Raw genomic sequence first — 115,343 nt, 5'->3', positions numbered from 1 at the left:
ATTATATTATTTATATTAGGTATAATGTACATAGCAAAAGGTAATCCAGTACATGTTGATTTAAGCGCACATGCTCTTATACCTGATTTTACAAAAGTAAATACATTAGTTGTATTCGTATCATTTATTTTAGCATATATGGGAGTTGAAGCATCAGCATCACATGTTAATAAATTAGAAAATGCAAGCAAAAACTATCCATTAGCTATGTTTATACTTGTTGTATTAGCAATAGTTCTTAATACAGTAGGTGGTTTAACAGTAGCAGCAGTTATACCAGCTGACCAATTAAACCTAAGTGCTGGTGTTGTTCAAACATTCCATCAATTAGTAGTTGTAAACCTTGGTGAAAGTTTTGATTGGATAACAAGAATAGTAGCATTATTATTAGCTTTAGGAGTTATGGCAGAAGTAAGTTCATGGGTTGTAGGTCCTTCAGAAGGTATGTATGCAGCAGCTAAAAAAGGATTATTACCTAAAAAGTTAACTGAAGTTAATAAACATGAAGTTCCAGTTCCATTAGTATTAGTTCAAGGTTTAGTAGTTACTATATGGGCAGCTGTTTTAACATTCGGCGGTGGTGGAAATAACGTTTCATTCCTTACTGCTATATCATTAACAGTTGTTATATACTTAGTTGGATATTTATTATTCTTCATAGGATATATTATTTTAATATTAAAACATGAAGATTTAAAACGTGCGTATCATGTACCAGGTGGAAAAACATTTAAAATGATAGTAGCAATAGTTGGGTTTTCTGTATCAGTATTTGCTTTAGTTATTTCCTTTGTACCACCATCACAATTAACAGGAAAAAGTATATCAGAATATTTAACTATATTATCTATAAGTTTCATAGTTACAGTTTTAATTCCATTTATAATTTATGCTTTACATGGCAAATGGAATAAATAATAAGAATAAATTAGAATTATATTTGAAGTAGTCTATAATTTTAGACTACTTCAAATCTTTTATAGAGAAATAATTAAATTCGCTAGCTCGTGTTATAGTTGGATTTGGAACTATATGTTTCGGATTATTCTCCATAGTATCAATATTATAAATTAGTACATTAAATTAAACTTATTTATTATTATTGAAGTTAATTTTTTTAGATTTACTTCTTTTTTTATAAATATTTAATGAAAATAAAGGTTTATAATATTGAATATATTAATGTGTTAGTGAAAAGAAATTTTCTACTTAAATGTTTAATAAAATGTTAATGAAATATAAATTTTAATATATATTTTCTATGAGTATATATTTAAATAACATTTTGTTATATATGTATTATTTTATTAAAATATAAAATAATAAGATTATTTATAAGGAAATAATAAAATTTACTAAGATTATTTTGACATATTATTAATAAAAATGATTTTAAAATATTTTATAGAGAAAAGACGAGGAAATTGAAGAAATTGAGAGTATTACAGAGAAAAATTAAATGTTAATAAACAAATAATAAAATATTAACAAAATGTAACGAATTCACGAATTTAAATATTATACCAAAAGGTGTATTATATAAATAACTTGATGAGGTATTCATTAAGAAGATATAAATAAAATGATTTATATAACTAAAAATTAATCTTAATTTCTTGAAGGCAGGTGAAGAAATTAAGAATGGTTTTTAGCTAAACTTAGGAGGTATTCAAAATGCTTTTTGGAAAACAAGATTTAGAAAATTTAAAATTAGGAAATGAGTTTGAAACACCTATATTTGGAACAGTTGAAAGTAATGAACCTATTCCAAAATATAAATTAGCAAAAAAATCAATTGCACCACAAGTTGCATATAGATTAATAAAAGATGATTTACTAGATGAAGGTAATGCACGTCAAAACTTAGCAACATTTTGTCAAACATATATGGATGATGAAGCAGTAAAATTAATGTCAGAGACATTAGAGAAAAATGCTATAGATAAATCAGAATATCCACAAACAACAGATATGGAAAACCGTTGTGTAAATATATTAGCTGATTTATGGCATGCTCCAAAAGAATTAAATTATATGGGAACTTCAACAGTTGGATCATCAGAAGCTTGTATGCTTGGTGGTATGGCTATGAAATTTAGATGGAGAAATAGAGCAAAAGCTTTAGGTATGGATGTTACATCTAAAAAACCAAACTTAGTAATCTCTTCAGGATACCAAGTATGTTGGGAAAAATTCTGTGTTTATTGGGATATAGAAATGAGATTAGTTCCAATGGATGAACAACATATGAGTATAAATGTAGATAAAGTTTTAGATTATGTTGATGAATATACAATTGGTGTAGTTGGTATATTAGGTATAACTTATACTGGTAAATATGACGATATAAAAGCTTTAGATAAAAAATTAGAAGAATACAATAAAACAGCAAAAATAACAGTTCCAATACATGTTGATGGTGCTTCAGGAGCTATGTTTGCTCCATTTATAGAACCTGATTTAAAATGGGACTTCCAATTAAAAAATGTTGTTTCAATTAGTACATCAGGTCATAAATATGGATTAGTTTATCCAGGTATAGGTTGGGTATTATGGAAAGATAAAGAATACTTACCTCAAGAATTAGTATTTGAAGTAAGCTATTTAGGTGGAAAAATGCCTACAATGGCAATAAACTTCTCAAGATCAGCTAGCCAAATTCTTGGTCAATACTATAACTTCTTAAGATACGGATTTGAAGGTTATAGACAAATACATCAAAGAACAAAAGATGTAGCTATGTACTTATCAAGTGAACTTGAAAAAACTGGTTTATTTGAAATATATAATAATGGTGAAAACTTACCAATAGTTTGCTACAAATTAAAAGATGATGTTAAAGTAAACTGGACATTATATGATTTAGCAGATAGATTATTAATGAAAGGATGGCAAGTACCTGCTTATCCATTACCAGAAGATTTACAAAATGTAATAATTCAAAGATTTGTATGTCGTGCAGATTTAAGTAGAAACTTAGCTGATTTATTAATGAGAGATTTAAAAGCAGCTATAGAAGATTTAAATAATGCAAGAATTTTAAGCAAAACTCAAGTAGATAATAAGGGAGTACAAGGATTTACTCACTAGTATAAAAAAAACTCTCCTTAAAGCAAAAACTTTAAGGAGAGTTTTTTATTATAAATTATAATTACTAGAAAAAATATTTTCTATTGATTATAATATTATATTATGTTAAGAATATAATTAAAGATTATAAAGAAAATGCTTTTATTATTTTGTATTTAAGGTTACAATTAATATAAAGTAAATTTTCCACAAGGGAGGAAAGATTATGTCAGATAAAGATTTAAACAAATGCTGCGGAGGTAACTGCGGTTGCGGAAGCGAAAAAGAAGAAAAGCATGAAGGATGTGGATGTGGTGGACACGGTCACGATCATGGACATGACCATCATGAAGGATGCGGATGCGGAGATGAACATTTAGAGCATTTCGTTGTAGATTTAGAAGATGAAGAAGGAAACACAATAACTTGTGATGTTATTGATGCTTTTGAATATAAAGATGAAGAGTATGTTTTAGTACAACATCCTGATGAATCAGTTTACCTATTCAAATCTCAAGGTGAAGAAGGAGAATTAGTTCTTCCTTCAGAAGAAGAGTTTGATGAAGTTGTTAAATTCTACGAAGAAAATGTAGCTGAATAATAAATGAAAGATGATGTTTTACATCATCTTTTATTTAGTTTATAATACTTTTGATAAATTTTACTTGAAATGTGGGGAATGACATGGAAAAATTAGCTATATTTGATGTTGATTTTACTTTAACTAGTAAGGAAACTTTATTACAGTTATTTAAATTTTTAATAAAAGAAGATAAGAAAAACTTAAAATTCTTACCAAGGGCTGCTTTTTCAGGACTTATGTATGGATTAAAGTTTTATGATGAAAAAAAGGTTAAGCAATCATTTCTTAAGTTTATAGATGGAGTAGAAGAGAATGATTTAAAAATCCTTGTGAAAAAATATTATGATGAGGTTTTAAGCAAGATAATTTATAAAGATTCTATTGATATGATGAAAAAGTTAAAATCAGAAGGATATAAAATTTACTTAATATCAGCTTCTCCAGAGTTTTATTTAAATGAGCTTTACAATATAAAAGAAGTGGATGTTATAATAGGAACAAGGTTCTCCTTTAATGAAGGAAAGTTTGAAAGAAAGATGGTAGGGAAGAACTGCAAAGGGGAAGAAAAGGTTAGAAGACTTAAGGAATATTTACAGGAACATAATATAGAGGTGGATTATAAAAACTCATATATGTTTTCAGATTCACTTTCAGATAAACCTTTATTAGATCTAGTAGGAAATGGCTATTTAATAAATTATAAGAAAAATAGTAAGGATTATAAGATTTTAAATTGGAAATAAAAAAGCAATCTCTATTTAGAGATTGCTTTTATTTTAATTAAAATTATTTACTAACTCTTGTTGTGATTATTTGAGTTAATGGTGGTACAACTTGTTTCTTTCTTGAAAGAACTCCAGGTAAGAAAGTAGTTGAATCCTCTAATTTAACTTTGAATGCCTCTTCAGCTATTTCAGGACTTCTTCCAGCCACTAATATTTGTGAACCCTCATTTATTATGTCAGTAAGTAATAACATAATCATTTCTAATCCCATTGATTCAGCTTTTTGATTCATGTAATCTAACATTTCACCTTTTAAAGGCATGAAGCCTTCTATGTCCATTGTGTTAACTTGAGCAACACCTACTTTAACACCTTCAATTGTGAATGGTTTGAAGTCAGCGTTGAATATTTCTTCAATAGACTTTCCTTTTAATGAAGTACCAGCTTTAAACATTTCTTTAGCAAATGTTTCAGGAACTATTCCTGCTATTTCAGCAAGTTTTCTGCACATTTTTACGTCTTGTGGAGTACAAGTTGGTGATTTAAATAATAATGTATCTGAAATTATAGCTCCACATAAAAGTCCAGCAGCTTCTCTTGATGGTCTGATTCCATTTTCGAAGAATCTCTTAGCAACTATTGTTGAAGTACTTCCAAGAGGTTCATTTCTGAAGTATATAGGGTTACCAGTTTGGATATCTGCAACTCTATGATGGTCTATGATTTCTAATACTTCAGCATCTTCTAAACCATGTACTGATTGACCTCTTTCGTTATGGTCAACTTGGATAACTTTTTTCTTATGAGTAGAAATTAAGTGGAATCTTGCGATTGAACCAACTACTTTGTTATTTTCATCTATTACAGGATAGTTACTGTATCTAGTTTCACTCATTGTTACTTTTACATCTTCAACTAAATCATCAGTAGATACAGCTACTAAGTTATCTTTAGTCATAACATAGTCTACTGGTAAACTTTGAACGATTAATCTTGATGCAGTGAATGAATCATGAGGAGTTGTAATAACAGTTATGTTATTTTCCTTAGCAAGTTCTATTATTTCTTTAGAAGGTGTATGTCCACCTGTTACTATTAATAAAGAAACTTTTAACTCTATTAATTCAGCTTGTATTTCAGCTCTATCTCCAGCTATAGCTATGTCACCTTCGCTTATGAATTCTTTTAAAGATTCAGCTTGCATAGCAGCAACTACAACTTTTCCTGGGAATACTTTAATTTCTTCATTTACGTTTTGAGCTTCAGCAGATAATGTATCTAATATGTTATCTAATGAAGTAGCACTTTTAGCAAGAATATTGCTATCCCAAATATCCATGTATGTTGCAGTTATATTTGATGTTGATAACATTCCAAGTAAGTGGTTATTTCCATCAGCAACAGGAATTGATTTTAAGTTTTTATCTCTCATTATGTTCCAAGCCATTTTTAATGAAACTTCTGGAGCTAATGGAGCTATTTTATCCATTTCTAAATCTTCAACTTTTAGTTTAACTGTTTCTAAAAATTGAGGTGCTTCTACACCAAAATAATCAAGTATGTATTGAGTTTCTTGGTTAACATTTCCTAATCTAACTGGTATAGCAGGAGTGTCTTGAGTTTTATTTTTAAATTCAGCATATGCTAAGGCAGCACATATTGAATCTGAATCAGGATTTTTATGTCCTGTAATGTATATAACATCCTTCATTTAGGTTGCCTCCTTTGTTATTCGAAATTTTTTAATTCATGAATATATTTTAATTCCTAAATTATGAAAAGTAAAGTTTAACAACACTCATTTTATCATAGTTTAATAGAATTTTCTATGAGGTAAAATTTAAGAATTATTCTTAATATATGGTGTTACATAAGAAAATTTTTAGTTCTAAAAACAAGTTGTTTAAACATATATTACAATAGATTGCTAGGAAAAGAAGGAGGAACAAGAAGTTATGCATGAGAAAGAACTCTTTAGAGGGTTAACAACTCAAGAAGCTAAAAAACGAATAGAGAAATTTGGATTAAATGAAATAACAGAAAAGAAAAAGGTATCTGCTATAAAAATATTATTACAACAATTTAATGATTTTATAATATGGGTTTTAATTGGAGCGACTATTATATCGGGACTTATGGGCGATGTTGCAGATGCTATTACTATATTTGTTATTGTTGTAATAAACGGAATTTTAGGATTTGTACAAGAATTTAAGACAGAAAAATCTTTAGATGCTTTAAAGTCCTTAGCAGCACCTACTTGTAAGGTATTAAGAGATGGGAATATTAAAGTAATTAATGCTAATGAATTAACTATAGGGGATGTTGTAATATTAGAGGCTGGAGATAGAGTACCTGCTGATGGAGAAATTTTTGAGTGTACAAACTTTATGATTGATGAATCATTACTTACTGGAGAATCAGTTGGAGTTAACAAAACAAATAATTCTAAAGAAGCTTCTCTAATTTACATGGGGACTAAAGTATTAAAAGGTAAAGGAAGATTTAGAGTAACAGCTATAGGTATGAGTACAAAAATGGGATCTATAGCAGATATGTTACAAGACATAGAAGAGGAAAAATCTCCTCTTAAAGAGAGATTGGATGGATTAGGAAAAATTTTATTGGTATTATGTTTAGCTATATGTGCTCTAGTTACTATATTAGGCATTATAAGAGGAAATGATTTAACAGAGATGTTCTTACTAGGTGTTAGTTTAGCTGTAGCAGCTATACCAGAAGGGTTGGCTGCCATAGTAACAGTTTCTTTAGCTCTGGGAGTTTCTAGAATGTTAAAAAGAAATGCCTTAGTAAAGAAATTGCCAGCAGTTGAAACACTAGGATGTACTTCAGTTATATGTAGTGATAAGACTGGTACCTTAACTCAGAATAAGATGACTGTTAAAGAAATTTTTGTAGATGGAAAGCATTGTAGATTAGATGTGGATAAAATTCCAAATTCACCTATCTTAATGAAGGCCTTTGTTTATTGTAATGATTGTAACTATGACTTTTCAAAGGATAAGTTAGATGATGTATTAAATGGTGATCCTACAGAAACAGCTTTAATAAAGGCATATTTTAATAACGTAGATGTATTAAAAAATACAGTATCTAATGTAAATAGAGTTTTTGATATACCTTTTGATTCAAGTAGAAAAATGATGTCAGTTATAGTTAAGGAGAATGGAAGAGAAGCTTGTTATGTAAAAGGTGCTCCAGAAAGACTTATAAATAAATGTAGATATATACATGAGGAAGGAAGAGTTAAATTATTAACTTCTCAAAAGAAACAACAAATATTGAATGTTGTGGAGAATATGAGTAATAGAGCATTAAGATGTATAGCAGGGGCATATAGAGTAGATAATTTAACTAGAAGTGAAAGTCTTGAAAATGAACTTATATTCCTTGGAATTGCAGGGATAATAGATCCACCTAGACCAGAGGTTAAGGACTCAGTTATAAAATGTAGATTAGCAGGAATAACTCCTGTAATGATAACTGGTGACCATAAAAACACTGCCTTTGCTATAGGAAAAGATTTAAATATTGCAAAATCTCAAGATCAAGTAATAACTGGAGAAGAATTAGACAAATTAGATGATAAAGAGCTTAAAAAGAGAGTTAATAAGCTGAGAATATTTGCTAGAGTTACTCCTAATCATAAGCTTAGAATAGTTAAGGCCTTTAAGCAAAATGGAAATATAGTTGCTATGACTGGAGATGGAGTAAATGATGCTCCAGCTATAAAAGAAGCTGATATTGGGGTTGCTATGGGAATTTCAGGTACTGATGTTACAAAGGAAGCTTCATCAATGATTTTAATGGATGATAACTTTGAAACCATAGTATCAGCAGTAGAAGAGGGAAGAATAATATATGATAATATAAGAAAATTCATAAGATATTTATTGTCATGTAATTTAGGAGAGGTTTTAACAATGTTTTTAGCTACCATATTCTATCTTCCAACTCCTATGTTACCTATACAAATTCTTTTTGTAAATTTAGCTACAGATGGACTTCCTGCAATAGCCTTAGGAGTAGATCCTGCTGATAAGGATATAATGAATCAACAGCCTAGAAGCAAGAAAGAAGGTATATTTGCTAGGGGACTTACTGAGAAAATTTTAGTAAGAGGATGTTTAATTGGAATATGTACCTTACTAACCTTTATTGTTGGTGGATTATATGGAATGGATTTAAGTACATGTAGAACTATGGCTTTATCAACATTAGTTATGTCTCAATTATTACATGTTTTTGAATGTAGATCAGAAAGACATTCAATTTTTGAAATAAAATTATTTACTAATATGTATTTAGTAGGTGCAGTAGCAATATCAATACTTATGTTATTAAGTATTATTTACATTCCTTTCTTTAGTGGAATATTCCATACCACAGTATTGGGTATAAATCATTGGTTAATAGTTTTATTCTTCTCAACAATAATATTCTTTATAAATAGCTTATACTTATTTATAAAAGTAAAGAAATAAATTTAATAAGATATATAAATTATTATTTTTTTAATTTTAATATAAAAATGGTGTTTATTAAAATAATTTTTAATAAAAAAAGCTGTATTAATATACAGCTTTTTATCTTTGTTTAAATTGTTGTTGTCTAGCTTTCTTTAATTGTGAATGATCTACAGGTACTAAATCTTGTTTAGTAGTTAAGTTAAGTATGTTATTTAGAGCAATATACTCTTTTTCATTTTCCTTATTTGATTTAAGTCCTTGAACTATAACATTATTTCCTTTTTTCACACTTATGAAAGTAGGTTTTTTAAACCAACGATTCTTCTTATATACGCATTTTATTATTTGCTTACTTCTCTCAGGTTTAACTATTAAAGTAACAACTAATTTGTGGAATATCCAAAGAATAGTTTTTTCTTCGACTTTTTCAGAAATTACGCTTCCTTGAAATTGAGCCATTCTATCGCCGTATTTTTCAAGATAAGAATCAGTGTAATATTTAGATAATTTTTCTTTGAAACCCATAATTATAACTCCTTTTAAGTTGACGAATTTACATTTATTATTACTATAAATACATATTATATGATAGATAGTATTATAACATAATATTAAATATATTAAAATACTTTGATAGTGTCCAAAAGCCCACAGAATAAGAATTTTATATAAACATGTAGTGTTAAAGTTATTCAATGTAAATATTTAAATTATGGACTTATTAGAATTTATATTCTATAATTAAATATGTAATGAAAATGTTATCTTAGGAGGAAGTATTATGGATAAACAACAATTAGCAAAAATGATAGACCATACTATATTAAAACCAGAGGCTGATAAGGCATCAATAGAAAAGCTTTGCAAAGAAGCATTAGAATACAATTTTGCTTCAGTTTGCATAAATCCTACTAATGTAGAATTAGCAGCTAAGCTTTTAAAAGGAAGCGAAGTAAAAGTTTGTACAGTAATAGGTTTCCCTTTAGGAGCAAATACTATGGAAGTTAAAGCTTTTGAAACTAAAGATGCAATAGCAAAAGGTGCAGATGAAGTTGATATGGTTATAAACATAGGAAGATTAAAAGATAAAGATTATGAATATGTAGAGAAAGATATAAAAGCTGTTGTAGATGCGGCTGATAAGAAAGCGCTTACAAAAGTTATAATAGAAACTTGTCTTTTAACTGAAGAAGAGAAAGTTAAAGCTTGCGAATTAGCTAAAAAAGCAGGAGCAGATTTCGTTAAAACATCAACTGGATTCTCAACAGGTGGAGCAACTCCAGAAGATATTAAATTAATGAGAGAAACTGTAGGACCAGATATGGGAGTTAAAGCATCAGGTGGAGTAAGATCAATAGAAGATGCTGAAGCTGTAATCAAAAATGGTGCTACTAGAATAGGAGCATCAGCTTCAATAGCTATATGTGAAGGTACAGTTTCAGATTCAACATATTAATATATAACTAAATTAAATAAGATATTTACTTAGTAAAGCCTATAGAAAAATTTCTATAGGCTTTTTTGTCGAAGAAAAAAATAAATAAAAAATAGAAAATGATGGCTAATTTTAAAGTTATAGAATATTAATATAATAAAGTACTTATAAAGAGGAGGTTACTCTATTAAAGCTAATATTAGTTTTATGAGTGAATTTTTATGAGAAGAGAGTTAACTCCAAAAGAAGTAATTTATAATGAAGACTTTACTAGTAGGATAGTTGAGAAGGAATCCTATGGTAATGAATATCAAGGGGTTTTTAAGAAAATTGATGAAGCATTAAGCATAAATAAAGAAGGATTTAATGTTTACTTAATTGATGAATTTTCAAAACAAAAGCTTAAAGACATAATGGTACATCTAAAAGAAAAAATGAAAAGTAGGGGTAAGCCTAAGGATATATGTTATGTTACCTTAGAAGATATTAGGGTTCCTAAGGTTATATTTTTAGAAAATGGAATGGGAGAGAAGTTAGAGGAAACTTTAGAATATCTAAAATCTTTTTATTATGATGAAATATATGCTTTTTATAATTCTTCAATAAATAAAGAAAAGGAAGAAATTATAAATGATATACAAAAAAAGAGAAATTATTATATAGGTGATTTGATAAAGAGTGCAAAGGAAGAAGGATTTGATTTAAAAGCTACATCTTCAGGCTTTGCATTTATTCCTTTAGTAGATGGAGAAGCTATGACAGAAGATGAGTTTGATGATTTAGAAGAGGATAGCAAAGGGAATATTTCTGTAAAGGCTGACAAGTTAAAAGAGGGAGCAGAAGGAGTTCTTGAAGAATTAAAAAATATAGAGCTAGATTCTATTGAGAAATTAAAGGGAATACTTAGAACCTATTTAGAAAATGAATCAGCCAGTGTTAAAGAAAAAATAAAGGATGATTTTAAAGAGGAAAATGAAGCTTATAATTATCTTATAGATGTTTGTGAAAGCTTAGAAAACTTATTGATTGATAATTATACAATAAACTTTGATGATGATGAAGAAAAGATAAATGAGATTATTTCAAAATATGTTTGTAATATCATAAAAAACAGCAAGGGGCAAGAGGCTCCTAAGGTTATTTTTGAAGAAGATCCAAGCTTAAATAATCTTTTAGGAACTATAGAGTATGAAAATCATAATGGTGTGTATTCAACTGATGTAAAACTTATAAAATCAGGTTCATTACTTGAAGCAAATGAAGGGTGCATAATACTTAGGTTAAGTTCTTTAGTTAATAATGCAAATAGCTATTATTATTTGAGAAGGGCATTACTTCATGGAAAGATAAATTATGATTTTAATAGAGGATATTTAGAAGTGCTTTCATTAAATGGGTTAAATCCAGATCCAATACCTATTAAGGTAAATGTAATTTTAATAGGAGATTTTGAAAGTTATGATATTTTGTATAACCATGATGAAGACTTCAAGAAAATATTTAGGATTAGAGCTGAATTTTCAAACTTAATAGGAATAGATGAAAATAAAAAATCTTTGGTAGATCTTGTTGATAAAGTCATAATAGATAATGATTTAATAAAGATCTCTACTTCTGGAATTAATGCTATTGGAAAACAATTAGCAAGAAAAGCTGGAACAAGGAAGAAAATTCTTTGGGATATTGATGAAATAGAGAGAGTATTACTTCTTGGAAATGAAGAGGCAAAAAATAATAATAAGTCATTGATAGATAAGGATTCAATAGAAGCGGTTGTAAATCAATGCAGTGAAATTGAAAAAGATTATTTAGAAATGTATGAGGAAAAGAAGATAATTTTAGATATAGAAGATAGAATTATTGGAAGTGTAAATGGACTATCTGTTATAGATTTTGGTTATATGAGCTTTGGAAAGCCTATGAGAATAACTTGTACTTGTTATAAAGGTAGCGGAAAAATTATGGATGCACAAAGAGAAAGCAATTTAAGTGGAAATATTCATAATAAATCTTTAAATATTCTAAGAGGCTTTTTAAGTAGCTTCTTTAATTCTTATGAAGCTTTACCTGTGGATTTTCAACTAAGTTTTGAGCAGCTTTATGGAAAGATAGAAGGAGATAGTGCTTCTGTGGCAGAAGTAATTGCTATGATTTCTTCTTTAAGTAAAATACCTGTAGATCAAAGCATTGCCGTAACAGGTTCATTAAATCAATTTGGACAGGTGCAACCAATAGGTGGAGTAAATGAAAAAATAGAAGGATTTTTCAATGTATGCAAGAAAATAGGCACTTATATTGGAAAAGCTGTTTTAATACCAGAAAGCAATAAAGATGAGCTTATATTAAATAGTGAAATAGAAGAGGCTGTGAGAAAGGGTGAATTTAAGATATATCTTATGAAAGATATAAATGAAGCTCTTAGTACATTGCTTCTAAATGACACTATGTCTCTTGAAGATATAGGAAATAAAATTAGTGAAGAAATTAAAAAATTTAAGGACAATTAATATCTTATTAAGCCTATAGAGTTTGTTTCTATAGGTTTAATTTATTTTAGTATTATTTGACATAAATAATTAAAATATGTTAAAATATGGAAAAGAAGCTGTGTGGGAGGTGTAACTCTATAAGAGTGATTGTATGTGGTTAGATTTTGAGAAAATAGGAAATGTTTTAGTTGTAAGTTTAATTGGAGAATTAGATCATCATAGTGCAGAAGAAGTAAGAGTAAAAATTGATGATAGGATTAGTAGAGAAAATATAAGAAAGCTTGTATTAGATTTTTCAGGTGTAACTTTTATGGATAGTTCAGGAATTGGTGTTATTATTGGAAGGTATAAAAAGATAAGTATGCGTTCAGGTGAAGTTAACATAATATCTGTAAGTAAAAGCATAAAAAGAGTTTTTGAGTTATCTGGAATATTTAAGATAATAAAGTATTACGAAAATTTGGATGAAGCTCTAAAAGTGGGTTAATGGAGGGTTAGATATGGATAATAAAATGAGATTAGAGTTTTTGGCTAAATCTGAAAATGAAGGATTTGCAAGGGTGAGTGTATCAGCTTTTATTGCTCAATTAGATCCGACTATTGAAGAATTAACTGATATAAAGACTGCTGTTTCTGAGGCTGTAACAAATGCTATAATTCATGGATATGAATGTGATGAAAGCAAAGTGGTTATTATTGAGGCTAGTATTTGTGAAGATGAAATAAGTATAACTGTAGAAGATAATGGTATAGGAATAGAAAATTTAGAAGAAGCAAGAGAACCCTTATATACATCAAAACCAGAATTAGAGAGATCAGGTATGGGATTTACTGTTATGGAAACATTCATGGATTCTTTAGAAGTTTATAGTGAAAAGGATAAGGGTACAAAAATAATAATGAAGAAAAAAATGAATACATAGGCAGGTGAATAAAGTCTATGGATATAAGTAGTATTGAGAAAGATAATTTTAATTATGACAAAAATACAACTCTCATAGTCATGGCTAAAGAGGGAAATAAGGAGGCAATGAATAAGCTTATAGAAGTTAATACTCCTTTAGTTTCTTCAATATGCAAGAGATTTACAAACAGAGGGTATGACTATGAGGATATATTTCAGATTGGGTCAATGGGATTAGTTAAAGCTATAAACAACTTTAATGATAGTTTTAATGTTAAATTTTCAACTTATGCTGTGCCTATGATTATAGGTGAAATAAAGAGATTCTTAAGGGATGATGGAATAATAAAGGTAAGTAGAAGCACTAAGACTTTAGCTAAAAAGCTTCATTACAATAAGGAAGAACTAATAAAAAAATTAAATAGAGATCCTACTGTAGATGAATTAGCTGAATACTCTGGTGTTGATAAGGAAGAGGTAATAGTAGCCTTAGAATCAGCAAGTAGTATGCAATATTTATATGATACTATACACCATGATGAAGGAACTCCAGTTCTCTTAATAGATAAACTTAGTGAGAAGGGTGAAGATGATGACATGGTTAATAAAATAGCTTTAAAACAAGCTATTAGTTCATTAGATTCAAAGGGTAAGCAAATCATAATGCTTAGGTATTTCAAGGATAAAACTCAAATTCAAGTTGCTAAAATGCTTGGTATAAGCCAAGTTCAGGTTTCTAGGATAGAGAAAAAGGTACTAAAAATTATGAAAGAAAAATTAGAAGAGGATTGATTATAAATGAAATGTTTTAGGAGCATTATTTTATGTGAAATTAATCATATAAAATAATGCTCATTTTTTTGTATAGATTAAAAATAAGAACAAATAATATAAGTATATTTTAATAGAAAAGGGTGATTAATATAGCTATGTATGAAAATGACAAAAAAATAAGGACTAAGTTTGATCAACTTGAACAACAAATAAGACCAAAACCAAAGCTTCTTAGAAATTGTATAATGGCATTTATAGTGGGTGGATTAATTTGTGTAATAGGACAATTTGTGAGAAATACTTTTCTATACTATGGATTTACAGAAGAGCAAGTTAGTAGTTTGACGCCTATGACTATGGTTTTTCTAGGAGCTCTTCTAACAGGACTTGGATTGTATGATAGAATAGCTGCTAAGGCTGGAGCTGGTACTATAGTTCCTATTACTGGTTTTTCAAATGCCATGGTATCACCTGCCATAGAATTTAAAAAAGAAGGATTTGTAATGGGAGTAGGTGCTAAAATGTTTACTATTGCAGGTCCTGTTTTAGTTTATGGTACAGGAACCTCTGTAATAATTGGAATAATATATTACTTATTACTTAGATTTGGAATTGTGGGGTGATAAGAATGAGTAATAATACAAAAAGAGTAGGATCTCAAACAATAGAATTAAAAAGTAAACCTAGAATAATAGCGACATATAGTGTGGTTGGTCCTAGAGAAGGTCAGGGGCCTTTAAAAGAATATTTTGATAAAATATTGCAAGATGACTGTAATGGATGTGAAAGCTTTGAAAAGGCTGAAAGTAGTTTAATGATAACTGCTATAGAAGGAGTAATTAAAAAAGGGAATGTAAAAGAAGAGGACGTAGATTATCTTTTTAGTGGTGATTTATTAAATCAGTTAACATCAACAAATTTTGTTGCTAGAGAATTTAAAATTCCTTTTTTTGGAGTGTATGGAGCTTGTTCTACTATGGCTGAATCATTAAGTTTATCATCAATGATTATGGATGGTGATTTTGCAAAGTATGCAATTGCTTCCACATCGTCTCACTTTAGTTCAGCAGAAAGACAATTTAGATTTCCTTTAGAATATGGATGTCAAAGAAAAGAATACTCTCAATGGACTGTAACTGGTTCTGGAGCTATGCTTTTAGGAAAGTCAGGAGATTATCCTTATGTTACCCATGTAACCACAGGAATTGTTAAGGACTATGGAATTAAGGATGCAGATAATATGGGAGCTGCTATGGCACCAGCTGCTGTAGATACTATATATAAGCATTTTGTTGATACAGGAAGAAAACCTGAAGATTATGATGTAATAGCAACTGGAGATTTAGGAGCTGTAGGGAAGAAACTAACAGAGGAATTATTAAAAGAGTATGGATATGATATTAGTAAGGTTTATATAGATTGTGGAGAAAAGATATTTGATAATGAAAAACAAGGAACTTTTGCAGGTGGAAGTGGATGTGGATGCTCAGCCGTTGTAGCCTGTGGATATTTATATAGAATGTTAAAAGAGAAAAAGTTAAAAAGAGTTTTATTAGTTTCCACAGGAGCTTTATTAAGTTCTACATCAGCCTTACAAGGAGAAAGCATACCAGGAATAGCTCATGCTGTAGCTATAGAATATATTTAAAAATATTATTATAGGTAAGTTAGCTATTGCGTGTGAATATTTTGCTATAGAAATTTAATAATGAGGAGATGAGAATTTTGCAAGATTACATAAATGCTTTTTTGATGGGTGGTGCAATCTGTGTAATAGGACAGATATTAATAGATAAAACTAAACTAACACCAGCTAAAGTATTAGTTGCATTTGTTTCAATAGGAACAATATTAGGAGCTTTAGGAATATATGAAAAGCTAGTTCAAATAGGTGGAGCAGGAGCTACAGTTCCATTACCAGGCTTTGGGTATGCCTTAGCTAAGGCAACTATAAAAGAAGTAAATGAACAAGGCTTAATGGGAGCATTTACTGGTGGATTAAAGGGGGCAGCAGGTGGAATAACTGCGGCTATTTTCTTTGGTTACTTAATGGCATTAATATTTAATCCAAAAACTAAATAAATGATTATAATTTCTATAAAAGGTCAATAATTTTTTCGAAGGAGAGATTCTATGAAAAAGTTTGAGAAAGTTATTGTAAATAGACCTTTAGGATTAATTTGTATTTTTACTATTTTAGGAATTATAACATACTATTTTGGTAGTTTTAACTTAATAGGTACAGCTTTTTTAGTTGTACCTTTAATTTTGTTTAGCTATCTTTTATTAGATATTGATAATTTTAATATAGGTATAATATTTTTCCTCATAGCTATTTTAAGTTGCACCATTTATTATGAGCCAAAATTTCAAAAAGAGGGTGTTCAAGAAATAAGAATAATAGAAGTTACAGATAAAGCTATAATAGGAAAGATAGATGGAAGAATAGTTGAGGTAAGAAATCAAAGTGGAAGTGAAATTGAATATGGAGAAAAAATATATGGAGTTTGTAAATTTAAGAGAGGAATTAATTTAGATAGAGGTCATGTTGGACAGGTTTTCTTAAAGAAAGTATTAAAAAGAGAAAAGGACTTAATCTATAAAATAAAAAATATACCAAAGAAGTATTATGAAAACTTAAGTGAAAAATTTTCATCCTCTGAAAGTGCACTTTTAAATGCTGTCTTATGGGGAGATAAAGAAAATTTAACCTATAATCAAAAGGATTTTTTATCAGACTTAGGAGTAATTCATTTAATATGTATATCAGGGTTTCATATAGCCTTACTTTTTTCAATAATTTATAAAAAGTTTTCTTTTAAGATAGCTTTAAGTATATGTACTATTTATGTAATTTTAGTTGGGGCATCTAGTTCAGCATTAAGAGCTTTAATTATGATAACCTTATTAAAGTCTTCTAAAAGGCTATTTAAGACCTATGACCCCTTAAGTTCTATATCATTAGGAGCAGTGATCTTACTTATTTATAAACCTTATAACCTTTTTAGCATGGGATTTTTATTATCCTTTGGTGGAACCTTAGGCATAGTTTTATTCTATAAAAAATTATTAGAGGGATTTTATATGTTACCACCAAAGTTAAATGAATACTTAAGTTTAGGATTATCTGCACAGGCTTTTATATATCCTATTTTGGTAATTGCTTTTGGAAAATTTTCTATTAACTTTTTAATATCAACCTTTTTAGTAACTCCAATAATAGTAATATTATTACAGATACTATTAATTTCTATTTTAATTGGTGGAAATTTAATTGGAATTATAGTATTTTTAATAGATATAATATTCATGGTATTTAGGGGGATTTTAGTGTTTTTAGATAAGGTAGTATGGGTTACCCCTTATTTATCCCCAGTATTTGCAATTGCTTATATGACTATGTTTTTATGGATTTACATGAGTCTTAAAGGATTTAAAAAGTTTAAAATAGGAGTTTATTTATTCATACCTGTTTTGCTTTTAAATTTATATGTATTTGGAGCTAAAATTAAAGTTGTGGAAGATAAATGGAATAAGGCTGTAGTCATAGAATCTGGATTTAAGAAAGTTGCCTTAGTAAACAATAATAGTGATTATTTTAAAAAATCCATAATGAAAAAGGAATATGTTAATGAGGTTATTCATGTGAAAAAAGAGTCTCAATTTGAACTAACAAAAAGATATTCAATATCCATAGAAGATAATTTTAATACCATAACTTTAATGCCAGAGAATAGTGATTATGATATAATTGATTTGATTCAAAAGAAAAGTGCGTATATACTTTAACTTATGTAAATAAGTAGCTGGGATTTGAAAGGTTGATATTTTAATGATAGATTTAGACGGTTTATATGAAAATTTGAAAAAAGGAAAGATAGAAAAAAGTTATATATTAGTTGGATTAGATGAGCTTTTAATTAAAGAAGGTATAGAAAATATTATTGATAATGTATTAGATGAAGGGTTTAAGGATTTAAACCTAATTAGATTAGATGGTAATAACCTTAATTTTGATGACTTCATGAATGCTTGTGAAACATTGCCTTTTATGTGTGATAAAAAAGTAGTAGTTTTAAATAGAACTAATATATTTAGGGATAAACAAGATAAAGAAACTGAAAAATTATATAAGCAATGTGTAGAATATTTTCAAAATACACCAGAACATTGTGTTTTAATAGCATATACAACTTTAAAGGATAAAAGGGATAGAGTTAATAGATTAAGTAAACTAAAAAAACTTGAGAAGAGTAGTTGTATAGTTTCTGTTGAAAAGTTAAAAGGGGTAAAACTACAACAAAAAGTAGGAAGAATCTTTCAAAGATATAATAAAAACATAGGAAAAATAGAATTAAAATACTTTTGTGACTCAGTAGAAAATAACTTTGATGTTATAGAAAGAGAAGTTGATAAAATAGTAAACTATGTTGGTGAGAGAGAAATAACTAGAAAAGACATAGATTTACTACTTCCTCCTAGATATGAGGACGACATATTTGATTTAGTTGAGCTTATTTCAATTAAAAGAGCAAAGCAAGCTATAGACTTAATGGATGAATTAATAGGCAGAGGACAAGATCCTATATTTATACTAAGTCAGATTAGAGAGCAATTTCAAAAGTTACACAGGGTTAAAATAAGACTTTCTGAAAAGTATAGAATTGATGAAATAAAGAAAGATTTTTTAGAAGCTAGTAGAGTGAATTTACCTGACTTTGTAATAGAAAAATTTATTAATCAGAGTAAGAAGTTTTCTAATAAACAGCTTAATAAATGTATTAATCTATGTTTATATACAGAAAAGAAACTTAAGAGTAATTCAAACTTAAATAAAAAAACAGAGTTAGAACTTATGATAGTGAGCACTGTAATATAAAAAATCCAGATTAGAATTATCTAATCTGGATTTTTTACTTAAAGAAATACTTCTAATAAAAGAAAATGGTGTTAGAAATTCTAACACCCATATAATTAAGCCATAGCGTTTAACTTAGCAGCTAATCTTGATTTCTTTCTAGCAGCCATGTTTTTATGAACTACTCCTTTAGAAGCAGACATATCTAAAGCTCTAGCAGCTTCAACGTATAAAGTTGCAGCTTCTGCTTTGTTATTAGCTTCAACAGCTACTTCAAACTTCTTTATAGCAGTTTTAAGAGCTGACTTAATCATCTTATTTCTTAAAGTTTTCTTTTCAGTAACTTTTATTCTTTTCTTTGCTGATTTAATATTTGCCATTCTAGTTCACCCCCTTCAACTTTTATAGCGTATCTGCAGTTTTGGGGAATCTGCGTACGAGTTCATTATTAACAAAGGTAATTATAACATCATAAATATATAAGTTCAAGTCTTTTTTCGTGTTTATCGACATAATTATCATTTTTAAGGAGATTATATATAATATATCAATTTAAATTAAAAAGAGGTGGAAAAATGTACAATGTAAGAACTGATTTAGCTGTTGAAAGTAGAGAGATTTATAAACATAGATATAATAGGGAAATTGATGGGGTAGTTTTTGAAGAAAAGACTGTGGAAGAGGATATTAAAGTTACAAATGTTGACATATTAAATGAGGAAGGTGCTAAAGCTATGGGAAAACCTATAGGCAGATATGTTACCATAGATATCCCTGAGTATACTCATTATGATGGTGGCATTATGGATGAGGTTTCTCATGTGGTGGCAGCCTCCTTAGAAGAACTTATTAATTTACCAGAAGATAGAACTGCTTTAGTAGTTGGTCTTGGAAACTGGAATGTTACACCTGACGCCATAGGACCTAAGGTTGTAGGAAAGTTAATGGTAACAAGACATTTAAAGAAGGTTATGCCAGATATAATAGATGATTCAGTAAGACCAGTTTGTGCCATAGCTCCTGGAGTTTTAGGCATAACAGGAATTGAAACTGGAGAGATAATAAAATCATTAGTTGAAAAAATAAAGCCAGATTTAGTAGTTTGTATTGATGCCTTAGCTTCAAGGAAACTTGAAAGAGTGGCAAGAACTATTCAAATAAGCAATACTGGTATATCACCAGGGGCTGGAGTTGGAAATCATAGAATGCAAATAAATGAAGAAAGTTTAGGTATTCCTGTTATTGCCTTAGGAGTACCAACTGTTGTGGATGCAGCTACTATTGCCAATGATGCCATGGATTTGGTTTTAGATGAAATGATAAATCAAGCAGAAGCTGGTAAAGAATTTTATAATATATTAAATAACATAGATAAGAATGAAAAAGGAATTCTGATAAAGAGTCTTTTAGATCCTTATGTAGGAGATTTAATGGTTACTCCAAAAGAAATAGATGATGTAATAGAATCAGTTTCAAAAATAATAGCAAATGGAATCAATATAGCTCTTCAACCTAATATGGTATTAGAGGATATAAATAAATTTTTAAATTAAGGCTATGTTTTAAATTGAAAAAATTATTAAGAGATTTTTTTAGAATTATAAGTGAATTTGAAGAAGAATAAATTAAATATTTACCTAAATAGAGTAACATAATATTTAACCTAACTTCATATAAATGAAAATATGAGGGAGGGGATAATGTGAGAGGTATTAATAAAAGAGAGATACCCATAGGAATGATTGTTCTTTTATCTTTATTGATAATATTTATGTTTAGATTTATGAAGATTGCAGCAAGTAAAGACATGAGAGAGAATTTATCATATATACAACTTTTAAATGCAGGAATGCCTGTTGCAAAGGGAACATATTACGATGAGAATGCTTATTTAGAAAGTAATATTACATTAAAAAGTTTAGCCTTAGAAACTTTAAATATAAAGCCTCTAGATCCGATAGAGTTAGTAATGAATGAAGTACCTTACTTTGGTGCAGTAAATAAAATAGCTTCAATTGATAAAGTTAATTATGTTTCTGCTGAAAAAGTATCTTCATTTGATTTAAATAAAGAAAGTATAGATATAGTTTCTGAGGAAGAATCTAAGGAAAATGCAGAATTAGAAGCTAGTAAAAATAGTGAAGTTTATAATCCAAGTTTAAAAAAGGAACTTGATCAGTCTAAGCCAGAGGTGCTTATTTATCATACTCATAATTCAGAGGGGTATAGTGAGGAAAGAACTTCAAACAATGAAGAACATAACGTAGTTGGAGTAGGGTCTTTAGTGGCAAAAGAACTTGAAGAAAACTATGGTATATCAGTTATTCATGATAAAACAAATCACTCAGCTTCATACGAACAATCTTACAATAAATCTAGAGAGACAGTTAAAAAATATACTAATGAATATGATGATTTTAAAATGGTAATAGATATTCATAGAGATTCTGTTGGAGAGCATAACAAAAAGAATTTAACTGCTAATATAAATGGAGAAAGTTTAGCTAAGGTTATGTTTGTTACAACTAGGAATAACCAATATTTTAATGATGCTGAATCCTTGGCCTATAGATTTATTAATAAAGCCAATGAGCTTTTTCCTGATATTTTAAGAAGACAGGAAACCTATAAGTATAATAGGGGACAAAATGCATTTAACCAAGATTTCAATAAGAATTCAATGCTTATTGAAGTTGGTGCAGAAGTAAATACTTCTAAAGAGGCTCAAGCTACAGCAAAGTATATAGCTAGATTAATAGCAGAAGAATTAAACGGAAAAAGTGAATAAAATATAAGAATTTTGAACATCCTTATAGATAGTAATCTATGGGGGTGTTTTATTTTGAAAAAATTTATGACTATTCTAACTCTTGGCATAATAGTTTTTTCTATAATTTCTTGGGGGCTTATAGGTGTTAACATAGAGAATACAGAGGCATTTAATAATCAAAATTATGAATTAAGCGAAAAAGTTGATTATGATAGAATAAAAGAAGAAACAGGCATGGATTTAACTATATTTAGTGAAGACAATAGTCCAGTAAAAATATATGAAAATAAGGACGAGGTTTATTTGGTTTTTAAAGAACATACTTTAAACTTAAGTAAAGGATTATTTGGTAATATGCTAATTGGTACTTTTAACCTAGTAAATAAATTAATCAATAATATTAATCAATTTATAGGAAACTATATAATAATGTAAAGTAAAGTATATTGACAGTTTAATGGCACATTGTGATATAATGTAACTTGACTTATTCTACAATGTGGGGGTGAAAACTGTTCAAAAACTTTTTAAATAGTTTGGAGAGCAGGTTTAGATATGGATAAAAAGAAGTATATAAGAAACTTTTCAATCGTAGCTCATATAGATCATGGTAAATCAACATTAGCAGATAGACTTTTAGAGAAAACTGGAACATTAACTCAAAGGGAAATGGAACAGCAAGTATTAGATACTATGGAGCTTGAAAAAGAAAGAGGAATAACAATAAAGTCTCAAGCAGCAAGACTTATCTATAAGAGAGAGAACGGAGAAGAATATATATTAAATCTTATAGATACTCCAGGTCACGTAGACTTTACATATGAGGTTTCAAGAAGCTTAGCCGCTTGTGAAGGTGCTATTCTTGTAGTAGACGCTACTCAGGGAATACAAGCTCAAACTTTAGCAAACTGTTACTTAGCATTAGATAATGATTTGGAAATAGTACCTGTTATAAATAAGGTTGACTTAGCTAGTGCTAGACCAGATGAAATAAAGCAAGAAATAGAGGATGTTATTGGAATAGAAGCAGAAGATGCTCCTTTAGTATCAGCTAAGACTGGATTAAACATAGAAGATGTTTTAGAAGAAATAGTAGAAAAAATTCCAGCACCAGAGGGAGATGAAAATGCTCCTCTTAAGGCTTTAATATTTGACTCATACTATGATAGTTACAAAGGAGTTGTATGTCATATAAGAGTTAAAGATGGTAAAGTTAAACCAGGAACAAAAATTAAACTAATGTCAACAGATAAGGTTTATGAAGTAGTTGAGACTGGAGTATTTACACCAGCTTTAATGCCTTTAAAAGAAGGATTAAGTGCAGGGGAAGTTGGATATATAACAGCTTCAATAAAGAATGTTAGAGATGCTAGAGTAGGTGATACTGTAACAGAGGCAGCTAGACCAACAGAGGAGGCCTTACCAGGATACAAACCAGCTATACCAATGGTTTACTCAGGTATATACCCAGTTGATGGAGCTAAGTATGAAGAATTAAAAGAAGCATTAGAAAAGCTTCAAATAAATGATGCTGCATTATCATTTGAACCGGAAACATCAGTAGCTTTAGGATTTGGATTTAGATGTGGATTCTTAGGATTATTACACATGGAAATAATTCAAGAGAGAGTTGAAAGAGAATTTAACTTAGATATAATTACAACTGCACCATCAGTTATATACAAAGTAACTAAGACAAATGGAGAATCTTTTGATTTAACAAACCCAACAAACCTTCCTCCAATGACAGAGATTGCATACATGGAAGAGCCTGTTGTTAAGGCTTCAATTATAACTCCAACTGATTACACTGGAGCTGTAATGGAATTATGCCAAGATAGAAGAGGTAAATTCATAGATATGCAATACTTAGAGGAAACAAGAGTTGTTATACATTATGAAATTCCATTAAATGAAATAGTATATGACTTCTTCGATACTCTTAAATCAAAAACAAGAGGATATGCTTCATTAGATTATGAATTAAAAGGATATGAGCAATCAAAACTTGTTAAGTTAGATATTTTATTAAATGGAGACAATGTAGATGCTTTATCTATGATAGTTCCAGAAGTTAAGGCTTATCAAAGAGGTAGAGCTATAGCTGAAAAACTTAAAGAAATCATTCCAAGACACATGTTTGAAGTTCCAATTCAAGCAGCTGTAGGTTCAAAAATTATAGCTAGAGAAACTGTTAAAGCTATGAGAAAAGACGTATTAGCTAAGTGTTATGGTGGAGATATTTCAAGAAAGAAAAAACTTCTTGAAAAACAAAAAGAAGGTAAGAAGAGAATGAGACAATTAGGAACAGTTGAAGTTCCTCAAGAAGCATTCATGTCAGTTTTAAAAGTGGACTAATTAAATTCTTTATATAGAGGCAATGATGAACAGTATTAAGTATTCATCATTGCCTTTTGTTTTTAAACCATTAATAACAGTAATTAAATTTTTTTGTTAACTTTACAAAGGTTTTTAAATCTTTTAGAGTTAGCTTATTTTTAGATACATTTAATTTAAATTTCTAAAATAAATATTTTTTATTTAGTCATTAAAAAGAAATCTCCTCAATATATTTATAGTAAATTAATAAAAATTATGTAGAGGAGAGGTATTATTATGTTAGATGCTAATAAAAGAGATGTTAAAATTAAGTGTAGAAAATTTAGAAATAATGGGAAGGCAACTGGTGTTATAAATAGAAAAAATGGAGATAATATTTCTATTAGTGTTAAAATTTCTGACTTAGATAAGTTTCTAGCTAAGCATGGAGATCATAGTGATTTAGAGATAAATTTAGAAGGTGAAGTAATAAACACTTCAATTATAGAAGTTCAAAGAGATTTATTAGTTCACAATGCTATAAATATAAATTTAAGAGAGATATAAAGCTAAAAATATTTTGAGTAAACTTATTTTAATAGGAATATTAATATTAAAGTTTAAAATTTTAGTTTTATCTAAAGGTAGATATTTAATTTTGTGAAAGAATCATATAAAAGTCATGGGTTTATTCACTCATGACTTTTTTTATTGTAATATGAAAGAAAGACTCATAATTAATAGATTATATTTAATTAAAAAAATTTATTTTATATTAGTTGTAAAGTTTATTTATTTTACATGGAGGTAATTAACTATGGATAAAATTTCCTTATATATACACATTCCTTTTTGTGCACAAAAGTGTCTTTATTGTGATTTTCCTTCCTTTGCCAGGAAAGATCATTTAAGAAAGGCCTATATAGAAGCTCTAAATAAGGAAATAATAAATTTAAGAGAGAAACATAATAATCTAGAAATAAACACTATATTTATTGGAGGGGGAACACCAAGTGTTTTAGAATCTAATGAATTAGAATGTTTATTAAAAGAAATAGCTAAACTTAATATGGCAAAAGATATAGAGTACTCTATGGAGTGTAATCCAGGAAACTTAACAGAAGAAAAGCTAGAAGTCATGAAGAAGTATGGTGTAAATAGAATCAGTATGGGGCTTCAAGCTAAGCAGGATAATCTTCTTAAAGGACTGGGAAGAATACATAACTATAAAACCTTTAAAGAAAACTTTTTATTAGCAAAAAAGGTTGGCTTTAATAACATAAATGTTGATTTAATGTTTGGATTACCCAATCAAAGATTAAATGAATGGGAAGAGACTTTAAGAGAGATAATATCTTTAGAGTCAGCTCATATATCAGCATATAGTCTAATTATAGAAGAGGGAACTGCTTTTTATAATTTATATGAAAATGATAAGTTAAAACTACCAACTGAAGAAGAAGAGAGAAAAATGTACCACTTAGCAAAAGAAATTTTAGAGGAAAATGGATTTAATCAATATGAGATTTCTAATTATGCTAAAGAGGGAAAAGAATGTAGACATAATTTAGCATATTGGAATATGGATAACTGGATAGGAGTAGGGTCAGCAGCTGCTTCTTATATTAATGGGAAAAGAATTAAAAACATAAGTAGTGTTGAGGAATATATAAATTCTATTAATGAGAAGGGAGAAGCCGTAGAAGAAATAATAAATAATTCAAAAAATGATAATATGGAAGAATTTATGTTTATGGGGCTTAGAAAAATTAATGGAATAGATGAAAATGAATTTAAAAAGAGATTTGGTATGAATATAAATGATGTTTATGGAGAAATACTAAATAAGTATATAGATGAAGGGCTTTTAATAAGGGAGTCAGGAAGAATTTTTCTAAGTGAAAAAGGCATAGAAATATCCAATGTAATAATGGCTGATTTTCTATTATAAAATTTAAAATAGGTTATGGTATAAATTAAAGCAAATAAAAGAAAAATAAAGATATTAAAGAATAAATAAGGTAAAATTCGAAATTTTCATTTGAAATGATAAAAAATGGAATTGACAAAAAACTTGGTAGGTAATATATTAATAGTGTACTAGTTAGCACTCGTTAAGAGTGAGTGCTAATAAAGAGGTGAGATTAGTGATAGACGATAGAAAGCTTCAAATATTAAGAGCTATAATTCAAGACTATATATCAACTGGAGAGCCCGTTGGTTCAAGAACTATCGCTAAAAAGTATAATCTTGGAGTAAGTTCAGCTACTATAAGAAATGAAATGGCTGACTTAGAAGAAATGGGATTTTTAGAACAGCCTCATACTTCGGCAGGAAGAATTCCATCAAGCAGAGGATATAGATTATATGTTGATAGAATGATTGAATTCGAAAGATTATCCTCTGAAGAGGAAGGGCTTATTAGAAATTCAATAATAGATGGTACCTTGTACGAAGTTGATAAAATAATCAAACAAACTAGTGCTCTTCTATCGGAACTTACTAAAATGACTTGTATAGTCAAAGCACCCTCAGTACATAAGAGCTTTGTAAAATCAATTCAACTTTTAAAAGTTGATGATGTAAGTATTTTATGTGTTTTAGTAACTGATAATGGTGTAATAAGAAATACAGTCATAAAAGTAAAGAGTGTTCCTATATCTGAAGAACTTATTAAAATTAGTAAGATAATAACTGAAAGGCTTAAAAACCTTACTATTGAGCAAATAAACTTAGAGGTTATTAGTAATCTCAATAGAGCTTTAAGCGGATATGAAGATATAGTAAATGCAGTTTTACCTGCTCTTTATGAGAGTTTAAAAGGTGATGAAACTTCTGAGGTATTCTTAGAAGGAACAATTAATATATTTAATTATCCTGAATATAATAATATTCACAAAGCTAAGGAGATTTTAGAACTTTTACATGATAAAAAAAGTATTTCAGAACTTATAAGTGATAGTGATGATATGACTGTAAAGATAGGTGATGAAATATTTGTACCAGAAGCAAAGGAATGTTCAATAATATCAGCTGGATATCATGTAGGAGATAGATCTTTAGGTACAATAGCTTTAATAGGTCCTAGAAGAATAAATTATTCTAAAGTCTTATCAATCATGACTGAAGTTATGAAAGAGTTAAATGAAACTTTAAAGAATAAGTAAGTAAAAAAAGAGAAGAGGTGTGGCTGCTTTATGGTGGATAATAAAGATTTTAACGAAGAGTTAAAGGAAAATATCCAAGAAGAATTAGATAACGAAACAAAAGCTGAAAATCCTAATATTGATGAAGAGGTAGAAGAAGTTTCAGAAGATATTAAGGCTGATGAAAAAGTTATTGATTTTGAAGAATTAAAGGCTTTAAAGGAAGAAAATACTATGTTTAAAAGTAAAACAAAGAAATTAGAAAATGAATTAGAGGCCTTAAAAGATAGATTATTAAGAATATCTGCAGAGTATGAAAATTACAGAAAAAGAACAGATAAAGAAAAAGAAAGAATATATACTGATGCATGTGAAGATGTTTTAATCAAAATGCTTCCAGTATTAGATAACTTAGAAAGAGCCTTAGCTGTAGATGGAACTGTTGAAGATCTTAAAAAAGGTGTTGAAATGACAGTAAGACAATTTGAGGATGCTTTAGAAAAACTTCAAGTTGAAGAAATATCTACAGAAAATGGTTTTGATCCAGAATTACATCAAGCAATGATGGTTGTGGAACAAGAAGGCGCAGAGCCAAATCAAGTAGCTCAAGTATTCCAAAAAGGATACAAGAGAGGGGATAAGGTTATCAGACATTCAATGGTAACTGTAACTAAATAATTTAATTAGCATTTAACAGGTTTAAATTATAGATATTGTTAGAGGAGGAATTAACAATGAGTAAAATAATCGGTATAGATTTAGGAACAACAAATTCATGCGTAGCTGTTATGGAAGGTGGAGAACCAGTAGTTATCACTAACTCAGAAGGTGCTAGAACAACTCCATCAGTAGTTTCATTCCAAGCAAATGGAGAAAGATTAGTAGGTCAAGTTGCTAAAAGACAAGCAATAACAAATCCTGACAAAACAATAATGTCAATAAAAAGACATATGGGAACTGACTATAAAGTTAATATAGATGGAAAAGATTATACACCACAAGAAATATCAGCAATGATACTTCAAAAATTAAAAGCAGATGCAGAAGCTTATTTAGGAGAAAAAGTAACAGAAGCTGTTATCACAGTTCCAGCTTACTTCAATGATGCTGAAAGACAAGCAACTAAGGATGCTGGTAGAATAGCTGGTTTAGATGTTAAGAGAATAATCAACGAACCAACAGCTGCATCATTAGCTTATGGATTAGATAAAATGGATAGTGCTCACAAAATCTTAGTATATGACCTAGGTGGTGGTACTTTCGACGTATCTATCTTAGATTTAGGAGATGGAGTATTTGAAGTTGTATCAACAAACGGAGATGCTAGATTAGGTGGAGATGACTTCGACCAAAGAATTATAGACTATATAGCAGAAGACTTTAAAGCTCAAAACGGAATTGATTTAAGACAAGATAAAATGGCTCTTCAAAGATTAAAAGAAGCTGCTGAAAAAGCTAAAATTGAGTTATCATCATCAACTCAAACATTAATCAACTTACCATTCATCACTGCTGATGCAACTGGTCCAAAACACATAGATATGACATTAACAAGAGCTAAATTCAATGAATTAACTCATGACTTAGTTGAAAGAACAATCAACATAATGAAAGAAGCCTTAAAATCAGGTAATGTTTCATTAAATGATATAGATAAAGTAATCTTAGTTGGTGGATCAACAAGAATACCAGCAGTTCAAGAAGCTGTTAAAAACTTCACTGGAAAAGAACCTTCAAAAGGAGTTAACCCAGATGAGTGTGTAGCAATGGGTGCTGCTATCCAAGCTGGTGTATTAACTGGTGATGTTAAAGACGTATTATTATTAGATGTTACTCCATTAACATTAGGAATCGAAACTTTAGGAGGAGTTGCAACTCCATTAATCGAAAGAAATACAACTATCCCTGCAAGAAAGAGTCAAATATTCTCAACTGCAGCAGATAACCAAACTTCAGTTGAAATTCACGTAGTACAAGGTGAAAGACAAATGGCAGCTGATAACAAAACTTTAGGTAGATTTACTCTATCAGGAATTGCTCCAGCTCCAAGAGGAATCCCTCAAATAGAAGTTGCTTTCGATATAGATGCTAATGGTATAGTTAAAGTTTCAGCAACTGATAAAGCTACTGGAAAAGAAGCTAACATTACAATCACAGCTTCAACTAACTTAAGCGATGCTGAAATAGATAAGGCTGTAAAAGAAGCAGAACAATTTGCTGAAGAAGATAAGAAGAGAAAAGAAGCTATAGAAGTTAAAAACAATGCTGAGCAAACTGTTTACCAAACAGAAAAAACTTTAAATGAACTTGGCGATAAAGTTTCAGCTGAAGAAAAATCAGAAATAGAAGCTAAAATCGAAGAAGTTAAAAAAGTTAAAGATGGTGACGATATAGAAGCTATCAAGAAAGCTATGGAAGATTTAACTCAAGCATTCTACAAAGTATCAGAAAAATTATACCAACAAAATGGTGGAGCACAAGGTCAAGGATTCGATCCAAACAACATGGGTGGAGCTAATGCTGGAGCAGGTGCTACAAACAACAACGATGACAATGTTGTAGACGCTGATTTCGAAGTTCAAGATGATAAATAATAATTAAAACTATCACAAGACTTAAAGCTTTGATATAATATAAAAAGAATTAATAGAGGGAAGGCTCAATAGTCTTCCCTTTTTATAAGTAAACTTATAGGTGGTGAATAACAGTGGCTAAAAGAGATTACTATGAAGTGCTTGGGCTTCAAAAGGGTGCTTCAGATGATGAGATAAAAAGAGCTTTTAGAAAAATGGCTATGAAATATCACCCGGATAGAAATCCTGGAGATAAGGAAGCGGAAGAAAACTTTAAAGAAGTAAATGAAGCATATGATGTTTTAAAAGACCCTGATAAAAAAGCTAAATATGATCAATTTGGTCATGCTGCTTTCGATGGAAGTGGTGGCTTTGGTGGTGGCGGATTTGGAGGCTTTGATGCTGGTGGATTCGACTTCTCAGAAATGGGTGGCTTTGGAGATATTTTTGAATCATTCTTTGGGGGAGGATTTGGTGGCGGATCATCTAGAAGAAGAAATGCTCCACAAAGAGGTGCTGATTTAGAATATAGATTAAATATAACATTTGAAGAAGCTGTATTTGGATGTGAAAAAGAAATATCTATAACTAGAACTGAAAATTGTGAAACTTGTCATGGTACAGGTGCTAAAGCAGGCACAACTCCTAAGACTTGTCCAAAATGTAATGGTTCAGGTCAAATAAGAGTTCAAAGACAAACTCCTTTAGGAAGCTTTGTATCTACAACAACTTGTGATCAATGTGGTGGAACAGGTAAAGTAATTGAAGATCCATGTCCAGATTGTAAGGGAAAAGGAACTGTTAGAAAGAATAGAAAGATAACAGTTAAGATACCAGCAGGTGTAGATACTGGAAACATAATACCTTTAAGAGGACAAGGTGAGCAAGGTGCTAATAATGGTCCTGCAGGAGATTTATATATAAGAGTAAATGTTGCTCCATCTAAGATATTTAGAAGAGAAGGTTCAGATATTTACTATGATTACAAGATAAGTATGGCTAAGGCTGCTTTAGGAGCTGAAATCACTGTTCCGACTGTAGACGGAAATGTTAAATATAAAGTTCCAGCAGGTACTCAACCAGGAACTAAGTTTAGATTAAAAGGAAAAGGTGTTCCTCACGTTAATGGTGGAGGAAGAGGAAATCAATACGTTCATATGGTAGTAGAGGTTCCAAAACATCTAAATAAAGAGCAAGAAGAAGCATTAAAAGCCTTTATGAAGGTATCTGGGGAATCAGTTGATGATATAGATGAAAAAGATGAAGGATTCTTCTCAAAATTTAAAAAGAAAAAATAATTGATTTTAAATACTCTAGTCATTTCTGACTAGAGTATTTTTTGTTTATATAAATTTAAAAAAAGTAAATGATTTACAAGTGGATGTATTAGTGATATAATACACTCAAGGTTAAGTGTATTAATGAAGTAATACATAAGTACAAAAATATATTAACATAAATATAGGGGTGATTAAATGATAGAAGTGGTTGGTGTTAAAAAGAAGTTTAGAAGAAAAAAAGTTTTAGAGAATATTACTTTTAATGTAAAGAAGGGAGAAATAACTGCTTTACTAGGGTTAAATGGAGTGGGAAAATCTACTCTTTTAAAAATAATTATGGGACTTGTTAAGCCAGATGAGGGGAAAGTGCTTTTTAACGGAGAAAAGCTAAATTATAAGACCTATGAAAATATTGCCTTTGTACCTGATGTTTTAAATACTTATGGTGATATGAAAATAAAAGATGCCTTTGAATATATGAGTATGATGTATGAAAAGTGGGATATGGATAAAGCTTATGAAATGCTAAAAGATTTTAAATTAACTGATGATTTAAAAATAAATAAACTTTCTAAAGGGAATATAGCAAGGGTAAAACTTATATTAGGTTTTTCTAGAAATCCAGAATATTTACTTTTAGATGAACCTTTTTCAGGTATAGATATTTTTACAAGAGAGAAGTTTATAGAATCTTTAATTGGCTATATGGATAACGATATTGGAATTTTACTAACAACTCATGAATTAAAAGAGGTTGAAAATATAGTTGATAAAGTTGTCTTTTTAAGTGATGGAAATATTAAAATAGAATTTTATGTTGAAGATGTAAGAGAAAATGAAGGATTATCAATGGTAGAGAAAATAAGGGAGGTACATGAAGGTGAGTAAGGGGAATTTTAAAAAGTTAAGTTATCTTTTAAATTTACAGATATTAAGAGATTTAAAAATAACAATAGGATCAGCTGTTGGAATTATGCTTTTAAACATTGCCTATTTCGTTTATAGCTTAAGTGATGAATTAAAAATTTATTTAGAAAAAACAGAGAATATAGGTGCTATTCAAATGTTTTCTCCTATAGGTTCTTTTAGTAGTTTTTCTAATCGTGGAAAGGGTATGCTATTAACGCTTTTAATACTAGGATGTTTTTGTTTATATTGTTGGTATCTATGGCTTGGTGAGTTTAAAGGAGAGAATAAAAGTGCATATACTCTTTTAACATTGCCATTGCCTAAAAAGTTTATTATTATATACAAGTTTTTAGCAGCATGTTTTTATTATTTATCTTTAGTTTTCTTTCAAATAGTAGCATTACTTATAAATTATATAATATTTAATATTATGGTTCCAACTGATGCTATAGTAAAAGAAAGTTTAATTACCATATTATCTAGTTCAATAAGTAATTTTTATGGATTGATTCCAGTTAGTTTTGTTAATTTAATAACTCATGGCTTATTTTTTATAGCAATGATATTATTAACTTTTTTATTTGCAATATTAGAGAGAAGTTTTGGAGTAAAGGGTGGAATATTAGGGGTAATATTAGGATGTTCTTTTCTTTTCTTAGTTTTAATCTTCCCAGGAAAAATGAATTTTTATATGTTTGAAAAATTTATTTGGTTTGTTTTCATAGCAATCTTATATGATTTGTTTGGATGGTTTTATTCAAAGTATTTGCTTGAAAAAAAGGTTCATGTGTAAGGAGGAGTAGAAATTATGAAAAAAAGAGTACCTTGGGTGTTAACAGTAATATTTTTAAGTGCATTTATAGTTTTTTCTGGAATATTTATTTACATTAATTGTTCGCCAATAAAGTTTAAAGATATATATGGAAGTAGAAGTGAACTTGGAGATGTTGATTTAGTTTTTTATAAAGATAGGGATATTTTTGGAGAAGAAATGACTGTTGGAACTAAAATGGTTAATAGAAGAAATGTTATTAATGAGAGACGTTTTGATGGAATTGATGTACTTAAGGATAAGAAGTTTTTTAGAGGAATATATCCAACAAGAGATACTTTCTTTGAGGATGACAATGTAATGGTTGATATTACTAATATATATGGCGATGGTTTTCAGAAGCTTGAAGTTAGATTTAAGGATAAAAAATCTAATACTTATGAAACTTTTAATGTTAAAGTAGATGAATATATTAGAAATAATAATATAGATAAAGTCACTTATAAGGATGGAAAAATAAATATATTATTTTCTGTGAATTATCAAGAAAATGATATAGTATTTGGAGAAATAAATTTATCAGATAAGAAGTTTAATATAGTTGATATAATAAATTTAGATGAGAAATTAGATTTAAATAAAGAGTATTCTCATGTAAATTCAGTAAGACAAAAATTTGGAGCTTTATCAAGTACTGAAAAAGATAAAGTATATTATAAATTAACTGAACTTGATAATACTGATAAGAGAGGCATATATAGTGATGATAGCATCCTTGAAGTAGATGTAAATACTAGAGAAATAAAAAGATATAATCCTAATGATGAAATAAGAGATGATATGAAGAAATCTTATTTTGATGCAAATGGAAAAGAGGGTACAATGTTTGAGGCTTATGGTGAAATATATATTACCCAGACTTTAGATCAGAAGACTTCAGTATTAGTATTTAACACTAAAACAAAAGAGTTTAAATTTTATAAGGATCTTATAGAAAATGAAAGATTAAATAGATATGGAGTAAATGTTAGGGATTTAGGTACATTTATAATTGCAGAAAATAAGGTTATAGCTAATTTTATTGATCATAGAGATGATAGTTTTTTAAACAGCACTTATATAGCAGTTATAGATATACCTAGTAGAAATCCAGTTTATATAGGTGAATTAGAATCTGGATATTTAAGTGACATTAAGATATCAGGAGGTAAATAAAATGTTTTTTGAAGTAAATGATAGGGAACCAATTTATCTCCAAATAATAAGACATATAAAACAATCCTTAGTTATTGAAAATTTAAAGCCAGGAGATCATATACCATCAAGGAGGGAGCTTGCAGAAATGTTAAAAGTAAATCCTAATACAGTTCAAAGAGCATATAGAGATATGGAGACTATGGGACTTATAGAAACAATAAGAAATAAACCAAGTACTATAACAGAAGATGAAGAAATATTAAAAAACATAAGAAAAGAACTTGTAGAGGATGCATTAGATGGATTTATAGAAAGTATGAAAGCTATAAAATTAACTAAGGAAGAAGTTTTAGAAATTATTAGAGAGAGATATTAAATAACTAAATGTAAGAAGCTATATAAATTTTAAACAATTTATATAGTTTCTAATTTTATTAATATATTTGAAATTATAGTCAATATTTTGGCTCTATTTATAATAAAAGTTGTTTAAAGTTTTAGCTTGTTTAAAATAAAAGATTAAGAGGGTGAATTTTATGTGGAGAAAGATTATTAATGTATTGTTTTTTGTAAGTTTTATATTCTATATTTCATTTTTATTATGGAATATACTTTTTAAATATGTTTCTCCTATTGAGTTATTCAGCAGCGAAAGAGAATTTTATAGGAGTTTAAACTTAATTCCTTTTAATGATATTATAGAAGGGAATTATAATCAACTTGATGTTATAGGAAATGTTATTTTGTTTATACCTTTAGGAATTTATGCAAGTATGTTTTCAAAGAAACTTAAGTGGTATGAAAATACAGTGATAATAGCATTAATATCTTTAGCTTTTGAAGTAAGTCAATATATATTTGCTATAGGGGCAAGTGATATAACAGATATAATAACTAATACTGTTGGCGGTAGTATTGGAATAGGAATATACTTAATAATTAAAAAGATTTTTAGAGAAGACATGAAAGTAAAAAGTTTTGTATCTATTTGTAGTACATTAGTTATGATTCCTGTTGCTTTTATCATAGTAATGAATTTTATTTATAATTAAATATTTAGAGGGATTAAATAAGATTAAGTTTAAAGGTTATGTCAATAATAGACTATAGCCTTTATTTTTTTTATGTGTGATAATAAAAATAATGATAAGAAGTTTATCTTAGAAATTTTAATAAAGTATATTAAACATAATAATGCTTATAAACTAGACAGATACTACACTAAAGTGTAAAATAAATTATTAGTCAAAGTAGCATAAGAAAGGATTGATACATAAATGGAAGGAACTTGGATTGAAGTTAGAGTAATAACTAAAAGTGAGGCATTAGAACCTATATCAGGAATATTTTACGGATTAGACTGTAAGGGTGTTGCTATAGAGGATCCAAATGATATATTAGGAAGAGAACAAGGACCTTTAACTTGGGATTTTGCAGATATAAACATATTAGAACATAAGGGGAAGGTTGCCGTTGTTAAAGGTTATTTCTCAGAAGAGGATAACATTGATGACGTAATAGCTTATGTTAAGGAAAGAGTAGAAGAGTTAAAAGAGTCAGGATTAGATGTTGGTGAAGGAACAGTTGAAGCAGAAAAAATGTTTGAAGAAGACTGGGCTAATAACTGGAAGAAATACTATAAGCCAATAAAGATTGGAGAAAAAATAGTTATAAAACCAATATGGGAAGAGTATGAACCTACTGGAGAAGAAATGGTAGTAGAATTAGACCCAGGTATGGCTTTTGGTACTGGTGACCATGAAACTACAAGAATGTGTGTTCAAGCTTTAGATAAATATGTTAAGGATGATACTACTGTATTTGATATTGGAACAGGTTCAGGAATACTTGCTTTAGTTGCTTCTAAACTTGGTGCAAAACATGTTATAGGAGTTGATTTAGACCCAGTTGCTGTAGATTCAGCTAAGGAAAATATATCATTTAACAATGTTGATAATATAGAAGTGTTATACGGAAATCTTTTAGATGTTGTAGATGGAAAAGCTGATATAGTTGTTGCAAATATAATAGCTGAAATAATCTGCATATTAGTTGATGATGTTAAAAAAGCATTAAACAAAGATGGAATTTTCATAACTTCAGGTATAATACATGAGAGAAGACAAATGGTTATAGATAAATTAGAACAAGAAGGTTTTGAAGTTATGGAAGTTAACAAAGATGGAGAATGGAACTGTATTGTTGCTAAGTTAAAATAATTTAGTAAGGGAGTATAAAATTATGCATAAGTTTTTTACACCAGCGCATATGTTTTCAGACACTCATGCAAAAATAACAGGGGAAGATGTAAAACATATTTATAAGGTTTTAAGGGTAAAACCAGGTGAGAAGGTTGTTGTAAATAACCTTGAAAGTGAAGAGTTTTTAGGTGAGGTAGAAGAGGTTAATAAACAAGAGGTTTCTATCAAAATCTTAGAGAAGCTTGATGTAAACAATGAAAGTAATTTAAATATTACTTTATTTCAAGGAATGCCAAAGGCTACAAAAATGGATTTAATAGTTCAAAAATGTGTAGAACTTGGTGTTTCAGAAATAATTCCAACAATAACTGATAGAGTAGACGTTAAATTAAAAGGTGAATTTAAAAAATTAGATAGATTAAATAAAATCGCTTTAGAGGCATGTAAACAAAGTAAAAGAACGGTAATACCACAAGTATTAGAACCAATGGACTTTAAAGAGGTTTTAGAAAAGATAGATCAATTAGACCTTATGGTTATTCCTTATGAAAATGCTACAGGATACGGAATAAGAGCTATGGTTAACTCTATAGAGGATAAAGATAGTATAAAAAATGTTGGAATAATGGTTGGGCCAGAAGGCGGATTTGAAGAAAGTGAAATAGAAGCCCTAAAAGAAAAAGGAGCTCATATTGTAACTTTAGGACCAAGAATTTTAAGAACAGAGACAGCAGGATTTACCTGTATTTCTCTTATTCAGTATGAGCTTGGTGATTTAGGAGGAAATATTTAATGAAAGTTGCATTTGCTACACTAGGGTGTAGAGTTAATACATATGAATCAGAAGCAATGACTGAAAAATTTGTTAGAGAAGGCTATGAAGTTGTAGATTTTAATGAAATGGCAGATGTGTATGTAGTTAATACTTGTAGCGTAACTAACATGGGAGATAAGAAATCAAGACAAATAATAGGAAGAGCTAGAAGACAAAATCCAGAGGCTATTATAGCTGTAGTTGGATGTTATGCTCAAATAGCACCTACAGAGGTTTCAGGAATTGAAGGCGTAGATGTAGTTTTAGGTTCAAGAAATAAAGGTGAAATAGTTTATTATGTAAATAAGGCTAGAGATGAAGGCAAGCAACAAGTTAAAGTTGGCGCTGTTTTAAAGAATAAAGTTTTTGAAGACCTAAAAATTGAAGAGTATAATAATAAAACTAGAGCTTTCTTAAAAATACAAGATGGATGTAATAGATTCTGTGCTTATTGCTTAATTCCATATACTAGAGGTTCTGTTTGTTCAAAAGACCCTAAGAAGGTTTTAGAGGAAATAAGAAGTTTAGCAGAGCATGGATTTAAAGAAATAATATTATCAGGAATTCATACAGCATCTTATGGTGTTGATTTAGATGAAAAAGTAACACTAGTTGATTTACTAGAAGAGATAGAAAAAATTGATGGAATAGAAAGAGTTAGAATAGGTTCAATAGATCCTACATTCTTTACAGAAGATGTTGTAAGAAGAATCTTAGCTCTTAAAAAACTATGTCCTCATTTCCACTTATCACTTCAAAGTGGATGTGATGCTACTTTAAAAAGAATGAATAGAAGATACACTGCTAAAGAGTATGAAGATATAGTAAATCTTTTAAGAGATAAAATAGAAGATGTTTCTATAACAACAGACGTAATTGTTGGTTTCCCTGGAGAAACTGATGAAGAGTTTGAAGAAACTTATGAATTCTTAAAGAGAATAGCTCTTTCAAAAACTCACATATTTAAATATAGTCCTAGAAAAGGTACTAGAGCAGAGAATATGGAAAATCAAGTTGATGGAAATAAGAAAGACGAAAGAAGTAAAAAACTTATTGAATTAAATAGAATTAATGAAAAAGCCTTTGCTGAAAAATATATAGGTGAAGTTATTGATGTTTTATTTGAAGAAGAAGTTGAATTAGGTAGTGGTGTTTATACTGGATATACAAGAAATTATATAAAGGTAAATGCTAAGGCTGATTGCAATGTTTCAGGTAAAATATTAAATGTAAAAATTAATTCTTTTGAGGGAGAAGTAGCCCAAGGAGAAATAGTATTATAAAAAGAAGATTTTTACATTCAAAATGAGTTATAATAGATAATAGATTCATTGCTTAGGAGGTGAAAATCATGTCAGATTGTATTTTTTGTAAAATAGTAGCTGGAGAAATTCCAAGCAAAAAGATTTATGAAGATGATAAAGTTTTAGCTTTTCATGATATAAGTCCAGAAGCACCAGTACATTTTTTAGTTATTCCTAAAGAACACATAGCTAGTTTAAATGAAGTTAATGAAGAAAATGCAGAAGTATTTGCACACATTTTCAAGACTATTAATAAACTAGTAAAGGAACAAGGAATTGCAGAGGATGGATACAGAGTTGTCACTAATTGCGGAGAGCAAGGAGGGCAAACAGTAGGACATATCCATTTCCACGTTCTTGGAGGAAGAAATTTAAATTGGCCACCAGGCTAAAATTTAGATTTAACTTCTTGACATTAAAGAAAACTATGTTGTATAATATAGCGTGTGTTATTTAGCCCATGGCTGTGAATTACATTAATAATTTACGCTAGCGGAGGGAGGGATAAAGAATGTCAGAAATCAGAGTAAAAGAAAACGAATCATTAGAGCAAGCATTAAGAAGATTTAAGAGACAATGCGCTAGAGCTGGAGTTCTTTCAGAAGTAAGAAAAAGAGAACACTACGAAAAGCCAAGCGTAAAGAGAAAGAAAAAATCAGAAGCTGCAAGAAAGAGAAAATTCAAATAGTTTTTGGTTTAAATTTATAGAATAATTTCTTTTGAAAGAAGGTATACAAATGCCAACTATTAAAGAAAGACTTCAAGAAGACTGGAAGCAGGCTTTAAAGGCTAAGGATAAGTTCAAGGCTGGAGTTTTAAGTACTGCTAAGTCAGCAATACTTTTAGTCGAAAAGACTGACGGTGTTAAGCTTGAGGATGAACAGGTTATAGAAATATTAGCAAGAGAAATCAAGCAAAGAAGAGAAGCTGCGCTTGAATTCGAAAAGGGAAATAGACAGGATTTAGTTGATCAAAACAATAGTGAGATTGCAATCTTGTTAGATTACCTTCCTCAGCAGTTAAGTGAAGAAGAAATAAAAGATATCATAAAGCAAGCAGCTGAAGAAGTGGGCGCAAATAGCATGAAAGACATGGGAAAAGTTATGTCAAAGGTTAGACCGCAAACAGTTGGTAGAGCTGATGGTAAACTTGTAAGTCAATTAGTTAAAGAATATTTAAATAAGTAAGAGAGTTCATTAGAACTCTCTTTTATTTTTATAATTTAAAGTTTAGTTTTAAGAATGGATTATGAATAGTTTAGAAGTTTTTAAAAAGAAACTTTTGAATTGTTTTAAAAGGCATATACATAGCTAAAGGTGCTATGTATATGCCTTTTTATATTGCTTAGTTTTTTTATATAAGAATAAAAAAATATAAATTTTCATAGATTTAGTATGAAAATATTTTATGGGAGGTATAGTTGTGGGTGATAAATTAAGACAGGTAACTAATAGAATTGCAGAGGAATTAGATTTACCTAAGGAGATAATAAATGGTGAGCCTAAAATAGTTGTACATGGAAAAAGTGAAATTATTATAGAAAATCATAAGGGAATAGAGGTTTTTAAGGAAAATGAAATTAAGATTAATAGCAATTTAGGGGTTATTACAATTGAGGGAGTAAAGTTAGAGATAAGATTTATAGGTACCGAAACTATTGCGTTAACAGGAAGACTTAAGAATTTAAGTTTTGAGGAGGCGTAAGATGAATTTGGAGTTTTTAAAAAAAGGACAAGTAAAGGTTGAAATAAAAACTTTTGATATAAATAAACTTTTAAATGTTTTATGGAGAAATGGTATAAATGTTGAAAATGTAAGGAAAATAGATGTAGTAACTGTAACTTTAAATGTAGATTATTCTGACTATGGAAAATTAAAAAGCTATGTTAAAAGACTTAATGGAAAAGTGAAAATAATATCATCAAAGGGAATGATATTTTTCTTATCTAGAGCTAAAAAGTCTATAAGTATATTTGTAGGAGGTTTAATATTTTTAGTAGGCTTATATATCTATTCTGGTTTTATATGGAGAATAGACATAGAAACAAAGAAAAATATAGCTCCTTTTGAGATAAGAACTATGTTAAATGATTTTGATATTAAACCAGGAGTTAAAAAAAGTAGTGTAAATGTTTATGGATTAGAAAGAAAATTAGAAAATGGACATGGAGACATAATGTGGGTAAATGCTCGTATAGAGGGTGGAACTTTAAAAATAAAGGTTGAGGAAAAGGTTAGTCCAAAAATAAAAGAAGAAAATGAAAATAAAGAGTTTAAGAATATAGTGGCATCTATGGATGGCGAAATAAAGAGAATATACACAACTTCAGGTACGGCTGTTGTAAAGGAAGGAGATGTGGTTAAAAAGGGAGATATTCTCATAATACCTCAACAAGGGATAGAAGGCGGTGAATATGAAGTTGATGCTGAAGGAGAAGTTACGGCTAATACTTTTTATGAAAAGACTATAGAATTGCAAGTTGATGGTAAAAAAGAGGAGAGGACAGGAGAGGTAGACAGTGATATTTACTTAGAAATAATGGGTAAGAAAATTTATCTAAAAAAGCCTACTAAAGAGTTTGATAAGTATGATAAAATAGAAAGTACAGGAAAGTTTATAAATAGAAACTTATACTATGAGAAAGTAGATAAAGATATAGTTGATGATAGGGAAACCATAATAAATAAAGCTGTTGAGTTAATGAAAAACTCAATAAACAAAGAAATAAGTAAGCAATCCAAAATAGTTGATAATATAATTACAACTGAGGATTTAGGGGAAGGGAAGATTAGATTAAAGGTTCTTTTCGTAGTAGAACAAAATATAGCTTTAAGTTACTAGATAAATTAGGACCTAATGAGGAGAAGATGAGCAATTATGGGGAAATTGAAGGAAAAAACATTTAATGTATTTAAAGATTATAAAAAAATAATCTTATATATAATAACCTTTATAGTTTTATACTGTACTTTGATGACTGGTATAATAACAAGAAAGTATGATTTAAAGGTAGGAGATATACCTAAGTCTGACATTAAGGCACATAGAGAAATTATTGATGAATCAGCTACTGAAGCAAGAAAAAAAGAAGCTGAAGAAAAGGTTGATAAACAATATTCTTTAAGGACAGATGTTCAAAAGCAAAGTGAAGAAAAGATAAAGGGTTTCTTTTCTTCAGTTGAAAAAGTTTTAGCTCAAGATAAGCCAGAAGAAGAAAAGGCTAAACTTATTCCTAGAGTGCCATTTAAAATAACAGATGCACAGGCAAATAAAATTGCTTCAATGAATGAACAAGATATTAAGAAATTAGAAAGCTTATGCATAGATGCTTTAAATAAGGCATATGAGGCGCCAATTGAAGATGGAAATAATCAGGATTTAAAAGATGCTAAAAAAGAATATACAGATTTTATATCTTCCAGTGATTTAAGTGATTCAGAGAAGGCTATTGCATTAAATTTTGTTAATGTAGTAGAACCAAACTTTTTCTATGATAAAGAAAAAACTGATGAATTGATAAAAGAAACATTAAAGCAAGTTCCACCAGTTATGATAAAGAAAAATCAAATAGTAGTAAGCGAAGGTGAGCCAGTTACGGCACACCAATTAGAGCTTTTAGGAACTTTGGGGTTATTAAGTGATTCAGCTTCAGGAATATATATTTATATTGCTTTAGGGATTTTAGTAATAATAGTTATGTATCTTCAATATGGATACATACATAAGTATTATCCAAACATAAATAAAGAGTTTTCCAAAATAGTTATGATAAGCATATTAAATGTATTCCCAGTAATACTAGCTAGACTTTTTGGTATGATGTCAAACTATATAATACCACTGGCGTGTATGCCTATGCTTATAACACTTCTACTAAATTACAAAATATCCCTAGTATTTAGTATGTTAAATGTAATTTTAATAGGAGGAGCAGTAGGCTTTAATCCTAATATAATAATCCTTGCTATTTTAAATGTTGTTTTAGGAGGAACATTACTTAGAAAAATGCAACAGAGAAATGATATATTATATTCTTCAATAACCGTTGCAGTTTTAAGTTCAATATTAACTTTTAGTGTTGGTACTTTAACAACTAATAACTTTATGGAAATACTTGCAGATAGCACATTTGCAGCGGCAGGAGCTGTACTTTCTGGAATACTTACAATAGGTGTTTTACCATTCTTTGAGTCAACATTTGATATAGTAACTAATGCTAAGTTATTGGAATTATCTAATCCTAATAATCCATTACTTAAAAAATTACTTATGGAAGCTCCGGGGACATATCATCATAGTATTTTAGTAGCAAATTTAGCAGAATTAGCTGCTGAGCAAGTTGGAGGAAATCCGCTATTAGCTAGAATAGGAGCTTATTATCATGATGTTGGTAAAACTAAGAGACCATATTTTTTTAGAGAAAATCAGTTTGGAAAGAAAAATCCACATGATAGGTTAAAACCAGAAGTAAGTAGTAAAATAATAATATCTCACGTTAAAGATGGATCAGAATTAGCCAAGGAATATAATTTACCTAAGACTATACATGATTTTATAGTTACACATCACGGAGAGACTTTAGTTAAATATTTTTATTTAACAGTAAAAAATAATTCTGAAAATCCAGATGAGGTTAAGGAAGAGGATTTTAAATATCCAGGACCAAAGCCTATGAGTAAAGAACAAGGAATTGTTATGCTAGCGGATTCAACAGAGGCAGCTGTAAGATCAATTAATGAACCTACTGAAGAGAAAATTGAAAAAATGGTCAATAATATTATTGATGATAAGTTAGCAACTGGACAACTAGACAATTGTGATCTTACTCTTAGAGATATAAGTAAGATAAAAAAATGTTTCCTAAAGGCATTAAATGGAATACATCATGAAAGAATAGAATATCCAGATGATAACAAGAAGGAGAAAAAATAAAATGATATTCATAGATAATAGACAGAATAAATTTGAGGTTACGGAAGAATTAACTAAGAAGTTAGAAGAAGTTATTTCTTTTGTGCTAAAAGAAGAAAAAGTTAAAGAGGATTGTGAAGTTTCTTTAGTTTTTGTAGACAATGAAGAAATTAGAGGAATAAACAATGAAACTAGAGGAATAGATAGAGCAACTGATGTTTTATCATTTCCAATGATTGATTATCCAGAGGATAAAGTCTATAAAGATGTTTATTTAGAGCATGAATTTGATAAATGCTATTTTGATGGAGATGAACTTATCTTAGGCGATATAGTTTTATCTCTAGAAAGAACTAAAGAACAAAGTATTGAGTTTAATCACTCATTTGAAAGAGAAGCTTGCTACTTAGTAACTCACTCAGTTTTACACCTTTTAGGTTATGACCATATGGAAGAGGAAGAAAAAGCTAGAATGAGAGGAAGAGAAGAGGAGTTACTTGGTAAGTTAAATATAACAAGGGAAAGCTAAGGTATGAGAATGGTTTAGGAGAATATTATGAAGGTAAGAAAACTTATTGATAGCTTTAATTATGCAATAGATGGTATAATATATGCCTTAAGAACTCAAAGAAACATGAGAATACATTTTATAGTAGCTTTAATTATATTATCAGCTTGTTTTGTTTATGATATAAGCAAGATAGAGTTTATAATACTAGCCATAACAATAACCATGGTAATAGCAGCAGAATTAGTTAATACTGCTATAGAAAGCGCTATAGATTTAAGTACAAATTACTATCATCCTTTAGCTAAAGTAGCTAAAAATACAGCGGCTGGGGCAGTACTTATAACTGCAATAAATGCTGTCTTAGTAGGGTATATTATATTTTGGGATGAACTTACCAATGTAACTTTTAGAATTATGGATAGAGTAAAGGCAACAGAGCCTTATATTATATTTATTGTCTTAGCCATAGTATGCATAGTTGTGGTTGCTGCAAAGGCTTATTTTGGAGAAGGAACCCCATTAAAGGGTGGAATGCCTTCAGGACATAGTGCTATAGCATTTTCCATAGCTACGGCTATATCACTTATAAGTAATTCTCATATTATAATTATACTTAGTTATTTAATGGCTTTAATAACGGCCCAGAGCAGAGTGGATTCAGAAGTCCATAGTGTATGGGAAGTTATTGCTGGAGCATTATTAGGAACGCTTATAACAATTTTAATTTTTAAAATATTTAGTTGATAAATTTTTAGTGTCTAGATTTTAGAATGGAGGATGAATTATTATGAAAAAAGAACTTATAAAAAAAGCTTTAGAGGCAAGAGAATTAGCATATTGTCCATATTCAAATTTTAAGGTAGGTGCAGCTGCTTTATTTGAGAATGGTAAAATATATACAGGATGCAATGTTGAAAATGCATCATTTGGAGCAACAAACTGTGCTGAGAGAACTGCTATATTTAAAGGGGTTTCAGAAGGAGCAAGAGTCTTAAAGGCTATGGCTTTAGTAGGAGATTTAAATTCATACACATATCCATGTGGTATATGCAGACAAGTAATAGTAGAGTTTGCAGAAGATAAAGATATAAAAATATTCATAGTAAAAAGTGAAGATGATTATATAGAGACAACATTAGATGAAATTTTACCTGGATCTTTTACTAAAAAGGATCTGGAAAAATAGGAGGAAATATGTTTAAATCAGGATTTATAACAATTGTTGGTAGACCAAATGTAGGTAAGTCAACATTAACAAACTTATTGATGGGAGAAAAACTTTCAATTGTTTCTAATAAACCACAAACAACAAGAAATAACATTCAAACAATATTAACTGGAGATGACTATCAAATGATTTTCGTTGATACTCCAGGGATACATAAGCCTAAACATAAATTAGGCGAGTATATGGTAAATAGTGCTACAGATTCTATAAAAGATGTAGATTTAGTATTATTTTTAAGTAATCCATGTGAGGAAGTTGGTAGAGGAGATAAGTTTATAATAGAGCAGCTTAAAAATCAAAAAGCTCCTGTTATATTCGTATTAAATAAAGTTGATGAGAGTTCACCAGAAAAGGTTGCTAAAACTTTAGAATTATTCTCAAAAGAATATGACTTTGCAGAAATGATTCCAATATCAGCTATGAAAGCTAAAAACACAGATAAACTTTTAGAACTTATGGTTAAATATTTACCAGAGGGTCCTAAATATTATCCAGATGATATGATAACAGATGTTCAAGAAAGATTTGTTGTAGCAGAGATAGTTAGAGAAAAGGCTCTTAAAAATTTAAGCCAAGAAGTGCCTCATGGTATTGCTGTAGATGTTATACAAATGAAACAAGATGATAATGGTAAGTATAACATAGAAGTAGATTTAATATGTGAAAAAGCATCTCATAAAGGAATAATAATTGGGAAAAATGGTCAAACACTTAAGAAGATTGGTTCTACAGCTAGATATGAACTAGAAAGATTCTTAAGAGCAAAAGTAAATATAAAAATATGGGTAAAAGTTAGAAAAGAGTGGAGAGATAATACTTCACTATTAAAGGAATTAGGTTATAAAAAACTTAAATAGGAGGGATAGCTTCTGGCACTTATAGAGAGTGGTGGAGTTATCATTAAGGCTCAAGATTATAAAGAGAACGATAAATTGCTTTGGATTTTTACCGAGAAAATGGGTAAGATAACAGCTATAGCTAAGGGTGCAAAGAAAAGTAAAAGTAAACTCTTTTCATTAACGCACCCTTTATGCTATGGCGATTATTTATTATTCAAGGGAAAGGGTTTATATAGATTATCTGAAGGAAAAATAAGAACTTCCTTTCAGACATCTTTAACTGACCTAGAAAAGCTTACTTATGCATCTTACTTATGTGAGCTTATTGATATATCACTACAGGATGAAGAAGAAAATTTTAATTTATATAAAGAGTTTATAACATGTCTTTATTTAATAAATACTGAGGCTATAAGTTATGAACTATTAATAAGAGCTTTTGAGCTTAAATTATTAAAATACACTGGGTATGGATTAAGATTTGATAATTGTGTATTTTGTAAAAATAAATTAAGTGTTTCAAACTACATTAGTTTAAGATATTTTGGAGGCGTTTGTGATAAATGTCCCAAGGAACATGGACTTTACATAAATAAAGCCACATATAATGCCTTAAGATTCTTAAATAATACTTCTTTGGATAAAGTATATAGATTAACATTAACAGAAGAGGTTAAGGAAGAACTTTTTAAGGTTACTAGTTTTATAATATCTTCTGTATATTCAAGAAAACCTAAAAGTTTAGAAATGTTAAAGTTTATAAAGGAGTGATTTACATGAGTGAAATAACATTAGAAAAAGTAGATCAAGTAATAGAAAGAACATATGCTACTTACGCAGAAGCTAAAGAGGCATTAGAAGCTTGTGATGGTGATGTTGTTAATGCATTAATATATATTGAGAAAAAAAGAGAAGAAGAAAGTAAAGTAGAAGAAGAAAAGGTAATGGAAGAAAAGGCAGAAAGCTTTGAGGATATAAAAAAATTCTTAAAGGATTTAATTGATAAGGGAAATGTATCTAGAATAAGAATTCTTAAGGATGAAAAAGTATTAACTGATATACCAGTTAATGCAGGGATAGCTGCAGGGGCCATTGCCGTAATATTCCCAAGTATATTAGCACTAAGTGTGGTAGCCGCTATTGCAACAAAGATTACAATAGAAATAACTAAGGCTGATGGAAGCGTTGAGATTGTTAATAAAATAGTCAAAAATGCAGCTAATGATATTAAAGGAAAAGCATTTGGACTAAAGGAAAAAGCTTTTAGTGTAGCAAATGATATGAAAGAAAAAAGAGAAAATGGAAAAACAAATGAGAATAAAATAAACAAATTTCATAAACATAATAAGTTAGAAAATGAAACAAGTTTTACATATACGGTAAAATTTGATGATGTTGACTAGCAAATAAATGTAAAATAAAGGAATATGGAATAAAGAGGAAAAAACTATATGATTTTAAGTGATAATTATCAGATTTGAATGATTTTTCAGAAAATTTGCTATACTAAAAAGATTTAGGTTGTGTTACAATTAATATATAAAAAGTCACTTTAATATAAAAATTCCTTTTTGTTCCTAGTTTATTTAAGGAAGGAGCATTCAAATTGAAATTAACACCTAGGCAGGAAGAAATAGTTAGACTTGTAAAAGAGGGTCAACCAATAACTTCAGAAGCTTTAGCAGGAAAGTTAGGGGTTACAAGAGCAGCCTTAAGACCAGATCTTGCAATACTTACAATGATTGGCGTATTAGATGCAAGACCAAAGGTTGGGTATGTATATTCAGACAAACCTTCGAACAGTTTCATCTATGAAAAAATAAAAAATATAAAGGTTAAAGACATAATGTCTAAACCGGTTACAGTATGTGAAGAAACTATGCTTCATGATGCTATAGTACATCTATTTTTGAATGATGTAGGAACTATGTTTGTAGAAAATGGAGGAGTTCTAACAGGAGCTGTTTCCAGAAAAGACTTTTTAAAGGTCGCTATAGGAGGAACAGATATTTATAAAGTTCCTGTTGGTGTTATAATGACAAGAATGCCTAACATAGTATGTGCTGTAGAAGAAGATTGCGCTTTTGATGTAGCAAAAAAGATAATAGAACATGAAATAGACTCCGTACCAGTTGTAAAAAGAATTGAAGAAAATGAGGGAAAAGAGAGATTAGAGATCATAGGAAAAATTTCTAAGACTAACATAACAAAGTTATTTGTTAAGCTTGGAGAAAATTAAAATTATGGTTAAAAAGAAAGATTAAATGGGTAACTATCGGGGGTAATACTCTGTTAGTATATAAAAATTCAACTATAGTATTGAACGGAGGAGTATTGAGATGGAAAAAAAGCAGTATGTTTATCTTTTTAATGAAGGTAACGCAAGTATGAAAAATTTATTAGGTGGAAAAGGTGCTAACTTATCCGAGATGACTATTTTAGGAATACCAGTTCCACAAGGATTTACAGTAACAACTGAAGCATGTAATAAGTATTATGAAGATGACAAAAAGATTTCTCAAGAAATTATTGAAGAGATTGAAAATAAAATGTCTGAGTTAGAAAAAATAACTGGCAAAAAATTTGGTTCTCTTGAAAATCCATTATTAGTATCAGTTAGATCTGGAGCAAGAGTTTCAATGCCAGGTATGATGGATACAATTTTAAACCTTGGATTAAATGATGAATCAGTAGAAGCTATGGCTAAATTAACAAATAATCCAAGATTTGCTTATGATTCATATAGAAGATTTATTCAAATGTTTGCTGATGTTGTAATGGGTGTTGAAAAAAGACTTTTTGAAGATTTACTAGACGAAGTTAAGGAAGAAAAAGGTTATAAAATAGATACTGATTTAACAGCAGAGGATTTAAAAGATTTAGTAGTAAAATTTAAAGCGCTTTATAAAAAGGAAAAAGGCGAAGATTTTCCAAGTAATCCAAAAGAACAACTTATAGAAGCAGTTACAGCTGTATTTAGATCATGGAATAATCCAAGAGCAATTGTTTATAGAAGATTAAATGATATTCCAGGAGAATGGGGTACAGCAGTTAACGTTCAAGAGATGGTATTTGGAAATAAGGGAGAAACTTCAGGAACTGGAGTTGCATTCTCAAGAAACCCAGCTAATGGGGATAATGAATTATATGGTGAGTATTTAATGAATGCTCAAGGTGAGGATGTTGTTGCAGGTATAAGAACACCAGAGCCAATAAGTCATTTAGAAGCTCAAAATCCTGAAATATATAAGCAATTTACAGATATAGTTAATACATTAGAAAAGCATTATAGAGATATGCAAGACATGGAATTCACAATAGAAGATGGAAAATTATATTTCCTTCAAACTAGAAATGGTAAGAGAACTGCTCAAGCAGCTTTAAAAATAGCTGTTGATTTAGTTGAAGAAGGAATGTTAACTAAGGAAGAGGCTATATTAAAAGTTGAGCCTAAACAATTAGATACATTACTTCACCCTGCTTTTGCATCTGATGGCTTAAAAGAAGCTAAAATAGTTGCAAAGGGATTACCGGCATCACCAGGAGCTGCATGTGGTAAAATAGCTTTCACAGCTGAAGAAGCTAAGGAAAGAAAAGCAAATGGTGAAAAGGTTGTATTAGTAAGATTAGAGACTTCACCAGAAGATATAGAAGGTATGATTGCCGCAGAAGGTATCTTAACTGTTAGAGGAGGAATGACTTCTCATGCAGCCGTTGTAGCAAGAGGAATGGGTACTTGCTGCGTAGCAGGATGTGGAGAATTAAAAGTTAATGAAGAAGCTAGAACTTTAGAAGTTAATGGACAAGTATTAACATTTGATGATTATATTTCAATAGATGGTTCAACAGGACACATCTATGCTGAACAAGTTAAGACAGTATCTCCTGAAATCACAGGACATTTCGCTACATTTATGGGATGGGCTGATGAAATAAGAAAATTAAAGGTTAGAACTAATGCTGATACACCAAGAGATACTAAACAAGCTGTTGAATTTGGTGCAGAAGGTATTGGATTATGTAGAACAGAGCATATGTTCTTTGCTGAGGATAGAATTTTAGCTGTTAGAGAAATGATTTTAGCTAAGAATGAGGATAGTAGAAGAGTTGCATTAGAAAAACTTTTACCAATGCAAAGAGAAGACTTTATAGGAATGTATGAAGCTTTAGAAGAAAGACCAGCTACAATCAGATTCTTAGATCCACCTCTACATGAATTCTTACCAAGTGAAGAGGAGGATATAAATGCCTTAGCTAAAGAAATTGGAGTAAGTCCATCTGAGATTAAGAATGTAGTTGCTGAATTACATGAATTTAACCCAATGATGGGTCATAGAGGATGTCGTTTAGCAGTATCTTATCCAGAGATAGCTGAAATGCAAACAAGAGCTGTTATAGAGGCTGCTATAGAAGTTAAGAAGAATAAAGGATACAATATAGTTCCTGAAATAATGATTCCTTTAATAGGTGAAATAAAAGAATTAAAATATGTTAAAAATGTAGTTGTTGAAACAGCTAAGACAGTAATGGAAGAGAAAGGTGTTCAATTAGATTATAAGGTTGGAACAATGATTGAAATTCCAAGAGCTGCTTTAACAGCTGATAAGATAGCAGAAGAGGCTGAGTTCTTCTCCTTTGGAACAAATGATTTAACTCAAATGACATTTGGATTCTCAAGAGATGATGCAGCTAAATTCTTAAAAGATTACTATGAAAAAGGAATATATGAGCAAGATCCATTTGCTAAATTAGACCAAGAAGGCGTTGGAGAGCTTATGAGAATTGCTTGTGAAAAAGGTAAGACAACAAGACCTGATATTAAATTAGGTATATGTGGAGAACATGGGGGAGATCCTTCATCTGTTGAATTCTGCCACAACTTAGGATTAAATTACGTAAGTTGTTCACCTTATAGAGTTCCATTAGCAAGACTTGCAGCTGCACAAGCACAAGTTAAAAATAAAAGATAATAAATAATAATTTAAATTAAAAAAATATTGAAAATAAATTTAAAGTTAAGATGGATTCATTAGTTTGAATTCATCTTTTTGTATGTATTAAAAGAGTTTATGTACAATTTATATTGTAGAAAAAAGTCGTTTTTTTTTATTTTTAGACATGGTGCGACAAAACATACACAAAAGCTATTGTATAATAAAAAATGTAAAATATAGAAAATAAAAAAAGAAAGGAATTGGTATTTATGATTAAAAAAAGTATTATTTTAGGGGCTTCAATGGTTATGCTTTCAGGGGGTATTTTAGTAAGTGCAGCTCAGGGTACAACTGTTTCAGGAGCATCTAAAACAACATCATACCATGGGTGGGTAGAGGGAAGTAGAAATTCATCTAATTGTTATGGAGCAACAACTACAGTTATAGATTCCGGAAATGAAAAAGCATATGCATATGTAGAAATTGTTAATGCTGATGGATATAGAATTGGTAATTGGGCATCAAATACTGGAAATACAAGAGCACATTCATCCACTATAACTCGTACTGGTGGTAGAAATGCATATGGAAGTGTTGGTACATCAACTGGAAGTTCAAGAACTTTTGCACGCTTATACTAAATAATATTATGAAAATAGCTTGTACTATTTAATAGTACAATCTATTAATAGGTGAAAAATGATTAGTTTTAAAAAATATAAAAAATTAACATATATAATAACGACATTTACTTTAATAGTATTTACTTTTTCAATTGTTTTGAGCATTTTAGTTTTAAGTTATAAAAACAAGGAAGAAGTAAATAATATTTCAAACTTAACTGAAAAATATTTTAAGTTTAATGACTCTAATAATATTACTTTTAGAGAAGTCTGTGAGATAGTTGATAATTATAATAATTCACAAATTTATTTAGAGTATGAACCTTTACCTAAGTATCTTAATAATGATACTATTTTTGGAAGAGGAATATATTTTAAAAATGGTTTTCAAAAAAGTTTTCCCATATTAGAAGGAAGAGATTTTACTAAAGAAGAAATAGAAAATGGAGAAAAGGTGGCATTAGTTGGAGTAAATTTTAAAGATGAAGTTTTTGAAGAAAACAATGAGAGATTTTTCACTATAGGAGAAGAGAAATTTAAGGTGATTGGTATTTTAGGAAGTAGTGAGAGGCAAACTGGATATGATAATACATTTTTATTTAACTTAAAATCTAGCGATGAATTTTCAGACACTCGTTCATCATGGAAAATAAACATAGAGAATAATGAAGCGTTAAAAAATATTTTAAATGATTATAAAAAATTAGCAGTAAATAAGAATACAAGTTTTTCATTAGAGGATATAAAGAAAGATTTTAATTTAAAGGAAGCCTTAAATGAATATAAGGACTTTATAGATATTTTATTTTTAGTTTTTATAATAGGAATTTTAAATCTAATAATAGCTATCTATTATTGGATTAAAAAGAGTATAAAGGAGATTGGGGTAAGAAAAGCTTATGGTGCAAGCAATGGTAAAATAGTAATACATATATTAAAACAGTATTTAATAAGCATATGTATTGCCTTAATAATGGGAGTTTCTTTACATTTACTATTGAAAAGACTTTTGATTTATATGTTTCCTGAATTTACTTTTGATGTTTACTATCAAAGTATAATTTTTATAACTATAATATTTATGTTTATTGGCTTAATAGCGGTTTTAATACCTTTATTTAAGGCAAAAAAGGTGAAACCTATTAATATAATGAAGGGAAAACTGAAATGAATAATTTAAAGTACTCTATTAGAGAGTTGAAAAATAGTTTGTTTTTTAAGATTGTACTTATATTACAGCTAATGTTAGTTATAATATTGACTTATAGAATTATTGAATCTAAAAATTATCAAAATGAGAAACTTAGTTCTATGAATGAAATAATAGGTAATAAAACTATTTATCAAATAGCATTAAAGTATGACTCTATTGATGAGTTTTTAGAAGACCAAAAGGATGAAAATAAATTTTCTAACTTTGCTTTAGATATTGATAAGAATTTTAACATGGTTACAACTGTTTTAGGGGAAATAAAACTTCCATATTTTAATGGAATAGAGAAATTTTTAGATAATGATTTTAAAGAGTCAGAGCAAGGGGAAGAAATGAAGTCTGTTTATTCGCTTCAATGTAGTCCAAATTTTTTTGATACTTTTAATATAGGTTTATCAGAGGGAAACTTAAAAGATTTTGAAAAGTTTTCTCAATTAAATTCTGTTGAATGGGAGAATAAATATATTCCAATAGTATTAGGAAATGCTTATAAAGGAATTTTTAATATAGGTGATATTATAGAAAATAAATATTTTAACTATAAGGTTGTAGGCTTTATAGAAGAAAATAAGTTTTTTTTAGATAAGGGAGTTTATGATTTAAGTAGGGTTAAAAATCTTAACACATTTATTATTACTCCAATGCCTAAGGATATTATTAATGCAAATGTAAGTAATGCCTTTTTAGTTTACAATAGTGATCCTAGAGAATTTAATGAAGTAAAGCAAGAGGTAGAAAGTTTAGCTAAGAACAATAAAGTTAAAATATCAGTTTATGATCCAAATGAAAATATAGATACTTTTACTAAAGAGATAAAATATAATATTAACTTAAATCTTTTACTTATTTATATTGTTGGAATTTTTGCTATTGGAGGATTTGTTGTTATATTTTGTAATAGGGTTTTAGATAGAAGAAAGGAATTTTCCATTCATATAATGCATGGTGCAACAATAAGTGATATTTGCTTCAGAGTTATAATCGAACAATTTATATTAGTTTTTATATCTACAATAATAGCATACTCTTATTTGATGTTACATAGTGTTAATTTTGTTACAGACGTAGTTCAATTTCAATATGGAACTTTTGCTAAAAGTATATCAATAATTATTGGAGCTATAATATTAGTATCAATGATTCCTATATATTATATAAAAAAATATAAGTTAAATTATTTAATAAAAGGGGAATAAGAAATGGATTTAATAAAACTAAGATCTGTAGTAAGAACGTATGGAAAGGGCGAAAATATTGTACATGCATTAAGAAATATAAATTTATCTATAAAATCTGGAGAGTTTGTAGCTATAATGGGACCTTCAGGTTCGGGAAAAACAACATTATTAAATATATTAGGGTGTTTAGATTCCGCTGACTCTGGTTCTTATGAGCTAGAAGGTAGAGAAATTACTGATACAAGTGAGAAGGAACTTGCTAAAATTAGAAATGCTAATTTAGGATTTGTAGTTCAGTCATTTGAGTTATTAAATGATTATACAGTATATGAAAATATAAAAATCCCATTAGAATATAGTGATAAAAAGATTAAGAATAAGAAAGAAAAGGTAATGGGAATATTAAAAGAGTTAGATTTATTAGATAAATTTAATAAATATCCTACTGAACTTTCAGGAGGACAATGTCAAAGAATTGCAATAGCTAGAGCTTTGATCAATGAGCCTAAAATTATTCTAGCAGATGAACCAACAGGGGCTCTTGATAAAAGAACAAGTAACGAGGTTATGAATATTTTTAAGGATATAAATAAAGGAGGAACTACTATAATTTTAGTAACTCACGATATAAACATAGCATCTCAATGCCATAGAATAATAAATATTGAGGATGGTTTGATAGTTAATGATATAAAAAATAGTTAATAAAAGAAGGCGTATATCAAAATAATTTTTTAGTAAAATTTATTTCGATACACGCCATTTTTGAATAAAAATAAGCCTATAGAGTAAGTAGAAAATCTTTTTTTAATAATGTTCTAAGTTCTTCAACAAATCTAACCTGAGCATAAGTATCTAGTGCAACTTCCTTAAGAGATTCTACAAACATTGATTTATTACATTTTTTTATGTTATTATAATAGTCCTTTGATAAGCGCCAATATTTTTGAGGGAATGCTAGATATGAAAAAACATATTTGAAGTCATCCTCTGTAAGAGGAGCAATTGAATTATATGTTTTAAGTATCTTTCTTGTTAAGTCTATATCCCAATTAGTATTTGATCTTTTTAATAAACGTCTCATGAAATAACATAAATCATACATAGAATAATTTAAGGATGCTTTATCAAAATCAATTACCCAAACATCAGTATTATCAATTAAAATATTTTTATTTACATAATCTCCATGGCAAAGAGATCTACTTAAATTTTTATTATTAATAGCTCCTGAAACTAAGAGAGCTTCTTTAGCTAGATAAATATTTTCATCAAAAACATCTAAAAATATTGATGAAAATTTGTCCTTATGTTTCATTTTAGTTGCAGTATTAAATGATGAAAGAATCTTATTAAAGTGTTTTAATGTGGATATGTAGAGACTATCAAATCCAGTTTTAATTAAACTACCTTCAATTGCTTTAAAGTTTCTTGAACAATTATGCATTTTAGCTAGATTTTCTATGGATAGTAAGATATGTTGTAAATTATCAAAGTTACATTTTTCACCTTTAACCCATGGACAAAGCATAAAAAGCATATTATTTGCTTTAACAAATCTACCATTAAACTTTGAAGGGAGCATTTTGGGAAGCTTAATTTCATTTCTAGCAAACCATTCCATAACTGAATATATGAATAAGAGAGTCCCTTCATCATAATAAACCTTTTTTAAGCAAAAAGTATTTTTAGGATTATTAATATCATCAATTAATTTATAAACAGCTCTATTTTTATCTGTATTTTTAAATTTTATATTCTCTATAGAATAGTTTTCTAAATTATACATAGGTAAAACTATGGACTCTACAGCATTAAAAATTTCATCAGCTTCATTAAACTTTTTAGAATGCTTTCCCATGATTAACCTCCTAATAAAAAATTCCTTATTATAAGCATATTATGATTAACTTTAGATTATACTTTAAAATGTGAAATAGTTTGATTTAAAGTCAAAAAAATTCATTTAGAGTTTGCTTTATAAAAATATATATAAAGTTGTAAATCTCTAGAATTATAAAAGGATTTTAAATAGGTGCATAGAATATATATAGTAGGTGATGCTATGAAAATAAGAGAGAATATTGAAATTTTCGAAAGAATAAAGTTAAATAAAGTCGCAAAGTTTTCAGATGAATCCAGAGGAAGAGAGCGCTTAGAAGAACCAGATGAGATAAGAACCTGTTTTATGGTAGATAGGGATAGAATAATTCATAGTAAATCTTTTAGAAGATTAAAAAGAAAGACTCAGGTTTTTATAAGAACTTATGGGGATCATTATAGAACAAGGCTTGTTCATACTTTAGAAGTTTCTCAAGTAGCAAGAACGATAGGAGTAGCTCTATCATTAAATGAATATTTAATAGAGGCTATTGCTTTAGGTCATGATTTAGGGCATGCAGCTTTTGCTCATATTGGAGAGGATATTTTAAATGATTTTCTTCCAGGAGGGTTTAAGCATAATGAACAAAGTGTTAGAGTAGCAAAAAAAATAGAGAAAAATGGTTTAGGTCTTAATTTGACTAAAGAAGTTTTAGATGGAATATTAAATCATAGTGGTTTTTCAAATGTGAGCAAGGTAGCAGGAACTTTTGAAGGACAAGTAGTTAGATTTGCAGATAAGATAGCATATGTAAATCATGATATAGATGATTCAATTAGAGCGGGAATTTTAAAAGAAGAAGATTTACCTAAGAACATTATTGAAATCTTAGGCGCTAGTGGCAGTGAAAGAATAGATACCTTAGTTAAAGATTGTGTTTTTAATACAATTGATAACATAGATAAAGGAGAACCTAGGGTATCTTTAAGTAATGAAATAGGAGATGCCTTTATTCAGCTTAGAAAATTTTTGTTTGATAATATATATTTAGGGAAATACTTAGAGGATGAGAGGAAAAAAGCAGAATTTGTACTAAGTAAGGTTATAGAATATTATTACAAAAATTGGGGAGAAATGCCTGAACTATATAAAAATATATGTGAAGAAGAAGGAATACATAGAGGGGTTACGGATTACGTCGCAGGAATGACAGATGATTACTGTACAAATGAGTTCAATAAAATATATATTCCAAAGTTTGTGATGTATTAAATATTTTTGGAATAATTAGGGCTAAATATTGCTAAAATATAATTATTATGCGTTTACACTTGAAAAATATTAAAAAAAAAGTTATATTTAAAATTTGAGAAGGATTTTATCAATTGATGTCGAATAATAATTAATTGTCAAAAAATATTAAGAAGGTGAGTAGATTTCTTGCGAATTTCAGAAGAAATTATAGAAAAAGTTAAAGAGCAGAACGATATTGTTGATGTTGTTTCTGATGTGGTAAGACTAAAAAGAACTGGAAGAAATTTTTCTGGTTTATGTCCATTCCATAATGAAAAAAGTCCATCTTTTAGTGTTTCTCCTGACAAACAAATATTTAAGTGCTTTGGGTGTGGGGAAGCTGGAAATGTAATAAGTTTTGTTATGAAAACTAAAAATTTAAATTTTGTAGATGCAGTTAAAGAGTTAGCTGATAGGGCTAATATAATAATACCAATAGAAGATGGTAAGCAAAGCGAATCGCAAAAGAAAAAGCAGGTTTTATATAACATAAATAAGCAAGCTGCTAGATATTACTTTTCTAATCTTCAAAATAATAAGGAAGCTAAGGAATATTTTTTAAGAAGGGGAATAAAAGAAAATATATTAAAAAGCTTTGGTCTTGGATACGCTAAGGATGGATGGCAAAATACCATAAACTATCTTAGAAAACAAGGCTTTAGTAATGAAGCTATTGAGGCAGCTGGATTAGGGATTAAGAGTGAAAAGGGAACTTTTTATGATAGATTCAGAAACAGAGTTATTTTCCCTGTATTTGACTACAAAGGAAGTGTAATAGGTTTTGGTGGTAGAGTTTTAGATGATTCTAAACCAAAATATTTAAACTCTCCAGAAACATTAGTCTTTCACAAAGGAACTAATCTATATGCTTTAAATTTTGCTATAAAGCATGGATTACAGGAAAGAACATTAATAATAGTTGAAGGATATATGGATTGTATATCACTTCATCAATATGGAATAACTAATGTAGTTGCTTCTTTAGGTACTGCATTGACAGACAATCAAGCTAGATTATTAAAAAGGTATGTAGACAGAGTAATAATATCATATGACGCAGATATTGCTGGGCAAATGGCTACTATACGTGGACTTGAGATATTGCAAAATGCAGGATTAGATGTTAGAGTACTAACTGTACCAAAAGGCAAAGATCCAGATGAATTTATAAGAGCTAATGGTAAAGAGGCTTTTATAAAGTTGATTCAATCTGCAAAAAAACTTATAGATTATAAGCTTCATAGGGCTAGAATTGGTATAGATTTTTCAGATAATAATGGATTAATAAAGTATGCTGAAAGAGTTGTTAATATACTATCAGATTTAAATCCTATAGAAAAAGATGTCTATATAAAGAGGATTTCAGAAGAAACATCCATAAAAGAACAAGCATTTTATGATTTATTAAATAAAAATTTAATAAATAGTAATAAAAACCATGAAAATGTGAATAATAAGGAAGAATATGGAACAAAATTATATGTAGAACCTCCTTATGTTAAATGTGAAAGAAGTGTTTTAAAACTTCTTTGTATGGAGGAAAACCATTCATTAGTAAAGAAATACTTAGAAGAGGATGATTTAATATCTCCTAATATTAAATCCTTAGAAAAGATAATCAATGATTCAATTGAAGAAATAGGATTTAATAACTTAGGAAAACATGTAGAAGCTAAGTGTGAAGATCCAAAAGTTTTAAAGGAATGGTTAGAAGTAAAAGACTTACTTATTCTAGATCATTCTTCTAATATAGAAGTTCTTGTTAGAGATTATATTAATCTTATTAGAAAATATAAGTTAGAACAAGAACAGACTACTGTGCTTAAAGAATTAAAAAGATGTGAACAAAACAATATGTTTAAAGAGTCACTTGATTTAGTGAAAAGAGCTAAAGAAATAAGTGATAAATTAAAAGAACTAGAAAGGAGTAAGTAGTTTTAATGGCGGAAGGAGGTAATAAAATGAAAGCTAAAACAACAAAAGCAAAAAAAGGTGAAGGTAAAGAAAAAGTTGACAAAATGGTCTTAGTAAAAAGACTTATAGATAAAGGTAAAAAAAGCGGTTCATTGACTTACAAGGAGATAATGGATGAGCTTGATGAAATAGAATTAAACCCAGAACAAATAGAGAAAATCTATGAGGTTCTAGAATCAATGGGTATAGAGGTAATCAGTGAAATCGAGCAAGAAGAGGAAGAAGAGGAAGAATTAGATCTTTCTGTTCCAGAAGGTATTGCTATTGATGACCCTGTAAGAATGTACTTAAAAGAAATAGGTAAAGTTCCACTATTATCATCAGAAGATGAAATAGAGCTTGCTAAAAAAATAGAAGAAGGAAGCAACTATGCTAAGAAAAAATTAGCAGAGGCTAACTTAAGACTTGTTGTAAGTATAGCTAAAAGATATGTTGGTAGAGGAATGTTATTCCTAGATCTTATACAAGAAGGTAACTTAGGTCTTATAAAGGCTGTTGAAAAATTTGATTACAGAAAAGGATATAAGTTCTCAACATATGCTACATGGTGGATAAGACAGGCAATAACTAGAGCCATTGCTGACCAAGCAAGAACTATAAGAATACCAGTTCATATGGTAGAAACTATAAATAAACTTATAAGAATACAAAGACAATTAGTTCAAGAGTTAGGAAGAGATCCATTACCAGAGGAATTATCAAAACAAATGGATATGCCAGTAGATAAGGTAAGAGAAATCTTAAAAATAGCTCAAGAACCAGTTTCATTAGAAACTCCAATTGGTGAAGAGGAAGATTCACATTTAGGTGACTTTATACCAGATGATGATGCTCCAGCACCAGCAGAAGCAGCTGCATTCACAATGTTAAAAGAACAATTAATAAATGTTTTAGATACTTTGACTCCTAGAGAGGAAAAAGTATTAAGATTAAGATTTGGATTAGATGATGGAAGAGCTAGAACTCTTGAAGAAGTTGGTAAAGAATTCAATGTAACTAGAGAGAGAATTAGACAAATTGAAGCAAAAGCTTTAAGAAAATTAAGACATCCAAGTAGAAGTAAAAAGTTAAAAGATTATTTAGATTAGTATCTTAAGATTAGTGCCTTAAAGGTACTAATCTTTTTTTAGTTAATATTTAAAAAGTTTTAATGTTATATAAAATGAGAAGTTTAAATTTATATGAAAAAGATTCTGAGTTTAAGGGAAGGAATAGATAAAAATTATGATTCATATAAAGTATAGAGATAATAATAAAAGCTAAGAGCTAGTTTCTGAATAAAGCTTTATTTTATGATATAATTACAATGAGGTGAAGTAGTAAATGACAAAATTTAAGGCTAGAAGAGGCCATGGCGTATTTGAAGTCTTGGCATATCTTTTATTAGGAAATGCACTATTAATCATATTAAATAACATAGTCAATGGTTATTTAGAGAGGAACTTAGTAATAGTATCAAGCTTTGTTTATAGCATTGTATGCATTTATTACATTTTACTTGATTTATCCTTAGTTTACGAAGTTAATGATGATTACATTGAAATAAATTGTTTTAAAGGATTAAAAAAACTTAGGATAGATTTTAAAGATGTAAATGGTTTTTTAGAGCAAGATAAAGTTATAAATGGATTTAAATTATCTGGTTTTGGAAAACATAAATATTGTTTTGGTAGATGTGTTGTTCATAATGTAGGGCTTGCTCGTATGTTTGTAACTTCTAGTAAGAGGGTTATATATATACATACAGAGGATATAAGCTATGGATTATCTCCAGATGAATTTGAAAAGTTTAAAGAGTTAATAGTATCAAAGGGCATAAAGGAAGAAAGTTTCAAGGTGAAAGTTAATAATGCAAGAGCAATAATAAGGGATAAGGGATTTTATATTCCTTTTATAATAACATCCTTATTAATACTAGGTATTATATTAATACCTTCTATATTATATTTATCAGGAGCTATGCCTGATAAAATGCCAGTTGACTTCAATGCACATTTCATACCTTGTACTATTGGAAGTGCTAAGGATTTTGTAGGAAGACAAATTATATATGGAATAATGAATATGATTCTGTTAGTATGTATTTATTATGCAAGTCATTTTTGTGCTAAATATGATAAAAAATTAGCTCAAAGATATATTTATTTGTCTTTAATAATATCATTGGTGTTTTTAATTTCTCAAATACAAACACTGGTAAATTATTTGTAGAAAGTGGGATAAGATGGAATTAAGTAAGAGATTAAAAAGAATAGCAGAACATGTTGATAAATGTGAAAGTGTAGCTGATATAGGTACAGATCATGGATACATACCTATATATTTAGTTAAAGAAGGAATATGTGAAAAAGCAATAGCTTCAGATATAAATAAAGGACCTATAGAGAAGGCAAAGGTTAATGTTGCTTTTGAAGGGGTTTCAAATAAGGTTAAATGTCTTTTAGGACCAGGGCTTAATCCTTTAAAAGTAGGCGAAGTAAATGGAGTTATATTAGCTGGAATGGGTGGAAATTTAACTAGAGATATTTTATTAGCTGATATGAAGAAGGTAAAAAAGTATGATTTTATAATATTACAACCGGCTCAAAATCCAGAGGTTTTAAGAGAGTTTTTATATAAGAATGATTACGAAATAATAGATGAAGACTTAATTAAAGATGAAGGCAGATTTTATGAATTATTTAAAGTAAAATACAATGAAAATTCAGAAAAACTAATATTTGAGGATGAATTATATTACGAAGTAAGTCCTTTATTAAGAGAAAAAGGTCATCCATTATTTAAGGAATTTATAGAAGAAAAAATAAATAGATGTGAGACTATATTAAGTTTTATAAAAGAAGATACAGAAGCGGCTAAAAAGAGAAAAAGTGATTTAGAAGAAAAGATAAATAAACTTAAGGGGATGTTATAATGAAATTAAATGACATTATAAATATAATAGAAGATATTGCCCCAGTTAATTTAAAAGAAGGCTTTGATAATGTAGGCCTTATGGTTGGGGATAGAGAAAAAAATATAACTAAGATTTTATTAGCTTTAGATTGTACTGAAGAGGTTATTAAAGAGGCTAAAGAGATTGGTGCAGAGCTTATTTTAACTCATCATCCACTTTTATTTAGAAAGCCAAGTACAATAACAACAGACACTCTATTAGGTAGAAAAATTATAAGCTTAATAAAAAATGATATAAATCTTTATTCAGCACATACTAACTGGGACTCAGTTAAAGGTGGATTAAATGATACCTTAGTTGAAATCTTAGGATTTAATAAAGGAATCATAATGGATAAAAGCCCAGTTGATTCTGAGGCTGGAATTGGTAGAGTAGTAGAGTTAACTAAGGAAATGACTGTCCTAGAAATAATAAACCTTATAAAATCATCTTTAGATATTAAGAATTTAAGATATGCAGGAGATTTAAATGAAGTTATTAAGAAAATTGCTATTGTAAATGGTAGTGGGCAAGATTTCTTTGGAGATGCAAAAAAACTTGGAGCAGATCTAATAATAACTGGAGATACAACATATCATTTTGTTTCAGATTATAAGGAAATGGGATTAAATATTCTAGACATAGGACATTTTAATTCAGAGTGGCCTGTTTTAATTAAGGTAAGTGAAAAAGTAAAAGAAAGATTAGATTCAGACGTGGAATTTATTGTTTCAAAAGAGGCTAAAGATCCCTTTGAATTCATATAATTTTTTTGGTATATAATATTACAATTAAAACATAATATTGGATAAATAACATTATTTGAATTTATGTGATTTTATTATATAATAGGTATGGTGTGGTGTTACGCCATACCTAAAATTTTATAAAAAAATCCAATGTAATTTGGTAGAGGTTCGTAACCATCCCTCTATAAAAAACTAAGGGCTGTAACTGTATTATAGGATAGTTATACTCTTTAGTATGCCTGTAATATAGTTTTTATTATTTTTAGGCTGAATTTATAAGCTTTTTTGTAAGTAAATGTAGATTTTTAAATAGCTATTAATAACTAACTTAAATTTTAACTAAGATTATTAAAAGTATAAATGAAGAGTTAAATTATGTTTTTAATAGGTGATTAATTTTTTTTTAGGATTATTATAAAGCTTAGTAAGATTAGTTTTAAAATTTATCTTAGCAAAAAGATAGTTATTAGGAAGCTTAAAGATAATAACAGTTCCTTTTGGTGAAGTTAAATCAAAGGGAGGAAATTAAAATGGATAAGAGAAAGGTAATTATTGATTGCGATCCAGGGATAGACGATGCTTTAGCCATTATTCTTGCATTAAAGTCAAAAGAGATTGAGGTTATTGGAATAACCACTGTATCAGGAAATGTTGAAAGTTTACAGGGAGCTAAAAATGCCTTAAAGGTACTTAAGCTTTTAGGTAGATTGGATATTCCTGTTTACTTAGGAGAAAGTAAGCCAATTAAAAGAGAGCTTGTAACAGCACAGGATACTCATGGGGAAGATGGCTTAGGAGAAACTTTTTTAGAAGAGGTCTCTAGTGAATATATTAGAGAAAATGGTGTTGATTTTATTTTAAATACTTTAAAAAATGATGAAAATGTTAGTATTATTGCTCTTGGGCCCTTAACAAATCTATGCAGAGCTATAGAGAAGGATTCGGAAACTTTTCATAGAGTTAAGGAGATAGTTTCTATGGGTGGAGCTTATAAGAGTCATGGAAATTGTTCACCAGTAGCTGAATTTAATTACTGGGTAGATCCTCATGGAGCAAGGGAGTTTCTAAAAAAGTTTAATGGTGAATTTACCATGGTTGGTTTAGATATTACAAGAGAGATAGTTTTAACACCAAATTTAAGAGAAATGATACATCAATTTAAAGATGAAATTGGTGATTTTATATATGATATTACTAGATTCTATGTTGATTTCCATTGGGAACAAGAGAGAACACTTGGATGTGTTATAAATGACCCTTTAGCAGTAGAGTATTTTATAAATAGAGAGCTTTGTGAGGGTTTTAAGGCTTATGTGGACATAGCTTGCCAGGACATATCAATGGGACAAAGTGTTGTTGATGTTGCAGATTTTTATAAAAAAAGAAAAAATGTATTTGTTTTAGATAAAGTTAATAGCAAAGAATTTATGGTAAGTTTTCTTAATAAAATATTCCCGAGTCATAAAGATGATATTAAAAATATACTTAATAATCCAAAGTATGGTATTTAATAAGGAGGGAATATTAATATGAGAAGTTCAAAGAGTTTAAAGTTAACAATAATGGGAATAGGAATAGCATTAAATATAATTGGAGCTTTTATAGCATTGAATTTAAGATTACCTATTTATTTAGATTCTATAGGTACAATTATGGTTGCATTTGTATTAGGACCTGTTTATGGAATGGTAACTGGAGTCTTAGGAAGTGTGGTTAGTGGAATAACCTTTGATATATATTCTTTATATTTTGCACCAGTTCAAATATTTACTGGATTTTTCGCTGGATATTTTTATGAAAAAGGTCTTATGAAAGGAAAGAAATTATTTTTAAGTGTATTTATAATGACTTTATTTGTAAGCTTCGTAGGAGCTTGTCTAACTGCCTATATATTTGGTGGTCTTACTTCATCAGGTTCTAGTTATATAATAGTTATTTTAAATAATTTAGGGGTTAACCCTGTAGTAAGTGCTTTTATAACACAATTTTTAACAGATTATTGTGATAAATTAGTAGCAGTTTTAATAATGTTACAGGTTGTTGTAAGATTGCCTAAAAATATTTTGTTAAGAGTACAAAATAATTAAATGGAGATGAAAAAATTTTGGATAGATATAATGTTATAGATAATAAAAATAATAGAGAAATAGTTCTTCTAAAATCTTTTCCTTGTGTATGGGGAAAGTGTGCCTTTTGTGATTATATAGAAGATAACTCAAAGAATACTGAAGAGATAATAAAATTAAATAAAGAAGTTCTTAGTAATGTAAAAGGAATTTATGGTGTTTTAGAAGTAATAAACTCTGGAAGTGTTTTTGAACTTCCAAAGGAAACCTTAGAAGAGATAAAAAGGATTGTTATTGAGAAAAATATTAAAAAACTTTTCTTTGAAGCACATTGGTGTTATAGAAATAGATTAAAAGAAATAGAAGAATATTTTGGAGTTCCTATAATATTTAAAACTGGAATTGAAACCTTTGATGATTATTTTAGAAATGATATCTTAAATAAAAATGCTAGATTTAATGATGTAGAAGAAGTAAAAAAATACTTTAAGTCAATATGCTTAATGGTTGGAATAAAGGGTCAGACCAAGGATATGATAAAAAGAGATATGGATATACTTTTAAATAATTTTAAGTATGGAACAGTTAATATATGGACTGAAAACACAACTTCTTTCAAAAGAGACGAGGAACTTATTAAATGGTTTGAAAAAGAATATTCTTTCTTAAAGGATAATAAAACCATAGAAGTATTATTTGAAAATACAGACTTTGGGGTAGGAGATTAGTATTTTATAGTAGTGTGTTTATAAATAAATTAAATTATTATAAGAATATAAATAAAGATTATATAGAAACATAATTTTATATTAAACTTTTAGGAAAAAGAACTTGTTTTATGGAGAAAACAAGTTCTTTTTCATATAATGGTGTATAAGTAATACTTAGGGTGGAGAATTATGTGGTCCAATTTTGGAAATAAATTTAATGGAGACTGCTTTAGAGGCTTAAGGAGAGATTTTAATAGATTAATTAGAAATTTTAGGAGAAATGCTTGTAAAAGATGTCTTATTAATAATTGTTATTTCAGAAATGCTTTAAAGTGGGGGGCTATAGGGGGAATATTAACTTTCCTTATAATAAGTCAAATAGGAGTTCCTTTAGCTATTATTTGTATTGGAATAGTAGCAATATTTGTTATTTGTAATAAATGGTAGAAAAAATGATTTGAAAAAAATAATTATATATGTTAATATTAATCTTGCGAGTAAGCCAGACAATCGCTGCTAGTCTTAGAACTAGGAGAGGAAAGTCCGAGCTCCATAGGGCAGGATGCTGGATAACGTCCAGTGGAGGTGACTCTAAGGATAGTGCAACAGAAATAAACCGCCTAGATTTATCTAGGTAAGGGTGGAAAGGTGAGGTAAGAGCTCACCAGGGTATAGGTGACTATACTGCTATGTAAACCCCATCTGGAGCAAGACCAAATAGGAGGACATATAGGGGCTGCCCGTCCCGTCCTCGGGTGTGTCGCTTGAGCCTATCGGCAACGGTAGGCCTAGATAGATGATTGTCAAATACAGAACTCGGCTTATAGACTTATCTCGTATTTATAAAACACTAGGTTATAATACCTAAGTGTTTTTTTATTTTACAGAAAAATATACTGATATTTTGTTTCCTTATTAACTTTAATCTTACAGTATTAATTCAATTTTATTGGATATACATAATAGAGGAGATTACAAATTTGAAAGGAATTCGTAATTTAGAAAAATATGAATTCATAACTAATAAATTCATAAGTGTTTTGTAAGAATTTAAAGGAGTTGAAACAAATGAGGAAAGTATTTGAGATTATAAAGATTATATTTTGTGTTTTATTTTTAGGTTATGACGAAAGAAAGTTTAATTTATAAATATACAGGTATATTACTAGTTATTTATGAATAAATTATGAGATTTTTAAAAAAATAGATAATTTTAATAAATAAAATAGAACTTTGTAATAATATTGTATTAAAAATAATGTATAATAGATAAGTGATATTTTAAAAATAATAGAATGTAAGGGTTAGTTGGTTTAAATTACAAAGGAAATTTAATTATTTTAAATTAAGGAGGAAAAATGGGGAGAGATAGTAGAAAGAAGAGGAGAAGTAAAAAGAAGTGGAAGACCATAGCAATGTTTATTGCTTTTGAATTTATATTCACTGCTGTTACAGCACCTTTTATACTTTTATATGGACCATTTGAAAATGCTAAAAGGACTTATGTAGGGGCAGCTATGACTAGTTTTAGTCATCAGTGGATGGCAACTACATTTTTATCAGATGAAAAAATTAATGAAATATTAAATTCTAATATTGAGGATACAAATACAAATCATAAAAATACAAATACAAATGTTAATTTACCAACTAAACATGATAATAGTATAGAATTATACTCTTTTGAAAACTTTAAATATAGTGGATATTATATAGTAGTAAAAGATCCTACTAGGGTAAAAATAGGAGTTTCTAAATATCTTGGAGAAGAAGGACAAACTACTTCAGAGATTGCTAAGGAAAATAATGCCGTTGCAGCAATAAATGGAGGAGCTTTTACAGATAAATCTAGTACTGCTCAATGGACTGGTAATGGTGGAACTCCTGCTGGAATAGTTATATCAGAAGGAAAATTGGTTTATAAAGATGTACCAGACGATGAAAAAATTGAGTTAGTTGGAATAACTAAAGAAGGAAAAATGATTGCAGGCATGTATTCATTTAATAATCTTAAAGAATTAAATGTTAAGGAAGCTGTAAGTTTTGGACCTGTTTTAGTTAAAGAAGGAGAACCTACACCTATGAAAGGTGATGGGGGATGGGGAGTTGCCCCAAGAACTGCTATTGGACAAAGAGCTGATGGATCAATAGTAATGTTAGTTATTGATGGTAGAAGTTTAACAAGTGGAGGAGCTACTTTAAAAGAATTACAGGAAGTATTATTAAATACTTGTAATGTAGTTACTGCTATAAACCTTGACGGAGGTAAATCAACTACTATGTACTTAAATGGAAAAGTAATAAATAATCCAGCATCAAATGTAGGTGAAAGATCTATTCCTTCAGCTGTAATAGTAAAATAATAAAGAGGAGAATTTTATGGATAAATTAAAGCAATTTTTAAAGTGGGGACTATTGTCCGTAATTTTACAATGCTTAGTTTTATTTGTTTTTGATAAATTTTATTTTAAGTTAAATTCTGATGTAAATGTAAAAGCTATAGATATAGCTAGCCAACATACAAAAGAGAATAATGATGTAAAATTACCAGGACATATGATAGATAAAAAGATATCTTATGATGGAGAGTATATAGCATATTTAAATAATAATAATGAACTTAAAGTATTTAATACTCTTAAAGAAGATGAAAGTAATGTTGATATAGATAATGAAAAAGCATCTTATTATACTTGGCTTAGAGATAGAAATAGATTGCTTGTAATTACAGATATTAAATATAATAATAAAAAAAATATAGTTAAGTTATATTCTATTGATGTAGATACAAATAAAACTAAGAAAATTGAGCTTGGTAATATAAATTCTTCTTATAAAGTTAATGAGATAACAGCTTCAACTAAGACTGGAGTTATATACATTGAATTTAATAATGAAGATACAAAAGAGTCTATAGTTAAGAGAATAGATAATAATGATGATGTAACTGATGTAAAGCTAGTGACTGATTCACCAGGAAATATTGAAATAATGCCAAGAGCAGATAGATTAGTATATGACAGTGAAAAAGAGTCAGGAATATATCTTACACAACCAAATAAGAAATTAGGAATTAATCCTGTATATAAAGTTAGACTTTTAGGGGTTGATGAAACTGGAAATATATATTTTGGTGAAATAAAAGATAACAAAGTATTTAAAATAGTTTATGGAAATGTAGAAAAGTCAATTGATACTTGGAATAAAATACCTCTAGAAAAAAACTTAGAGCTAAATAATATCTATATAGGAAAAGATGGAGAAATATACGTTTTAGAAGAAGAACAAAAAGTTGTTAAAGATATTAAAAATGGAAAAGAGTATAAATATGAAGGTGACTTCTTACAAATGTATTCTAATGGATTTGCAACAATTATAAATGGAAATAAACTTCATAGAGTATATTTTGATTCATCTAAAAATACTTAGTGTAAATATTATATAGAATCTAAAATGAATTTAAATAATTAATATAAAAAAGGCAAAGAATACTTTACATTAAATAAGGTATTCTTTGCCCTTTTACTTTAGATTAATATAGGCTTTTAATATTATATTTAGAAATAAATATGAATTTAAAACATGTGCCTATGCTAAGATAATAATATAATTTATTTTAATTATATATTCTAAATAGGTATTTAAATATTAAAATGCCCAGTTACCATCTTTAAATACTGGAATTTCAACATTATCGTGAGTTAAACCTGTAATTTTTAAATCTTTAGTTCCTATCATGAAATCTACATGAGTTAATGAATCATTAGCTCCAGCTTTTTCAAGTTCTTCATTAGTCATATTTTCACCATTTTTTATACATAAAGAATATGCTTTACCAAAAGCTAAATGACAAGAAGCATTTTCATCATATAGAGTATTGAAGAAAATTATTCCTGAATTTGATATAGGAGAATTGTAAGGAACAAGAGCAACTTCTCCTAAATATTTAGCACCTTCATCAGTATCTAAAAGATGTTTTAAAGTATCGTATCCTTTTTCAGCTGTAAAATCAACAACTTTTCCATCTTTAAAAGTAACTGAGAAATTATCTATTAAATTTCCACCGTAGTTTAAAGGTTTAGAACTAAATACTGTTCCATTAACTCCAAACTTAGAAGGCATAGAGAATACTTCCTCAGTAGGCATATTAGCTATGAATTCAACTCCATCTTGAGTGTATTCAGCTCCACCAGCCCAAAGGTGATTTTCTGGTAATTCTATAGTTAAATCAGTTCCAAGTGAATTTTCAAAATGAAGTGATTTTAAATTCTTTTCATTTAAGTAATCCATATGGTATTTTAATGTTTCTTTATGTTTATTCCAAGCTTCAACAGGATTATCTGTATCAACTCTAACTATTTTAAAGATTTCATTCCATAATTTATCTACTGCTTCTTCCTCAGATAGATCAGAGAAAACTTTTTTAGCCCAAGCTTTAGTTGGAATAGAAACTATTGACCATGCATTTTTATTGCTCATTAACATTTCACTAAATTCTTTTAAAGCTGTACTTGATGATTTTCTAAATGCAGCTATTTTAGCAGGATCTATATTTTTTAGAAGTTCAGGATCAGAGGCAGAAATACTTAAGAAACAAGCTCCTTCTTTAGCATAGCTTAATCTTGATTCTTTCATCCAATCTGGGAAGTTTTCAAAAACTTCTAATGGAGAGTGTTCATATTTAATTTTGCCGCATATTTCATCATTCCATTGAACAACAACATCCTTTGCTCCCTTTTCATAAGCAGATTTAACAAGCATTCTTGTAAATTCTGCACATTCTACAGGAGATGATATAACAAGTGTTTGACCTTCTTGAACATTTACTCCTATATGAGTAGCTAACTTTGCATAATTTTCTAACATGCTTTCAAATTTGTTCATAATATCAGTCCTTTCTTTACAAATTCTTACCATTATTATAATGCAGTAAAATTTATAAAACAATTAATTAAAAAGATTATTTTATAAAATTCCATTTATTTTCATAAGAAGGTCGTAATATACGTCTCCCTCTTCAGAAGTACAACCATAATCTATTAAATAATAGGTATCATTTATAATTCCCCAAGAACTGTGAACATATAAATCTTCTTTAAATAGAAGATATTTTTCTCCAAGGTCACAAATGTCTTCCTCAATAGAACTTTCTTCACGCAATTCCTTTAAATCAACAAAAGTTTTTCTTCTTATGTTAGGAAAAACCTCTGCTCTAGGCATTATTAAAATCCTTTTATTATAAAGAAGTACAGGACATAAATACCTTTTTAGCTTATAAGGAGCATTTTTGAAAATATATGATTCAACAAAATTTTGATGGAGACCATCTTCATCCTTAGCAACTTTAACAACTAAATTTTTATTTAAAGCAAAAACTTTTCTTGCTATTCCTTCTCCTAAAAAAGTAAATTTCTTTTTATATTCTTTCATTGGAAGGTTGGTTAGATATTTCATAAGTATATTAATATCATCTATATCCATAATAAAAAAACCTCAAAGCTTTTTATTCTATATTCTATGAAGGAACTTTAATAAAAGTTGATTGAAGTAATATATTATTGAGATAATAAACATAAATTACTAATATTTTTTATTGTATTACATATAGAACATAAAAGTATTTTAAAAGATTTATAATAATTCGTTGAAAATGTTATAATGTTTATATATTAATTATTAAGTCATTAAATAAAAAAATTAGACTAAGGAGCGAACAAAAGTGAAAAATTTTCTTGAAAGTTTAATAGAAAATAATAGACAATATGTTGAACATGGAAAACTGGCATCTTATATTCCAGAATTAGAAAAAGCAAATAAAGAAGATTTAGGTATATATATAGTTACTCTTGATGGAAAAGAGGTAGGGGCAGGAGAGTATGAGAAAAAATTTACTATCCAGAGTATATCAAAAGTAATAACTTTAATGCTTGCAATATTAGATAATGGAAAAGATAGAGTCTTTTCAAGAGTAGGTGTTGAACCAACTGGGGATAGCTTTAATAGTATAGTAAGTTTAGAGAGAAAGCCTTCTAAAAAACCTTTTAACCCTATGGTTAATTCAGGAGCTATATTAACAACATCTTTAATTGAAGGTGATAGTGAGGAAGATAAGTTTGAGAGAATTTTAGAATTTACTAGAAAAGTAACAGGAAATGATGATATTCAATTAAACGAAGATGTTTATTTATCTGAAAAGGAAACTGGAGATAGAAATAGAGCTTTAGCATACTTTATGAAAAGTAATGGAGTTATAGAAGGAAATATAGATGACATATTAGATTTATATTTTAAACAATGTTCTCTAGAAGTTAATGCTAAAGATTTAGCTAGATTTGGTGCTATGCTTGCCAATGATGGAGTATTACCTTGGAGTGGAGAAAGAGTAATATCTAGAGAAATTTGCAGAATAATAAAAACAATAATGGTTACTTGTGGTATGTATGATGACTCAGGTAAATTTGCTGTACATATAGGAATTCCAGCTAAGAGTGGAGTTGGTGGCGGAATAATGGCTGCTGTTCCAAGAAGAATGGGAATAGGTATTTTTGGACCTTCTTTAGATGATAAAGGAAATAGTATAGCAGGAACACATGTTATGAAGGATTTATCTGAGGAATTAGATTTAAGTATTTTCTAAAATGTGTTAATATTATTAGAACTAATGGGAAAAATCATTAAAAGAGATGGTTGTTTAAAAGTCTAAAATAAACTTATAAATATATTCAAATAATTACTGAATATCGTTAAGAATTTATAGCAATTACTCCGAAAGATTTACTAAAGCTTCGAAACTCCCGCTGGTCAAACAGTCTCAGCTTATTAACGTAAATCTTTCTACATAATTGCTTAAATTCTAAAACTCATTCAGATATTTTTTTCATATTATTTATAAGTTTTATTATAGAAAGACTTTATATAATAGAGTAAATATCTAGAATGTTAGATTAATAGAATAATATATTGGAGGATTAGAATGAAAAGATTATTGATATTAGACGGAAACAGTCTTTTAAATAGAGCCTTTTATGCTGTGCCTTTGCTTAGCAATAGTGAAGGAACTCATACAAATGCTATTTATGGTTTTACAAATATGCTTTTTAAGATGAGAGAGGATATAAAACCTGATTATATAGTTTGTACTTTTGATAAAAAAGCACCAACTTTTAGACATTTAGAGTATGGGGATTATAAGGCTGGAAGAAAGAAAATGCCTCCTGAGTTAGCAGAGCAGTTTCCAATTGTTAAGGAAATGCTAAAGTTATTTTCAATAACAACTTACGAATTAGATGGATTCGAAGCAGATGATATTATAGGAAGTTTAGCTAAGGTGGCTGAAGGTGAAGGAATCGAAGTTTATATTATGACTGGAGATAAGGATGCCCTTCAACTAGCAGCTAAGGATATAAATGTATGTATAACTAAGAAGGGTGTTTCTGAGATAGAAGTTTATAACTATGATAGAATGGTTGAAGAGTATGGAGTGACTCCTACTCAGTTTATAGATGTTAAAGGACTTATGGGAGATAAATCTGATAATATTCCAGGGGTACCAGGAGTAGGAGAAAAAACAGCCTTTAAATTAATAAAAGAGTATGGTTCAGTAGAGGCAGTTTTAGAAAATATAGATAACATAAGTGGTAAAAAGTTAAAAGAAAATTTAACTGAGTACAGCGAACAGGCTATATTCTCTAAAAAATTAGCCACTATTATGACTAATGTTCCTATAGATTTTGATTTAGATGAGATTAAATCAAAGGATGATTATAATAAAGATCAGTTAAAAGCTTTATTTACTAAGCTTCAAATGAAATCTATATTAGATAAATTATCAAATGGAGAAGAAGAAGAGCCAGAAATAGAAATTAAAATAACTAATATAGAAAATAATAAAGAATTAGAAGAGTTATTTAAGAATATAAAAGAGGAAGTATATATTAATTTTACTTACTTAAATAAAGAAAAGTATTCTACTATAGAGATTGATAAAATATTTATTAATTATGATGAGAAAAATTATTTAATTAACTTTAGAGAGTTAGTAAAAGAAGAGGAGAATATTAAATCATTTAAAGAATTTTTTGAGAATGAAGATATATTAAAAAATGGTTATAGTATAAAAAATGCCTTAACAGCTTTAAAGAAATTAGGAATAGAATTTAAGGGATTAGCTTTTGATTGTGAATTAGCAGCATATTTAATAGATTCATCTAAGGGAGAATATACTCTTTTATCCTTAATAAATAACTATCTTTCAAAATTCCCTAATGTAAAAGAGGGAGAGGAAGACTTAGTTGGAATTTCATTTATGAAAGAGTTGACTTTAGTTCTAAAGAAAAAGATAGAAGAAGAGAAAATGGAAAGACTTATGTATGATATTGAGCTTCCTTTAGAAACAGTTTTATCTTCTATGGAATCAATAGGATTTAAAGTAAATAAAGATATTTTAGATGAGTTATCTATTAAGTTTAAAAGAGAGCTAGAAGAAACACAAAAAGAGATATTTGAACTTGCAGATGAAGAGTTCAACATAAATTCTCCAAAGCAATTAGGTAAGATATTATTTGAAAAATTAGATTTACCAGTTATAAAGAAAACTAAAACTGGATATTCAACTAATGCAGAAGTTTTAGAAAAGCTTAAGGACAAACATCCTATAATAGAAAAAATAACATATTTTAGACAGCTTTCAAAAATATATTCAACTTATGTTGAGGGATTAAAGGCTGTTATAGATACAGATGGTTCTATACATTCAACATTTAATCAAACTGTAACTACTACAGGTAGACTTTCATCAACAGAGCCTAACCTTCAAAATATACCTATAAAATATGAAATGGGTAGAGAAATAAGAAAGGTATTTATACCAAAAGAAGAAGGAGATTTATTAATATCAGCTGACTACTCACAAATAGAACTTAGAGTTTTAGCTCATATTTCTGGTGATGAAAATATGATAAATGCATTTAATCATCATTCAGATATACACACTAAGACTGCTTCTGAAGTATTTAAAGTTCCAGTTGAAGAGGTAACTCCATTAATGAGAAGTAGAGCTAAGGCTGTAAACTTTGGTATAGTATATGGAATAAGTGATTTTAGTCTTTCACAGGATTTAAATATTCCAAGAAAAGAAGCTAAAGAATATATGGATATATATTTTGAAAGATATCCCAAAATTAAAGAGTATATTTCTAATGTTATTGAAGAAGCTCAAACAAAAGGATATGTATTAACTATGTTAAATAGAAGAAGATATATACCTGAAGCAAATGCTTCAAATAAAATAGTAAAAGCCTTAGGAGAAAGACTTGCAATGAATGCTCCAATACAAGGAACAGCAGCAGATATAATAAAGCTTGCCATGGTAAATGTATATAACAAGTTAAAAGAATTAAATTTAAATAGTAAGTTAATATTACAGGTTCACGATGAACTTATAATAAATGTTGTTCCAGGAGAATTAGAAATTGTTAAGAAACTTCTTAAAGAGGAAATGGAAAATACAATTAAATTAAGTGTACCATTAGATGTTGATGTTAATGTTGGAGAAGATTGGTATAAGTTAAAATAAGGAGGGTACTGATTCTATGATTAAAGTAGGCCTTACAGGAGGAATATGCTCAGGCAAAAGCACTATTTCTTCTATGATAAAAGAGGCAGGAATCCCAGTTATAGATGCAGATATTATTGCAAGAGAAGTATTAGAAAAATACCCAGATATACTTTTAAGGGTAAGAGCTACTTTTGGAGGTCATTTCTTTGATTGGAGAGGTGATTTTAGAAGAAGAGAGTTTGGCAACCATATTTTTAGATTTCCAAAGGAAAGAATAAAGTATGAGGAAATAATAATGCCTTATATAAAAGAGGAAATAGAGATTAAACTTAAAGAATATGAAAAAAGCAATACTAAGCTAGTAGTTATAGATGGGGCAACCTTAATAGAAAATGATATGCATAAGGATATGGATATGGTTGTTCTAGTTTGGGTAGATAAAAGTAGCCAAATAGAAAGAATGGGATTTAGAGATAAGCTTAGTAAAGGTGAAGCTATAAATAGAATAAATTCTCAATTAAGTCTTGAAAGAAAAAAAGATTATGCTAACATAATAATTGATAATAGTGGTAATTTAATTAAAACAAAGGAACAAATTGATGATTTGTTAGAGTTTTTTACTTTATATCAGTAGGAGAGTTATATGAAGAAAATTATAAGGCTAGTTATAATTGTTTTAGCCATTTGTTTACTGTTTTTAGGGAGTGGATATATATTAAAAAATGTTATATTTCCACTAAAGTATATGAATTATGTAGAGAAATATAGTAAAGAATATAATTTAGATCCTTATTTTGTTATGTCAGTTATGAAAGCAGAAAGTAATTTTGATGAAGATGCTAAATCTAATAAGGACGCAAAGGGGCTTATGCAAATTACCACATCTACTGGAAAATGGATAGCCGAAAAACAAGGGATTATTGAATTTAATACCGATTTATTATTAGAGCCAGAAGTTAATATAAGGTTTGGATGTTGGTATTTAAATAATCTTTATAAAGAATTTGGAGATTGGGATCTTGTAATTGCAGCTTACAATGCTGGAAGAGGTAGAGTTCAAGAATGGCTTAATAGTAACGAACATTCTAACGATGGAAAAAATCTTACTTATATACCATTTAAAGAAACTGATAAATATGTAAAAAAAGTAAATGTTTATTACAATATATATAGGTCACTTTATTCTTAAGTGACCTATATATTTTAATACACTATGGATAAAGCTTTGGGAGGTGATGTTTTGAAAAAATGGCTAATAGCTATAGGTGGTATTTTAATAATCGCTATTTTTATATTATTTTTTAATAGAGAGTATTTAAAACCAGTACATATGGATGTTAATTGGGATGATAATTTTAATCCACCAGAAGAAAAAATGCTTTTTGATTTTATAGAGAAGGATTTGAGTAAAAGTGGATATGGAATATATACAAATTATCTAGATACGAGTTCAGAAGGAGAGATAACTAAAGGTCACTCAGTATTATCAGAGTCAGAGGGGCTTATGATGTTATACTCAGTAAATGCTAATAATAGAGAACTATTTGATGAGCATTTTGACATAGTAAAAGGAATGAGATTAAAAAATGGACTTATCAGTTGGAGAAAAGAAGGAAATGAAAATTCACCTTCCTCTGCAACCATAGATGAACTTAGAATAATAAAAGCTCTTCTTTTAGCTAATAACAGATGGGGTAGTTTTTATTATAAATTTTATGCTATAAATATTGCTAATTCTTTACTTAAACATGCAGAAGAAAATGAAACTTTAGTAGATTATATAGATAACTATGGAAAAGGTAATACAACTACTCTATGTTATTTAGATTTACCTACTATGAAATTATTGAGTCAAGTAGATAAGAAATGGGAAGGTATTTATGAAAAATCTAATGGTATAATAGAAAATGGAAAAATATCTGAAAAGGTTCCTTTATACAGAAAAGTATTCTATCAAGAAACTCAAAAATATGATGAAGAAGAAAATGTTGATTTATTATTATCTACAATAGTAATTTTAAATAGAATTGAAGCTGGAGAAAATGAGGAGTCATCTATTAAATGGATAAAGGAAAAGTTTAAGAAAGATGGATTCTTAGTAGCTACCTATAATGCTAAAAATGGTGAGGCTACATCACAGATTGAATCTCCATCAATATACTCTAATGTAGCCTTAATAGCAAATCACATTGGAGATAAAGAGTTATTTAACAAGGCAATAGATAAACTAAAATATTATCAAATAAAAAATAAGGATAGTGTGCTTTATGGTGGATTTGGAGATGAAAAGACTCAAAGTGTATATTCTTTTGATAACTTAAATGCTCTACTAGCTTTTCAAAAATATAAGTAATAAAATAATAATATTGTTCATATAAATATAATGGACAATATTTTATGCAGATATGGTGGAATGGCAGACACGATATCTTGAGGGGGTATTACTTCAAGGAGTATGCGGGTTCAAGTCCCGCTATCTGCACCAATTTAAATTTATGATATATTAAAAAATAATATGATTTGATTTTTTATATACTTATTCAAGGTGACTAATTTCTTAATTAAGAAATTAGTCATTTTTTATTATAAAAAATGTATAATATAGTATTAAGCACTTATTAATAAGAGGGGTAAAATGAGTAAAAATTTTGATTATAGCCTTAAAGATATAAGTAGTAATTTAGAAAAATCTTTGAAAGAAGCAGAATTATTGGGGGAGGGACATAATGGTGTTGTATTTCTCCTTAAAAATAATAGAGCCATAAAAATTTTTAGAAGAATGAGTGTTTGGAAGGATGAAAGCAGTATATTAAAACGAGTTAGAAAGTCTAGATTTTTTCCAAGGATATATGAAGCTAAGCCAGGATATATTATACGGGAATATGTTGATGGGGTTAGATTAGATAAGTATCTAAGAAGAGGAAATCTAGATGAGGAGCTTTGTAAGGAATTATATTTAATGATTTTAGAATTTGAAAGATTGGGATTTAAAAGAATTGATATAAGGTGTAAGGATATATATATACAAGATGATTATACTCTTAAAATAATAGATCCTAAAAATAACTATAGAAAGAGAGTATCATTTCCAAGGCATCTTTTTAAAGGGCTTTTTAAAAGAGATGAGTTAAATAGATTTTTAAATTATGTAGCAGAAATTGATGAAAAAAGAGCTCATATATGGAGAGAAAAGTTTGAAATTTATGCAGAGGATAAAGATTTGTTAATATAATATTAATAAGTTAATAAAAAATAGTAAATCACTTAAAGTACCTGTTTAAAGATTTTAGATTAAGTAGTATCTTAGTATTAAGGAGATTTTTATACTACATAGTCTAAAAGGAGTTGATGGATTTGAGAGAGAATTTTATATTTAAAGATGATGAAGGATTAGAATTACAAGGGTATAAATGGAGTAATGGCGAGGAATTTAAGGCAATTGTACACATATTACATGGAATGACAGAAGATGCTATTAGATATGATGAATTTGCAGAAAAACTTGTTGACGCAGGATTTTTAGTTTATGCTCATGACCATAGGGGGCATGGATTTACAGCTAAGGATTTAGATTCTTTAGGATATCAAGCTGAGAATGATGGATTCCAATGGATGATTGATGATGCTAAAACTTTAATAGAGTCTTCTAAAGAAAAACATAAAGGATATAAAATAATACTTTTTGGACATAGTATGGGATCTTTTGTAAGTCAGAGACTAGTTCAAGAATATAATGATTTAGTGGATGTTTTGATTTTATCAGGAACTAATGGTGAGCCAGATAAGTTAGCTCCACTTGGAGAATTTGTAGCTCAAGTAGAAATGTCATTAAAGGGAAGAGAACATAAAAGTAAACTTATGGACAAGTTGATTTTTGGAGGATTTAATAAGAATTTTAAACCAAATAGGACAGATTTTGATTGGCTTTGTAGTGTAGAAAGTGAAGTAGACAAGTATATAGAAAATGAAAGATATGGTTTTATATGTTCAAGTTCCTTTTATTACGATTTGTTAAGAGGGGTAAGAAGCATACATAAAGCTGAAAATATGAATAGAATAAATAAAGAAATGCCTATTTATATTTTCGGAGGAGATGAAGATCCAGTAGGTAATTTTGGTAAAGGTGTAATCAACTTAAAAGATAAATTAGAAGAAGTAGGCGTAAAAAATATTGAGTATAAGCTATATGAAAATGGAAGACATGAAATGTTAAATGAAAAAAATAAAGTAGAAGTTATGGAAGATACTATTCAGTGGCTGTTGAAAAATATTTAAAAGATATATATAATTAATTAGAGTATTAATTAGGAGTGTGTCAAAATTTTGATACCTCCTTTTTGCTTTATGTAAGTTAACATGATTTTGATATAACAGATTGGAAAAGTAGGAGAAGATATGGATAATAACTATAGAACTATAGATAATTATATACGTAGTGGTGACAAAGCACATGATGAAGGGAATTTAATAAAAGCCTTAAATTATTATTTAAGAGCAGAGGAGCTTCTAGAAGGAGAAAGGGATATAGACTTAATAATAAGTATAGCTTTAATGCTAGATGAGCTAGGAGATACTGAAAAGGCTAAGGAAAAATATGAAGAAGCCTTAAGTATAAATAGTTTTGAGGTTAGAGCTTATTATGGATTAGCTGTGATTTATGATGAAAAAGAGGATTATGTAAAGGCTATAGAATTATATAAAAAGGCTATTAGTATAAACCCAGTTTATGATAGGGCTATATTCTTTTTAGCAAATGCATTAGATAATGTAGGGGATAAAGAAGGGGCAATAGAGTATTATAAAAAGACAATAGAGGTTTGTCCAGAAGACTTTTGGGCTCATATAAATTTAGGATCTATATATGAAGAAAGAGATATGCTTCAAGAGGCTTATAGAATGTTTTCTAAAGCTCTTCAAATAGATGGAGAGCACTATTTAGCACTTTTTAATATGGGAGTAATATATAAGAGATTAAATGTATATGATAAGGCTAAGAAATTTTATGAGAAAGCCATTAAAAAGAATTTTGGTTATGCTTTTTCATTCTTAAATTTAGCAGTTATATATAAGGAAGAAAATAATATAGAAAAGGGAATAGAAATATTATCATTAGGTTTAAGATTTAATCCGGAAAATCATTTTTTATATTATAATAGAAGTTGCTTTAAGGCTATTTTAGGAAATGATTTAGAGGATGCCACAGAGGATTTAATTAAAGCTGTTGAATTTTATCCAGAATTTATGAAATATATAAATAAAGATAATGATTTGATTGAGGTAAGAAATAGTAATAAGTTTAAAAGTTTCTTAGAGACCTTAGATATTGGTTGATGCCAATATTTAAGGTCTCTTTAATTACAATTAAATACAATAATTTACAAAAAGTAAATAATTTCATCTGTTTTTTATGATAATGTATATTTATATGGTTATATTTAAGGGGGAAGGATATTGGAGTGTATAGAAAATGATTATATGTATTTGAAACTTAGTAAAGTTAGAAATTTAATTAGTGTTTTTATATTGTTAGCAATTATTTTATATACAGTATATTTTTTTAGTCCGCATATAGCTATTAGTCTATCTAAAGGTATTGAGACAGTATTAATATTTGCTATAACATTTATTGCAACAACGATATTTAAATTTTCTAATAAAAAGATTTTTAAATTAATAAGTATTTGTTTGTTACTTGTTGCGCTATTAAGATTTAATACACTTATTTATCTAATAGCTTCGTTTGAAGAGAAAGAGATACTTGAATATTTAACTTTAAAACCTATTTCTATTTGTATGGTTTTAGAAAGTATATATTGTTTTATGGTAATAGCATATGTTAAGGCAATAGATTTAAATATAAAAGTAACAGTTTGGTTTTTTACTGTTATTTCATTAATTAGTGTTTTTTTAGATAGTATTTATGTTTTTTGGATATTTTCAATATGGCTACTTTCAATAATTTTATATGTTTTAAGGGATTTTAAGCTTTGTAAAAATAACTTTTTAAATCATTTGAAGCTATTGGTATTAATGAATTTAGGGTTAGTAGTTTTAGATTTTTTAACATATAAATTAAAGTTAGAGATGATTATATTATTGAATGATATATTAAAAATATTTTTATATTTACTTGTGTATATATGGATTTCAGATATGCTAATTAGAAAACCATATGAAACTTTAAGTCAAGATATAATTGATGAAAATAGAAAACTAGAAATATTAAATAAAAGAATGGAAGAAAGCAATAAAGAATTTAAAGAGTTCAAGAAAAAATTAAGGGATAAGGAAAGTTATTTTAGAGACTTTTTAGATAATGCGCCTATGTCTATAGTTATTTTAAATAGTAATAATTATAGGGTTTTTGCAGTAAATAAAAGATTTATGAATGAATTAAATTTAAAAAATAAGAGAAATATAATAAATAAAAATTTATTTAAAATAATAGATGTAAAAAATAAAGAAGAATTGTTAATGATAAAAAAGGGCGAAGCATCCTTTTTTAATAATGGAATAGAAAATTTTTGGGAACTACATATTTTGCTAAACACAAAGGGATGTTTAATAATAGCAATGAAAAATGTAACTGAATTAAAATATTCAGAAAAAATAAAAGATAATTTAAGGAAAAAAACATTAGAGGAACAAATAAAAAATGATTTTTTATCAAGTATTTCCCATGACTTAAAAACACCAATAAATGTTATATATTCATCAGCACAGGTACAAGAAAAGTTTTATAGTGAACAATATATTGAAAAAGTTAATTACTATAATCAAGTTAATAAAGAAAACTGTATAACTTTGATGAGGTTGGCTAACAACTTAATAGATTCATCCAAAATAGACTATGATTACCTAAAACCAAATTTTAAAACTTATAATATAGTAACACTAATTGAAGATTCTATAGGGATGTTAGCTGAATATATAAAGGAGAAAAATTTAACATATGTTTTTGATACTAATGAAGAAGAAGTATACGTTAAGTGTGATCAAGAGTTTATCCAAAGAATAGTTTTAAACTTAATTTCAAACTCAATAAAGCATACAAGTGAAGGTGGAATTGGAGTAGAAATCAACGCTAAGAAAAGCAAAGTTATGATTAGTTTTACAGATACGGGGGAAGGTATGGACAAAGAGTTTTTAAAAAGGGCTTTCTTAAGATATAGTAAAGGAAATAAAAGAGGGATAAAAAATAAAAGTACAGGAATTGGACTATATATTGTTAAAAACTTGGTTGAATTGCAGAATGGGACTATAAAAATAAACTCAATTAAAGACACAGGAACAAATATAAGATTGGAATTTAATAGGGAGAAAAGATGTGGAATATAAAGTAGAATATGAAAATCCTAAATTACAATATTATATCTTAAGACTAATATATATATTAATAATATTATCAGCGGTATTTTTTATAAGAGAAAAAGAATATATTATGTTTTATAAATTTATAGATTTATCTTCAGCAATAATGTTGGGTACTGCATTATTAATTGGAATAAGTAATAAAATAGGTGATAAGAAAAATTTGGTATATTTTATTAGTATAGGGGTTTTCTGGTTTGTAATTCCAGAGGTACTTTCTTTAGTTGCTCAATTAAAATTTTATGTGCTAGATGAGATGATAACTTATAAACTAATAGGTATATTATTTCAATATTCAATTATACTTATAATAATTTTAGGAAAGAAAAAGAATTTAGGTTTTAAAAAATTTAATAATATTTTGTTAGTATTAAGTGTTGGTTATAATACTATTTATTTAATTATAATAAATAATAAAAATTTAATGAGGGCATTTATTAATGGAATATATATAAATAATTTTATGTTTATATTGGTTGTTTTTCTCTTTGTATTATTACTAATAATAATTGTTGCTTATGGGGAAAATACATCTGATAAATTTTTTTATTACTTAATTTTATATATATTATTATTATCAGTAGGGAACATTATTTTTTTAAATAATCTTAATGATATAAATAATACTAAAAAGTTAGGAGTTTTTTTAAGTCAGATATTAGAATTCTCAGCTTATTATGTTTTAGTAGAAGGAATAATAAGATTTTCATTAAATAAGAGTTTTAATAGTATAAATAAGATAATGCTCTTAAAAAAAGAAGAGTATAAAAGGAACAAAAGGTATTTACAGAAAAAAATAGATGAATTAAAAGGATTAGAATTTCTTTTAGAGAAAGAAGAGTTATTATTTAATAAAATGATATCTACAATTGGAGACTATATATTTATTTTTAAGGATGAAAAATTATTTTATTTAAATAATGAAGCTTTAAAGTTTTTAGGAATTAGAAATAGAGAATCTATATTATTTGAAAGTATGGAAGTTCTATATGAAGAAATTTTAAAAAAACAAGTTTATTCAAAGGAAAAAAAGAGTATAGATTCTTATGAAGAAATAATTTTTAAAAACATTAATGGAGGATATTCTAATGGGGAGTTTTATACAATACTTTTCGGAGATAATTATAAAATTATAATTATAAATGATATTACTAAAAAGAATAATGCTTTAAGATTAAATAAGTATTTAAAAGATAAGTTAGAAGAAGAGAATATAAAGGGGAAATTTTTTACAAATATATGTCATGAATTAAGAACTCCTATAAATGTAATAAGTTCAGCCCTTCAATTAAATAACTTAAATATAGAAAATAGAAACATTAAATCAATAGAAAGAAATAACCTAGTAATTAAACAAAATTGTTTAAGACTTATAAGGACCATAAATAATTTTATTGATGCTAATAAAATATCAGAAGGACAGATAGAAGCAAACGTTATGGTTCTTAATGTAGTTGAAGTTGTTGAAAATATATTAGATGCATCTGCAGAATATATAAATAAGAAAAAGATAAATTTTGTTTTTGATCCAGATTTTGAAGAAATATTCATAGCTATTGATAGAGATTTTTTAGAAAGAATAATATTAAACCTATTATCAAATTCGGTTAAATATGGAAGAATAGATGGAAATATATATGTAAAAATATATTTTGAAGGAAAAGATCTTGTAATAATGATAGAAAATGATGGAGTTTCTATAAGTTATGATGAACAAAAATACATCTTTGATAAATTCACTAAAAGTAATAAGGCTTTAAATAGAACACAAGAAGGAAGTGGTTTAGGGCTTTATATAAGTAAATCTCTTATGAAAATGCAAGGGGGAGATTTAAAAGTTGAGATATATGAAGGATATGGTAATAAATTTAAATTATATTTTTATGATGTAGATTTATTTAAGGAAACTGATAGAACAGAACATATTTTTAATAATAATTACTATAATTTAAATGAAAAAGCTGAAATTGAATTTTCTGATATATACATATAATATATATCAAAAGGAACACATATAATTACCTGAGAGGTGATTTATGTGAATATATTCAAGGTTAATGAAAAATTTAATTTAGGTGATTTAATAATAAGTTTGTTAATAACTTTAGGTGGAGGATATATTATTGGAAAGTTTACTCAAGAGAGTGTACAAGTATATGATACATTAAATAAACCTTGTTTTAGTCCACCGGCTATAGTCTTTCCTATAGTATGGACTATTTTATATATACTTATGGCAATAGCAGCCTATAGAATATTTTTAAGGCATAAGCAAGGAGAAAAAACAAAGTCAACCATTTGGTTTTATATAATACAACTTGTATTAAATTTTGCTTGGAGCATAATATTCTTTCACTTTAAACTATATGGATTAGCCTTTATAGAGTTAATCATATTATTAATATTTATAGTTATAACCACAATTAAATTCTTTAAGTTTGATAAAATAGCAGGAATTCTTATGACTCCTTATATAATGTGGGTTTCCTTTGCTGGAGTATTAAATTTCTTTGTATGGATGTTAAATGAAATGTAATTTTAAAATCCCTCTTATTCTATTAAAATAAGAGGGATTAATTATTTAGTGATATAATTATATAGAGATATTTAATAAAAACTTTCTTTAAAATAAAGTATGATTTAAAAGATAGCTAAAAGTAATATCTATATAAATCAGATAAATAAAAGGGGGAGAGCAAATGTTAATTAGAAATGGGAAAATATTTACCTGTGAAGAAGGTAAGATATATGAAAAAGGTGATATTCTAATTAAGGATGGAAAGATAAGTAGAATTGGGGAAGATTTAAGTCAATACATAGGAGAAGAAGAGATTATTGATGCTAAAGGACTATTAATATTTCCAGGATTTATTGAAGCACATTGTCATTTAGGATTACATGAAGAAGGAAATAATGGGGCTGGAAATGGAACCAATGAAGCTAGTGAGCCTATAACCCCACAAATGAGAGCTATAGATGGAATAAATCCCTTTGATGGAGGATTCCAATCTGCAAGGGAAGCAGGAGTTACCACAGCTGTAATTGGGCCTGGAAGTGCCAATGTAATAGGAGGACAGTTTGCCGCTGTAAAAACAAGTGGAATATGTATTGATGACATGATAATAAAGGAACCTGTAGCAATAAAGGTTGCTTTTGGAGAAAATCCAAAAAGGGTTTATTCTGGAAAGAATAAAATGCCTAATACAAGAATGGCTATTGCAGCTTTATTAAGAGAAACTTTAACAGAGGCTGTTAATTATAAAAATAGAAAAATTGATGCTGAAATAGAGGATAGGGATTTTAGTAAGAATTTAAAATATGAAGCTTTACTTCCATTAATTAATAGAGAAATACCTATGAAGGCTCATGCTCATAGAGCAGATGATATTTTGACTGCCATAAGAATAGCTAAGGAATTTAATCTTAAATTAACTTTAGATCATTGTACAGAAGGACATTTAATAAGTGATTATATTAAAAGAGAAAATCTAGATGCTATAGTTGGGCCAACTTTAAGTTTTAATGGAAAGGCAGAGACTTTAAATAAAACCTTTAAGACTCCAAAGGCCTTAATAGATAAAGGAATTAAAGTAGCAATAACTACAGACCATCCAGTGGTAACAATAGATAACCTTCCCCTATGTGCAGCTATGGCTATGAAAGAAGGAATTACTTTTAATGAAGCCTTAGAAGCCATAACAATAAATCCAGCTGAAATAATAGGTATTGATGAAAGAGTTGGAAGCTTAAAGGAAGGAAAGGATGGAGATTTAGTAATTTTAAATGGAAGTCCTTTTGAAATAGCTACAAAAACTATTTATACAATTATAAATGGAGAGGTAGTTTATAAAGACTAGGAATAAAAGCAATTTTATATTATAATAAATAATGTTTGAATTTGATTTTTAATATATTTTAGATAAATTAATGGAGCTGTATCAATATAACTTAGTAAAACTTATAATTAAATACTAAGTTTTGAGACAGCCCTTATTATTTTAATAAGTGAAATAAATTTTTAAATCTGTCAAAGATATAGAAGAGGAGAGAATATAGAAGTTAATATAACAAAAGGATAATAATTAGGAGTGATACTTTGAAAAAGGTAATAATTGCAGAAAAACCATCTGTTGCTAGAAATATTGCAGATGCTTTTAATATAAAAAAGAGAAAAGATGGATACTTTGAAGGCGAAGAATATCTTATAACATGGGCTTTCGGACACTTATTGCAGTTATTTGATGCAAAGGATTATGATGAGAACATGAAGGGATGGAGAATGGAAAAATTCCCTTTTATCCCAGAAGTATTTAAATATAAAATAAAACAAGATTCTTTAAATAGAAACATCATTGATAAGGGTGCGGAAAAGCAAATAAAGATAATAAAAGGGCTTATAGATAGAGAAGATGTAGATGGAATAATTTCTGCTACTGACTTTGATAGAGAAGGACAAGTAATTGCAGATGAAATTTTCTTATATTTTAGTGAAAAGAAGCCTGTCTATAGACTTTTATTAAATGAATGGACACCAGATGAAGTTAAAAAAGGTATGGAAAAGTTAAAACCTAATGAGGAAATGCAATCTCTTCAAGATGCTGGTATAGGAAGACAGTGGGCAGACTGGATAATTGGTATAAACTTAACTTCTGTGACAACAATAAAATATAAGCTAAATGATGGACAGATTTTAAATATAGGGAGAGTTCTTCTACCTACTTTAAAAATAATTTATGATAGAGATAAAGAAATAGAAAACTTTAAATCAAGTGCATATTATAAACTTAATGGTACCTTTAAAACTTTAAAAAATGAGGAATTTGAAGGAACTTATTATGAAAATAATTCAGAGAAGTTTGAAGATAAGAAGGTTTTAGATGAAATTAAAGAAAAGATAAAGGATAAAAATGCTGAAATAATTGAAAAGCAAACAGAAAGAAAAAAAGAATATCCACCATTTTTATTTAATCTTTCTAATCTTCAAGGATATATAACAAGTAAATACAAAGGATGGACTTCAGATAAGGTTTTAAAAGTAGCTCAATCTTTATATGAAAAGAAGTTTATAACTTATCCTAGAACAGGAAGTATGGCTTTAGAGGAGAGCTTAGTTGATAGAACTAGAAATGTTTTAGAAAAGCTTAAGGTAGGATTACCTTATGAAGAGCAAATAAAGTTTGTTCAAAATAAAAGGGTTTTTGATAATTCAAAGGTTGAGAGCCATAGTGCAATAGTTCCAACTTACATGAAACCTAATAATTTAACTCAAGATGAGAGAATAGTTTATACAGCAGTTAAAAATAGATTTATTATGCAATTTATGCCTGTAGCTGAATTTGAGGAAACAAAAATAACTTCTAAGGTAAATGATACAGAGGTTAAGGGCGTATTTATTTCAAAAGGAAAAGTTCAGCTTGTAGAAGGATGGAGAGTTGTTGAAAAAATAGATAGTAAAGATACAATTCTTCCAATGGTAAATGAAAAAGAAATAGTGGATTTAGTAGATAGTAAAATAAATAAGGTTACTAAAAAACCACCTAAAAAGCATACTGAGAAGACTTTACTTAGGGTTATGGAGACTTGTGGCAAGAGTTTTAAAGAGGATGCAGAGGAAGATAGTGAAGAAATGATGGCTTCAATACTAAGTGGATTTAGTATAGGAACACCTGCTACTAGAGCTGAAACAATTAAAAAACTTAAGGATGTAGGATATATTACTACAAAGGGAAAAAGTTTAACTTGTACAGAGCTTGGTAGAACAATAGTTGAAATATTCCCTGTTAAGGAACTTTTAGATTTAGAATACACAGGAAGACTAGAAAAAACTCTTTCTGATATAGAAAGAGGGAAGGTTAAAAAGGAAGATTTCTTAAATCTTATAAAAAACTTTACTATAGAGGGAGTTAAGGCTATAAAAAATGATGATTCCATGGCAAAACACTTTAAAGTAGAGGCACCAGAAGGGGTGGAGGTTTTAGGAAAATGTCCTAACTGTGGAAATCCTGTTATAGAGGGAGAAAGAGGATTTGGATGTGTTAATTGGAAAAATGGATGTAAATATACCATATGGAAAAATGATAAGTATATAGCTTCCCTTGGAAAGCAAGTAACACCTCAGATGGTAAAACTTCTATTAGCTAATGGAAAAGTTGGATTTAGAAATTTAAAAAGTAAAAAAGGAAATACCTTTGCAGCATACTTCATATATGAAAAAGATGAAGAAAAAGGTTATTTCACATGGAGAATGGAATTTATTTAAGAAATATATTTAAGAAATATATTTAGGAGTTGTATCAAAACAACTCCTTTTTATTTGGCTAAGAGGAAAAGTTTAAAATTTTAATTATAATCAAAGGTGAATTTGTAAGATAATTTTGATAAATCTTTTTCTTGTAAGTTAAAAAACTCATTTTCTATAGGAAATAAAATTCTTCTACCATGTTGTGGTGGAAGTCCTTTAGGGATAACAACACTTTTAAATGTTTTATTTAACACCTCTTTATCATTAGTATCATAAACTGAGATATTAAAATTTTCTAAGTTTTCAAAAGTAGTATTTTCAGTTGTATTTAAAAAATAAGCATCTATGAATAGAGTATTATCTTCTTTAAATAATTGATTTATTATTAGGTTAAGAGTGTTTTTTTCTGTGGTGAAGGCTGTAATATCATATAAAATTTCTTTGTTTTGAATTTGGTCTGCTTTATAAAAAGTGCTTGCATCTAAGGTTAGAGTATTTGGATTTAATAGAACTGCTAAGGCAAAAAAGCCTAGAATTTTTTTATATATTTTCATTTTAATTCTCCTTAATTATAGATTTATATTTTTAGTATTTCTATAATTAAGAAAATATAGTCTTAAAAAGAAAAAAACAGTGAAATTTTATCACTGTTTAGACAAATTTTAATATTAATGCAGATAGCATATATATTGGTGGAGCAAGGAAAACTGTTATTAATCCAGCAACACCTATAGATAATGAACTCATAGCACCATGAGTTTCACCGATTTCTAAAGCTTTAGTAGTTCCAACGGCATGGGCAGCTGTTCCCATAGAAACTCCCATAGCAACTTCATGATCAATCTTAAGTAATTTACATACCATAGGAGCTATGATTGCACCTGTTATACCAGTTATTATTACTGCTATAACTGTGATTGAAGGTATTCCACCAAGTCCGCTAGATACTTCAACTCCGATTGGTGTTGTAACTGATTTAGGAACTAAAGAAGCAATAAGTTCATGATTTACTCCTAAGAAATATCCCATTATTATAACACAGCACATAGAAGCAAAACTTCCAACTATTATTCCTGTCATTATCGGTACAAAATGATTTTTTAAAAGTTGTAACTGTTTATATAAAGGTACTGCTAAAATTACTGTCGCAGGTCCTAAGAATGCATTTATGAAACTACCACCAATATTATAAGTTTCAAAACTTATATGGCATGAAACTAAAACTGCAATTACAAGAGCAATTGCTATTAATAAAGGATTTAGTAGTGGGATTTTAGTTTTTTTGTATATGGTCATACCAATTTCGAATGCAAAAAGAGTTAATAAAATTCCGAATAAAGGGTTATTAACAATGTTATTCATTAACTTCATCTCCTAGTAGTTTTTTTTCTTTTCTTCTTATTAAAGCTTGAACAACTAAACCTGTAACTCCTATTACAACAAAAGTTGAAGCTATACAAATAAATAATAATTTAAGAACATTTCCTTCTAACAATCCAACAGATGTCATAAGTCCAACCCCTGCAGGAACAAAGAAGAAGGCTAAATGATCTAAGAAGAATTGAGCAACACAGTCAATAGCTTCTACTTTAACAACTTTAGTACATAGTAAAACTAATAATATTAACATTCCAATAATATTTCCAGGTACACTATGTATAAAACTTTTAGAAATAAATTCGCCTAAGAAGTATATAAACACTACAATAAGCATTTCTCTTAAAAGCTTCACTAGATAATCACTTCCTTTTTTTATTAAAAAAATATAAGGAACTATTTTTAAAGTTCCTTATACATTATAGAATGAATTTACAATTAAAGCTATAATCAAATATTACAATAATTAATGATTTATACTTATTAAAGCGTTTTCTATATCATTTTTTGATAGGTTGCTTAGAATAGACTCATCATACTTAAGTGCTTTGTTTAAAAATTCTTTAGCTTTATAAAAATCCTCTTTTTCTTTTGATATAATCCCCATAAAATAATAAGGCTCTGAAAAATTTACACATTCATCTATTAATTCATCAAAATAAAAGCAAGCTTTTTCTGTATCACCAATTTTATAGAAAATCTCTCCTAAATTAGCTCTTATTATTTGACTTAATTCATCAACTTTCAATCCTTCATTACTTATTGAAATTGCTTTTTCAAAATCTTTATGTTGAATTAGAACATATCCATAAACTTCATAAAAATCTAGAGATTTAAAATTATTGGCTTTTAAATCATCTAAGATTTGAAGAGAAGTTTTTATATCATTTAATTTCCAATAAAGTATCGCTTGAAGTAAATCAAGTTGGTTTGCGTCTTCAGGTAAAAATTTTCTTTTAGATACTATACTTTTTAAGGTTTCTAAAGCTTCAGTATATGATCCTATTTTAAGTTCTAAGAAAACATAAGTTTTTATAGCTTTGACATTAGAGCTAGTACATAGAGCGGCCTTTCTATAAAAAGATAAAGCTTCTTCTAAATTATTGGCTCTAAGTTTTTTAGCCCCCTTAAACATATAAATTAAATGCTTGTTTATAGTTAATTTAAATATTATAAATGATATAAGTAGTATGCTCCCCATAGGCACACTTACCTTAATCATTAAGAAAACTATAAAAATTATTGCAAGGACATTTGCCAATGTATTTAAAACAGACCTTTTCATAATAATTATCCCCCTTTTAAATATTAGTTTATTAAGGAAATTATACTATATTTATAAGAGGGATAATATTGAATTTTTTAAAGTTAAAGTTAAATTAAATAAAAATCAAAATTTTAATATAACTTTTAGAAATATTATAATAAATGTATGTTGTTTTCTTCACAAGTTCTTATCATATCTTCATCCCACATAGATGCTTGAACTTCTCCAATGTGAGCTTTTCTAAGGAAGAACATACATATTCTAGATTGACCAATTCCACCACCTATAGTATATGGTAATTTTCCTTCAAGAAGCATTTGGTGGAATGGTAATTCTTTTCTTTCTTCACATTCTGCTATTTTTAATTGTTTTAAAAGGCTTTCCTCATCAACTCTTATTCCCATTGATGAAAGTTCTACAGCTTCATCAAATAGAGGGTAGTAGAATAATAAATCTCCATTTAGTGTCCAATCATCATAGTCTGGACTTCTATCATCATGTTTTTCACCAGAAGCTAATTTTCCACCAATTCCTATTATGAATACAGCTCCAAATTCTTTACATATAGCAGTTTCTCTCTCTTTAGAAGTAAGATCTGGATAACGATCTTCTAATTCTTGTGATGTTATAAATGTTATATCTTCAGGAAGAATTTTTTCTATATGAGGATATTTTTCTACTACAAAATCTTCGGTAGCTTTAAAAGTGCTATATATTGATCTTACAGTTTCTTTTAAAGTTTCTAAGTTTCTTTCTTCTTTATCTATTATTTTTTCCCAATCCCATTGGTCAACATAAATAGAATGAATGTTATCTAAATCTTCATCTCTTCTTATAGCGTTCATATCAGTGTAAAGACCTTCACCATGTTCAAACTCATATCTATGAAGAGCTAGTCTTTTCCATTTAGCTAGAGAATGAACTATTTGAATGTTAAACTCTGGCATAGCTTTCATATCAAAACTTACAGGTCTTTCAATTCCATTTAGATCATCATTTAATCCTGAACCTTTATTTACGAAAAGTGGAGCAGAAACTCTTGTTAAGTTTAAGTTTTTAGCTAAAGAATCTTCAAAAAAGTCTTTAAGTTCTTTAATAGCAACTTCTGTCTCTCTAAGTGACAATAAAGGTTTATAGCCCTTTGGTATAAATAATTTTTCCATTTTAAACAACTCCTTAATTTTAAATGTAGATATATTTTTTGCTACATCTATTTTTTTATAAATTTTGTTTGGCCCCAAACAGGTTATTAAAATTTCTTTAAATGTTTTATACGTATAGTTGAAATAATAAATTTAAAAATATAGTTTAAAAGACAATAAAAAAAGCCATCATCCTATATTATTAATAGGACGAAGGCTGTATAATCATCTCCGCGGTACCACCTATGTTAGTGTACAAAAGCACTCACTTAATAACAGTGCATCTTAACACTGTCCTTCTTTTAACGGAAAGAAACCCGTCTAAGTCTACTGTCCAAAATAAGTTTTGAAGTTCGGTTAGAAGCTCAAGGATGTTCTTCATCAAAGGTATAGTATGAGGCTTTCACCATCCCTCAATCGCTAAAACTCTTTCCAAAGATTACTTTTTCCTATCAATGCTTTGTACAAGTTATTTATTTAATAATTAATATATACTAAAAATCTTAATTTGTGAAGGGGTTTTTTAAAATTTTTTTAAATTTATGATATAATTATTAAAAAAGTATATATTTTTAAGCTCATTTTTGAAATGACAAAGGAGAAATTTATGATAAAAGCAGTGTTATTTGACCTAGATGGAACATTGATAAATACTAATGATTTAATATTAAAATCATTTAAACATACATTTAAAACTATGTTAGATTTAGAACCAACTGAAGCAGAAATTACCATGAACTATGGTAGACCATTGCAGGAAATTTTTAAATCCTATGATGAAAATAGAATAGAAGAGATGATTAATTGTTATAGAAAAATAAACTTAGAATTACATGATGACGAATGTAAAGAATTTACTGGTGTTGATTTAATGCTAAAAACATTAAAAAGTAAAGGAATTAAAATTGGAGTTGTAACTTCAAAGAAAAGTGATATGGCAGAGCGTGGAGCTAAATTAATGGGTATATTTAAGTATTTTGACACTTTTATAACTCCTGAAATTACTAAAAAGCATAAGCCAGATGGGGAGCCAGTCTTAAAGGCCTGTGAGAACTTAGGAGTATCTCCTAGTGAAGCTCTTATGGTAGGTGATTCACCTTATGATATTTTAGCAGGTAAAAATGCTGGAGCTAAGACCTGTGGAGTTAAATACACAGCATTGCCTATTGAAAAATTACAAGAGAGTAAACCAGATTTTTATGTAGATAAACCTTTAGAGATTTTAGATCTTGTTGAAGAATTAAATTCATAATTTAATAAGTTTATAAAAAAAAAGATTTAGTCTTAGACTAAATCTTTTTTTTATTAAAATATATTTCTTCTACGTCTTCTACGTTTTCTTAAATTTATTGCTCTTATAATAAGTAATATTAATACAATTACAACTATTGCTAGAACAATTATTCCTAAATAACTTAAGAAATTAGCTTTTATAAGAGTAAATGTACCTATATCAGCTTTTACTGGATAATCTTTAACATACGCTCTTTGAGTAACAGTAACAGCAGCTGATTCAGGATTAGAAGCTAATTGCCAAGCGTTCATATCATTTAAGTTTATTGATTTTGATGTTTCTTTTTCATTTACATAGTTATTATAATAATCTATATTTTCAGTTGCAACAAAAGGAACATCTATTTTTTTAGTTGGCCCAAACCATCTAAAAAGTTTATATTCAACTGGAATAGTATCTATTGTTGTTCCAGCCTTTATGTATGGAACTTTATCAACAGAGTAACTGTAATCAATAATTTTGTTCATATCATTAAATACAATTTCATCCTTGGCATCATATTGAGAGTTTAAAACAGCACCTACTATTTTTCTACCATTTCTTTCGTATACTGACACTAAACATCTTCCAGCAGGAGTTGTAAATCCAGTTTTTCCACCAATATTTCCGTTGATACCAAGTTCTTTGTTTCTATTTTCTAAAAGTACTTTTTTCCCGTTTACAGTTATGTCGCTATCCTTAAGTGCCATAGTTTCGCTTACCCAAGGATTTTTATAAGCATTTTGTAAAATAACAGCCAAATCGTAAGCTGTTGAATAGTGATCATCATTATGTAAGCCATTTGGAGTAACAAAATGAGTGTTCTTTAATCCTAATTTTTTGACTTCATCATTCATCATTACACTAAATTTTTCAGCACTTCCAGCTACACCATCTGCAATTACAGAGGCGGCATCATTAGCTGAAAACATAAGTAAAGCTTTCATTAAATCATTAGCATTCATTCCTTCGCCAACAGGTATTGGACCAAAGCTATCGTTTAATGTATAAGGTTGTTGAGCTTTTGCATCTGCTGTATATGGAAAAGAATCATTCTTTGAAGCATGTTCAGCAAATAAAAGACTTGTCATTACCTTTGTTGTACTAGCAGGATATGCTTTTTCATCAATTCCCTTTGCATAAATAATTTCACCAGTGTCATAATCTAAAGTAACAGCATACTTACCAACTATATTAGGTTGTGAAATTTCAGCAGCCTGAACATTAGCTTTTGTTGGCGTAAAAAGTGATACTGATAAAGCAATCAATATTGAACTTAAAAGCTTTTTCTTAAATTTAATCAATTTTCATCTCTCCTAATTTTAAAGTCTCATTAAACTTTTTTTATTATAACATCTATAGGGCATAATAACAATAATAATAAAGAAAGAGATGTAAAGCTTTAATTATGGTATTTATAAGACATATCTTATATAATATAAGATATTTGAAGCAATTAATTAATATTTAGGATGTGATAATATGGCAGCTTTAACTGTAGATGATATTTTAAAAGAAAGTGAAGTAGGAACATTAATTCCACTAATAGTAGAAGTCAATGATAAAGTAGTACCTATAATTTTTGTTAAAGATTATTTAGAAGCTTTAAAGGATATAGGTGATAATGTCTTAGTTGCCTTAAAAAGCAGTATTATAAGCAATAAAAAATTAGACTTATTTTTAATTATGATTAGATTTGATGCAAATGAAGAGAATACCTATGATCTATGGTTAAACTATGGATTCAATTGGCATTTTGACTTTTTGAATGGATTAATTAACTTAGATAAAATACTTATAGATTTTAGAGATGAAGACAATAATAGAATTAAGACTATTGAAGTTGAGAATACAATTAAAAAGGATTTAGAAAAGTATAAAGAGTCATGTGAAGATTCTATTTTAATTAAAGAAGGAAAAGAAGAAAATATAATTAGAGTAGTAAAAAGAAAAAAATATGAATCTTGGAGCAATGAGGATGCTTTAGATTTAATTGATGAAGTATTAGAAGATTATAGTAGCATACAAGATATGTGGGATAACTTATAATCTAAGTAAAAAAGTTTAAGGAGCTATAATTAATATACATAATCAACTTAAAAATAGGGTATATAAATAAGCCTGCCTTGAAATAATAAATTTAAAGGTGGGTGATAAATATGAAAGATAATAAAAATAATAAGAATTATAATAATAAAAAACATAAAGAGCATGAACCTGATGATGGCACATTTATTTCATATAAAGAAAATGAAGAGTTTAATAGCAATGGAAGCTCAAGATATGGATATGAACAAGATAGCTGTGATATATAGTAAGCTATAGGAAGGAGTAGGGGCTTGTAAAAATAAACTTATGAATTATATTATAAGAATTAGTGAATAATCTTTATTATATATTTATAAATTTTAAGTTTAATAATAGCCCCATTTCCTTTGCTTATAATTAGTATGTAGAAAATCTTTTTTCACGGGTATCAACAGTTAAATCCTTCTCATCTATAGAGATAATTTTTGAAAAGCCATTACCATTTAAAATTTTAGTTTTGAATTTTTTTATTGAGGATTCATCACCTTGCACTTCTATAAGTACTTGACCATCATCTAAATTTTCAGCATAACCAGTTAAAGATAATAAGCTAGCTTGATACTTACAAAAGAATCTGAAACCTACACCTTGAACTCTACCACTTACTAGAAATTCTTTTCTAATCACAGTAAACACCTCCTATATTTATTATAATTAGAATACTATATAAAAGGCACTTATTTCTCAAGCTAATGCGGAAATAATAAATTAATAACTAAATATTTATACAATTTTATTGTGAATGTTTACATAAATAGGAAATTATATGTATAATATATTTAAAGGGAAATAATATTGAGGAGGAATTTTAATGAGGTTAGAAAAAAGTCTTGTTTTAATAAAACCCGATGCCGTTGAAAGAAATTTAATAGGTAAAATATTAGAGGTTTATGAGGGAGCAGGACTAAAGATAAAGGCTATAGAAATGAAGCAAATAACTAAAGAGTTTGCAGAAAAACATTATGAAGAACATAAAGATAAGCAGTTTTTCAATTCTCTAATTAAATATATAACAAGAAGTCCTCTTGTAGCCTTAATTCTTGAAGGAGAAGATGCTATAAAAAAAATAAGAGCTTTAAATGGTGCAACAAATCCAGAAAAAGCTGAGTTTGGAACAATAAGAAGAAGATTTGCATTAAGTGGAACAGAAAACTCAGTTCATTCATCAGATTCAATAGAAAGTGCTGAAAAAGAAATTAAGTTATGGTTCCCAAAAATATTTTGTGAAGAAATTTGTGGATAATATAAAATGCATGTGCCTTTGCACATGCATTTTTTTAATAAACACACTTGATTTCTAACCAAGCCTCATCATATTTTCTAAGTATTTTAGAAGGTAAATCTATAAATACCTCACAATTTTTTAATGACTCTTCATCTGGATATGCAACTTTATCATCTCTTATATCCTCAGGTAAAAGGTCATATGCAGCTGTATTTGGAGTAGAGTAGCCTATATATTCTACATTTTGCTCAGCATTTTCAGGATCGCAAAGGAAGTTTATAAACTTCTCAGCATTTTCTTTATGCTTTGCATTTTTAGGAATTGCTATGGCATCAAACCATTTATTTGATCCTTCCTTAGGAATAGCATAAGCTAAATCAGGATTTCTCTCTATCATTGTTACAGCATCTCCAGACCAAGCAACAGCAAGAGAAGCCTCTCCACCAACCATGGCATCTTTAACTTGGTCAACCATATAAGCTAATATTAAGCCATCTTTCTTTTGAGTCATAAGCTCCTTTTTAGCTGCTTCTATTTGGTCTAGGTTTTCTGTATTTAATGAATATCCTAATTTTTTTTCTGCAACAGCCATAGCATCTCTAACACTATCTGGCATTATAACTTGATCCTTATATTTAGGATTCCAAAGAATATTCCAACTATCTACAGGATCACTAACTCTCTTTGTATTATATATTATTCCAACTGTTCCCCACATGTATGGTACTGAGTATTCATCAGTTGGATCATAAGCTAATTTTTTAAATTGTTCTCCTATATATTTATAATTAGGTATATTAGAAAAATCTATTTTTGCTAACATATCTTCGTTTTTCATTTTTTCTATCATGTAATCAGAAGGAATTACTATATCATAAGATACATTACCACTATTAAGTTTTTGATACATTATTTCATTAGTATCATAAACATCATACTTAACATCTATGCCAGTTTCTTCCTTGAATTTAGTAAGAAGCTCTGGATCTATATAGTCTCCCCAGTTATAAACATAAAGAACGTTACTGTTTTTATCTTGAGTAGCTTCCTCATCTTTTTTTGGACCGCAACCAACAAAAAGAGATGATATAAGAAGTGTTGAACAAGTTAATGCTAAAAATTTTTTGAATTTCATATTAACGTTCTCCTTTCACTAAAGATTGTTTTCTATTAGCAATAAGAAGTAATGCTAAGACAACTACAAACATTAATGTTGAAAGAGCATTTATTTCCGGAGAAATACCTCTTCTAGCCATAGAATAAATTTCTATAGAAAGGTTAGAAACACCAGGACCTGTAGTGAAGAAACTTATAACAAAGTCATCTATTGACATTGTAAATGCTATTAAGAATCCTGCTGCTATACCAGGCATTATTTGAGGAATTACTACCTTTCTTAAAGCGTAAGATGGTTTTGCTCCTAAATCTAAGGCTGCATCAGTTAGATTTGGAGGTAATTGTCTTAGCTTAGGTAAAACAGATAATATAACATAAGGAATATCAAATGTTATATGAGCTAAAAGCATAGTCCAAAAACCAGGTTTTAAATTAAATAAAACTCCACCAATAGCGAATAAAGTCATTAATGAAACTCCAGTAACTATATCTGGATTTAATACAGGTAAATAGTTTACGTTTAATAATAAGGTTTTAGGACCTATTTTCATATTATTAATTCCTATAGCACTTATAGTACCTATAACAGTAGCAACAACAGAAGCTATTACTGCTATTAAAACTGTATAATAAAGAGCTGCTATTATTCTATCATTTTCAAGTAGGGAGCTATACCAATCAAAAGTAAAGCCACCCCAAACAGCCATAGATTTTGTTTTGTTAAATGAGAATATCATAAGTGTTACTATTGGTGCATATAAAAATATAAATACTAAGACTAAATAAAATTTAGAAATAAAATCACCTAACTTTTTTACCATAGCTGTTTACCTCCTTCTTTTCCGTTCTTTTCATATTTAGACATAAATGCCATTGAAATTAGTATTAATATCATCATAAAGATTGATAAAGCAGAACCGAAGTTCCAGTTACCGATAGTAGTAAATTGCTGTTCTATAAGATTACCAACCAACATATATTTTCCACCACCTAGAAGGTTTGGAATTACGAAGTTTGAAACAGCTGGCATAAATACCATAGTTATTCCAGAGATTATTCCAGGAATACTAAGTGGTAAAATAACTTTTCTAAAAGCTTGAGCTTTATTTGCACCTAAGTCATAAGCTGCATTAACTAAGTTTTTATCAATTTTTATAAGTACAGTATATATTGGTATAACCATAAATGGTAAGAAGTTATATACCATTCCAAGTAAGATTGCTCCGTCAGTATATAGCATTTTAATTGGACCTATTCCTATATAGCCTAAAAGAGTATTAATAAGTCCATCTCTACCAAGTATAGCCATCCACGCATATGTTCTAAGTAAGAAGTTCATCCACATTGGTAATATGAATAAAAGTATTAACATATTTCTTCTTTTTATAGGTAATTTAGAAATTATATAAGCTATTGGATAACCTAAAATTAAACATAAAACTGTTGATAAAACAGCAAGCCATATAGAACGTATAAAAACAGTAAAATATATTGGCTCAAATAATCTTTGGAAGTTTTCAAAAGAGAAAACAAATCTTCCATCAACTTTACTTGTAAAACTAAAGAAAACTATTAAAAGTAAAGGGATAACTATGAATATAGCACTCCATACAACGTATGGATAAGCTGCAAATGATAAATTTTTATTTCTATTTTTCATCTTTAAACATCACTCTCTTTTTTCATTATGTGTATGCTTTCTGGATCAAGAGATAATCCTATTTTAGATCCTATTTCAGCATGTTTTGTATTGTGTAATATCCAAGTGTGGTTTTCATCCTTTACTTCTATTTCATAGTGAACACCTTTAAATATAACTGAAGTAACAGTTCCTTTTAACATACCTTCTTCATATTTAACCATTTCAAAATCCTCTGGTCTTATTACAACTTCAATAGCTTCGTTCTTTTCAAAACCTTTATCAACACAGTCAAATATTCTTCCACCAAATTCAACCTTAAAGTCATCTAACATAATTCCATCAACTATATTACTTTCACCGATGAATTTTGCTACAAATGAGTTAGCAGGTTCATTATATATATCTTCTGGGCTTCCCATTTGTTGAATTTCACCCTTATTCATAACAACTATTGTATCTGACATTGTTAAAGCTTCTTCTTGATCATGAGTTACAAATATAAATGTAATTCCTAATTTTTGTTGAATTCTCTTAAGTTCTATTTGCATTCCTTTTCTAAGTTTCATATCTAATGCACCTAAAGGTTCATCTAATAAAAGTACCTTTGGTTCATTTACTAAAGCTCTAGCTATGGCAACCCTTTGCTGTTGACCACCACTAAGAGCCTCGATATCTCTGTTTTCATATCCTTCAAGGGCAACCAATTTAAGCATTTCCTTAACCTTTTGATCTATAACATCTTTAGGCATTTTTTTTAGTTTTAATCCAAAAGCTATATTTTCATATACATTCATATGAGGGAATAGAGCATATTTTTGGAATACGGTATTTAATTGTCTTTCGTAAGGTGGTATATCGTTAATAATATTATTTTCAAAGACCACCTGGCCACTATCTGCCGTTTCAAAGCCAGCTATAATTTTTAAAGTGGTTGTTTTACCACATCCACTAGGTCCTAAAAGAGTTAGGAATTCATTCTTTTTTATATTTAGGGAAAGATTATCTAAAATTGTATCTTTTCCATATGATTTAGTTATTCCTTTTAATTCAATAATATTATTATCTTTCAAATCTAACACCTCTGCTTTCTAAATGTTTATACTAAAATGATGGTGGAGTACTTATCCATATAACCTTTGCAGAAATCTTTCCTGCATTAGAAATATAATGATTAGCTTTGGGCTTAAAGTAGAAACTCTCGCCTTTTCTTACTTTTACTTTTTTGTCTCCTAGATGAAGATATATTGCTCCAGATAGGACATACCCAAATTCCTCACCCTCATGAGGCTCTTCTTCAATATATTGTCCTCCAGGTTCAAGAGTTATCATTATAGGTTCCATATCATTCTTTTGAGCATTTGGAACTAACCACATAAGGTTATATTTTAATTCTTCATTTTCAGTTTCAAACATATCATCCTTAGAGAAGGCTATTTTTTCATTAGTATCTTCACTAAAGAATTCTGTTAAATTAGTTCCTAATATATCTAATATATCTATTAATGTAGCTATAGATGGAGAAGTAAGGTCATTCTCAAGCTGAGAAATAAATCCCTTAGATAATTCACATCTATTTGCTAATTCTTCTTGAGTCAACTGTTTGGCCACTCTGAGACGTCTAATTTTATCCCCTATTTCCAAGTTTTACACCTCAATTTCATTACTATAAGTTTTACTAAACTTTAAGTTTAAAATTACTAAACAAACATAAATAATTATAAATACTTTTAAAATAAAAATCAATAAAAAAATGAAAAAATATATTAATATTTAAATGTTGCTTGGAAATAGTGATTTAGCAACTTAAGAAGGAAAAATATGTTATGAAGTTTAGGCTAATTTATTATTAAATTTAGTATAACTAAACAATAAAATAACAATTAATAAATAATGTATAAAAAATTTCACAGTTTGTGGTAATTTATGATAAAATACTCTTGAATTAATAAATGATTGGTGTGGTAATGTGATACAAAAAAGAAACTGTTATAGGAGAGAGGGAAGAAAAGTTTATATAAGAACACCATATTTAGAAGAACTAGGGTATACTGAAAAGCTATGGGGAGATATGGAGAGTATGACTGATGTAGGCAAAATAATATCTTTTCCAAGGTATAAGTGGGATAGTTTTTATAAAAAGATGGTGAGTCCTACAGATGGAAGAAATCTGTATTGCTTGGTTTTTGATTATAATGATAACCCAGTGGGGGAAGCAAGCTTTCATGGATATGACTCTATAACTAAAACTGCTAGATTAAATGTTAGAATAGAAAGTTCACATAGGGGAAAAGGGTATGGAAGTGAAGCTGTACATCTTATATTAGAATGCTTTTTCAATGAATTTGGTGGCTTATATATGCTAGATACGGTTTCATTGGATGAGAATAGAGATAGCCTTGAAAGAATTGGTTTCAAGATGATGTATAAGAATAAAGAGGGATATTCATATAGATTGTCTAAGGATGATTTTAATAGGCAAATCAAAGATTTAAAAGAGAGAAAGTTTGGAATATTTATTTATGATAAGATGGTTGTAAGCACAGTGATTTCTTTTTTAGAAATTTTTGATGATATAAATAAATCATTAGATAAAGAAATAATTTCAGTAGAGTTAATAGGGACACAACGTAATATAATAAAAGATAAAATATATGATATCAAATTTGAAAATATAAAATCTGTAGAAGAAGTAGATTTAGATGTTATAATTGTTCCAGGAAGTAAGAGCAATAAGTTCTATGAAAATGATGACTTTGAAAAACTTTTAAATAATATCAATGGATGTGAAACTGTTTGTGTTCTAGGTAATAGTATAATTCCATTTATAAAAAATAAGTTTTTAAGAGGTCTAAAAGCTTATTATTCTAAAGAATGGGTTGAGTTCATAAAAGAAGAGATTGCCTTAACATCTTACTCCGATGAAGACATTATTGATAATGGAAGACTTATAATGGTTAAGAAAAAATCCTGTGAAATAGAAGGAATAAAATACATAATTAAAAAGTTGTTTGGAGAATCTGTATTAAATAGGTTCGATTTATAGATTTAGATTTGATGCTATATTTTATAGTATTATGAATAGGAGTTGTTTATTATATGATAAACATAAAATTAGATGAAGACAAAAGAGGAAAAGTTATATTTAGAGCAAATATAGATGAATGTCATAAAGATAATAGGATATTGAAAAGAGCTTTATTTGAGAGTAGAGTAGTAAACAATGAGTTTAAATATAATATACCAATGAAATATTTTTGGCCAATAATAAATAATGTTCATAAAGAATTAATAAGTTTAAGTGATGATAGTAGACTTGAAGTTTTAGAATTCTCAGATGAATATGAAGAAGTTTATTATTACAATTATAAAGCTACACCAGTTTATATGAAGAAATGGAGAGAGGAAGGTTGTCCTCCAATTTTTAAAATAACAATAAATCCTAAGGATTTAAGTGTGGAGAAAAAAGTTATATTTGAAAGATTAATATAAAAAAGCTTTGAGAAAAAAATCTCAAAGCTTTTTTATTATTGCCATTCTTCTACATTCTCTAATCCAGGAATAGAAGATGCTTTAAATACTGGCTCTTTAATTCCTGCTTTCTTTTGAGCTGTATAGTCCTTAAGTGCAAGGAAAGAATATTTACCAAGGAATAATATAGTTATTATATTTAGTATAGCCATTAATCCCATGAAAAGATCCGCTAAATTCCAAACTAAATCTACTTTTGCTATTGAACCAAATAATACCATGCCTATAACAAGTATTCTGTATATATTTAATAATACCTTATTAGTGTGTATAAATTCTATGTTTGTTTGACCGTAATAGAAGTTACCTACAATAGAACTAAAAGCAAATAATAATATACAAATTGCTATGAAATAAGCTCCGAAAGGTCCTATTTGAGATACAAGAGCTTTTTGAGTTAATTCTATACCTGTTAGTGAACTATCAGCGTATTGACCTGAAAGAAGTATTATAAATGCTGTACAAGAACAAATTAATAATGTATCAGTAAATACTCCTAAAGTTTGAATTAAACCTTGTTTTACTGGGTGAGTAACATCTGCTGTAGCAGCTGCATTTGGCGCACTACCCATACCAGCTTCATTTGAGAATAAACCTCTTTTAATACCTTGCATAACAGCTGCACCAAGCCCACCAGCAGTTAATTGTTTTATTCCAAAGGCTGATTCAAATATAAGTTTAAAAACTGATGGAATTTCAGTAATATTTAAAATTAAAACTATAATAGCGATAAGAATATAAAGAACCGCTAAAATTGGAACTATTATTTCTGAAACCTTAGCAACTCTATGAATACCACCGAAGATAACTAAAGCTGTTACTATTGCTAATATTATACCAATAGTTCCTCTTGAAAGTCCGAAAGCACTATTAAATGCAACACTTACTGTGTTAGCTTGAACTGCATTAAATACGAATCCAAAACAGATTGTAATAAGAATTGAGAATATAATTCCTAACCATCTCTTTCCAAGTCCCTTTTCCATATAATAGGCAGGACCACCTCTGAAAGAATCTTTATCCTTAGTTTTATATATTTGAGCTAATGTACTTTCTACGAAACTAGACGCAGAACCTATTAAGGCTATAAGCCACATCCAAAAAACAGCCCCAGGTCCACCAACAGCTACGGCTATGGCAACACCTGCTATATTACCAGTACCAACTCTTGAAGCTGTACTTATACAAAATGCCTGAAATGAAGAAACTCCGCCTTTTTCTTTATTTGACTTTCCTATACCGTCTCCTAATAAACGGAACATTTCTTTTACGTATCTAAATTGAACAAATTTAGTTTTAAAAGAAAATAGAAGGCCTGCACCTATTAATAAAATAATTAATATGTAGCCCCAAAGAAAATCATTAAAACTAACTACTAAGTTATTAAGTATTTCCATAAATTCCTCCTCCTGTTGATAAGTTTTTTATTTTTTGCGTCACACTTTATATCTAATTTTAATATGAATAATAAAAAAATGCAAGAACTAATATTACTTTATTCATATGTGTGATATTTGAATGAAAAGCACATAAGTGAAATGTGAATAAAAAGTAAATGGGAGATGTTAGTGAGGAGTAGGGTATTACATGACTCTAGAGGGATGATTATCAAGAGGAAAGCCACTGTGAAATAAAAAATTCATAGTGGCTTTGTTTTGTATAAGATCAAAATGCAAGAAAAGCTTCGTTCTATTGCGTAACGTTGTTGTTTTGACCATTTTGATTTTGGTTATTTCCAGCTTGAGGTGGAGCAACAACTCCATTGTTTGTATTGTTTTCTGTTTGATTTTGAGGTGGAGTGACATTTCCACCTCCATTATTATTAGTAGTATTATTATTACCATTACCTGTTGTATTATCAGGTTTAGTATTTGGATTTTGTTCATTTGGTTTATTATTATTTTCGTTAGGTTTAGCTTCTTCAGCTTTATTTTCTTGTTGTTTATTTTCTTCATTTGCCCCTGAATTATTATTCTCACTTGTATTAGGGTCAGGGAAATGTGACTTTGTATGATAATTACAATATTGAGTAGGAGCAGAACCATTAATAAACCAATCATAATAAACTCTACTGCCTCTAGGGTCTTGAGTACAAAGAGAAGTAGGTTTAAGGCCTGAATCCATACATACTGCAATCTTGCTTATTCCACTAGGTTGTTCAACCTCTTTGTATTGTAAGTTTTTATGAGCTAAGCCCATTATTTTTCCAAAAATAGGTGAGGTAACAGTACCACTACTAGTTCTCATTTCTCTAGGTTTATCATATCCAACCCAAATAGCTGCAGAATAATATGGGGTTAATCCTGCAAATAAATAGTCTTTATCTCCAGTAGTAGTTCCTGTTTTACCAGCTACAGGTATATTTCCGAATTTAGCAGGTTTTGCAGAGCCACTTTCTACTTGAGATTTAAGCATATCATAAACTATATAAGAAGCTTGCGGACTAAATATTTTAGTTTCTTCTGGAGTACTTGTATCAAGAATTACATTTCCATGAGAATCTAATACCTTTGTATATAATTTAGCATTTGTTTTAACACCATTATTACCAAAAACACCAAAGGCTGAAGCTAGGGTATAAGTATTTCCTCCATCAGGGTTATTAGGATCATTTTGGAATTGACCTAAGGCTGTTGTAGAAATTCCCCTAGAGTGAGGTCCATAAACAAGACCTAATTTTTCTCCATAAGCTATGGAGTTTGAAGTACCTACTTCGTTAGCAACTTTTATGGCAGCTAAGTTACTAGAAATTTTAATTGCTTCTCTAAAAGTTAAAGGTCCTCTATAACTATTGTATTCATTCTTAGGTTGATCTTTATATCCTGTAGAAGATAATTCTTTATTCGTTAATGGAGAATCATTTACCACAGTGCCAGCTCCGCCAAGTCCTAAATCAATAGCAGGACCATAAACTGTTAATGGCTTTGTTGCAGAACCTATAGATTTTAAATCATAATAAGCTCTATTATGAGACATTGCTGGTTGTTCCCCTCTTCCTCCAACTAAAGCTTTAACATGACCTGTTTTATAGTCTATTATTGTGGCAGATGATTGTAATTTATAAACACCATCTTCATTTTTTTCATTAGGATTATTAGTTATAGCTTTATAGTTATTTGGATCATCTAAAACTTTTTGAACATTGTTTTGAAGATCCCTATTCATGGAAGTGTAGATTTTTAATCCACCATTAGCTATAAGTTTGTCAACTTCCTCTTGAGTGTATTTATATTTATCCATTAAGTCTTGTTTAACTTGAGTTATAGCTGGTCTTGTGAACCACTCGAAGTTAGTTTTGCTTAATTTATTATTTGGTGTGAATTTTATACCATTTGTGTCAATTTCATTTATTGCGTCATTATATTGTTCACTTGAAATATATCCAAGTTCATGCATTTTAAATAGCACAGATTTAGTTCTATTTAAGTATCTACTTGGATTTTCTTTATTTGCTTCTGAAAGACCATCATAAGAAGTTGGTGCTTGAGTAAGTCCTCCTAAATAAGCACACTCAACTAAATTCAAATCTGAAACATTCTTACTGAAAAATCTTTGAGCAGCTGCGCTAACCCCATATTGGTATCCACCCATAGGAATTGTATTTAAATACGTAGTAAGGATTTCATCTTTTGAAAGATGCTTTTCTAATTCTAAAGCTAAGTACATTTCTTTAATTTTTCTTTCATAACTAACTTCATTTGTAAGTACGGCATTTTTTATAAGTTGCTGAGTTATAGTTGAAGCACCTTGAACCGTATTACTTCCTGAAAGTTTGCCTTTAATATTAGAAGCTATGACCCCAAAAACTCTTTTAATGTCTATTCCTTTATGCTCATAAAATCTTTCGTCTTCAATAGCTACAAAAGCTTTTTTTAAATTATCAGGGATTTCTTCAGATTTAACCACATAACGTTGTTCACGAGTTATAACATTATCCATAAAGTTTCCCTGATCATCGTAAAGAATGGATGGCTGATTTAGAGATTGAATTGCCTGAACATCTAAGTCTGGAGAAGAACGTATAATAGAAAGAACGTAAACTCCAACTACTGTTACGGCAGTTATCCCTAGAAGCAGAATTCCTATAAAGAACCATTTCAAAAATTTTGTTACTTTCGATTGATTTTTATGTGATTTTTTCTTCTGCTTTCTATTTTTATGCTCTCTTTTTCTTTCAGTCATTTTTTCCTCCTATCATAATAAAACTTTCTATTTCTAAAAAACTACATAATTATATTATTATACATTTAAAGAAATATTATATTATATTATAGCATAATAATATTAAGAGTAAACCAAATTATAAGAGGTGTAGTCTTTGTATTATGTTAAAAAAAATAAACGTAGAAATATAGATTTTAAAAAATATTTAATAATTGTTTCATTAATGATTATTGCCTGTTTTTTAATTTTCATATATGCCTTTGATAAAATAATTGCACCTACAGTTTTGCTTGTTTCAGATTCAGAAATGCAAGCTAAAACTTTAGATATTATAAATAATAATATTGCTGAAGTTTATACACAAAAATTTAATTATGATGATGTAATAAAGGTTCAAAAAGATTCATCAGGAGCAATAAAAATGATTAATGCGGATACTATAAAATTGAATGAGTTAGCTACAGAAGTTGCCATAAAATCACAGAGGGATATAAAAGAAGTTGGCTCTATAGGTGTAAAGATGCCTATTGGGTATATAACAAAAAATAACATAATGTCTTATTGGGGCCCTAGTATAACTGTCAAAATGGAGCCGATAGGGAGAGTAGAGGTAACTTATGATTCTTTATTTGAAAGTGCAGGAATAAATCAAACAAGGCATAAAATTTTAGTTAATGTAAAAACTAATCTTAAAATAATATTACCACTTCAATCAAAAGAGGTTGAAGTGGTAAATCAAATTCCGATTTCAGATACGGTTATAGTTGGAGAAGTTCCAAATAGTATGTGGGGTGGAAATATGCTACAAGGCATTAATGATAAAAGTACAGAAGATACAAATTAGCACATTAAAAAAGGAGGTAATTCCTCCTTTTAATTATTTTCCCAGTTAAATATGTAAGGAATATTTCTATAGTGATCACCATAGTTTAATCCATAACCAACAACGAATAAGTCCTCTATTTCAAAACAACAATAATCTGGTTTTAAATCAACTTTTCTTCTAGAAGGCTTATCTAAAAGAGTGCAAGTTTTAACTGATTTAGCGCCTAGTGATTTAACATGGTTTATAACAAAATCCATTGTTATACCTGAATCTATGATATCATCAACTATTAAGACATCTAAGCCTTCAATATTGTCAGGAATATCATTTACAACTTTAACTATACCAGTACTTTCTTCACCATGGCCATAACTTGAAGTAGTCATAAAGCCTATTTGAGCTTTAGTATCTATTGCTCTAACTAAATCCGCTGCAAATATGAAACTTCCTCTTAATAAAGATAAAACATAAAGGTTTTTATCTTTGTAATCTTCAGTTAATTTTTTACCTACAATAGCTATTTGTTCTTTAATTTGCTCTTCAGAAAGCAGTATATTTCTGTTTTTATCTTCCATTATTTTCTCCCCTAACTATTCCGTATTATTTACAATATTGTATTTATAGTATAAAATTAAATGAAAATTGTCAAGAAACATAATAAATATCACGAGGTGGTAATATATGATACATGGAAATACTGATGGAATAAGGAATTCAGTGCTAAAAGAATTAGAAGAACTTTATAAAATAAATGTGCCAAAATATAGTGTTTGTACAGAGGATATAATAAATATTATTTCTAGATTATCTTCTCAAATAGAAAGAGAAATTAGTGTAGGAATAAATAGAAAAGGAAAGGTAATTAGTGTAGCTATAGGAGATTCTTCAAGTGTAGAGATTCCATTAATAGATATACACGAAAAAAGATTATCTGGGGTTAGAATAATACATACTCATCCAAGTGGAGTTTGCAGACTTTCTGCTTTAGATATATCTGCCCTTATGAAATTAAAGCTTGACACAATAATGGCTATAGCTGTAGAGGAAGGAAAGGCTAAAGATGCTTCTTTAGGATTCTGTTATGTAGAAAATGAGATTCTTATAAGTGAAGAAGCTCCTCATTTAACTATAGACCAGTGTTTACAAATTAATATTTTAGATAAGATTAATCATGTTGAAGAGGTTATTAAAACAAGCAATGTTGAAGAAGATGATAGTGAAAGGGCTATTTTAGTAGGATGTGATACAAGAGAAAGTTTAGATGAATTAGAGGAACTTGCTAAGGCTTGTGATATTCCTACATTGGAAAAAGTATTTCAAAACAGAAGTAAAATAGATGCTTCTTTTTATATAGGAAGAGGTAAGGTTTTAGAAATTGCTAACATAAGACAATTAACAAGAGCTAACTTAGTAATTTTTGATGATGAATTATCAGGAGCACAAGTTAAAAACCTTGAAGCTAACTTAGGAGTTAAGGTAATTGATAGAACAACTCTTATTTTAGAAATATTCTCAAGAAGAGCTAAGACAAGGGAAGCTAAAATTCAAGTAGAACTTGCTCAGCTTAAGTATAGAGCAGCTAGACTTATGGGACTTGGAACTGTTATGTCTAGAACTGGTGGTGGAATAGGAACAAGAGGACCAGGGGAAAAGAAACTTGAAATAGATAGAAGACATATAAGAGAAAGAATATATGATCTTCAAGCTGAGCTTAAAAAGATAAAGAAGATAAGAGAAACTCAAAGAGAGAGAAGAAGTAAGGATAAAACTTCACAGGTTTCCTTAGTTGGATATACTAACGCAGGAAAATCTACTCTAAGAAATACTCTATGTGCAGAATCAGCTTCAACTTTAGCTACTCAAGCTAAGGATAAGGTTTTTGAAGCAGATATGCTTTTTGCAACTTTAGATACTACAACAAGAGCTATAAAACTTCCTGATAATAGGGATATAACATTAACAGATACTGTTGGATTTGTAAGTAAACTTCCTCATGAATTAGTTGAAGCTTTTAAATCAACATTAGAAGAGGTTATATACTCAGATCTTTTATGCCACGTTGTAGATGCTTCTTCAGATAATGCACAGGAAGAAATTATAGCTGTAGAAAAAGTTTTAGGTGAATTAAAAGCCTTAGAATCAGCAAAAATATTAGTTCTTAATAAAATTGATAAGGCTGATGAAGAAAAGCTAAATGGATTAGAAGCAAAATATTCTTCAATATATAATAAGGTAGTAAAAATTTCTGCTAGGGAAAGAATAAACTTAGATGAATTATTAGAAGCAATAAGTGAAGAATTACCTTATACATTAAAAAGTAAGGAATATATAATTCCTTATACAGCTCAACAAGTTGTAGCTTATCTTCATAGAAATGCTAATGTAAGTGAAGAAGAATATAGAGAAGATGGAACTTATATAAAAGCAGAAGTGGATGAAGAAGTAGAAAATAAATGTAGAGAATACGAGTTATAATAAGAGTATTAAATTCATGAGTAAAAGCTAAATTCAACAAGAATTTAGCTTTTATTATTACATTTTTCACATCATAAATTATAATATATATAAGTATAATAATAATGATACTAATTTTTAGGATGTGAATCATGGAAACTACGGATACTTTAGATCGTGGAAATATAAGAGGTCGTAGAGAAAGATCAGGAAACTCTAATGGGCAGGAAGATCTTTTTGCAGCTCAAGCAGCTGCAAGTAATAATGAAAGTAATAATGTATGTGCAGATGATTTTAATAAGGCATATAATCAGTTACAGGATATTTTATTAAAAGCAGCTACTATTCAAGCAAGTGTAGCTACATTAAATATAGGTGACGAATATAAAATGTATTATGATAGGGTAGTTAGACCAGCTTTGGATATTATTTATTTTTTAAGTTTTGCAATACAAAATACAGCTGCAGCAGCTAACCTTTATCAAGCTAATACCTATGGAAAAAAAGGAGAAGGAAAAAAAGCTTTAGATATTTCTTATGAAATGTTAGAACAGATGGAAGTTGGAATTTGTTTATTGAAAGAGTCTTTAAAAGTTTTAGTGGAAAAAGGGAATTGTTTATAGATATTATTTAATTAATGGGAGTTATTAAGGAGGAAAAAAATTTGAGTGAAATAATATTGAAATATCAAAATTCTTTTAAAACAGTTATAAATGACCTTCAAAAGAATGATGATGTTATTGGAGTTACGGCATTTGGAAGTATAATAAACGGAGATATATGGGAAGGATCAGATATAGATTTATTCGTTATTGTAAATGGAGAATTTAAAGGGATAAAGGACGTTTATGGTGAAGAATTAGGAGTATCTTTACATTTAAAAATAGTCTCTAAAAAGTTTTTAGTTAATTTCTGCCAAGAAGAAATAACAGGTAGTACAATACATAGAAAATTTATATCTTCAAAATTAATTTTTTGTAAGGATCAAGAAATATCAGATAAATTTACTTCAATAAAATATTATACAGATGCTCATAGTGAAAAGTGGAATCTTGTTTATTTAAGTGAGCTTTTACAAGATATGAATTTATATAAAAAATGTATTCATAATGAACATTTCTACGCTGCCTTTGAGGCTCTTATGTATTCAGTGGATAGTTTTAGTAGGTTGTATTTAAACTTTAATGGATATTTAATAACAAAAAGCTCTACTGGTATGCTTATGAAATTAGATGAAAACTTTGAAAAAATGGTTAATGGAATATTCAAAGCAGCAGATAAACAGGCTTTAGAATATGTACATTTTTATATTGAAAGCTTCTTAGAGAGAAATATTAGAGGAATAATAAGAGCTTTAGTTGATTTTATGAAAAAACAAAAGGATTACTTAAGCTCAGAAGAAATAAAAAAATCAGAAGAATTCCAAGGCTTTAATATAGATTTTGAGGAATTATTGGGATATCTCTATAAGAAAAATATAGTTAAGAAAAGTGGAAGAGAAAAATTCTCACCATGTGGACAAAAGCTTATAACAGAAAAAGTATATTTAATAAAAGATAATGTTTAAATAAGGTGTAAAAGATGAATAAATTTAGTGTGGTTTTTAAAGAGGGGTTATGTAAATACTTAATAATATACGATAATATTAAAAATTTAATTGAAAATGGGAAAATATCAGAGGGAGAAAAGTTACCAACTATAAGAGAACTATCAGATTTTTTAGAAGTTAATAAAGTAACTGTTATTAATGCTTATAAAAAGCTTGTACAAGAAGGATATGCATATCAAGCTCAAGGAAGTGGAACTTATGCTAAAAATAAGGATGTAGGAAAAAGTTTTAAGCATGATTATAATGATTTGTTTAGAAAAATAGCCTCTGGAGATTTGAAGAATTGGATAGACTTTACTGGAGAAACTACTAGTGCAAACTTCTTCCAAGTAGAAAAACTTAAGAAAGTTTTAGATAATGTATTAGTTAGAGATGGTGTAGAGGCATTAATGTATAGTGACCCTTTAGGATATTTAGAATTAAGAAGAAGTATAAATGAAGAGTTCTGGAATGGAAAAAATAATTTAGATAATATACTTATAATTTCTGGAGCACAACAAGGTATTGATATTGTAGGTAAGTCCTTAGTAAATATAAATGATAATATTGTAATAGAAAGGCCAACTTATGGAGGAGCACTTTTAGTATTTAAGCTTAGAAGAGCAAATATATTAGAAATTCCAATGGAGAAGGATGGTCCTAATATTGAAAAGTTTGAAAATTTATTAAAGAGAAATAAAATAAAGTGTTTTTATACTATGAGCTATTTTCAGAACCCTACAGGTATAAGTTGTTCTTTAGAAAAAAAGAAAAGAATAATAGAGCTAGCACATAAATATGATTTTTACATACTAGAAGATGATTATCTTTCAGAATTAGTTTATTCTAATGATTTAGAGTATATACCATATAGGAGTTTAGATTCTGAGAGAGTTATATATATAAAAAGTTTCTCTAAAATATTTCTCCCAGGTATAAGAATGGGATATTTAATAGCACCAGATAAATTTAAAGAGGAATTTCAAGCTTTAAAATTCAACACTGATATAGCTACCTCAAGTTTAATGCAAAGAGCTCTTCAGGATTACATTGCAAAGGGATATTGGAAAGAGCATATAGAAAGATTAAATGAGGAATATTCAAAGAGATATAATTTTATAAAAGAACTTATAGATAATAAATTAGGAGATATGGTTTCTTATAGAGAGCCTAAGGGCGGACTTAATTTATTCTTAAATATAAATAAGAACATAGACATAACTTCTAAAAAGTTATTTTATGAACTGAAAGATAGACAAACTATAATTACTCCAGGAAGCATATTTTTTAAAAATCCTAATGATGGAGATAAAAGCTTTAGAATTGGATTTTCCCAAATAGATTATAGTAAGATAGAAAAAGGAATAGATAATATATACGATGTATTAAAAGGTAGGTAGATATTATGAATTATATAACGGTAAAAAAAGCAGCTGATGATAGATTTGAGGAGAAAAAATCAGTTTTTATAGGCTATGTTAAAAGAGTTACAACAGAGGAAGAGGCTAAAGAGTTTGTAGCGGAAATAAATAATAAACATAAGGATGCAAGACATAATTGTTATGCCTATGTTATAGGACAAAATATGGGAATACAAAGATATAGTGATAATGGTGAGCCACAGGGGACAGCAGGTATTCCAATATTAGAGGTAATAAAAAAACAAGGAATAACAGACTGTGCCGTAGTAGTAACAAGATACTTTGGAGGAATATTATTAGGCACAGGGGGACTTACTAGAGCCTATACTAAAGGGGCGGGCATAGCTATAAGTGCAGCAGGTGTTGTAGAAAAAGTAGAAGGAGCAATGCTTTGTACAGAAATAGATTATGATCTTTATGGAAAGATTCAATATATATGCGGTCAAAATAATTGGCACATAGAGGATACAGAGTTTACTGATAATGTTAAGATATATATATTAGCAGAAAAAAATATGATTCCAGAAATAGAAAAAAGCTTTACAGAAGTAACAAATGGAAAAGCTATAATGAGTACTGATTTAGAAGGAGTATATTTTAAAGAAGGAAATAGACTTTATGAAAGTTTTGATGAGTAAGCTTTAACTATAGAAAAGAGCCAAGTTGAAGAGAAAAAATCTCTATGATATAATATTTAGGTGTTATTTCAAGATATTTAAAGAAATTTAAACTATAGTTCACATATATGTTAGGAGGAATAAGGATGTCAGGACATTCAAAGTGGCATAATATACAAGCTAAAAAAGGTAAAATGGATGCCAAAAGAGGAAAAATATTCACTAAGATAGGAAAAGAGATAGCTGTTGCAGTTAAAGAAGGTGGAGCAAACTTAGATGGTAACTCAAGATTAAAGGATGCTGTAGCAAAAGCTAAGGCTGCAAACATGCCAAATGATAACATTCAAAGAGCTATAAAGAAAGCTGCTGGGGAAGGAGATTCAGTAAACTACGAATCAATAGTTTATGAAGGATACGGACCATCAGGAGTAGCTGTAATGGTTGAAGTATTAACAGATAATAAAAATAGATCAGCTGGTAATGTAAGAAGTGCTTTCACTAAAGGTGGCGGAAACATGGGTACATCAGGATGTGTTGGTTTCATGTTCCAAAAGAAAGGTGAAATAGTAATAGAAAAAGCTGAGTTAGATGAAGATGAAATAATGATGATGGCTTTAGATGCTGGAGCAGAAGATTTTGCATCAGAGGAAGAAGTATTCATAGTTACAACTTCACCAGAAGATTTTGGTACAGTAAGAGAAGCTTTAGAGGCTGAAGGATTAGAATTCTTAGAAGCAGCAGTTAAAATGATACCAGATACTGAAACTGCTATAAACGAAGACGATGCTAAGAAGTTCCAAAAGATGTTAGACTTACTTGAAGATGACGACGATGTTCAAGAGGTTTAT

110 protein-coding genes, 1 tRNA gene, 1 other RNA gene, 1 pseudogene, 1 riboswitch and 1 other annotated feature (1 of these 115 running past the window's edge) are annotated in these 115,343 nt (G+C 28.5%); of the genes and pseudogenes, 92 read left to right on the top strand and 21 right to left on the bottom strand.

What is annotated here, in order from left to right; all coding sequences use genetic code 11:
• From gadC to ACYUCG_RS08690, 5 genes and pseudogenes are all read left to right on the top strand, one after another.
• A protein-coding gene (gadC, locus tag ACYUCG_RS08710; RefSeq protein ID WP_460268450.1) for a glutamate:gamma-aminobutyrate antiporter crosses the window boundary here: on the top strand, window positions 1–918 show its 3' portion. 501 nt of this gene lie to the left of the window's left edge; the window shows 918 of its 1,419 coding nt (coding positions 502–1,419); the start codon falls outside the window, past its left edge; its stop codon occupies window positions 916–918.
• A gap of 88 nt (window positions 919–1,006) precedes the next feature.
• Window positions 1,007–1,069, top strand: a pseudogene (locus ACYUCG_RS08705) (hypothetical protein); the annotation flags it as partial.
• A gap of 605 nt (window positions 1,070–1,674) precedes the next feature.
• The gene (locus tag ACYUCG_RS08700) at window positions 1,675–3,090 is read left to right on the top strand and encodes a glutamate decarboxylase (RefSeq protein ID WP_060795886.1); all 1,416 of its coding nucleotides are present in this window, start codon (window positions 1,675–1,677) and stop codon (window positions 3,088–3,090) included.
• A 205-nt stretch (window positions 3,091–3,295) separates the two neighbouring features.
• Window positions 3,296–3,670: a DUF1292 domain-containing protein gene (locus ACYUCG_RS08695; protein ID WP_003451221.1), complete on the top strand. Its 375-nt coding sequence runs from the start codon at window positions 3,296–3,298 to the stop codon at window positions 3,668–3,670.
• An 83-nt stretch (window positions 3,671–3,753) separates the two neighbouring features.
• On the top strand, window positions 3,754–4,395 hold the full coding sequence (locus ACYUCG_RS08690; protein WP_460268449.1) for an HAD-IB family hydrolase: 642 nt from the start codon (window positions 3,754–3,756) through the stop codon (window positions 4,393–4,395).
• Window positions 4,396–4,438: 43 nt separating this feature from the next.
• On the opposite strand, the gene ACYUCG_RS08685 is transcribed toward ACYUCG_RS08690, so the two are convergent.
• Entirely contained in the window at window positions 4,439–6,088 is a 1,650-nt protein-coding gene (locus ACYUCG_RS08685; RefSeq protein ID WP_283704752.1) for a putative manganese-dependent inorganic diphosphatase, read from the bottom strand.
• A 244-nt stretch (window positions 6,089–6,332) separates the two neighbouring features.
• Here ACYUCG_RS08685 and ACYUCG_RS08680 point away from each other — a divergent pair, with 244 nt between their 5' ends.
• Complete coding sequence (locus tag ACYUCG_RS08680; RefSeq protein WP_460268447.1) at window positions 6,333–8,882, top strand: calcium-translocating P-type ATPase, PMCA-type; 2,550 nt, start codon at window positions 6,333–6,335, stop codon at window positions 8,880–8,882.
• Between the two features lie 102 nt (window positions 8,883–8,984).
• Here the strand turns inward: ACYUCG_RS08680 and ACYUCG_RS08675 are convergent, their stop codons facing one another.
• Window positions 8,985–9,392 (bottom strand): hypothetical protein, encoded by a 408-nt coding sequence (locus ACYUCG_RS08675; RefSeq protein WP_061429010.1) that lies wholly within the window; start codon window positions 9,390–9,392, stop codon window positions 8,985–8,987.
• Window positions 9,393–9,648: 256 nt separating this feature from the next.
• Between ACYUCG_RS08675 and deoC the strand changes: the two genes are divergently transcribed.
• The 10 genes from deoC to holA all read left to right on the top strand — a co-directional run bounded on the left by deoC (window position 9,649) and on the right by holA (window position 19,348).
• Window positions 9,649–10,323, top strand: a complete 675-nt coding sequence (deoC, locus tag ACYUCG_RS08670; RefSeq protein ID WP_333961921.1) for a deoxyribose-phosphate aldolase — start codon at window positions 9,649–9,651, stop codon at window positions 10,321–10,323.
• A gap of 200 nt (window positions 10,324–10,523) precedes the next feature.
• Complete coding sequence (locus ACYUCG_RS08665) at window positions 10,524–12,809, top strand: AAA family ATPase (RefSeq protein WP_460268445.1); 2,286 nt, start codon at window positions 10,524–10,526, stop codon at window positions 12,807–12,809.
• A 133-nt stretch (window positions 12,810–12,942) separates the two neighbouring features.
• Window positions 12,943–13,278 carry an anti-sigma F factor antagonist gene (spoIIAA, locus tag ACYUCG_RS08660; RefSeq protein WP_003451156.1) on the top strand — a complete coding sequence of 112 codons (336 nt, stop codon included), beginning with the start codon at window positions 12,943–12,945 and terminating at the stop codon, window positions 13,276–13,278.
• A gap of 13 nt (window positions 13,279–13,291) precedes the next feature.
• Complete coding sequence (gene spoIIAB / locus ACYUCG_RS08655; RefSeq protein WP_003451402.1) at window positions 13,292–13,714, top strand: anti-sigma F factor; 423 nt, start codon at window positions 13,292–13,294, stop codon at window positions 13,712–13,714.
• A gap of 17 nt (window positions 13,715–13,731) precedes the next feature.
• A complete protein-coding gene (gene sigF, locus ACYUCG_RS08650; RefSeq protein WP_061429006.1) occupies window positions 13,732–14,487 on the top strand; it encodes an RNA polymerase sporulation sigma factor SigF in 756 nt (251 codons plus the stop codon).
• A gap of 137 nt (window positions 14,488–14,624) precedes the next feature.
• On the top strand, window positions 14,625–15,092 hold the full coding sequence (gene spoVAC / locus ACYUCG_RS08645; RefSeq protein WP_087326369.1) for a stage V sporulation protein AC: 468 nt from the start codon (window positions 14,625–14,627) through the stop codon (window positions 15,090–15,092).
• 5 nt (window positions 15,093–15,097) lie between these two features.
• Window positions 15,098–16,117, top strand: a complete 1,020-nt coding sequence (spoVAD, locus tag ACYUCG_RS08640; RefSeq protein WP_003463083.1) for a stage V sporulation protein AD — start codon at window positions 15,098–15,100, stop codon at window positions 16,115–16,117.
• Between the two features lie 68 nt (window positions 16,118–16,185).
• Window positions 16,186–16,551, top strand: a complete 366-nt coding sequence (gene spoVAE, locus ACYUCG_RS08635; RefSeq protein ID WP_060795896.1) for a stage V sporulation protein AE — start codon at window positions 16,186–16,188, stop codon at window positions 16,549–16,551.
• 51 nt (window positions 16,552–16,602) lie between these two features.
• Complete coding sequence (locus ACYUCG_RS08630; RefSeq protein WP_460268444.1) at window positions 16,603–18,258, top strand: ComEC/Rec2 family competence protein; 1,656 nt, start codon at window positions 16,603–16,605, stop codon at window positions 18,256–18,258.
• 43 nt (window positions 18,259–18,301) lie between these two features.
• On the top strand, window positions 18,302–19,348 hold the full coding sequence (gene holA / locus ACYUCG_RS08625) for a DNA polymerase III subunit delta (protein WP_060795898.1): 1,047 nt from the start codon (window positions 18,302–18,304) through the stop codon (window positions 19,346–19,348).
• A gap of 95 nt (window positions 19,349–19,443) precedes the next feature.
• Here the strand turns inward: holA and rpsT are convergent, their stop codons facing one another.
• Entirely contained in the window at window positions 19,444–19,707 is a 264-nt protein-coding gene (gene rpsT, locus ACYUCG_RS08620) for a 30S ribosomal protein S20 (protein ID WP_003451389.1), read from the bottom strand.
• 195 nt (window positions 19,708–19,902) lie between these two features.
• Here rpsT and gpr point away from each other — a divergent pair, with 195 nt between their 5' ends.
• From gpr to ACYUCG_RS08440, 36 genes are all read left to right on the top strand, one after another.
• The gene (gene gpr, locus ACYUCG_RS08615) at window positions 19,903–20,880 is read left to right on the top strand and encodes a GPR endopeptidase (protein WP_087326360.1); all 978 of its coding nucleotides are present in this window, start codon (window positions 19,903–19,905) and stop codon (window positions 20,878–20,880) included.
• 149 nt (window positions 20,881–21,029) lie between these two features.
• Window positions 21,030–22,115, top strand: a complete 1,086-nt coding sequence (locus ACYUCG_RS08610; protein ID WP_087326357.1) for a stage II sporulation protein P — start codon at window positions 21,030–21,032, stop codon at window positions 22,113–22,115.
• Window positions 22,116–22,169: 54 nt separating this feature from the next.
• Entirely contained in the window at window positions 22,170–22,532 is a 363-nt protein-coding gene (locus ACYUCG_RS08605) for a hypothetical protein (protein WP_087326354.1), read from the top strand.
• 120 nt (window positions 22,533–22,652) lie between these two features.
• Entirely contained in the window at window positions 22,653–24,455 is a 1,803-nt protein-coding gene (gene lepA / locus ACYUCG_RS08600) for a translation elongation factor 4 (protein ID WP_003451176.1), read from the top strand.
• Window positions 24,456–24,713: 258 nt separating this feature from the next.
• Window positions 24,714–24,983, top strand: coding sequence for a hypothetical protein (locus ACYUCG_RS08595; protein WP_003451693.1), 270 nt, complete (start codon window positions 24,714–24,716; stop codon window positions 24,981–24,983).
• A 250-nt stretch (window positions 24,984–25,233) separates the two neighbouring features.
• A complete protein-coding gene (gene hemW, locus ACYUCG_RS08590) occupies window positions 25,234–26,367 on the top strand; it encodes a radical SAM family heme chaperone HemW (RefSeq protein WP_460268442.1) in 1,134 nt (377 codons plus the stop codon).
• A gap of 196 nt (window positions 26,368–26,563) precedes the next feature.
• A complete protein-coding gene (gene hrcA, locus ACYUCG_RS08585; RefSeq protein ID WP_283677985.1) occupies window positions 26,564–27,583 on the top strand; it encodes a heat-inducible transcriptional repressor HrcA in 1,020 nt (339 codons plus the stop codon).
• Between the two features lie 30 nt (window positions 27,584–27,613).
• Complete coding sequence (gene grpE, locus ACYUCG_RS08580) at window positions 27,614–28,240, top strand: nucleotide exchange factor GrpE (RefSeq protein ID WP_003461874.1); 627 nt, start codon at window positions 27,614–27,616, stop codon at window positions 28,238–28,240.
• 56 nt (window positions 28,241–28,296) lie between these two features.
• The gene (gene dnaK / locus ACYUCG_RS08575) at window positions 28,297–30,156 is read left to right on the top strand and encodes a molecular chaperone DnaK (RefSeq protein ID WP_003454824.1); all 1,860 of its coding nucleotides are present in this window, start codon (window positions 28,297–28,299) and stop codon (window positions 30,154–30,156) included.
• Between the two features lie 113 nt (window positions 30,157–30,269).
• Window positions 30,270–31,433 (top strand): molecular chaperone DnaJ, encoded by a 1,164-nt coding sequence (gene dnaJ, locus ACYUCG_RS08570; RefSeq protein WP_460268441.1) that lies wholly within the window; start codon window positions 30,270–30,272, stop codon window positions 31,431–31,433.
• Between the two features lie 177 nt (window positions 31,434–31,610).
• A complete protein-coding gene (locus ACYUCG_RS08565) occupies window positions 31,611–32,303 on the top strand; it encodes an ABC transporter ATP-binding protein (RefSeq protein WP_460268440.1) in 693 nt (230 codons plus the stop codon).
• Window positions 32,296–33,117: a hypothetical protein gene (locus ACYUCG_RS08560; RefSeq protein WP_139933909.1), complete on the top strand. Its 822-nt coding sequence runs from the start codon at window positions 32,296–32,298 to the stop codon at window positions 33,115–33,117. The genes ACYUCG_RS08565 and ACYUCG_RS08560 overlap by 8 nt, the downstream gene beginning before the upstream one ends.
• Before the next feature lie 15 nt (window positions 33,118–33,132).
• Entirely contained in the window at window positions 33,133–34,311 is a 1,179-nt protein-coding gene (locus ACYUCG_RS08555) for a hypothetical protein (protein ID WP_460268439.1), read from the top strand.
• A gap of 1 nt (window position 34,312) precedes the next feature.
• Entirely contained in the window at window positions 34,313–34,669 is a 357-nt protein-coding gene (locus tag ACYUCG_RS08550) for a GntR family transcriptional regulator (RefSeq protein ID WP_460268438.1), read from the top strand.
• Window positions 34,670–34,829: 160 nt separating this feature from the next.
• Window positions 34,830–35,345 carry a VanZ family protein gene (locus ACYUCG_RS08545; RefSeq protein ID WP_460268437.1) on the top strand — a complete coding sequence of 172 codons (516 nt, stop codon included), beginning with the start codon at window positions 34,830–34,832 and terminating at the stop codon, window positions 35,343–35,345.
• Between the two features lie 225 nt (window positions 35,346–35,570).
• Window positions 35,571–36,512: a 50S ribosomal protein L11 methyltransferase gene (gene prmA, locus ACYUCG_RS08540; RefSeq protein WP_283677978.1), complete on the top strand. Its 942-nt coding sequence runs from the start codon at window positions 35,571–35,573 to the stop codon at window positions 36,510–36,512.
• Window positions 36,513–36,534: 22 nt separating this feature from the next.
• Window positions 36,535–37,287 carry a 16S rRNA (uracil(1498)-N(3))-methyltransferase gene (locus tag ACYUCG_RS08535; RefSeq protein ID WP_460268436.1) on the top strand — a complete coding sequence of 251 codons (753 nt, stop codon included), beginning with the start codon at window positions 36,535–36,537 and terminating at the stop codon, window positions 37,285–37,287.
• Window positions 37,287–38,591 carry a tRNA (N(6)-L-threonylcarbamoyladenosine(37)-C(2))-methylthiotransferase MtaB gene (gene mtaB, locus ACYUCG_RS08530; RefSeq protein ID WP_057231879.1) on the top strand — a complete coding sequence of 435 codons (1,305 nt, stop codon included), beginning with the start codon at window positions 37,287–37,289 and terminating at the stop codon, window positions 38,589–38,591. Before ACYUCG_RS08535 ends, mtaB begins: the two co-directional genes overlap by 1 nt.
• A gap of 68 nt (window positions 38,592–38,659) precedes the next feature.
• Complete coding sequence (locus ACYUCG_RS08525; protein ID WP_003461755.1) at window positions 38,660–39,004, top strand: histidine triad nucleotide-binding protein; 345 nt, start codon at window positions 38,660–38,662, stop codon at window positions 39,002–39,004.
• A gap of 119 nt (window positions 39,005–39,123) precedes the next feature.
• Window positions 39,124–39,300: a 30S ribosomal protein S21 gene (gene rpsU, locus ACYUCG_RS08520; RefSeq protein ID WP_003451446.1), complete on the top strand. Its 177-nt coding sequence runs from the start codon at window positions 39,124–39,126 to the stop codon at window positions 39,298–39,300.
• Between the two features lie 49 nt (window positions 39,301–39,349).
• The gene (locus tag ACYUCG_RS08515) at window positions 39,350–39,799 is read left to right on the top strand and encodes a GatB/YqeY domain-containing protein (protein ID WP_003451322.1); all 450 of its coding nucleotides are present in this window, start codon (window positions 39,350–39,352) and stop codon (window positions 39,797–39,799) included.
• A gap of 235 nt (window positions 39,800–40,034) precedes the next feature.
• Window positions 40,035–40,316 (top strand): sporulation protein YqfC, encoded by a 282-nt coding sequence (yqfC, locus tag ACYUCG_RS08510; protein ID WP_081092169.1) that lies wholly within the window; start codon window positions 40,035–40,037, stop codon window positions 40,314–40,316.
• 1 nt (window position 40,317) lies between these two features.
• Window positions 40,318–41,454: a sporulation protein YqfD gene (gene yqfD / locus ACYUCG_RS08505; RefSeq protein WP_283683524.1), complete on the top strand. Its 1,137-nt coding sequence runs from the start codon at window positions 40,318–40,320 to the stop codon at window positions 41,452–41,454.
• Between the two features lie 36 nt (window positions 41,455–41,490).
• Window positions 41,491–43,545 (top strand): HD family phosphohydrolase, encoded by a 2,055-nt coding sequence (locus tag ACYUCG_RS08500; protein WP_087326336.1) that lies wholly within the window; start codon window positions 41,491–41,493, stop codon window positions 43,543–43,545.
• Window position 43,546: 1 nt separating this feature from the next.
• A complete protein-coding gene (gene ybeY / locus ACYUCG_RS08495) occupies window positions 43,547–44,053 on the top strand; it encodes an rRNA maturation RNase YbeY (protein ID WP_003455166.1) in 507 nt (168 codons plus the stop codon).
• A 27-nt stretch (window positions 44,054–44,080) separates the two neighbouring features.
• Window positions 44,081–44,779 carry a diacylglycerol kinase gene (locus ACYUCG_RS08490; RefSeq protein ID WP_087326333.1) on the top strand — a complete coding sequence of 233 codons (699 nt, stop codon included), beginning with the start codon at window positions 44,081–44,083 and terminating at the stop codon, window positions 44,777–44,779.
• 43 nt (window positions 44,780–44,822) lie between these two features.
• Entirely contained in the window at window positions 44,823–45,221 is a 399-nt protein-coding gene (locus ACYUCG_RS08485; protein ID WP_087326330.1) for a cytidine deaminase, read from the top strand.
• Window positions 45,222–45,229: 8 nt separating this feature from the next.
• Complete coding sequence (gene era, locus ACYUCG_RS08480) at window positions 45,230–46,120, top strand: GTPase Era (RefSeq protein ID WP_003451266.1); 891 nt, start codon at window positions 45,230–45,232, stop codon at window positions 46,118–46,120.
• A 21-nt stretch (window positions 46,121–46,141) separates the two neighbouring features.
• Window positions 46,142–46,873: a DNA repair protein RecO gene (gene recO / locus ACYUCG_RS08475; RefSeq protein WP_278323510.1), complete on the top strand. Its 732-nt coding sequence runs from the start codon at window positions 46,142–46,144 to the stop codon at window positions 46,871–46,873.
• A gap of 5 nt (window positions 46,874–46,878) precedes the next feature.
• Window positions 46,879–47,505 (top strand): DUF4342 domain-containing protein, encoded by a 627-nt coding sequence (locus tag ACYUCG_RS08470; protein WP_060795916.1) that lies wholly within the window; start codon window positions 46,879–46,881, stop codon window positions 47,503–47,505.
• Window positions 47,506–47,708: 203 nt separating this feature from the next.
• Window positions 47,709–48,341, top strand: a complete 633-nt coding sequence (locus ACYUCG_RS08465) for a helix-turn-helix transcriptional regulator (RefSeq protein ID WP_003451073.1) — start codon at window positions 47,709–47,711, stop codon at window positions 48,339–48,341.
• Window positions 48,342–48,441: 100 nt separating this feature from the next.
• Window positions 48,442–51,072, top strand: a complete 2,631-nt coding sequence (ppdK, locus tag ACYUCG_RS08460; protein WP_283677973.1) for a pyruvate, phosphate dikinase — start codon at window positions 48,442–48,444, stop codon at window positions 51,070–51,072.
• Window positions 51,073–51,305: 233 nt separating this feature from the next.
• The gene (locus ACYUCG_RS08455) at window positions 51,306–51,677 is read left to right on the top strand and encodes a hypothetical protein (RefSeq protein ID WP_460268435.1); all 372 of its coding nucleotides are present in this window, start codon (window positions 51,306–51,308) and stop codon (window positions 51,675–51,677) included.
• A gap of 58 nt (window positions 51,678–51,735) precedes the next feature.
• A complete protein-coding gene (locus ACYUCG_RS08450) occupies window positions 51,736–52,830 on the top strand; it encodes an FtsX-like permease family protein (RefSeq protein WP_300259248.1) in 1,095 nt (364 codons plus the stop codon).
• Entirely contained in the window at window positions 52,827–54,068 is a 1,242-nt protein-coding gene (locus ACYUCG_RS08445; protein WP_242366163.1) for an FtsX-like permease family protein, read from the top strand. The genes ACYUCG_RS08450 and ACYUCG_RS08445 overlap by 4 nt, the downstream gene beginning before the upstream one ends.
• 3 nt (window positions 54,069–54,071) lie before the next feature.
• Window positions 54,072–54,755, top strand: coding sequence for an ABC transporter ATP-binding protein (locus tag ACYUCG_RS08440; RefSeq protein ID WP_011592846.1), 684 nt, complete (start codon window positions 54,072–54,074; stop codon window positions 54,753–54,755).
• 76 nt (window positions 54,756–54,831) lie between these two features.
• On the opposite strand, the gene ACYUCG_RS08435 is transcribed toward ACYUCG_RS08440, so the two are convergent.
• Entirely contained in the window at window positions 54,832–55,911 is a 1,080-nt protein-coding gene (locus ACYUCG_RS08435; RefSeq protein ID WP_460268434.1) for a CotS family spore coat protein, read from the bottom strand.
• A gap of 204 nt (window positions 55,912–56,115) precedes the next feature.
• On the opposite strand from ACYUCG_RS08435, the gene ACYUCG_RS08430 reads away from it, so the two are divergent.
• The 13 genes from ACYUCG_RS08430 to ACYUCG_RS08370 all read left to right on the top strand — a co-directional run bounded on the left by ACYUCG_RS08430 (window position 56,116) and on the right by ACYUCG_RS08370 (window position 69,028).
• Complete coding sequence (locus ACYUCG_RS08430; RefSeq protein WP_011591022.1) at window positions 56,116–57,144, top strand: deoxyguanosinetriphosphate triphosphohydrolase; 1,029 nt, start codon at window positions 56,116–56,118, stop codon at window positions 57,142–57,144.
• Window positions 57,145–57,312: 168 nt separating this feature from the next.
• Window positions 57,313–59,100: a DNA primase gene (gene dnaG / locus ACYUCG_RS08425; protein ID WP_283677971.1), complete on the top strand. Its 1,788-nt coding sequence runs from the start codon at window positions 57,313–57,315 to the stop codon at window positions 59,098–59,100.
• Between the two features lie 26 nt (window positions 59,101–59,126).
• Window positions 59,127–60,227 (top strand): RNA polymerase sigma factor RpoD, encoded by a 1,101-nt coding sequence (gene rpoD, locus ACYUCG_RS08420; protein WP_003451215.1) that lies wholly within the window; start codon window positions 59,127–59,129, stop codon window positions 60,225–60,227.
• A 235-nt stretch (window positions 60,228–60,462) separates the two neighbouring features.
• Window positions 60,463–61,350 carry a PH domain-containing protein gene (locus tag ACYUCG_RS08415; protein ID WP_139933889.1) on the top strand — a complete coding sequence of 296 codons (888 nt, stop codon included), beginning with the start codon at window positions 60,463–60,465 and terminating at the stop codon, window positions 61,348–61,350.
• 13 nt (window positions 61,351–61,363) lie between these two features.
• Window positions 61,364–62,053: a tRNA (adenine(22)-N(1))-methyltransferase gene (locus ACYUCG_RS08410; RefSeq protein WP_460268433.1), complete on the top strand. Its 690-nt coding sequence runs from the start codon at window positions 61,364–61,366 to the stop codon at window positions 62,051–62,053.
• The gene (locus ACYUCG_RS08405) at window positions 62,053–62,841 is read left to right on the top strand and encodes a Nif3-like dinuclear metal center hexameric protein (protein WP_460268432.1); all 789 of its coding nucleotides are present in this window, start codon (window positions 62,053–62,055) and stop codon (window positions 62,839–62,841) included. The genes ACYUCG_RS08410 and ACYUCG_RS08405 overlap by 1 nt, the downstream gene beginning before the upstream one ends.
• Before the next feature lie 139 nt (window positions 62,842–62,980).
• Window positions 62,981–63,025: riboswitch (PreQ1 riboswitch) on the top strand.
• A 328-nt stretch (window positions 63,026–63,353) separates the two neighbouring features.
• Window positions 63,354–64,334 carry a nucleoside hydrolase gene (locus ACYUCG_RS08400; RefSeq protein ID WP_460268431.1) on the top strand — a complete coding sequence of 327 codons (981 nt, stop codon included), beginning with the start codon at window positions 63,354–63,356 and terminating at the stop codon, window positions 64,332–64,334.
• An 18-nt stretch (window positions 64,335–64,352) separates the two neighbouring features.
• Complete coding sequence (locus tag ACYUCG_RS08395) at window positions 64,353–64,910, top strand: ECF transporter S component (RefSeq protein WP_460268430.1); 558 nt, start codon at window positions 64,353–64,355, stop codon at window positions 64,908–64,910.
• Window positions 64,911–64,927: 17 nt separating this feature from the next.
• Window positions 64,928–65,617 (top strand): radical SAM protein, encoded by a 690-nt coding sequence (locus ACYUCG_RS08390; protein WP_283704734.1) that lies wholly within the window; start codon window positions 64,928–64,930, stop codon window positions 65,615–65,617.
• A gap of 171 nt (window positions 65,618–65,788) precedes the next feature.
• A complete protein-coding gene (locus ACYUCG_RS08385; protein WP_283677966.1) occupies window positions 65,789–66,046 on the top strand; it encodes a hypothetical protein in 258 nt (85 codons plus the stop codon).
• A gap of 47 nt (window positions 66,047–66,093) precedes the next feature.
• An RNA gene (gene rnpB, locus ACYUCG_RS08380) (RNase P RNA component class A) lies at window positions 66,094–66,440 on the top strand.
• A gap of 517 nt (window positions 66,441–66,957) precedes the next feature.
• Window positions 66,958–67,962: a phosphodiester glycosidase family protein gene (locus ACYUCG_RS08375; RefSeq protein WP_060795923.1), complete on the top strand. Its 1,005-nt coding sequence runs from the start codon at window positions 66,958–66,960 to the stop codon at window positions 67,960–67,962.
• A gap of 16 nt (window positions 67,963–67,978) precedes the next feature.
• On the top strand, window positions 67,979–69,028 hold the full coding sequence (locus ACYUCG_RS08370) for a hypothetical protein (RefSeq protein WP_139933880.1): 1,050 nt from the start codon (window positions 67,979–67,981) through the stop codon (window positions 69,026–69,028).
• Window positions 69,029–69,247: 219 nt separating this feature from the next.
• Here the strand turns inward: ACYUCG_RS08370 and ACYUCG_RS08365 are convergent, their stop codons facing one another.
• Together ACYUCG_RS08365 and ACYUCG_RS08360 are read right to left on the bottom strand one after the other, a co-directional pair.
• Window positions 69,248–70,483, bottom strand: coding sequence for an aminopeptidase (locus tag ACYUCG_RS08365; protein WP_415341993.1), 1,236 nt, complete (start codon window positions 70,481–70,483; stop codon window positions 69,248–69,250).
• 81 nt (window positions 70,484–70,564) lie between these two features.
• Window positions 70,565–71,080, bottom strand: a complete 516-nt coding sequence (locus tag ACYUCG_RS08360) for a hypothetical protein (protein WP_460268429.1) — start codon at window positions 71,078–71,080, stop codon at window positions 70,565–70,567.
• A gap of 238 nt (window positions 71,081–71,318) precedes the next feature.
• On the opposite strand from ACYUCG_RS08360, the gene glsA reads away from it, so the two are divergent.
• The 14 genes from glsA (at window position 71,319) to ACYUCG_RS08290 (ending at window position 88,785) form a co-directional block, all read left to right on the top strand.
• On the top strand, window positions 71,319–72,236 hold the full coding sequence (gene glsA / locus ACYUCG_RS08355; RefSeq protein WP_460268428.1) for a glutaminase A: 918 nt from the start codon (window positions 71,319–71,321) through the stop codon (window positions 72,234–72,236).
• Between the two features lie 336 nt (window positions 72,237–72,572).
• Complete coding sequence (gene polA / locus ACYUCG_RS08350; protein WP_460268427.1) at window positions 72,573–75,173, top strand: DNA polymerase I; 2,601 nt, start codon at window positions 72,573–72,575, stop codon at window positions 75,171–75,173.
• A gap of 16 nt (window positions 75,174–75,189) precedes the next feature.
• Window positions 75,190–75,789, top strand: coding sequence for a dephospho-CoA kinase (coaE, locus tag ACYUCG_RS08345; RefSeq protein WP_139933876.1), 600 nt, complete (start codon window positions 75,190–75,192; stop codon window positions 75,787–75,789).
• 9 nt (window positions 75,790–75,798) lie between these two features.
• Window positions 75,799–76,344, top strand: a complete 546-nt coding sequence (locus tag ACYUCG_RS08340; protein ID WP_139933874.1) for a lytic transglycosylase domain-containing protein — start codon at window positions 75,799–75,801, stop codon at window positions 76,342–76,344.
• A 51-nt stretch (window positions 76,345–76,395) separates the two neighbouring features.
• Window positions 76,396–77,508: a glycosyl hydrolase family 8 gene (locus ACYUCG_RS08335; RefSeq protein ID WP_415318955.1), complete on the top strand. Its 1,113-nt coding sequence runs from the start codon at window positions 76,396–76,398 to the stop codon at window positions 77,506–77,508.
• A gap of 46 nt (window positions 77,509–77,554) precedes the next feature.
• Window positions 77,555–77,640 (top strand) — tRNA-Leu (locus tag ACYUCG_RS08330).
• Between the two features lie 150 nt (window positions 77,641–77,790).
• A complete protein-coding gene (locus ACYUCG_RS08325) occupies window positions 77,791–78,387 on the top strand; it encodes a hypothetical protein (protein ID WP_283677960.1) in 597 nt (198 codons plus the stop codon).
• A gap of 122 nt (window positions 78,388–78,509) precedes the next feature.
• The gene (locus ACYUCG_RS08320; RefSeq protein WP_460268426.1) at window positions 78,510–79,430 is read left to right on the top strand and encodes a lysophospholipase; all 921 of its coding nucleotides are present in this window, start codon (window positions 78,510–78,512) and stop codon (window positions 79,428–79,430) included.
• Between the two features lie 120 nt (window positions 79,431–79,550).
• Window positions 79,551–80,486 carry a tetratricopeptide repeat protein gene (locus tag ACYUCG_RS08315; RefSeq protein ID WP_283704728.1) on the top strand — a complete coding sequence of 312 codons (936 nt, stop codon included), beginning with the start codon at window positions 79,551–79,553 and terminating at the stop codon, window positions 80,484–80,486.
• 120 nt (window positions 80,487–80,606) lie between these two features.
• A complete protein-coding gene (locus ACYUCG_RS08310; protein WP_460268425.1) occupies window positions 80,607–82,493 on the top strand; it encodes a sensor histidine kinase in 1,887 nt (628 codons plus the stop codon).
• A complete protein-coding gene (locus ACYUCG_RS08305; protein WP_460268424.1) occupies window positions 82,483–84,519 on the top strand; it encodes a sensor histidine kinase in 2,037 nt (678 codons plus the stop codon). Before ACYUCG_RS08310 ends, ACYUCG_RS08305 begins: the two co-directional genes overlap by 11 nt.
• Window positions 84,520–84,564: 45 nt before the next feature.
• A complete protein-coding gene (locus ACYUCG_RS08300) occupies window positions 84,565–85,062 on the top strand; it encodes a TspO/MBR family protein (protein WP_283704726.1) in 498 nt (165 codons plus the stop codon).
• A 163-nt stretch (window positions 85,063–85,225) separates the two neighbouring features.
• Window positions 85,226–86,383, top strand: coding sequence for an amidohydrolase (locus ACYUCG_RS08295; RefSeq protein WP_415341985.1), 1,158 nt, complete (start codon window positions 85,226–85,228; stop codon window positions 86,381–86,383).
• A 239-nt stretch (window positions 86,384–86,622) separates the two neighbouring features.
• Window positions 86,623–88,785, top strand: a complete 2,163-nt coding sequence (locus ACYUCG_RS08290) for a type IA DNA topoisomerase (RefSeq protein ID WP_460268423.1) — start codon at window positions 86,623–86,625, stop codon at window positions 88,783–88,785.
• 80 nt (window positions 88,786–88,865) lie between these two features.
• Here the strand turns inward: ACYUCG_RS08290 and ACYUCG_RS08285 are convergent, their stop codons facing one another.
• The 5 genes from ACYUCG_RS08285 to asnA all read right to left on the bottom strand — a co-directional run bounded on the left by ACYUCG_RS08285 (window position 88,866) and on the right by asnA (window position 92,574).
• Entirely contained in the window at window positions 88,866–89,321 is a 456-nt protein-coding gene (locus ACYUCG_RS08285; RefSeq protein WP_460268422.1) for a hypothetical protein, read from the bottom strand.
• A 97-nt stretch (window positions 89,322–89,418) separates the two neighbouring features.
• The gene (locus ACYUCG_RS08280; RefSeq protein WP_060795941.1) at window positions 89,419–90,129 is read right to left on the bottom strand and encodes an LrgB family protein; all 711 of its coding nucleotides are present in this window, start codon (window positions 90,127–90,129) and stop codon (window positions 89,419–89,421) included.
• Window positions 90,122–90,499: a CidA/LrgA family protein gene (locus ACYUCG_RS08275; protein WP_060795942.1), complete on the bottom strand. Its 378-nt coding sequence runs from the start codon at window positions 90,497–90,499 to the stop codon at window positions 90,122–90,124. The genes ACYUCG_RS08280 and ACYUCG_RS08275 overlap by 8 nt, the downstream gene beginning before the upstream one ends.
• A gap of 111 nt (window positions 90,500–90,610) precedes the next feature.
• Window positions 90,611–91,429 (bottom strand): tetratricopeptide repeat protein, encoded by an 819-nt coding sequence (locus ACYUCG_RS08270; protein ID WP_283704723.1) that lies wholly within the window; start codon window positions 91,427–91,429, stop codon window positions 90,611–90,613.
• A gap of 134 nt (window positions 91,430–91,563) precedes the next feature.
• Window positions 91,564–92,574 carry an aspartate--ammonia ligase gene (gene asnA, locus ACYUCG_RS08265; RefSeq protein WP_060795944.1) on the bottom strand — a complete coding sequence of 337 codons (1,011 nt, stop codon included), beginning with the start codon at window positions 92,572–92,574 and terminating at the stop codon, window positions 91,564–91,566.
• 182 nt (window positions 92,575–92,756) lie between these two features.
• Window positions 92,757–93,018, bottom strand: a binding site (T-box leader).
• A 142-nt stretch (window positions 93,019–93,160) separates the two neighbouring features.
• Here asnA and ppaX point away from each other — a divergent pair.
• Complete coding sequence (ppaX, locus tag ACYUCG_RS08260; RefSeq protein WP_283677951.1) at window positions 93,161–93,805, top strand: pyrophosphatase PpaX; 645 nt, start codon at window positions 93,161–93,163, stop codon at window positions 93,803–93,805.
• Window positions 93,806–93,858: 53 nt separating this feature from the next.
• On the opposite strand, the gene ACYUCG_RS08255 is transcribed toward ppaX, so the two are convergent.
• The gene (locus ACYUCG_RS08255; protein ID WP_240298646.1) at window positions 93,859–95,130 is read right to left on the bottom strand and encodes a D-alanyl-D-alanine carboxypeptidase family protein; all 1,272 of its coding nucleotides are present in this window, start codon (window positions 95,128–95,130) and stop codon (window positions 93,859–93,861) included.
• 178 nt (window positions 95,131–95,308) lie between these two features.
• Here ACYUCG_RS08255 and ACYUCG_RS08250 point away from each other — a divergent pair, with 178 nt between their 5' ends.
• Window positions 95,309–95,875 carry a hypothetical protein gene (locus ACYUCG_RS08250; protein ID WP_139933855.1) on the top strand — a complete coding sequence of 189 codons (567 nt, stop codon included), beginning with the start codon at window positions 95,309–95,311 and terminating at the stop codon, window positions 95,873–95,875.
• 110 nt (window positions 95,876–95,985) lie between these two features.
• A complete protein-coding gene (locus ACYUCG_RS08245) occupies window positions 95,986–96,141 on the top strand; it encodes a hypothetical protein (RefSeq protein WP_240298645.1) in 156 nt (51 codons plus the stop codon).
• Window positions 96,142–96,271: 130 nt separating this feature from the next.
• Here the strand turns inward: ACYUCG_RS08245 and ACYUCG_RS08240 are convergent, their stop codons facing one another.
• Complete coding sequence (locus ACYUCG_RS08240) at window positions 96,272–96,541, bottom strand: acylphosphatase (protein ID WP_139933853.1); 270 nt, start codon at window positions 96,539–96,541, stop codon at window positions 96,272–96,274.
• Window positions 96,542–96,725: 184 nt separating this feature from the next.
• On the opposite strand from ACYUCG_RS08240, the gene ndk reads away from it, so the two are divergent.
• The gene (ndk, locus tag ACYUCG_RS08235; RefSeq protein ID WP_139933852.1) at window positions 96,726–97,157 is read left to right on the top strand and encodes a nucleoside-diphosphate kinase; all 432 of its coding nucleotides are present in this window, start codon (window positions 96,726–96,728) and stop codon (window positions 97,155–97,157) included.
• 34 nt (window positions 97,158–97,191) lie between these two features.
• On the opposite strand, the gene ACYUCG_RS08230 is transcribed toward ndk, so the two are convergent.
• Genes ACYUCG_RS08230 through ACYUCG_RS08210 form a run of 5 tightly spaced genes read right to left on the bottom strand, consistent with a single transcriptional unit; the run spans window position 97,192 to window position 101,538 of the window.
• Window positions 97,192–98,274: an ABC transporter substrate-binding protein gene (locus ACYUCG_RS08230; RefSeq protein ID WP_139933850.1), complete on the bottom strand. Its 1,083-nt coding sequence runs from the start codon at window positions 98,272–98,274 to the stop codon at window positions 97,192–97,194.
• 1 nt (window position 98,275) lies between these two features.
• On the bottom strand, window positions 98,276–99,076 hold the full coding sequence (locus ACYUCG_RS08225; RefSeq protein ID WP_240298644.1) for an ABC transporter permease: 801 nt from the start codon (window positions 99,074–99,076) through the stop codon (window positions 98,276–98,278).
• Window positions 99,070–99,915 carry an ABC transporter permease gene (locus tag ACYUCG_RS08220; protein ID WP_003451519.1) on the bottom strand — a complete coding sequence of 282 codons (846 nt, stop codon included), beginning with the start codon at window positions 99,913–99,915 and terminating at the stop codon, window positions 99,070–99,072. The genes ACYUCG_RS08225 and ACYUCG_RS08220 overlap by 7 nt, the downstream gene beginning before the upstream one ends.
• Before the next feature lie 2 nt (window positions 99,916–99,917).
• Entirely contained in the window at window positions 99,918–100,967 is a 1,050-nt protein-coding gene (gene potA, locus ACYUCG_RS08215; RefSeq protein WP_139933847.1) for a spermidine/putrescine ABC transporter ATP-binding protein, read from the bottom strand.
• Between the two features lie 31 nt (window positions 100,968–100,998).
• On the bottom strand, window positions 100,999–101,538 hold the full coding sequence (locus ACYUCG_RS08210) for a helix-turn-helix domain-containing protein (RefSeq protein ID WP_003451138.1): 540 nt from the start codon (window positions 101,536–101,538) through the stop codon (window positions 100,999–101,001).
• Between the two features lie 325 nt (window positions 101,539–101,863).
• Between ACYUCG_RS08210 and ACYUCG_RS08205 the strand changes: the two genes are divergently transcribed.
• Window positions 101,864–102,940, top strand: coding sequence for a GNAT family N-acetyltransferase (locus ACYUCG_RS08205; RefSeq protein WP_460268420.1), 1,077 nt, complete (start codon window positions 101,864–101,866; stop codon window positions 102,938–102,940).
• A gap of 53 nt (window positions 102,941–102,993) precedes the next feature.
• A complete protein-coding gene (locus ACYUCG_RS08200) occupies window positions 102,994–103,386 on the top strand; it encodes a hypothetical protein (protein ID WP_139933843.1) in 393 nt (130 codons plus the stop codon).
• 35 nt (window positions 103,387–103,421) lie between these two features.
• Here the strand turns inward: ACYUCG_RS08200 and ACYUCG_RS08195 are convergent, their stop codons facing one another.
• Together ACYUCG_RS08195 and ACYUCG_RS08190 are read right to left on the bottom strand one after the other, a co-directional pair.
• Complete coding sequence (locus tag ACYUCG_RS08195) at window positions 103,422–104,822, bottom strand: alanine/glycine:cation symporter family protein (RefSeq protein WP_139933841.1); 1,401 nt, start codon at window positions 104,820–104,822, stop codon at window positions 103,422–103,424.
• Between the two features lie 292 nt (window positions 104,823–105,114).
• Window positions 105,115–107,607 (bottom strand): transglycosylase domain-containing protein, encoded by a 2,493-nt coding sequence (locus ACYUCG_RS08190; protein ID WP_460268419.1) that lies wholly within the window; start codon window positions 107,605–107,607, stop codon window positions 105,115–105,117.
• A gap of 136 nt (window positions 107,608–107,743) precedes the next feature.
• Between ACYUCG_RS08190 and yunB the strand changes: the two genes are divergently transcribed.
• Entirely contained in the window at window positions 107,744–108,433 is a 690-nt protein-coding gene (gene yunB / locus ACYUCG_RS08185; RefSeq protein WP_265882341.1) for a sporulation protein YunB, read from the top strand.
• Window positions 108,434–108,462: 29 nt separating this feature from the next.
• Here yunB and hpt read toward each other — a convergent pair whose 3' ends face one another.
• Window positions 108,463–108,990, bottom strand: coding sequence for a hypoxanthine phosphoribosyltransferase (hpt, locus tag ACYUCG_RS08180; protein ID WP_139933835.1), 528 nt, complete (start codon window positions 108,988–108,990; stop codon window positions 108,463–108,465).
• 106 nt (window positions 108,991–109,096) lie between these two features.
• On the opposite strand from hpt, the gene hflX reads away from it, so the two are divergent.
• The 6 genes from hflX to ACYUCG_RS08150 form a co-directional block, all read left to right on the top strand.
• On the top strand, window positions 109,097–110,890 hold the full coding sequence (gene hflX / locus ACYUCG_RS08175; protein ID WP_460268418.1) for a GTPase HflX: 1,794 nt from the start codon (window positions 109,097–109,099) through the stop codon (window positions 110,888–110,890).
• Between the two features lie 131 nt (window positions 110,891–111,021).
• A complete protein-coding gene (locus tag ACYUCG_RS08170) occupies window positions 111,022–111,492 on the top strand; it encodes a hypothetical protein (protein WP_057231786.1) in 471 nt (156 codons plus the stop codon).
• A gap of 41 nt (window positions 111,493–111,533) precedes the next feature.
• Window positions 111,534–112,436, top strand: coding sequence for a nucleotidyltransferase domain-containing protein (locus ACYUCG_RS08165; RefSeq protein WP_057231784.1), 903 nt, complete (start codon window positions 111,534–111,536; stop codon window positions 112,434–112,436).
• 14 nt (window positions 112,437–112,450) lie between these two features.
• Window positions 112,451–113,857 (top strand): MocR-like pyridoxine biosynthesis transcription factor PdxR, encoded by a 1,407-nt coding sequence (gene pdxR / locus ACYUCG_RS08160; RefSeq protein ID WP_460268417.1) that lies wholly within the window; start codon window positions 112,451–112,453, stop codon window positions 113,855–113,857.
• A gap of 5 nt (window positions 113,858–113,862) precedes the next feature.
• Window positions 113,863–114,516, top strand: a complete 654-nt coding sequence (locus tag ACYUCG_RS08155; protein ID WP_460268416.1) for a YigZ family protein — start codon at window positions 113,863–113,865, stop codon at window positions 114,514–114,516.
• Window positions 114,517–114,641: 125 nt separating this feature from the next.
• A partial coding sequence (locus ACYUCG_RS08150) for a YebC/PmpR family DNA-binding transcriptional regulator (RefSeq protein ID WP_460268415.1) occupies window positions 114,642–115,343 on the top strand: 702 nt, incomplete at its 3' end.

It is taken from the genome of Clostridium sp. CTA-17, from assembly GCF_054767895.1.
This window is presented reverse-complemented; position numbering and strand designations above follow the sequence as displayed.

Coding starts and splice junctions, on each gene's coding strand:
- ACYUCG_RS08700 (WP_060795886.1), top strand. CDS start 1,675: ATGCTTTTTGGAAAACAAGATTTAGAAAATTTAAAATTAGGAAATGAG.
- ACYUCG_RS08695 (WP_003451221.1), top strand. CDS start 3,296: ATGTCAGATAAAGATTTAAACAAATGCTGCGGAGGTAACTGCGGTTGC.
- ACYUCG_RS08690 (WP_460268449.1), top strand. CDS start 3,754: ATGGAAAAATTAGCTATATTTGATGTTGATTTTACTTTAACTAGTAAG.
- ACYUCG_RS08685 (WP_283704752.1), bottom strand. CDS start 6,088: ATGAAGGATGTTATATACATTACAGGACATAAAAATCCTGATTCAGAT.
- ACYUCG_RS08680 (WP_460268447.1), top strand. CDS start 6,333: ATGCATGAGAAAGAACTCTTTAGAGGGTTAACAACTCAAGAAGCTAAA.
- ACYUCG_RS08675 (WP_061429010.1), bottom strand. CDS start 9,392: ATGGGTTTCAAAGAAAAATTATCTAAATATTACACTGATTCTTATCTT.
- deoC (WP_333961921.1), top strand. CDS start 9,649: ATGGATAAACAACAATTAGCAAAAATGATAGACCATACTATATTAAAA.
- ACYUCG_RS08665 (WP_460268445.1), top strand. CDS start 10,524: ATGAGAAGAGAGTTAACTCCAAAAGAAGTAATTTATAATGAAGACTTT.
- spoIIAA (WP_003451156.1), top strand. CDS start 12,943: ATGTGGTTAGATTTTGAGAAAATAGGAAATGTTTTAGTTGTAAGTTTA.
- spoIIAB (WP_003451402.1), top strand. CDS start 13,292: ATGGATAATAAAATGAGATTAGAGTTTTTGGCTAAATCTGAAAATGAA.
- sigF (WP_061429006.1), top strand. CDS start 13,732: ATGGATATAAGTAGTATTGAGAAAGATAATTTTAATTATGACAAAAAT.
- spoVAC (WP_087326369.1), top strand. CDS start 14,625: ATGTATGAAAATGACAAAAAAATAAGGACTAAGTTTGATCAACTTGAA.
- spoVAD (WP_003463083.1), top strand. CDS start 15,098: ATGAGTAATAATACAAAAAGAGTAGGATCTCAAACAATAGAATTAAAA.
- spoVAE (WP_060795896.1), top strand. CDS start 16,186: ATGAGAATTTTGCAAGATTACATAAATGCTTTTTTGATGGGTGGTGCA.
- ACYUCG_RS08630 (WP_460268444.1), top strand. CDS start 16,603: ATGAAAAAGTTTGAGAAAGTTATTGTAAATAGACCTTTAGGATTAATT.
- holA (WP_060795898.1), top strand. CDS start 18,302: ATGATAGATTTAGACGGTTTATATGAAAATTTGAAAAAAGGAAAGATA.
- rpsT (WP_003451389.1), bottom strand. CDS start 19,707: ATGGCAAATATTAAATCAGCAAAGAAAAGAATAAAAGTTACTGAAAAG.
- gpr (WP_087326360.1), top strand. CDS start 19,903: ATGTACAATGTAAGAACTGATTTAGCTGTTGAAAGTAGAGAGATTTAT.
- lepA (WP_003451176.1), top strand. CDS start 22,653: ATGGATAAAAAGAAGTATATAAGAAACTTTTCAATCGTAGCTCATATA.
- ACYUCG_RS08595 (WP_003451693.1), top strand. CDS start 24,714: ATGTTAGATGCTAATAAAAGAGATGTTAAAATTAAGTGTAGAAAATTT.
- hemW (WP_460268442.1), top strand. CDS start 25,234: ATGGATAAAATTTCCTTATATATACACATTCCTTTTTGTGCACAAAAG.
- grpE (WP_003461874.1), top strand. CDS start 27,614: ATGGTGGATAATAAAGATTTTAACGAAGAGTTAAAGGAAAATATCCAA.
- dnaK (WP_003454824.1), top strand. CDS start 28,297: ATGAGTAAAATAATCGGTATAGATTTAGGAACAACAAATTCATGCGTA.
- ACYUCG_RS08565 (WP_460268440.1), top strand. CDS start 31,611: ATGATAGAAGTGGTTGGTGTTAAAAAGAAGTTTAGAAGAAAAAAAGTT.
- ACYUCG_RS08555 (WP_460268439.1), top strand. CDS start 33,133: ATGAAAAAAAGAGTACCTTGGGTGTTAACAGTAATATTTTTAAGTGCA.
- ACYUCG_RS08550 (WP_460268438.1), top strand. CDS start 34,313: ATGTTTTTTGAAGTAAATGATAGGGAACCAATTTATCTCCAAATAATA.
- ACYUCG_RS08545 (WP_460268437.1), top strand. CDS start 34,830: ATGTGGAGAAAGATTATTAATGTATTGTTTTTTGTAAGTTTTATATTC.
- prmA (WP_283677978.1), top strand. CDS start 35,571: ATGGAAGGAACTTGGATTGAAGTTAGAGTAATAACTAAAAGTGAGGCA.
- ACYUCG_RS08535 (WP_460268436.1), top strand. CDS start 36,535: ATGCATAAGTTTTTTACACCAGCGCATATGTTTTCAGACACTCATGCA.
- mtaB (WP_057231879.1), top strand. CDS start 37,287: ATGAAAGTTGCATTTGCTACACTAGGGTGTAGAGTTAATACATATGAA.
- ACYUCG_RS08525 (WP_003461755.1), top strand. CDS start 38,660: ATGTCAGATTGTATTTTTTGTAAAATAGTAGCTGGAGAAATTCCAAGC.
- rpsU (WP_003451446.1), top strand. CDS start 39,124: ATGTCAGAAATCAGAGTAAAAGAAAACGAATCATTAGAGCAAGCATTA.
- ACYUCG_RS08515 (WP_003451322.1), top strand. CDS start 39,350: ATGCCAACTATTAAAGAAAGACTTCAAGAAGACTGGAAGCAGGCTTTA.
- yqfD (WP_283683524.1), top strand. CDS start 40,318: ATGAATTTGGAGTTTTTAAAAAAAGGACAAGTAAAGGTTGAAATAAAA.
- ACYUCG_RS08500 (WP_087326336.1), top strand. CDS start 41,491: ATGGGGAAATTGAAGGAAAAAACATTTAATGTATTTAAAGATTATAAA.
- ybeY (WP_003455166.1), top strand. CDS start 43,547: ATGATATTCATAGATAATAGACAGAATAAATTTGAGGTTACGGAAGAA.
- ACYUCG_RS08490 (WP_087326333.1), top strand. CDS start 44,081: ATGAAGGTAAGAAAACTTATTGATAGCTTTAATTATGCAATAGATGGT.
- ACYUCG_RS08485 (WP_087326330.1), top strand. CDS start 44,823: ATGAAAAAAGAACTTATAAAAAAAGCTTTAGAGGCAAGAGAATTAGCA.
- era (WP_003451266.1), top strand. CDS start 45,230: ATGTTTAAATCAGGATTTATAACAATTGTTGGTAGACCAAATGTAGGT.
- ACYUCG_RS08470 (WP_060795916.1), top strand. CDS start 46,879: ATGAGTGAAATAACATTAGAAAAAGTAGATCAAGTAATAGAAAGAACA.
- ppdK (WP_283677973.1), top strand. CDS start 48,442: ATGGAAAAAAAGCAGTATGTTTATCTTTTTAATGAAGGTAACGCAAGT.
- ACYUCG_RS08455 (WP_460268435.1), top strand. CDS start 51,306: ATGATTAAAAAAAGTATTATTTTAGGGGCTTCAATGGTTATGCTTTCA.
- ACYUCG_RS08450 (WP_300259248.1), top strand. CDS start 51,736: ATGATTAGTTTTAAAAAATATAAAAAATTAACATATATAATAACGACA.
- ACYUCG_RS08445 (WP_242366163.1), top strand. CDS start 52,827: ATGAATAATTTAAAGTACTCTATTAGAGAGTTGAAAAATAGTTTGTTT.
- ACYUCG_RS08440 (WP_011592846.1), top strand. CDS start 54,072: ATGGATTTAATAAAACTAAGATCTGTAGTAAGAACGTATGGAAAGGGC.
- ACYUCG_RS08435 (WP_460268434.1), bottom strand. CDS start 55,911: ATGGGAAAGCATTCTAAAAAGTTTAATGAAGCTGATGAAATTTTTAAT.
- ACYUCG_RS08430 (WP_011591022.1), top strand. CDS start 56,116: ATGAAAATAAGAGAGAATATTGAAATTTTCGAAAGAATAAAGTTAAAT.
- rpoD (WP_003451215.1), top strand. CDS start 59,127: ATGAAAGCTAAAACAACAAAAGCAAAAAAAGGTGAAGGTAAAGAAAAA.
- ACYUCG_RS08415 (WP_139933889.1), top strand. CDS start 60,463: ATGACAAAATTTAAGGCTAGAAGAGGCCATGGCGTATTTGAAGTCTTG.
- ACYUCG_RS08410 (WP_460268433.1), top strand. CDS start 61,364: ATGGAATTAAGTAAGAGATTAAAAAGAATAGCAGAACATGTTGATAAA.
- ACYUCG_RS08405 (WP_460268432.1), top strand. CDS start 62,053: ATGAAATTAAATGACATTATAAATATAATAGAAGATATTGCCCCAGTT.
- ACYUCG_RS08400 (WP_460268431.1), top strand. CDS start 63,354: ATGGATAAGAGAAAGGTAATTATTGATTGCGATCCAGGGATAGACGAT.
- ACYUCG_RS08395 (WP_460268430.1), top strand. CDS start 64,353: ATGAGAAGTTCAAAGAGTTTAAAGTTAACAATAATGGGAATAGGAATA.
- ACYUCG_RS08385 (WP_283677966.1), top strand. CDS start 65,789: ATGTGGTCCAATTTTGGAAATAAATTTAATGGAGACTGCTTTAGAGGC.
- ACYUCG_RS08375 (WP_060795923.1), top strand. CDS start 66,958: ATGGGGAGAGATAGTAGAAAGAAGAGGAGAAGTAAAAAGAAGTGGAAG.
- ACYUCG_RS08370 (WP_139933880.1), top strand. CDS start 67,979: ATGGATAAATTAAAGCAATTTTTAAAGTGGGGACTATTGTCCGTAATT.
- ACYUCG_RS08365 (WP_415341993.1), bottom strand. CDS start 70,483: ATGAACAAATTTGAAAGCATGTTAGAAAATTATGCAAAGTTAGCTACT.
- ACYUCG_RS08360 (WP_460268429.1), bottom strand. CDS start 71,080: ATGGATATAGATGATATTAATATACTTATGAAATATCTAACCAACCTT.
- polA (WP_460268427.1), top strand. CDS start 72,573: ATGAAAAGATTATTGATATTAGACGGAAACAGTCTTTTAAATAGAGCC.
- coaE (WP_139933876.1), top strand. CDS start 75,190: ATGATTAAAGTAGGCCTTACAGGAGGAATATGCTCAGGCAAAAGCACT.
- ACYUCG_RS08340 (WP_139933874.1), top strand. CDS start 75,799: ATGAAGAAAATTATAAGGCTAGTTATAATTGTTTTAGCCATTTGTTTA.
- ACYUCG_RS08325 (WP_283677960.1), top strand. CDS start 77,791: ATGAGTAAAAATTTTGATTATAGCCTTAAAGATATAAGTAGTAATTTA.
- ACYUCG_RS08315 (WP_283704728.1), top strand. CDS start 79,551: ATGGATAATAACTATAGAACTATAGATAATTATATACGTAGTGGTGAC.
- ACYUCG_RS08295 (WP_415341985.1), top strand. CDS start 85,226: ATGTTAATTAGAAATGGGAAAATATTTACCTGTGAAGAAGGTAAGATA.
- ACYUCG_RS08285 (WP_460268422.1), bottom strand. CDS start 89,321: ATGAAAATATATAAAAAAATTCTAGGCTTTTTTGCCTTAGCAGTTCTA.
- ACYUCG_RS08280 (WP_060795941.1), bottom strand. CDS start 90,129: ATGAATAACATTGTTAATAACCCTTTATTCGGAATTTTATTAACTCTT.
- ACYUCG_RS08270 (WP_283704723.1), bottom strand. CDS start 91,429: ATGAAAAGGTCTGTTTTAAATACATTGGCAAATGTCCTTGCAATAATT.
- asnA (WP_060795944.1), bottom strand. CDS start 92,574: ATGGAAAAATTATTTATACCAAAGGGCTATAAACCTTTATTGTCACTT.
- ppaX (WP_283677951.1), top strand. CDS start 93,161: ATGATAAAAGCAGTGTTATTTGACCTAGATGGAACATTGATAAATACT.
- ACYUCG_RS08250 (WP_139933855.1), top strand. CDS start 95,309: ATGGCAGCTTTAACTGTAGATGATATTTTAAAAGAAAGTGAAGTAGGA.
- ACYUCG_RS08245 (WP_240298645.1), top strand. CDS start 95,986: ATGAAAGATAATAAAAATAATAAGAATTATAATAATAAAAAACATAAA.
- ndk (WP_139933852.1), top strand. CDS start 96,726: ATGAGGTTAGAAAAAAGTCTTGTTTTAATAAAACCCGATGCCGTTGAA.
- ACYUCG_RS08230 (WP_139933850.1), bottom strand. CDS start 98,274: ATGAAATTCAAAAAATTTTTAGCATTAACTTGTTCAACACTTCTTATA.
- ACYUCG_RS08225 (WP_240298644.1), bottom strand. CDS start 99,076: ATGGTAAAAAAGTTAGGTGATTTTATTTCTAAATTTTATTTAGTCTTA.
- ACYUCG_RS08220 (WP_003451519.1), bottom strand. CDS start 99,915: ATGAAAAATAGAAATAAAAATTTATCATTTGCAGCTTATCCATACGTT.
- ACYUCG_RS08200 (WP_139933843.1), top strand. CDS start 102,994: ATGATAAACATAAAATTAGATGAAGACAAAAGAGGAAAAGTTATATTT.
- ACYUCG_RS08195 (WP_139933841.1), bottom strand. CDS start 104,822: ATGGAAATACTTAATAACTTAGTAGTTAGTTTTAATGATTTTCTTTGG.
- ACYUCG_RS08190 (WP_460268419.1), bottom strand. CDS start 107,607: ATGACTGAAAGAAAAAGAGAGCATAAAAATAGAAAGCAGAAGAAAAAA.
- hpt (WP_139933835.1), bottom strand. CDS start 108,990: ATGGAAGATAAAAACAGAAATATACTGCTTTCTGAAGAGCAAATTAAA.
- hflX (WP_460268418.1), top strand. CDS start 109,097: ATGATACATGGAAATACTGATGGAATAAGGAATTCAGTGCTAAAAGAA.
- ACYUCG_RS08170 (WP_057231786.1), top strand. CDS start 111,022: ATGGAAACTACGGATACTTTAGATCGTGGAAATATAAGAGGTCGTAGA.
- pdxR (WP_460268417.1), top strand. CDS start 112,451: ATGAATAAATTTAGTGTGGTTTTTAAAGAGGGGTTATGTAAATACTTA.
- ACYUCG_RS08155 (WP_460268416.1), top strand. CDS start 113,863: ATGAATTATATAACGGTAAAAAAAGCAGCTGATGATAGATTTGAGGAG.